Raw genomic sequence first — 115343 nt, 5'->3', positions numbered from 1 at the left:
CCCCACCCCAGGGCGGAGTACCCAGACCAACGCTTTCACGTAAACTACGAATCTTTCCATCACGTGGCGGCATACAACGCACCACGGTAATCGCCATACCCACACCTTCGGGATCGAGTTGTCGCAACGCTTGCTGCAATACCATACGTGTAATCGACCAGAAACGCAGTAAATCGGGAATACTTGCCCGAGCATCCAGCACTTCCATAATAAATTTGTAGGGTATCTCTTGCTCGGATGTATCAATATCAAAATCCGAAACATCCGATGAATATTTCTCTAGCAAAGATTGTAGCTGGTTGCGTTGCTGTTTCGGGATAGCACGCAACAGTTGACGCATATTATGTGGCCGGGGAGAAGATTCACCACTAACCCAACGGCTCAAGGTTACAGAATGAACCCCTATCTCCGTCGCGATTCGGTCGCGTTCAGATGCGTTACTGATAATACTACCTAGAAATTCACGCCAGTCCATGGCGTTCTCCTCCAATGTTTCTTTTTTAAGATTCAGAAACGATCAAAAGCTAGCATCACCCAGCATCATAATAGCAGATGAGATTAAAAATGTCAAAGAATATACACCAGGCGATATTAAATGTGTCGTAGCAACCTGAAAGGATTAGATGATATGCCAGGAGCCGACGCTTTTGCTTCTCCACTTATCCATGATATGATGGGAAAGAGGATAAAGCACTGCCGCTGCCCCCTGTAAGGCGTGGTCGCTTCTAGTTGTTAAAGGATGATTTCTAACAGTAGACGAAGGATAACTCATGATCGATATCTGTATTTTAGGCACCTGTGGCATGATGCCACTTCCAGGACGCTGGCTCTCTTGCGCGCTGGTACGAAATGGTTCAACACTAACATTGTTCGATTGTGGTGAAGGTACGCAGGTGCCATGGAAATCTGTCGGCTGGGGCTTTCGTCAACTTGGCGCAATCTGCTTTTCACATATGCATGCAGATCATGTAGCAGGCTTACCAGGTGTCCTTTTTATGGTTGCACACGCGGGCCGTACCGAGCCACTGCATATCTATGGTCCGATTGGGACGAGCTATGTCATTGAGGGTTTGCGCAGGATCGCGCCAGAAATGCCCTATCCAATTTTCATTCATGAGCTCAAAGGTGATGAGCATTTTGAGCTACCGGGTGGACTCCAGGCCAGTTGCGCACAGGCCTCACACGGCATGCCTTGTCTGGCGTATCGCGCCGAACTCCCCAGACGACCAGCCTTCCAGGCCGAGAAAGCGCAGAGCCTGGGACTACCCGTTCAACTGTGGTCCAGACTCCAGCGCGGAGAGATCCTGGAATATAATGGTCAGACGATCCATCCGGAACAGGTGCTCGGGGCTCCCAGACGAGGAATCTCATTTGCCTATATCACGGATACACGACCAACCCAGGCCATGAACAAACTGGCACAAGATGTGGACCTGTTGGTCTGTGAGAGCATGTATGATGATCCCGAGGATCTACCACTGGCACGAGCCAATGCCCATATGTATGCGGAAGAAAGTGCGGGCATCGCTAAAGCCGCGGGTGCACATCAATTGATCCTGACCCACTTCAGTCCTAAGATCAATGATCCACGGCAGGCAGAAAAAGCGGCACGCACCGTATTTGCAAACACGCGTGCCGCCAAAGATGGGATGATAGTCTCACTCGATTTTGATAACACACATTAACTGGCCTCTGACAACGACAATGGTCCCTCATCGGTATTCTGATTGACAGGTGCCTGCTGTCTCAGATACCGATCAAAAAACGCATTCACCCTGCGCATATATTCGGCTCGATCAGCAAAGTAAGCACCACAATGCTCTGCATCCTGGACCAGCCAGATTTCTTTGGGCTCACCAGCCGCTTTGTACAAAAGTGGTGCATCATGGGGATCCACCACGCTGTCTTTCATACCATGAATAATCATGATCGGCCGAGGGGCCACACGCGCAATATCTCGCAAAGGCTCAACTTGATTGAAGCGGTAACCTGCACGTAACCAGAGTATGAGATCAGTAACCCAATCAAAGATGACAAAAGGCAGATGCAAGGTTCGACGGACCGCAAATTCAACCACGCGGCGATGGGTCGCAAATGCGCTATCAGCTACCAGGGCTTCGATCTCGGGAGAGCGCGCAGTCCCCATGATCGAAACGGCCGCACCCATGGAATAACCGACCACACCCAGCCGGGCTTCAGGAGAGCGTTGCTTTGCGTAAGCTACCGCGCCCATAAAATCATTAATCTCACGATACCCCAGCGTGACTGGTTGACCCACTACAGTTCCATGTCCATAGTACTCAAAAACCAGCACATTATGGCCCGCCTTCCATAGCATGGCACAAAGACCCAGCACATCCGAACGGCTACCCCGATAACCGGGAGAGACAACAATAGTAGTTGTAGCCTCAGGATAAGGGACGTACCAGCCATTCACCTGGTGACCATTATTCAACGAAGGAAATGTCACATCCTCCGCTGGAATCCCCAACTCAAAGGGACTAAAAGTATAAAGCGCGAAAGTCGCCAGGCGCTTCGGGCGCGTCAAGGTCTCAACAATATAAAGTCCAACACCGATAATTACCGCCAGAACTCCAGCACTACCACCTAAACTTCCCCATAAAAAGCTCTTCAATGAAGGGCGGCGATATCGTACGTTCGTCCATCTGAACATAGAAATCCGCAACCTTTCTAATATAAAAACAGTTTTTCGTACATATATAACAACAAAATTTTCTTGTTGTATATGCCCACAGTTTCAATACTTTTCATTCCAAACAAAACTCAATTTGCGTCATACGCACTACTTGCCATATAAATAGGAGGAACACTTTGGAGCTCCCATGCGGAAAGCCTTCTATCCAAAGACCATGTGTAGATATTTCTTCCCCCCACATTAGTTTATAGAGAAAATTTCAATCCTCTATCGTATAATACGATGGAAGAATAAAAAGAGCAGCTGTTCTCCCTGACTCGGATAAGTAGTACCTTCAATACGTAACCGAGACTGATTCTCATAAGAGTTGCTCTTTGGAGAGCTCGAAGAAATAAACGATCATGAAACAGAAACAACCATCATTCTTTAACCGGCGACGGAATAAGCAGCTTATTCCGCTTCTCTGGTTTTTTGTCTCCTTTCTCGTGGCCTTACTAAGTGGGCTACTCCTCTTTCAACACTCAATCTTTGATGGCCTGTCAGCTGCCATTATTACTACAGGTTTAGATAGTATGCGCGCTCAATTAGTTAGCGCCCTCTTGCTAACAATGCTGGCAGCATTACTCGGTGCCCTCTTTACAAATCGTAAGACCGGTGCATTACTCGGTGCGAGTGTGGTGTTTATACTATGTTATATGAGTAATTTTATTCAGACCGAACTAATTCCTGTTACTGATGCCGGAGGTCATATTAAGCCACTGCAAACTGACGCGCTCATCCATACGAGCATAGTAATGGGCGCATTAGCGATTATTAGCGCATTTATCGGTGTAGCAGTAGGAGCCGCATTCAATGAAGTGCTCATTAAGCCTCCTTCTCTAGTAATACGTAATATCTGGCAACATTATGTCAACCGGAGAGAGTTGAGTGATCGGACGACCCGTAATATGAGCGTCGCCGGTGTCTTCCAACGCTGGCATCCCGAGCGTTGGGCAGCCCTCGTGATCATGATCGTGCTCTTTTTCCTGGTCGGCCAATCCAGCGATCTCTTTATTCTTTCTCCGGATACAGCCATTCACGGCGCACCCGATATCCCTCCGATTATTAAAGGGGTGCCTTCATTTGGTCATACCCAGGTCCTTACAATGCGGAGCACACTCCTGGGCAATCATCCACGAATGTTTGATATCTATCTTCCGCCTTCCTACAATACCCCTGTCGGCAAGAACAAGCATTACCCGACTATCTATCTTCTTCATGGCTCACCCGGTAAAATTACCGATTGGATTGATGGTGGCAAAGCAGCGGAATCGGCTGACACGCTGATTGATACTGGAAAAATACCCGAATTGATTATGGTCATGCCAGATGGTAATGGTGCACCTGGAGCAACCAGCGAGTGGGGAAATAGTGGCAATGGTAAACAGCCGATGGAAGATTATGTAGCGAAAGAAATGGTCAAATATATTGATCAGCACTATCGCACCATTCCAGATGCAGATCATCGCGCCATCGGTGGCCTGTCCATGGGCGGTTTCGGGGCCATGAACATCGGCATCCACCATCCAGACGTCTTTAACTGGGTCATTGCCCTGGGTGGATACTATCAGGCAGATGGCTCTGTCTGGGGACGCAATCCGGTGTATCGCCATTATAATAGTCCTCTTATACAGATTGCACATCAGCCACATGTACAGCAGTTACATATATTCCTGGGTGATGCAACTGAGGACAAACGCTTTTATCCTGGCATGCTGACATTCGCAAAAGTATTGCACCAATTGCACTTCAATTATACGATGGTGACTGAACATGGCGGTCACTCCTGGAAGGTCTGGGCAGACCAGTTGTATAAAGCCCTATCATGGATTAACTGGCAACCTGTTCATCAGGCACCTAAAGCCATACCCAAATCATAAGCAATCTCCACATTCTTCATACAGCAGGCATTATTGGTAAGCAGCATCAAAGCATAAGCGCCAGTAATGCCACTTTTTTTGTTCCCTACCACACGGCATTCGGCTTGCAAACCCCGATGAACACACTAAAGGGTCCGCATATCTCTTGACTTTTGCATTAAACTGAATTATAATTCAGTTATGAAAGATAATTCAAAAGAGGAATTCACCACTCGACAACATAGAGGTGCCAAACGGCGCGCAAAGACACGCGCCGACCTGCTGGCAGCGGCGCGCAAGGTTTTTGCGAAAAAAGGCTACCATGATACCAGCATATTGGATATCACAGAGGCTGCTGACGTAGGCGTGGGAACCTTTTATCTTCATTTCAGGGATAAAGATGAAGCATTCAATACACTGATCGATGAAGTCTTCCATATCCTTGAAGAACAGGTTATCGCTGAAGTGCGCAGTCATGAGGCAATCACATTATCAGTCACGGTACAATCAATCTTTCGCCATGCCTATGCGCAACGCGATCTGTTTAGTATCGCCCTGGCCAGTGGAGCCCAGGTCTCACGCACCATCCGGGTGGAAGATACCATCGCCCGAGGGCTTATCCGCGTCTTTGAGCAAGCCTCTCGTCCTGCCGATTTGCAAGATTACGACATTCCATTGCTGGCCTGTCTGGTGACAGGCGTAATCGCCCAGGGCATCATCTGGTGGTTTGATCAAGATGAACCAGGACCAGATGAGATGGCGGAAAAAGTATTGGCCCTCCTGGCCCATGGTCTACCAGCCTCTTTATTCACACTTACATAATTCATTATCCGTGGAGGTTTTCTTTCGAATGACCACCCATAACGTTGTTGAAAACACTATACCCCATCCTAAAGAAAAATTACTGATCGGAAACTTGCTTGAATTGAGTGCGGGCCGCCGCGTACAGGATATGATGAAGCTGGCTCGAACATATGGTCCGATCTATCAACTGAATATGCCGGGACGCTCACTGGTCGTTGTCTCAGGCTATGAGCTGATCAAAGAGCTCTCCGATGAGACACGCTTCGATAAAAAAGTCTGGGCGCCTTTACAAAATGTACGCTCATTCTCAGGTGATGGTCTCTTCACTTCCTGGACCGATGAGCCCAACTGGCATAAGGCCCATAATATTCTGATGCCCAACTTTAGCATGAAAGCCATGCAGGGCTACCTGCCAATGATGGTCGATATTGCTGAACAGTTAGTCGGCAAATGGGATCGCCTGAACTCAGATGATGAGGTGGATGTCGCCGGGGATATGACACGCCTCACATTGGACACTATTGGACTTTGTGGTTTCGATTATCGCTTTAACTCATTCTATCGCGAGGATATGCATCCTTTTGTCAATAGTATGGTGCGTGCGCTGCAAGAAGCGATGGAGCGCGGTGGCCGTTTACCGCTTGAAGATAAATTGCTGATCCATAAAAATCGTCAGTTCCATAACGATACTGAGTATATGAACTCAGTCGTGGATCGCATTATTAAAGAGCGCCGTGAGAGTAGTGAGGATTTCTCACAGAAAAAAGATCTCCTGAGCTATATGCTCTCCGGTGTCGACAAACAGTCCGGCGAGCAATTAGATGACCTGAATATTCGTTATCAGATCATCACCTTCTTAATCGCGGGCCACGAAACCACCAGCGGGCTGCTTTCCTTTGCCCTGTACGAATTGCTCCAACATCCTGAGGTCCTGGCTAAGGCTTATGAGGAAGTGGATCGTGTACTGGGCAACGACCTGACGGCAAAACCAACCTTCAACCAGATCAATCAGTTGCGCTATGTCTCTCAGATCTTAAATGAGACGCTACGTCTGTGGCCAACAGCTCCAGCTTTTGCCATGCAGCCACTTAAAGATGAAGAAATCATCGGCGGCAAATATAAGATCACAAAAGATGTCGATGTGGCTGTGCTGATCCCAATGCTGCATCGCGATCGTTCAATCTGGGGCGATGATCCGGATACCTTTAATCCTGAACACTTCTCACCTGAAGCTGAACAGAACAGACCAGGCGATGCCTACAAGCCATTTGGTAATGGTCAGCGTGCCTGCATTGGCCGTCAGTTTGCCTTACAGGAAGCCATCCTGGTTATGGGTATGTTGCTACAGCGCTATAAATTTATTGACCATACCGATTACCAGTTTAAAATCAAAGAAACACTGACCATCAAGCCTGATAACTTTAAGATCAAACTGCGCAAACGCACGGATGCAGATCGCTCAATTATCATGAAACCTCAGCAGGAAAATGCCCCGGCCAAAATGGCTGCGCTCAAAACCACACCAAAGCCCGAGGTTCCTAAACACGATACCCCACTGCTAGTCCTGTTTGGCTCCAACATGGGTACCGCTGAAGATCTGGCCAACCGTATCCTTGAGGACGGCAATGATTATGGCTTTAAAACGACGATCGCTGATCTCGATGATTACACCGCTAAGTTACCAACGGATGGCGCGGTAATGATTGTCTCCTCGTCGTATAACGGTACGCCTCCAGATAACGCGGCGAAGTTCTGCAACTGGCTCCGCTCTGGCGACCTGGCTACAGATAGTCTTAAAGATGTCAAATACATGGTCTTTGGCTGCGGAAACCGGGATTGGTCAGCAACCTTCCAGGCTATTCCACGGCTGATCGATGGTAACCTGGAAAAATTTGGGGCGCAGCGCATCTATCAACGCGGCGAAGGCGATGCACGCGAGGACTTCGATGGACAGTTTGAGTCCTGGTATCAACCACTCTGGCAGTCTCTCTTCAAAGAGTTTGGCATTGAGGCAAACTTGCCTGAGCCCAATAATATTGGCAACGCTTACGCGGTAGAAGTCATCCCCTCGATGCACTCGCATCCCGTGGTTGATACCTTCGGGGCTAAACCAGCCACGGTATTGGTTAATCGCGAACTCTACTCAGCCGAAGCTGGACGCTCTGCACGCCATCTTGAGATCGAACTGCCTGCCGATGTGAACTACCAGACAGGCTCCCATCTGGGCATTATCCCTCATAATGCAGCGGCCCAGGTTGAGCGTGTGGCCCGACACTTTAACTTCAGTAAAGATACATATATTGTTTTGAGTAAAATCGATAATAAAAAGACCAACCTGCCGGTTGAAATACCAGTCTCGGTCTATCACTTGCTCAGCGATTATGTCGAGTTACAGGATGTGGCGACCCGCAAACAGATCAAGGCGCTGGCAGACTTCACCCAATGTCCACCGGACAAAAAGAAGTTACAGGCACTCTCGGGCGATGATGAGGCCAGTGTGGCCCTGTATAAATCTGAGATCCTGGCTAAACGCAAATCGATCATTGATCTGTTGGAAGAGTTCCCAGCCTGTGAGCTACCTTTTAATGCTTACCTGGAACTCCTCTCGATGATGCGCCCACGCTATTACTCGATCTCATCCTCACCACTGCGGGATGCACGACACGGTAGTATCACCATCGCGGTTGTCGATGCGCCAGCCAGATCAGGGCATGGACAATACAAGGGTGTCTGCTCCAACTACCTGAGCACGCTACGGGAAGGTGAGCAACTGAATGCCTTCATTCAGGATACAGGCTCGACCTTCATGTTACCTGAAAATCCTGCCACACCTATGATCATGGTTGGTCCTGGTACAGGTGTGGCGCCTTTCCGAGGCTTCTTGCAGGAGCGGGCTGAACTTAAGGCGCAAGGGACTGAAGTGGGATCCTCACTTCTCTTCTTTGGTTGCCGCCATCCAGAACAGGATTTCCTGTATAAAGATGAGTTTACCACGCTGGAAGAACAGGGCATTACAGAAGTGATTGCCGCCTTCTCGCGCTGGGAGGGCCACAATAAAATGTATGTGCAGGATCAACTGCTCAACCATAAAGATCGCGTCTGGGAACTGATCCAGGCCGGTGCGGTCATGTATGTCTGTGGCGATGCAAGTAACATGGCACCAGATGTACGCCAGGCCTTTATCACCATCTACCAGGAAAAAGCTGGCGTTTCTGCGCAGGAGGCCGAACACTGGCTGGATGAACAGGCCAGCAATGGTCGCTATCTGGTCGATGTCTGGCCTGCCTAACAAATCACTAAAAGAACATTCCACAGGAGTCGGCGCAACATGCTTGTTTGCGCCGACTCCTTTTTCTCTGTTTAAGATTCCTACTCTTATTAAGGAACATTAGACCAGCCGCACTCGGGCCCTGAAGGGCCCATCTTGCTTTTACATGTGGTGTAGTATTGTGCGCATTGCGCACAATACTACACCACATGTAAAACTGTTGGAGGACCTGAGGCGTAAAAAAAACAATTTTTTATGTGTGGTTTCAAAACATGAGCTGTCCTCATGTTTTGAAACCACACATAAAAAATTGTATGGGTCCTTCAGGGCCCGAGTGCGGCTAACTGCACGCTCCACCACGAGAGTGGGAAACAAACACTAAGAGGTGACATTGCATCTATTTTGGACAGCTTTCCGTGATAAAAAAAGGAAAGCGGGTTTATTACTGCTTCCTCCGCATCTGCCGACACAACATTTTCCAAGAAAATTACTGTTAGAAACCCTTTTTTTGACCCCCTCAGTGCCCGCGGCACTTCGCAATGTCCTGAGAGAGGCCACTTTCCAGACACGCCAGAGACGAACACGCCTCATTATGGCGAGAGGATATGAGAGGATTTCCCAATTGTAGCAAGAAAGAGGTTGAATAATGGAATATACCTATCTTGGCCGTACTGGCCTGAAAGTGAGTCGCTTCTGTCTGGGTACGATGAATTTCGGCCCACAGGCCAGCGAAGCTGATAGCTTTGCGATCATGGATAGTGCCCTGGAACAAGGCATAAATTTCTTTGATACGGCCAATGTCTACGGTGGCAAAAAGGGCGAGGGCGTCACAGAACAGATTCTAGGACGCTGGTTTGCTCAGGGTGGTGGACGACGTGAGAAAGTTGTCCTGGCCACCAAGGTTTATGGCGATATGGGCGAATGGCCCAATGACTCACGCCTCTCGGCACGCCATATCCGTCAGGCCTGTGAAGACAGTTTGCGCCGCTTAAAAACCGACCATATTGATCTCTATCAGATGCACCATATCGATCGTCAAACGCCATGGGAAGAGATCTGGCAAGCGATGGAACAACTGGTACGTGAAGGGAAAGTTACTTACGTCGGTAGCAGTAACTTCGCAGGTTGGAATATCACCCAGGCCAATGAGATCGCCAAAAATCGTCATTTCCTGGGTCTGGTTTCAGAGCAGAGTCTCTACAACCTGAACGCACGCATGATTGAGCTAGAAGTGGTTCCCGTTTGTAAGGAGTATGGCCTGGGCATCATCCCCTGGAGCCCGTTGGCTGGCGGCTTGCTGGGTGGCGCACTGCAGAAAGCCGATCAGGGTCGGCGCTCAGATGCTGGCATGCAGAACACGATTGAGAAGAACCGCTCCAAATTAGAAGCCTATGAAAATTTCTGTAAAGAACTGGGTGAAGAGCCAGCCCATGTGGCCCTCGCCTGGCTACAGTCGAATCCTGTGGTGACTGCTCCCATCATTGGACCACGCACCATTGAGCAACTCAATGGCACCATGCGTACCCTGGACATCAAGTTGAGTTCAGAGTCCCTGAAAAAGCTCGATGAGATCTTCCCTGGTCCAGGTGGACAGGCTCCCGAAGCTTACGCCTGGTAACATCTAGTAACTAAACAAAAAAAGGGCCAGCCTGTCAAATCAGGCTGGCCCTTTTAGCAGGATCTTTCATCTACTGGTAGGGATAGGTGCGAAACACAAAAAAAGCACATCATTGAAAGATGTGCTTTTCGAAAGATTAGCGGAACCGACGGGACTTGAACCCGCGATCTTCTGCGTGACAGGCAGACATGTTAACCGCTACACCACGGCTCCTTGACTTCGCTCACTGTACCGCTCGCGTGAGTAGATAATACCAGAGCAGGCTCATCCTGTCAACCCCTTTATCGACCAAATTGTTACGGATCAGTGATATTGTCAGGAGAGACGAGTTCAGCGAAAATGTCAGTATGGAAAAAAAGACAGTGACACTGAACTCACAAGAACAACAACGAATCAAACGACTCAATGAGCACATGGCCGGACTCTTGAGCATCAAACAGGTGGCCGAACTGATGCAGGTTTCTGAACGACAAGTCTACCGATGGAAAGCCAGCTATCGAGAAAAAGGAGTCGAAGCTATGGCTCATAAAAATCGTGGGAAAGCAAACCCTCGGCGCATTCCTGACCCAATGCGTGAACACATTGTGCAGCAAGCGAAAGGGGTCTATGCCGGGTGCAACCAACATCATCTCCGTGACTTACTTGAAGAACGTGAAGGAGTGATGATTTCACGCAGCAGCCTCAGGCGCATCTTGGAGGAGGCCAGCATCCTCACACCGATTCCAGCCCCCAAGCTCAAGCATCGACTGCGGCGTCCGAGATATCGGCAGGAGGGACAGTTGGTCCAGATTGATGCGAGCCCTCATGCGTGGCTGCAGGAACGTGGTCCACGTTTGAGCTTAGTTGGCGGTATCGATGATGCAACGGGCAAAGTCGTCGGAGCCATCTTTCGTGAACATGAAGATCAACACGGCTATTTTCAGGTTATTCAACAAATGGTTGAACGCTACGGTCGTCCATTGGCCCTCTATCATGATCGTCATACCATGTTTCCCGCTTCTGATCACCATGCGAGCCAGCACGAGAGCGTTGAGGAGCAATTACGTGGAACGAAAACGCCAACGCAGTTGGGACGATTATTTACGCAATTACGGATGACGTCCATTGCTGCCCGTTCTCCTCAGGCGAAGGGACGTATTGAACGGCTCTGGGGAACGTTTCAAAATCGTCTCGTGAGCGAGTTGCGTCTGGCCAAGGCCTGCACCCTGGAAGAAGCCAATGCGGTCCTGCAAGAGTATCTTCCACGCTTCAATGCCCGCTTCGCGATCGCCGCAGCAGAGTCAACCGTCGCGTGGCAAGCCTGGCCGGATGAGCTTTCATCCCAGGACTGCTTCTGTTTGCAAGAGCAACGCTCAGTCAGCAATGACAACACCATTTCCTACAAAGGACAGCGTATCCAACTCTTGCCAGATGAGCAACGACGCAGTTGGGCACGCTGTAAAGTCATGGTTCACGAACAGTTTGATGGCTCAAGACGTATTGTCTACCAAGGACAGTCGGTGCCCTCACGTCAAGCGCCTCCTGATCCGATTCATCATCGCCATCAGGAGCCACCACAACCATCTGCAGCCGTCGAGAAGACAAAAGCACAACCGAAAAAAGGACACACACCTCCAGCGAATCATCCCTGGAGAAAGCGTGCCGTTGTCTCATCTCGTCAGTGACATTTTGAGTGAACAGAAAGGATGACATTTTCAATGGACCTTGACACCCCTTTATCGACCAAATTTTATAGAACGCGAAAAAACACCATAATAGATCATGAATATTATATGGTGCAACCTGCTCAAGCGCTGACGACCATACGAAACGCTACAGGGTAATCACAAGTGCCACTCACGCTATCACACCACCGCCAGCAAGGCGGAGCAGTTTCATACCAATCCCTGGCGGATCGCATAAGCCACAGCCGCAGCTCGTCCTGGCACATCCAGCTTGACAAAAATGTTGCTCAGATGACGGTTAACGGTACGTGGACTGATCACTAGTAACTCAGCAACTTCACGATCCATATGACCTTCGGCAACCAGCCGCAGAACTTCTAGTTCGCGCTTCGTCAGAGTGAGTTCGAGTTCATATTCTTTAGATTGTATATCTCTACTAGATCCTGTAACGTAATTCTGAGGTGTGCTGCTCGTCAGTTGTTTTGTTGCTGGCATCAATTGTTCAGCGCCTTTTTGCAAATCAACGACCATCGTCACTGCTCTCTGCATATCGTAAGAAAGGAACAGTGTACGCGCTCTGGTACAAATTTCGTCAATCTTACTCACAGGGGCAGTACGCATTAACGCCACACGTGCCTGTTCATAAAGAATTGCAGCTTCTTCTGGCTGATTACTCGTACGCTGACAGAGAGCCAGACCATCCTCAAAGGCTTGATTAGCCATTTCCCAATTCCCCATATGAGCAGCAACGATACCCAGGATACGATCAACCGCATTACCATAGTACATACAACCGTGCTGCTCCCGAATACGCTCAATATATAGGGTAGCCTGCTCTGACATATCCAGATGCAGAAAACCTTCTGCAAGGAATGGAATATAGAAATCACCACTAAGACCTGATGGGGCAGGATATTCGCTGGCACGTATCAACTGGATACGTGCGTGCATCTGACGGCCAGTAACCGCGAGAAAATGTCCATAAAGAGCAGTCGTACTGACGAGCCAGTCTGTATTTGTAGCGGCAACGATTGCACTTTGAAAGAGTTGTTCAGCTTCACTCCAGTTGCCACGTCTAAACTGCAATTCGGCCTGGGCCTGCAAGGTGATAGCCTTCAGGCGTGCATTATTGGTATCCAGGGCTTCTTGCAATGCTTGTTGTAGCGACTTTTCGCACTCATCCCATTTACCCTGGCAGAATGCCATCGCTCCTTGATTCCAGTATAGCCAGCCAATAACACCTCGCACTCCATAGCGATGGGCACGCTCAAGTCCACGCTGCGTATATAAACTTGATTGCTCCATCTCTCCTATCGCTTGATGAATAATGCCCAGGCTTTGCTCTACCAATGCTGTCCGGAATGGATCATTAATAGACAGATAGAGATCCATTGCTTGCTTCTGAAGACGAATGGTCTCATGAATATGCTTGCCCCAACCACGTATCCAGCTCATAATCTGAAGCGCGAAAGCCTGGCTATTGCGATCTCCCATTTCAACCGCCAATTGATGGGATTGCCATAGTATGGGTTCAGCCTCTACTGGATGATTCAGCAGAATATCAAGCATTGCCTGAGCTTGCAAGAACTGGATACGTTCACTGCTACTGCTATGTGCGGGATCAATTTCTCTATAGGTTGGAAAACTATGACCAGGAACCCATGAGGTAGGTGTCCCTTCATTTAATGAGCGTGCATTCAGTTGCGTTTCTCTCTCAAGAGCAGTGCGTGTTGCCTGTAGGTGCGCCAGAGCTTGCTCATACCTGGATTGGATACGATATACATCCGCGAGCAAGCGATTGGTACGCGCAATGAGTAAGGGAGAGATATCTTGTGATCGCTGCTGTAGATCTGCCAAGGCTTGCTGGAACATATTGCCTGCCTGTTCTAGCTCACCCAGTTTAAACCATAATTCACCAATAAGCACATGGATTTCTGGCCGCATGGGAAGATGAGCGAAACGCTTCTCACTATCATCACTTCCCGCATCCAAGAATTTCAGCACCCGTCGATAATACGTAATGGCTTCGCGATATGCTTGCTGGCACGCTGCATTTTCACCCGCAATGAGATTCCAACGCAGGGTTGCCTCTTGTTTTCCTCCTAAAGCATAATGGTTGGCAAGCTCCGCAGCATGTTCGTTGGCTTCAAAACCGTACATTGTTTCTAGCGCCTCACCCATTGCCGCATGCAATAGACGCCCCTGGGAAGCAGGAACTTCAGCCTGTAATACTTCACATACGATCCCCTGACAAAAGATATAACGCGTAATTCGTGGATATTCCTCAACTTGATCTGAATAGTCGGCAAGGATCGAGAAACCTACAGCCTCGTCAATGAGTATCTGTACCTGGTCGGCGCTTTTTTCAAGCAACGTTATGATAACATCGATGGGAAAGATACGACCAGCTAACGCTGCAATCTGCAAAAATGTACGGCATTCTGCACTCAGTTCATCCAGGCGCCGCTCCACCGTCTGCACAATGCTGTTGGGTAATTTCAGGCTACTCACGGCGGCCGCTTTCCATACGCCATCCTGTAAAACAAGTTGATGGTTGGCGATCAGGGCACGAACCAATTCTTCCAGAAAAAAAGGATTGCCTTCGGCACGTGTGAGCAACATCTGTGCTATGTCTTGCGGAAGTGTGCCATGCAGAAGAGCCTGCAAGTGCCTGGTCGCTGCCCCAATCTCCAGGGGGCCAAGCGGTAGCAAGTATAACATACCGCTGCGCATAAGATCGGTCAGTGTCCTGGCTGCTATGTTATTAGCGGCCGTTGTTACCAATGTATCGTCCTTATTATCATGGCCATTATGCACACCTGCAGGACGCGTTACACCTACCAACGCAACCCGACTGCGATGTAAGCGGATGGTCAAATAAAAGGTCAGGTCAAGACTGGCACTATCAGCCCATTGTAAATTGTCGAGGGCCAATACGACAGGCTTCTGGCTGGCGATACGTTCAAGTAAGATAGCGATAGCCTCAAATAGGCGAAATTTTTCTTGCTCAGGCGAGAGTATCTCTGTCTGCACCAGTTGCTTCTGATCCATGTGGATTCTGGCAGTTAATTCAGGGAACAGGTGCGCCAATGTCTCTATAATAGCGGCATCGGACAAGGGAATAATCGCTTCATCACTACCCACTCTTATGTGTGTGGGAGACAAAGCAGTAGAGCTTCCTATATAGTAGTTCAATTCTTCCAGGGTCGATGCGCGTAGAACAGGACGTAGCGCTTCAATAAAGGGGAAGTAGGGAAAATGGCAGCCTGCTTCATAGGTACTTGCTTCTAGTACACGAAAATCAGCCTGTCGAGCTTCCTGACAAAGGGCAGCCAGGAGCCGTGTCTTGCCTATGCCCATCTCACCTGTAATCACAAGGGCACGTGCTCCCTGCGACACGTCAAAGGCAATGGTATGCAACAGGGTACGCACAACGCGCAACTCATCATCGCGTCCTACAAATGGGATGGCGGGTCTGAATTGGTCCAGTTTTACTAATGGATCAGCAAATGGGGCCTGCATTACACTCCTAACTAGTTCGGGTGTACTTCATCCTTGAATTCCTCAAACGTGGGGCAATATCATGATAGATAAATAAGGCGTAGAATACCAGTAGAAAGGGCACATCAAACAATAGATAGAACCAGAATAAAGGCGAGGCCTTCAACCACAATAAGTGATAAAGTAATCCCACCGCGACTAATGAGCCATATACAGTAGCGACTAACGCTAAAGGACGCACACGCGCCCATTCTCTCTCATTAACAAGCCAGATTGCACCCACACCGTTACCAATAATGATTGCACCAATGAAACGCGCAAGCACAAACGGAATATTTCCTGGCCAGAGAGTGAGTTGGAATTCTGGTAGAAAGAAAAAGACCAGGCCGACGGCGATATTTATGCTACCTGCAATTAATGCCAGTATACGCTCCGGCAGGCTAAATACTAGATGATTCATTGCGCTTCCTCTCATTAATAAAACTGTAGTGTGCCTGTCGTTTCATTTCACTAAATGAACGAGACACATCAATACCTCTCGGGCATGAATTTTTATATAAGGCATTGATGATGTTTAAAGCCGAAAAGAAATGCAGGTAAATCTAGTATCTCTCCACTCCTGGTTATATCTCATCAAGATCTGATTATACGCTAAACTATACCATTCAACTTAATCCACGTGAAAATGAGTGCATGGGTAATCATACCAGGATCAATAATCCGCATGAAATGGGTAATATCACCGATGAGTGTCCAGGCTTTTTTCAGATACATTAGACATGTGAGGAACAGGTGCTGGGGGTCAGGAATGCAACATGGCACTCACACACAATCACTCTATGTCAGGACAAACTATGATGACACAGCCAATTGTAGTTACGAAACGTCTTCGCTATTCTGAAAAATTATTCAAAGGAAAGGATCTCATACCGATGAAAATGTTGTACACCCATTTTTCTAAAGGATGGCTATTAGCGCTCCTCTCTCTCGTTGCAGTTTCGGCTTTGAGCGCCTGTGCGGTTAATCCTTCATCATATGCCTCCACGTATAGCTCAACTGCACCGACTAGCCTGATGCAAAACGCTTCCAAGCATAGCTTCTCTTTTGCGATGGTCCCTTCACCCGGAATCAAAACATGTTTGAGCAAGGCAGCAGGCTATGTCACAGTGACGCCAGGTAAGTTAAATGATGAGATGAAGGTTTATGTGACCGGGCTGGCAGCAAATACTGAGTACGATCTCTTTGTAACAGAAGTTCCCAATAAACCCTTTGGCATCTCCTGGTATCAGAGTGACCTGGACACTGATGCTCATGGTAACGGGAGTCTGGTGGTACGTGGCATCTTCGATAAAGAGACCTTTTCGGTTTCTCCTGGTGGTCCCACCACAAAGTTTGCTCCAACACATCAGTTTCACCTTGGTCTCTGGTTTAATGATCCTACTGTTCCCTTTAAGCTAGGATGCGAAGCAGGGCAGACTGCACCAGTGGTTACACCTTTCAATGGAGAACAACATGCTGGCATTCAGGTTTTAAATACGTCTAACTTTGTTGATAATGCTGGCCCTCTATCAAAAGTTCAGCGCTAAGTATAAGCACACAAAGAGTCCTACACAAATTGTGCGCTTGAACGTAGAGGATTATCAGGTATCATTGAGCAATATGCAGTAAAAAGCCAGTAGCGTAGTACGCTACTGGCTTTTTACTGCATAAAGAAAAGACACACGAACAAACTAGTTTGTTCGTGTGTCTTTTGACGGAACCGACGGGACTTGAACCCGCGATCTTCTGCGTGACAGGCAGACATGTTAACCGCTACACCACGGCTCCATAGTGGGCTTCGCATGTCGGTACTCTTCGTATCGTCGTGCGCAAATAGATATTACCAGAATTGGGGCTGGATGTCAAATGTTTTTTCAGCCAGTTTCAGGATAACACTACGTTCTTTTGAAAGGGCAGGCTCTTTTATAGCTCCATTTTTCAGGCACAGAGTTTGTGAGAAACAAGGTATAATAACAACAGAAGTTCATTTAAATCGCTCGTTGTGTATGTTTAGGGAGGCCTTTGTGACCGACACAGTATCCAGGCACAATTCTGAATTTGCTGACCGTGGGCAGGGAAAAGGATCCACGGTGACCATCTCATGCCGTATTTGCCAGGCAACCTACGCTCCATCACAAGAGCATCATTATCTTTTACAGGCTCCTCCAATGGCTTTGGAGTCTGCCTTTATGAGTATGTGTCACTTCTGCTTCCGTTGCCGCCGCCCCGCCTGTCCGCAATGCTGGGATAATGTTCATGGAGTTTGTGGCGAGTGTTGTCTGGAAGCACAATTACCGTTTAGAGCGCAAACGGCTCCCCTACGAGGCGTGCTGTTCGCAACTACCCGACAGGCACAGCTCCATCGCAAACATGCGCTACCAGTACGCCTGATCTGTATCCGACCCGGTCGTTTTCAGCGCATGGCCTCGATTGATACCGCTGAAACGATGCCCATTCAGACCGCCATTGCGCGCAATGTCCTGCCACCATCCACCATCCAACAGCAGTTTGAACCACAGTCAGGGACAGGATCTCACGCTAATCAGGACATCGAACATATTCCAACCCGACCACCTCAATCCCGACAAGCCATGCCGACCAATACTCATCTGGCAGATCAGCCAGCTCGCCAATATAGAACAGCTCAGCAACCTGAGAGGTCCAACACGAGCCGATCCATTGATGAGATCGCTACCCGGCCACCACGCAGCCGCAGAACAGTAGCGTTGAATGATTCTATTCAACAACCCGATCGAGAGCCAACGCGCCATCCTGACAAAAGTACAGGCAAACGTATTGAGCAGATCATTACCGGATTCTTCTTTACCCTGCTATTCATTCTGCTACTAACTGTGGTTATAGCCCTCTTATCTACCGAAGTGAATAGCCATGTTCAACAGCTACTACATATCGATATACGCGCCGAAATCAGCTATCTCTGGCAGCTTATCAAACAAATACACACGTAGGCTGCCCTGAAAGGCTTCACGGGCGCATATAGGCCTGATTTTTCAAAGAGAGAATTAGCCTGATTGGTTACACATACTGGCGAACTAGAAAAAGTGCGGTACAATACGTTGTATTATAAATAGACAATTTTTCTGGTCTGGCCTGTTCCAGATCACCAAGAAAGAAAGGGTATGCGCTCGAGCACACAGGAAGGACATTGTCCGGGTAGGTGCTAATTTGTTATACAGCGCAAAAAAACCTGGACATGGAGTGTGCAGCATGGGGTTCGATATCTTAGTCGATGGCTATAATGTTATTAAAAATAATGCTATGTTCAAATACGTTGAAGACAAGAGCCAGGCAGAGGCGCGTAATCTGCTCATCAAGCAATTAAAGAATCGCTATCGCAATACGACTGATCGGGTGGTGGTGGTGTTTGACGGAAAGGGTGCGCGTGAACAAATGCTGCATGTGGACCATATCTGTGTGATTTATTCGCGCTATGGAGAGACCGCCGATAGTGTGATTGCACGCCTGGCTGTTGAGGCAAATGATCGTGGGGTAGAGGTGATGATGTATAGCGATGATGGCGAGGTCAAGCAGAGCGTTATCAAACAGGGTGGGCATGCATTAACCACCAAAGGACTGGTATCGTCTTTGAACGCGGCCCCCAAGGAGATGGAACAGCTTTCTCAGCATCGACAGGAGATGCGTAAAGTGTATGGGGTTGATCCTAAGGCCAAGTATCAGCAGGATGATGAGGAAGCAAAGAAGCCTCAGATCAAGAAGAAGGGGAAGTCTTCGCGCCGTTATAAGTCATTGCGAATAGATAGAAAAACGTTAAAGTAACCTCACGTTTTTTTGTTTTTTGGGGGATGTTTTTCTTGACGCCTCGCTGCCCATGGCAGTTCGGGTGTTTTTTTTATATGCCAGAAAGCGATCCGCAGATCACCTTCTGGCACAAGCCCAATAGGTACGATTATTTGTGGGCGACGGTGGAAACTTCTTCAATGCGGGCTGATTGCTTGCGCATGGCTGGCGATGGCATCGGAACAAGACCAAAACGTGCGCGGGTAACGTAGGTGAAGGCCTCAATAACGATCTTGCGTGACATTTTGGATTGACCAACACGGCGATCCATGAACGTGATAGGAATCTCGGTGATCTGGAAACCCTGTTTCATGACACGGTAGGCAAGCTCAATCTGGAAGGCATATCCCTGTGACTGAACGGTATCCAGATCAATGCTCTCTAAGACCTCGCGACGATAACAGCGGAAGCCAGCGGTACAGTCATGTACACGGATGCCGAGCATGAAGCGTGCGAAGATATTTCCGCATCCGCTGATACAACGACGGCTGAATGACCAGTTGGGTGTGCTACCACCTGGAATGTAGCGGGACCCGATAACCAGATCAGCGCTTTCAATGGCCTTCAAGAAATCAGGCAGATATTTTGGATCATGGGAGAAGTCAGCATCCATTTCAAAAGCGGCATCATAATTATGCTCAATCGAATATTTGAAGCCAGCAACATAAGCGGTGCCCAGGCCCAATTTTCCAGCACGGTGCAGGACATGCACACGGGAATCTTCCTCGTGGATCTGGTCGGCAAGCTGACCAGTTCCGTCAGGTGAGTTATCATCAACAACTAAAACATCACACCCAGGTGCATACGAGAATATGGTATCCAATAGCGGACGCAAATTTTCGTACTCATTATATGTAGGAATGATAATTAAGGTTTTCATACAATCTTTTCTCCTGCACTAGTCGATGCCGACGTAGCATCAATTCCATACGTCAGGTCATCATGTATAGGTTGTGTAGCTCCATGGGGATACTCGGATTCTGCTAGCGTGCTAATGACTGACTCGGAACCCAGGCGGCGTTGCATCCAACGAATACGCAATAATGCGAACACTCCAACCAGAAGACCAAACCAGAGAGTACAAAGGCGAATCAGCAGGGTCGCTGCGCCACCGATGGTTGCCGATGATGAAACCAATAAACGTGTAAGCCCCAACATACTTCCATCAGCAGTTCCCAATCCTCCTGGTAAACCAGAGGCAGATCCGATCAATGAAGATACGGCTAAAATGAACATTGATTTAATAAAGAGACCAGGGCTAGCAGCCACTCCAAGCCCGATATAAACAAAATATAAAGCGACACATTCTCCTGCCCAGGATAAAAGGCCAAGACAAATGGCAAGGACTAATGGCCGCCATTGGAGTAGCGTATACGCGCTTTCATAAAATGCACGTACCAGATGCGCAAATCTGGATACCAGGGGCAAGCGTTCACCTTTTTCCAGTAAGGCTAACATCAGTGAACGATTCTGAATCAACACGATCCCGCCACACCCCAGAACAAGCAAGGCCAGCAGAATCTCCCACCCGATACCATAAAGAAATAAACCAGCAGATGCCAAACCCAGCATGGCAATGCCATCAGTCATGCGCTCAGCTACAATAATAGGTGAGGTACGACTGATCGGCGCTCCAGTAGAGCGTTTCAAGAGGTACGATTTTAACAGTTCACCAACTTTGCCGGGCGTAATGGCCATAGATAAACCCGCGAGGAAAATCCAAAAACTTTCCTGAACAGGCACCTTTAACTGCAAACGTTTCAAGTAATATTGCCATTTGATAAAACGTCCACCATAGTTAACCAGGGTGAATCCCAGAATAAGTGGAATATACACCCACTGAAAATGGGAGATCGCCTCCACCATATGCGGAAGATCCGAATAGAGTGCAATTGCCACGATAACGACAAAAGCCAGTACCAATGATAAGGCAATACCAGTACGCATTTTACGAGTAAACAAACATACGCTCCGTAACTATGGCTGCGGCAGCAAGTAAAGTACGGCAATCACGGTAACGACACATAACAAAACGGCTGCCAATATATGACGGTCACGCAAGAGTATCTCATCAGGACTTCCGCCATCCATACGCATATAAACGAGATAGAGGTAGCGGAACACTCCATAGAGTACAAATGGGACGGTAATCATTAAACGATGGTTTCCGGTTTGCCCTTGTACAGTATACAGGCTGTAAGACATTAGTGTACCAGAAACAACGATGGTAATCATCTGGTCTAGCATAGGAATACTATACTCTTTAAGGATCTTACGATGACTACCCGCCTGCCCTTGCAGTAATACCAGTTCATTGCGTCGTTTGCCAAACGCCATGAAGAGGGATAAAAAGCATGTGACCAGATAGAGCCAGGGTGAGATCACAACTGGAATCACCACGGTTCCGGCAACGATACGCAATACAAAGCCTGCTGCAATACAAAAGACATCGATCAACACAACATGTTTTAAACGGAAACTGTAGAATATCATCATGACCAGATAGGCTACGATACTCAGGGCAAACAAGAAGTTGGCGCCACCAAGCGATTTGTAGATATCAGGAGGTGATGGAATAAAGGAAATTATCAGCGTCAATACCGCGCAAATTATTAGTAGGCCAACCAGGGCCGCTTTAGCCCATGAGGTAGGTAGAGCACCTGAAGCCAACGGTCGAAAGCGCTTGGTCGGATGCTGACGATCTTTCTCGATATCCAGTAAATCGTTTAAGACATAAATCGTGCTCGAAACAAAACAGAAGGTAATAAAGGCCAGAACCGCTCGCACAAAAGGGTAGAAGTGAAACAACTGACTTGCAAAAACCAGACCAATGAAAACTGCTCCGTTTTTCGTCCACTGTTTAGGCCTCATCAATGCGATCAAAGCTTTTACCCGCGTGAAAAAGCCGTTTGGCGTTGGTTGGGATTTTTCCACTACTGGGTGGTCCAGGGCCTGCTCATCCTCTTTTACTTGATATTGACTGTCGCTATTAGTGATAACTTTCTCCAAGAGTTTGATTTCCCTTCAACGCGTACGCAACATACATGAAAATGTGTACCTGAAATCATGGGACGTACCGTTACAGGAGCAGGTAACACCGTGACCAAAAGTACAGGTCAGCTTACTAGTAGATGCGTCGCTCTAAATCAGCTACTCGATGAAGGGTGATACGATGTTTGTCTGTACTGATATATCGTTTGTCGGTGAAATATCCCAGCACTTTATTTACGCTCTCACGGGACGCTCCAACCATTGATGCCAGCTCTTGCTGAGTCAGACGGACTTCAATGCGAACGCCATCCTCCACCTTTTTGCCGTGGGTGTCAGAAAGCTCAAGCAGCTTCTTGGCCACCCGACCATAGACATCCAGGAAGATGAGATCCTCTACCTGTTGATTCGTCTTACGCAGACGCTCACACAGCACTTCCATCACGCGAATCGCAATCTTCGGATTCTTCATGATAGCATTATGAAAATCGCTACGTTGTAAAGTGTAGCATTCAACTTTTTCCAGGGCAATAGCATCAGCCGATCGGGGGAGTCCGTCTAGTAAAGCAAACTCGCCAAAGCAGTCTCCTTTACCAAAAACAATCAATGAGATCTCTTGCCCATCAGGACTAATCAGGCAGATTTTAACTTTACCCTCTTTGATTACATACATTACCTGGCCTGGATCATCGCGATGAAAGATTACTTCTCCGGAACGAAAGGTTCTTTTCCTGGCGGCCCCGGAGAGTTCACGGATCTCTTCTTCTCCCAGACCGTTAAATATGTTTACTTGTTGGAAATAACTAAACTCGTTCTCTGTCTCCATCTCAGCTTCCTTTATGGCGCAATAATGCATTATGTTACAGTGAGCTCATCATAGCATAACAATTTAACGCATGCAATTGGAGCCAACACTCTGGAACTGAGAGTATGATTGGCGTAACATCAAAATAACTTGTAACAAATTTCAGTAATGCTTTATGCTTGCATGCCTCCTGGTTGAGAAGTATACTCTTAAAGATTCAAGACCATTTCATTATACATGAGTGCCCCTCTAATAATGTATGGAGTGGTGTGCTATAATATCTGAGTACACAAGTCGGAATTAAGCGCGCTTCAGCGCTCTATCTTAATTATCTATCAAAAGAAAAGGACAGCCCAAAACCTCCCTGTTCTGGGTTGCAATGAGGATACGAAACATGGCGGAAACAATTACAACCGACATGGTGATACATGATGTCGTGACTAAATACCCCGCAACCGTTAAGGTATTTCATGGTCATGGCTTGCCCTGTACAGCCTGTGCGGTAGGTGCTCGCGAAAGTGTGGCGGGTGGCGCAAGAACCCACCGTTTCCCACCTGAGAAATTGGAATTGCTCATCAAGGACTTGAATGCGGCTGCCAATGGTGAGGTAACGTCAATTACACCGAAGAAGGCTCCTGTGGGCCGAGGTGTTCCTTTAACTATGGCAAATGGTGCACCTGACCGCAAAATCAAACAGGTTATCGCGATTATGAGCGGTAAGGGCGGCGTAGGTAAATCTCTGGTCACTGGCCTGCTGGCTGTTTCTTTGCGCCGTCAGGGACAACAGGTTGGTATTCTGGATGGTGATATCACGGGTCCAAGTATTGCCCGTATGTTTGGCACAAAAGGCCAACCCACAAAATCTGCCAATGGCGGTATTGAGCCATTACGCAGTAAAGGCGGCATCAAAGTCGTTTCGATGAATATGTTCCTGGAGAAGGAAAGCGATCCAGTCGTCTGGCGTGGTCCGATGATCTCAAGCGCGATCAAGCAGTTCTATAGCGATGTGGACTGGGGTAATCTGGACTACTTGCTGGTCGATCTACCTCCCGGAACCTCTGATGCTCCAATGACAGTCATGCAGGCTCTACCACTGGATGGCGTGGTGATCGTTTCATCGCCACAGATGCTGGCAACCATGATTGTTATGAAATGTATCAATATGGTACAGCAACTCAAAGGCTCGATTGTGGGTGTGGTTGAGAATATGTCTTATTTCGAGACCCCCAAAGGTGAGCGCTATGAGATATTTGGTTCCAGCAATGGTGCGGAGCTAGTTGGTATGACTGGTGCTCCACTACTGGGCACGTTGCCAATTGATTCTGCGCTGACCACACTGTGTGATGCAGGCCGCGTTGAAGAGTATTATGCTGAACACTACGAAGAGTTGGCTGCAAACTTCACCAACACGTTACGCATCAAACGCTAGGCAAAACAGTATTGTTGTATGGCGTTACAACAACAAGAGAAGAGACTTCCAACAATGGAGGTCTCTTCTCTTGCTGTCTGCCGATATTAGATACTGCGAGCAAATGAACCAAGAACTTTACAAAAGGTGGTGTGACTGACAAGATCAGCGAGGGCGCTACGCACCGCTGGATCATCCCGGTGACCTTCAAAGTCCAGGTAAAAGACATATTCCCAGGCACGTTGACGCGAGGGGCGGGACTCCAATTTGAGCAGGTTGATATGATTCTCCGCCAGGAAGGCCAGACACTTGTTCAATGAGCCAGGCTGGTGGGCTGTAGCCATTACCAGCATGGTTTTGGCTTCACCGTCACGTCTTGCCGCAGGCTCTCTCCCCAGAGCGATAAAACGTGTGAAGTTGTCTTTAATGGTCTGGATACCACGAGCCAGAATATCAAGCTCATAGAGTTCGGCCGCGCCTGCACCAGCCACGGCTGCCACACCCTGTAACTGCTCTTCACGCACCATTTTGGCACTACCGGCGGTATCATATGTAGCGACAATTTCAGCACCCAGTTCGCGCAAAAAAACATCGGATTGCGCCAGGGCCTGTGGATGGGAGATGACACGCTTAATATCACCAAGCTGTTGTCCAGGCAAAGCCAGTAAACAATGGTTGACTGGATGCCCAATCTCACCAATCACAAAAAGATCATGTTGCCTCAAGAGATCGTAGACATCATTGATACTGCCCGCCTGAGAATTCTCGACCGGCACCAATCCATAATCAACCTTACCTGCTGCCACTGCTCGAAAGACATCGGAAAAAGCGCGGTACGGTATTGATTCAGCCCTGGATTGCAAATGGCTCCCAAAATAAACCTGTACCGCCTCATCTCCAAAGGCGCCCAACTCTCCCTGAAAGGCAACCCTGGTCACATCAGCCGCCGCTGAAGAATCGTGTACATGTACATCTTTTGCTGTTTGACCCATACCAACTCCTCTCACCCTGCAAAATAGTATGTGTATCCATGTCATCATTGACAATAAAACTTCAAGGGCGACATAATTATCTGGCAGAATGTGGTAGCTATCTTTGCCATAAGTATTGGCCGATTGTGCCAGTTAATATCTGGATTGTCAAGTCGGCTGGCGCTCCAACAGTTTTACGTGTGATGTGAGGGATAAAAATTGCACATGGCGTTAACTAATAAACAGGCTCCTACAAACAATGTAGGAGCCTGTTTTATCTTTTTTAGGTCCGATTCATATGAACCAGACTCAGTGCATCTTATGCTTACTGTACTTTGTAATGGTCTTTGTGATAGTAGGACATACCTTTACCTAGTACTTTAACTGGATAAAGATCGGCCAGCCAGATTGCCTCATTACAGACAGCGCAAATGTGGTTTGTCTGATGATTGACAGTCTCGCGGTTAGCCAATGAAGCACGAGCGGTTTTTGAAAGTTCACCCTTCTTAGGCATTGATTAAATCCCCTTTCGCCTAAAGTTGTCTTCTTTAGAAGTGTTGTGGCTTCTACAGATTAGAACAAACGTAGTCCACAATTTGTTCCCTGGTGCGCAACCAATTGGTCAGGCCATGCTACTTCTGCGCTTTTTCTGCTCATGGAAGTCGACACAAGCCAATCTTTCTACGATCCGCCCTGAGAATACGGCACTAGTATACCATAGGAAGGACTTTGATACAATGCAGGAAGTTGATCAAACCAGGACCACTCTGCACATTTTTGCTTTTGCCTTACTTCTGACTTTTCGCGTCGTTCGATGTGGGCAAAGATGAACAGTAGCTACCAGCCAGATGGTTGATATGGGCTACTTTCAGAGCGACCTCATCATCTTCAGTCACTTCTGGTCGGAACTGCGGCGTGACATTCCACTGGAATTGCGCAGCATCAGGATTAGCCTGAGCGAAATGGCGCAAGGCCGGCGGCAACAGGCGCAGACGGCGGTCGATCCATTCTTGGTCCCAGGGACCATCTTCTAAGATCTCTTCAGCCGCCCGGAATTCATAGTAAATGGTGCGGCGCAGGTTCTTACCTTCAACCGGCTCAGAACCGTGGACGACCATAACATCATGCAAGAGCACGTCTCCAGGTTCCATCTCAACCACAATCGCCTCAGGTGGATTCCAGCCCCACTTGTCAGTTAAGGCGCAGAGGTCCTGACGGTCACGCTGTGTTTTAGGGAGAACATGCAGGGCGCCAGCATCGGATCTTGAGGCATCCAGGTACAGATCAAAGTTGAAGATTCTGTGTTTGCGTGGATGGACGGCATCCTGGTGCCAGGGAATAGCCGCGCCATCGCCTTTCTCTTTGAAGACCATCGATTCATAGGTTGGGACAAAGTTTGGACCACAAAGGCTTTCAGCCACACCAAGCACATAAGGACTTCCAAGTAGCTCTAGCGAGGAAGCCTGTCCCTTGTTGTGCAGGTAGTCTACCCGAAACATCACCCGACCATTGGCACGCTCCGCAAACAGATAATCTTCATAGAGTGGATCACTGGCATCAATAGTATTACCTTGCTTAATCCAGAATTCACCTGAATCTTGCAAACGCTTTAACAGGTCCTGTGGAATCCACTGGCGTAGAATGAGATAACCATTTTCGTCAAAAAAGCGAATCTGCTCTTCATTCAAATGATAGGGAGCAGTCTGAATATTATTAGTAGTCGTCATAAACATAGACCTCCTGATTACAGCCCTGTACATACAGTAACTTCTGATGCAAACTATACTTGATCAGGTAGAAATAATCTTCCTGTTATGAGTGCTATTTTTCTCAGATCCTAAGATTGATAGATGGGAGTCAGGTAGCGATGACGTTGCAGGATGAGTTAACCATTGATATGACAATGATGGGACTATCGCATGGACATATGCAGCCATCATTGATGCCACGGGCACATAGACATGCTGAAGTAGAACTTAATTTTACTGAGCAGGGCACGATTACCTATTTATTTGGAGGAGATCGCATCACCGTCGGCACTGGCCAGCTAGCCTTTTTCTGGGCCACGCTGCCACATCAGGTGATACAGGTAGAGGAAAATACGATCTTTCACTGGCTGACGATTCCATTTTCAGCCTTTTTGCGCTGGCGTCTATCTCCCACCTTTGTACAACAGGTTATTCGTGGAACGTGTATTCTCGGTGAGTTGGATTTCACGTTGATGCAAGCACAATTTCGGCAGTGGCGCAACGACTTACAGGCACGTACTGAGGAACAAAATCAAATCGTGTTATTGGAAGCTGAGGCCTGTGTCCGTCGTCTGGCCACGGGCAGTAGCACGACTAACACGAAAAACGCGACCGCACCTCCCATGGAACCACATCTATTGAGCAAGGTCGATCAGATGGCCAGCTTTATCGCCGAACACTATACTGAACTTCTGCATACCAAAGATGTGGCTGAGGCCGCGCACCTACATCCTAACTATGCCATGAACCTGTTCCATAAGCATATCGGGATGAGCATAATGGAATATATTACTCAGTATCGCCTGGCTCATGCCCAGCGCTTGCTGATTACCACTGATATCAATATCTCTGAGATAGCGCTGGCCGCCGGCTTTGGCTCAGTAAGCCGCTTCTATAGTGTCTTCAAAGCTTCCTGCGGCCTCTTACCAGGTGCCTACCGTAGCGGTCTGCGCCTGAAGCCATCCTGAACACTGCGGGCGCGAGGTTAGATCCCAAAAGACAAAACTAGTCAGAGGGATGATCGCCAAAGCATAAACCATACCTATTGCATATTCAGCCATATCAATTATGATACAAAGACTGAATTTCTGGTTTCCACGAACAAATCGCCAGGAGAGGTTCAAGCATCTTCTGACGAGCAAGAGAGGGTTTGTGCTATTTATGGAGACATCTTCTACGGCGGTTGGCTATGATTCTCGCGCGATCCTTATTCATGGGCAGCGTACATTAATACTGAGTGGAGCGATCCATTATCCGCGCAGTACACCAGCGATGTGGCCTGAGTTAATGCGACAGAGTAAGGAGGCAGGACTCAATACAATCGAGACGTATGTGTTCTGGAATTTACATGAACGTGAACGCGGCGTCTTTGATTTTTCGGAGCGCCTGGATCTTTTCCGCTTCTGCGCATTGGCTGAGCATTATGGCCTGCATGTAATCCTGAGAATTGGTCCTTATATTTGCGCGGAAACTAATTATGGCGGCTTGCCTGCCTGGTTACGCGATGTGCCCGACATGGCAATTCGCACATATAACCAGCCATTTATGCGCGAGAAAGAACGCTGGGTGCGCTTCCTGGTAGATTATATACGTCCCTTGCTGGCCTCGAATGGTGGCCCGATTATCCTGGCACAATTGGAAAATGAGTATGAGAATATCGCCAGCCGTTATGGTACAGAGGGACAACACTATCTGCGTTGGGTGAGCGAACTTGGTCAAGCCTTGAATCTGGGTATTCCTCTGGTGATGTGCGTGGGTGCGGCGGCTGGCGCGATCGAGACCATGAATGGCTTCTACGCTCATCCCATGCTAGAACAGCACACCTTTCAACATCCCGACCAACCAGCCATATGGACCGAGGATTGGCCGGGCTGGTACGATACCTATGGGTATCCACATCATATTCGCACACCGCAGGATGTGGCTTATGGTGTGGCGCGCTTTATAGCTGCTGGCGGGACTGGCGTTAACTATTATATGTGGCATGGCGGCACCAACTTCGGGCGCGAGGCGATGTATCTCCAGACCACCAGCTATGATTTCAATGCCCCCCTCGATGAGTTTGGACAACCAACTACCAAGCTACGCCATCTGGCTCAACTCCACTCTATCCTGACCGATTACGCGGATTTGCTCCTCAGCAACGAACGGGCCCAGCCCCAATCGCTGGGCGAGTTACAGACGGCCTATACCTATGCCAATAACACCTATACGCTTACCTTCCTCTGTAACGATGCACCGCTTCCAGCCGATTGTAGCTGGAACGAGGAACAGGTCTCATTGCCAGCCCATTCAGTCCTACTCCTTGTTAATGGTCAACTGCGGTTTAATACGTCTGATATCGCCACGGTTCACGCCGCTCGACGTGACTATCAGCCACAGGAGCAGCTAATCCATGAGCGCTCCTGGACAACAGAACCTTTACCCTCCCATTGGCCGGCATTACTACGCTCGGCGGTAACAGAAGAGAAGCCGCGTGAACAACTTGCGCTGACCCATGACCGCACCGACTATTGTTGGTATTCAACCACTTTTTCAACAGCGGAAGAAGAAGAAGGCACCCTATCACTGATCGGCTTTGCGGATGTGGCGCACATCTTTATCGATGGCAAGTTTTATGCCACATCGCCAACACCCCTGATCGAGAATCGCGGCTCCTTTGAGGGTCCGGCTTTTAGCCAATCCTTTCGTTTCTCATTACCAGTCGGAGATCATGAACTGATGATCCTGAGTTGTGCCATGGGATTGATCAAGGGCGATTGGATGATTGATGCAAATATGGTGGAGGAACGTAAGGGATTATGGGGTCATGCACGCTGGAATAGTACGGTACTGGAGGGTCCCTGGTCAATGCAACCTGGCCTGGTTGGAGAGCAGACGGCCTTCTTTGCGGCTGGTGGTACGCTTGTTGATTGGCAACTAGTCGGCGCTGAGGCGTCACAAGAGCCCCTGCGCTGGTGGCGCCTGACCTTTGACCGACCAGAGGCAGCTGGACCCTATGTCGTGGATCTGGCAGGCATGCAGAAAGGGATCGCCTGGTTGAATGGACGCTGCATCGGTCGCTACTGGCTCGCTCGTGCTACGGGCGAACTTGACCACTGGCATACAAACATCATCTTCGCCCAGAATACTGATGAGCCTACCCAGCGCTACTATCACCTGCCCAACGAATGGCTACAGGACAAAAATACGCTGGTCCTTTTTGAGGAACTCGGTGGAGATCCAGCCTCAATTGCCATCTGTAGCGTCACAGAAACACCTCTGAGCTAAGCCACTCAATCATCTGAAGGAGGGGTAGGGAACTGGACACGAGCCCCTTCTTCGTGGCATGATTAAAACCGATACATTGATATCTAACGGCATCTATTAAAAAGCAATCGTGAACGCCGCTCACTCGCGGCTAGTGAGGTCGCCACAGGTCACCTGGTGAACCCTGCTCTTTTCTGCCGAGGCGATCTAGCCTGTCAGGCAACTTCACTCACACGATTGAATGGCATTATTTGTGCCAGACCTCAGTTTGAGAACAACTCCAACCTCGTGTCTATACCATCATATACTAGAAAGTTTTTTTCTATGAGCACATCGACAGTCCGCCAGTTACAACCAGCCGAAATTCCTGAGATCGTTCGTTTCCTGACATCCTATGCTTTTCGCGCAACGCCCCCACTTCCGGAGAAGGCGGTATGGCAGAAAGATTTTTCATATCTGGATGAAGCGACAATATTCGCTGCCTTTGAAGACGGGAAACCAGTAGCCAGTGCAAGTAGTTCGTTAATCCAGCAAAATATTCGTGGGCACTTCTATCATGGTGGTGGTGTCTGGGGCGTCACAACACATCCCGCGGGACGGCGCAAAGGGTACGCCAGAACGATGCTTGCGAGCTTGTTGGCCCGGATGAATGAGGATGGTAACGCCATCTCGGTCCTTTATCCATTCAGAGAATCGTTCTATACACGTCTGGGCTATACTACATTTTCACAGCCTAAACTGGTACGCTTCTCACCGATTGCGTTGCAGCCACTGCTGAAAAAGGATCTGGGCGGCGAGGTGGAAATGCTGGAGATTGCTCAGGGCTTTGAGCTCTATGCAGATTATCTACACAGACAACATAGTACGATCCATGGTTTTGGTCGCTTCTCAGCGAAAGTCGAGCGCAATCTGCGTGAACGGAATGCACATTGGTTGGCGATTGCCCGTTCTACTGATGGTGAAATCAAGGGCATGATGCTCTATAAAATCAAAGGCAACGGTGATGATCTGCAGGTCACACACTTCTGGTATGACGATATCCAGGGTCGCTACCTGCTCCTGGAATGGTTTGCGCGCCATATTGATCATGTAAAAGAAGTTGAAATCAGGTTGCCATCCTTTGAGCGCCCCGAGACCTGGTGGCCCGATATGAATGTGCAAACAACCTCGCTAGAGGCGCCTTTAGGACGTGTCATTAATATCACCAGACTTAATGGTATGCAGACCGGTCCCGGCCGCTTTACTGCCCATGTCAGCGATGAATACTGCCCCTGGAATAATGGCGACTATCTTTTCGAGACGATCGATGGACGGCTCCAGATCAGTTCCAGCCAGAGTGCCGAATGCGAACTCTCTATTCAGGCAGTCGCCTCGCTGATCTATGGGACCAACGAACCGGCCACCTTCTCACTGCGCGACTGGGGCAATCCATCCGCTGAACTCCAGGCCACCATGCAACACATGTTCCCACTCCTGCAACCTTTCCTCCACGAGGTTTTTTAGCCACTTCTTCTTGTCCAAAAAGAATATACGCAAAAGGGGACAGATCCAGCGTATTGGATCTGTCCCCTTTTGCTGTCCACACATCAGGCTTTGGTTTGCTCATCAGGATTTCCTAGAACGCGCTTGGCCAGCGCGGAAAGGGCGGCATCATCCATGGGAGGATTGTGCAGTCCGGCACGGATGTCGCGATAGTAGCGCTGGAGCGGCGATGAGAGCGAGAGACTGGCAGCCCCTACAACGCGCATAGACAGGTCGATGATCTCTACGGCGTTGTTGACGGCCAGATATTTGGCGGCCCCCACCAGGGCAGGATCCACACTTTCAATATCCTGACTATATTGCTCGGCCAGACCAAATAGCGTGGCCTGACTTTCTAATAGAAGGACCTCGATACGACCAACCTTGTCTTGAATATGTGGCACGCTGGCAATAGATTGTTTGAGCGAGTTTGGCCGGCGACTACGCGCAAAACGGATCGCCTCGTCCCGCGCCGCCTGGGCGATACCCAGATAGCCAGCAGCCAGGACCAGTCCCCAGACTGACTGCCGTTTCTGAGCACCCGGTAGCGGTGGCAATTGAGCATCTATATAGGCTTCAGGTCCCAGTTTTACATTCTCAAGCAATAAATCGTTACTGCCACTACCACGCATACTTACGGTATTCCAGGTATCCACGATACTGACGCCATCTGCGCTGCGGGGAACCAGGAAGTTCCCACGTTCGGCTTTCAGAGGAGCCAGACCGCTGGCCTCACCCGTCTCATCTTCAATACTACAACCTACGATAAAATAGCTAAGTGCGTGGCTGCCAGTAGAAAAAGTTTTGCGTCCAGTGATATGCCATGAACCATCGACCTGACGACGAGCGGTGGTCTGAGGACGACCACCCCGGCTTGGACTACCGGTGGCGGGTTCACTGACGGCACTATTGATCATCGCACCATTCTCGACCATGTCCTGACACAACTGGACAATCACCGGCGGTAATTCCGCGCGCCCATCAACCAGGCGACCAATATGCGTCAGATGCATACAAACCACAAGGGCGGTCGAGGCATCTCCCTGACCCAGACGATATTGCGCATGAACAAGATCCAAAAGGGAAGCGCCCTGGCCCCCTAGATTACGCGGCAGTGAGAGCGTCAGATAACCGGCCCGATGTAAGTCATGAAAGTTCTCTAATGGGAAACGTCCTTCCCAATCATGTTCCAGTGCACGTGCCGCAAAGGTATCGGCCAATGCTCCTGCCGTTTCCAGTAGCTTTTTTTGTTCGTCGGTTGTTGGATACGAGAGGAAACTCATGGGTGCTCCTTTTAGTTCAAATGTTTCGTCGCCAGGTCAGCCAGCATTTCAGTGTAGCGGCAGGTCTTGCACCTGCGGCCTGTTCACGTAAGAAATGTTCTTCAAACATATGATCGTGTAACGGAGAATAGATCAGGCGCGTGCTGCATGCTGTGTGCTGCTTGTGCATGTTTTTACGTGAACAGGCCGCAGGTGCAAGACCTGCCGCTACTGCTTTTATTTTAACATGGATGTGCTTAATCGAAACGTATTGCCCGCGAGGGGTGCTGCTATCTCTATGTTATGGGTATCATATCATAAACATGAGCCAGTGTTCGTGGCATTTCAACGTCCAGAATGCTGCCATCTACAAAAAAAAAGTGCTATAGTTGCAAGACAAAACAATGCTAGCTCGTTTTTGAAAGGATGATTGATGGTTAAGGCAATTGCGGTCTTCCCACGGACGAAAGAGATCAGGTTGATTGAACATCCCGAGCCACATATCACACAACCTACGCAGGTCAAACTAAGAATCTTAGAAGTAGGTGTCTGTGGCACGGATCGCCATATTTGCGCACTTGCATTTGGAAATCCGCCCGGGGAGAGTGAGTATCTTATTCTAGGACATGAGGCATTAGCGGAGGTAGTTGAGGTTGGGGAGGCCGTGACGCAATTCCGTCCTGGCGATCTGGTGGTGCCAGAGGTGCGTCGGCCATGTAGCGATCCAGCTTGCCGGGCCTGCCAGGCTGCACATCAGGATTTTTGCTATACCGGCACATATACGGAGCGTGGTATCCAAAATCTACATGGCTATATGACCAATATGGTAGTTGATGAGGCCTCCTATCTCCATCCTGTGCCTTCGGAATTACGTGAGGTAGCGGTGCTGACCGAGCCGCTCACGATTGCGGAAAAGGCTCTGGTCCAGGCCTTACAAATTCAGGCCCGCCTGCCATGGCGCACAAATGCAGCCAGTTCTGATGAGCCGGGACGTGGCCTGAGGGCTGTGGTTCTGGGTGCGGGTCCAATCGGACTGCTGGGTGCGATGCTGTTTGTGACTGCCGGCTTTGAGACCTATGTGTATTCACGCGCCCAGGCTCCCAATGAGAAATCCACCATTGTCGAGGCCATCGGTGCAACCTATCTCTCAAGCGAGACTACCAGCGTTGAGCAGCTGAAAGAGCGCGTTGGCCATATTGATCTGGTCTATGAAGCCATGGATGCCGCACCACTGGCCATCGATGTTCTCCGCAACCTTCATCGCAATGGTATCTTTATCTTTACCAGTGGCACCAGTCCTGATCATCCTTTTAACATCGATACGGCGGCCGCAACCCAGCATCTCACCTCTAAAAATCAGGCGATTATCGGTACGGTCAATGCTGGACCCGCAACCTTTCAATCCGCGATTGAACATCTGGGTATCTTCCAGCAACGCTGGCCCCAGGTTCTACCAGCATTGATTACACACCGCTATCCAATGGAACAGGCGAAAGAGGTACTGCTTGCAAAACCTGGAGGTATCAAGCATATCGTTTCAATTGCTTGATCAGAGATCGCTATGGCCAGGCCAGTAGATTGCTGGCATCGATACAGAGTCGCACGATCTGCGCCAGGCCTTTGCCAATAGGGGAGACGTGCAAAAATTCATTGGTCGTATGGGCCTTCTCGCCTCTGGTGATGCCAACACAGACCGTGGGAATGCCCAGACTGATAGGGATATTGGCATCTGTACTGGATGCGACGCAATGTGGCTCATAACCAACCCACTGTAGCGTCTGCTTCGCCAGTTGTACCAGTGGATCATTTTCGTCCCGGCTACCAGCAGGCCGATCACCCAGTATTTCGATCTCGGTCTGTAAACCTGGACCTGCCTGCTGAAGAATTACCATACGGGCTTGCTCTACCAACTGGTCCAGGGCCTGGACATCTACGGAGCGTAGATCAACCAGGGCCGTGGCCTGGGAGGCGATGGTGTTGATTGAGGTTCCACCTTCGATCATGCCGACATTAAAGGTGGTCTTTGGCTGGCTCGGTACCTGAAGCGCGGCCAGGCCAGCGATAATGCGTCCCAGGCCATGGATCGCACTGGGCACACCAAATGAGCCAAATGAGTGTCCACCAGGACCTTTTACGGTGATTTTTAAACGCTTTGAGCCTACGGCAACATTAACAATGCTCCCTATATTGCCATCTACCACCAGAACTCCTGCCAGCTGCTCTCGATAGCGCTCAACCGCTTTACGGGCACCACGGAGATCGCCCAGGCCTTCCTCACCAACATTGGCCACCAGCACCAGATCTACGGCTGTCTCCCAGCCATATGTATCCAATAGCTCGACGGCGGTCAGGGCGGCGGCGACACTGACACTGTTATCACCAATACCAGGACCATAGAGCAGATCGCCATCACGCCGAATGGTGAGCGGGGTCGAGGCGGGAAAGACGGTGTCAATATGCGTCAGGAGCAGCAATACAGGACGATCCGCCTTTTTTCCACGCCGCACATACACATTCCCCAGTTCGTCCACCTCTGGATTGTAGCCACGTTCACGCCACAGGTCAGCCACAAATTTCGCTCGTTCATGCTCCTCTCCGGTGGGAGCCGGTACAGCGCAGATACGCTGCGTCAGCATAACCACGTCCTCTATTCTTTCTGTCGCATCGGCGAGAATACGTTTTAAGTCCTGGGTAGAAAGATCCATCTTTAGCTCCTTGTACTACTGTCTTATGGCTACTCAAGCGGCGTCGTGGATTGCTTTTTAAGACGTATAATGTAAAATTATACTACGACAACCGCCTTCTATCGCAAAACTGATCATGCCGTTGATCCGTAATGGTTGTATGGATAGTATGTAGGAGTTGCCCATCAAGGGTAGATAGGTAATGGAGAATAATTATTTATGACTATTGCAAAGCAGCCTTTTGGTCGTACAGGACATATGAGTAGCCGTACTCTCTTTGGTGCCGCAGCGCTGGGCTCTGTGACTCAGGCGGAGGCGGACCAGACATTAGAGGTATTGCTGAAATATGGCGTCAACCACATTGATGTGGCGGCCAGCTATGGCGATGCTGAATTACGCATTGCTCCCTGGATGGCCCAACATCGCTCCGAGTTCTTTGTCGCGACCAAAACGGGTGAACGCACGGCCTCGAAAGCCATGGAAGAATTACAGCGTTCACTGGAACGGATGAAAATAGATGCTGTGGATCTGTGGCAGTTCCATAATCTGGCTGATCCCATTGAATGGGATATCGCTTTGAGTCCTGGTGGCGTGATCGATGCGGCCATAGAGGCGAAAAAACAGGGATTGATTAAAGCTATTGGTGTGACGGGTCATGGTTTGCAGATCGCGGCCACCCATCGCCGTAGCCTTGAGCGTTTTGATTTCGATTCTGTCTTGCTTCCTTGCAACTATGTGACGCTGCAAAATCCTTATTATGCAGAAAACTTTCATGCGCTGGTCGCAACGTGTAAACAGCGCAATGTTGCGGTCCAGACGATCAAATCAATCGCCTATAAGCCCTGGCTAGGGGAGAAACAGACGCATAGCACCTGGTATGCTCCACTCGAAGAGCAGGCCGATATTGATCGCGCCGTCCATTGGGTCCTGGGTCATGAGGGTGTCTTCTTGAATACGGTCGGAGATATCCATCTCCTGCCAAAGGTTCTAGATGCCGCCAGTCGCTTTGAGAAGCAGACCAGCAATGCCGACATGGATGCCATGATTGGCAATCTTGGTATGCAACCACTGTTCGTCTAGATCTATCTGATTTGACAGAAGATAGACGAAAAAGCCATCGCCCCTTTCCTCTTGTTTTATCAGGAAAGGGGCGATGACTTTTAGTAAGCTAGCAATAGGTGCTGCATCCCTGCCACCAACTTCAACCTCAAGGAACTGGTATTAGCGGTTAGCGTAGGTGTTGGCGGACTCTTGCTCGTTGACATAGAGAGCATTGTTGATGCCATCGCTATTGCGGCTCAGCAACTCTAACAGGCCACGGGTCTCTTCAGCGCTCAGTGTGCAGTACATGCCGCTGGGATTGCCAAACTCGTGGTAGTACATTTTCAACTTACCATCCTCTAACCAGGACTGGTAGCGGCCAATTTTCATGTGATCTTTATGATTCTGTGCTGTGTTCATGTTTGCTCCTCCTTGAGGTTCCCTCAATTGGAAAATCTTCGAATACGTAAAATTTTTATACTTGTTGTTAACCGGGAAGATGATTCAGCGTAGAACCTTGCCGTCCCAGCGAGATTTTTTTTTGTGTGTTTCGCTTTCGCTTACATGTTTAATAATACGGTATAAATCGCCGTTTGGGGAGGTTTTTCAGGCCAAAAAAAGCGCTCAAAAAAATCTTTATGCACTTCTATAGATAGCTCTACAATATGCTGCCATCTTCTTACCATTTATGCGTAGTAAACGAAGGCACATGACACCATTTTTGTGCATATTGCACAAAAATATAAATAAATATATTTGTGTAAATTGCCATATCGATATCCAGGAAGGTGCAATCAGGAGGTGAAAACATGAAAAAAGCCAACCCCACTAATTGTAGGGCTGGCCTTGTGAATTTTTCCTGATAAAATTAGAGTTGGGCTAACAGGCTATTTAAGCGATTGACAAAGCTGACAGGATTCTCCAGTTGTTCACCGCTGCTGAGTACTGACTGATCGAAGAGGACATGTGCCCAATCGGTAAACAAGTGCTCGTCGGCTTCATTTTTGATGCGCTCAACGATGGCATGATGGGGATTGATTTCCAGAATCGGCTTGTCATTAGGAATCTTCTGGCCCGCCGATTGGAGTAGGCGCTTAAGACTGGGATCAATACCATACTCATCAACGACCAGACAGGCGGGAGAGGTCGTGAGACGACTGGTAACGCGTACGTCTTTGACTTCTTCGCCTAATACCTTCTTGAGGCGCTCTAACAGATCTTTGGCCTCGTCAGCGCTCTTCTGCTGTTCCTCTTTCTCTTGCTCATCCTCAAGGTTGCTGAGATCAACTTCGCCTTTAGAAATTGACTGTAATTGCTTACCCTCAAACTCGTTCAGTTCAGGTATGGCCAGATGATCAACGGGATCAGAGAGTAGGAGTACTTCGATACCTTTCTTGTTGAAGATTTCCAACAAAGGACTATCCTTGGCGGCCGCATAGCTATCTGCCACGATATAGTAAATCTTATCCTGGCCTTCCTTCATGCGTCCAATATAGTCTTCAAAGGAAACATTCTGGGTCTCACTGCCCGAGGTCGAGGTGGCGAAGCGGAGCAGTTTAGCCAGGCTGTCCCGGTTGTTCTGATCCTCTAACAAACCTTCTTTGATGACGCGACCAAACTCATTCCAGAAAGTCGCATATTTCTCTGGCGAGTTTTTGGATAGGTCGGTGAACAGGCCCAGGGCTTTTTTGGTTGAGTTGGAACGGATTGCGTCGATCATGCGGTTCTGCTGAAGAATCTCACGCGAGACGTTCAGGGGTAGATCGTTGGAGTCGATGATACCGCGCATGAAACGTAGATAACGAGGCATCAATTTTTCAGCGTCATCCATGATGAAGACGCGGCGCACATACAATTTAACCCCATGATGGAACTCACGTGTGTACAGATCAAAGGGAGCCTGGGCTGGTACATAGAGCAGGAGTGTGTATTCCTGGGTACCTTCCATCCGGCTGTGGGTATAGGCCAGTGGATCATTGAAATCATGCGAGATATGTTTATAGAACTCGTTATACTCTTCCTCGCTGATCTCGTTACGTGAACGCGTCCATAGGGCCGATGCCGTGTTGACAACTTCCCATTCGTCCTCTTTATCCTTCTCCTCGGACTTCATCACAATTGGTAATGTAACATGGTCTGAGTATTTACGGATAATTGAGCGTAAACGATAACCACTGAGCAGTTCGTCCTCATCCTCACGCAGATGGAGGATCACTTCGGTACCGCGCGTTGGCTTGTCAATATTCTCAATTGAATATTCGCCTTTTCCTTCGGACTCCCAGCGTACGCCATGATCGGCAGAGAGACCGGCGTGACGCGTCAAGACGGTAACGCTATCGGCAACCACAAATGATGAGTAGAAACCAACACCAAACTGTCCAATAATATTGGCGTCCTTTTGCTGATCTCCGGTCAATGATTGGAAGAACTCACGCGTACCGGACTTGGCAATTGTGCCCAGATGCTCGATCACTTCCTCACGGTTCATACCGATACCGTTGTCAGCGACCGTAATCGTGCGTGCCTCTTTATCAAAAGAAACACTGATTTTAAAATCTGTATCATGTTCATACAGCGATGCATCTGAGAGGGCATCAAAGCGTAGACGGTCGATCGCGTCTGAGGCATTTGAGACCAGTTCTCGCAAAAATATCTCTTTATTACTGTACAATGAATGGATCATCAGATCCAGCAACTGTTTAACTTCTGCCTGGAAACCAAGTGTTTCCTTGTGTGTATCCAGTGACATATTCAAAACCTCCATAGCAACAACAAAAAATCAAGAGAAAAGAATAGAGCGCGAAGAGGCATTTTTTTATCACTTGCACTGTACCAAAAGTAAGCCTTTTTTTCAACTAAACAAGCGTTGTCTTTGGCCCCACCTTATTATCCAGGGATAAGTGTATCACAGATAGCCAAAATAGGTACTTTATCCCATAAACAAACAAATATGTATCCTGAATAAAAGTAGTTTCGTATAAACATGTAACACCCGTTTAACCTATCGGCGTAGGAAAATATAAAACTCGTGCCGGTTTTCCCCCGGATATCCGAACACGTTATTATTAACGAATTATTTTCTTTTGTTCTAGCCACATTGCCTACCAAAAGTTACATTAGGTCTTTACTTGCATCACACATTGTTGTACAATGCACATACAATGTTTTCTTGTGTATTCCTATTACGCAGTAGCTATTTGTCTGGGTTCTGTCATTTGTATGAGAGAGACGACAAAATATAGTCTAAATAGGAAATACCAGTATAACAAATTTAATAATTAAATAGGAGATGATAACCATGAGCGAGCTATTGACAGTTTCAGAGGTTGCCGAAATTCTGCGCGTAGATGACACGACGGTTCGTCGTTGGGTAAAACAGGGTGCATTGGAGGCCGTTATTCTGCCTCACGTCAACGAGCGTCAGGCGTATCGCATTAAACGCGAGACCCTCAACCGCGTATTGGGTGATGCCGCCAATCAGCTGGTTGCTGAATAGAAGTATTTACTCATTCCAGCACGGCGATATGCACACATTATGTAGCGCTGATATATTCGGAACGTTGTACTCTTAGTAGCAAACAGAGCCTGCAAAGGCGTTTCATCCTTATGGCATCGTTATAAATTTATGCTTACAGAGAAAATGCCTTAAAAAAAGAGATAGAAGCATTCCGAATAAAAGACAATTGATAGCCTTTAAAGTGAGTCCGGTCCCTTTATTTATAAGAGGAACCGGGCTCACTTTATTTTTGCTCGTTTCCTGTGTCCAAACATTGTTAACTAACGTGTACAACACCAGAATCATAATGGCTATTCCAGCCAGAATAGAGGCAACGACATGATTAAGACATACTTAAGGGAAACGGTTGACAGTCACAGGACTTAAATGTATTATCAATATGAGACGCATAAATAAATATGTTACTCGATTGCCCTTTGCTCTTATACTAGCAATTTGCATTCGCTATTTTGCGACCAGGAATAGTAAAATTGGAAACACGTATTTTACCACCCTCGCGTGAGTTTTCTACTCTGGTCAATCTCCTCCGTTGGAGAGCAATCCACCAGCCCGAACAACGCATCTATACGTTTCTGACTGACGGAGAACAAGAAAAAGATGCCCTCACCTTCGCGGAGCTTGATCATAGAGCACGAATTGTTGGCGCTTCCCTGCAAGAATATATTCCTCCCGGAAGCCGAGCCGTGCTTATTTATCCTTCCGGGTTAGATTTTATTATCGCGTTCTTTGGTTGCTTATACAGTGGAATTATTGCAGTTCCAGTGTATCCACCATCCGCTGTACGCTCAGATCGTACGTTGACAAAGTTTCGAGCGATTGCACAAAATGTTGATGCGCAAGCCGTACTGACTTCTACAAATCTTACAGCAAAAGTAACCAATCTCATTGCACAAACTCCTGAATTGCAGAGCGCCCATGTACTCGTTACCGATACACTTCCCACGACTACTGCTGATCAATGGCAGATGCCAGATATCGCCAGCGCTACATTAGCGTTTCTCCAATATACATCGGGCTCAACTGGCGTGCCTAAAGGGGTCATGGTTAATCATGGCAACCTGATGCATAATTTGTCATTGGTGGAACGCTACTGTCAGCATCCTGCAGCAGCGCATGGCGTGACCTGGCTTCCTCTCTATCATGATCTTGGGCTGATTGGTGGTGTCCTGCAACCACTCTATGCGGGCTATGAATCAACGATTATGGCTCCCGCCACATTTTTACAGCGTCCCCATCGCTGGTTACAGGCTATTTCGCGCACAAAGGCGACGATCAGTGGCGCCCCTAATTTTGCCTATGACCTCTGTGTGCGTAAGGTGACGCCGGAACAAAAAGAGGGTCTGGACCTCAGCCACTGGGAGATCGTGGCCAATGGCGCTGAACCGGTGCGGGCCGATACGCTGGAGCGTTTTGCCGAGGCGTTTGCTGAGTGTGGCTTTCGCCGCAATTACTTTTATCCCTGCTATGGTCTGGCTGAGGCGACACTGGTCGTCAGCGCCGGAACGAAAGGTGTTTTCCCTACGGTGCGCTCGTTCCAAAATGAGGGCTTGAAACAAAATCAGGCTAGAGAGGTCGCGGCTGAGGAGGCTGATGCCAGGACATTGGTCAGCATTGGTCAGAGCCAGGATGATCAGACACTCCTGATAGTTGATCCTGAGACATATACGCTCTGCCCACCTGATCGTATCGGTGAGCTCTGGATCGCTGGCCCAAGCGTGGCTCAGGGCTACTGGCAACGGCCGGTTGAGAGTAAAGAGACCTTCCAGGCTCATCTGGCTGATGGACAAGGACCATTCTTACGTACCGGAGATCTGGGTTTCTATGACCACGATGAGCTTTTTATTACGGGTCGTTTGAAGGATCTGATTATTATTCGTGGTAGCAACCACTATCCACAGGATATCGAGAAGACGGTGGAGGCTTGCCATCCGGCCCTGCGCTTGAATGGTGGGGCGGCCTTCTCAATTGAGGCTGAAGGTGAGGAACGGCTGGTCCTGGTGCATGAAGTGGAGCGCACGGCCCTCTCGTCGAATCTGGCGGATGTGGCGGCGGCGATGCGTCAAGCGGTGGCTTTACAGCATGAAATTCAGCTCTATGCGCTGGCTTTGATTAAGCCTGGTAGTTTGCCTAAAACGTCGAGTGGTAAGGTGCAGCGCCGGGGTAGTAAGCAACACTATCTGGATGGCGATCTGGATGTGGTTTATGCATGGAAACAGGATGCGGCTGAGATGAGTCCTGTTCAGGATCAGACCACGGAGCCATCTCTTACGGAAGAGGAAGAAAATAAGCCGTCTACGCCGGTCTGGAATGCGTCGATGCTGCGAGCATGGCTGGTTGAGCATGTGGCTGAAGCATTGAGGGTTGCTCCTGCTTCGATTGCTATCAACACGCCATTTGCCTACTACGGGATGGACTCGGCCCAGGCGGTCAGCCTGTCGGCCGATCTAGAAGATATTTTGCAGCGTCCACTGGCTCCGACGCTGGCCTATGATTATCCTACGATTGATGCGCTGGCCCGCTATCTTGCCAATGAAGAACAGGTGGCGAGCGCGGATGATATCACGACGACAGAGCATAGCGCGTTCGCTGAAGATGCGATTGCGATCATTGGTCTGGGTTGTCGCTTTCCCGGGGCGAAAGATCCAGAGGAGTTCTGGCAACTTCTGCGTAATGGGATTGATGGAATTAGTGAGGTTCCAGATGCGCGCTGGGATAGTCGGCGTTACTATGCACCGGAGCCCGCGACACCAGGAAAAATGAATACGCGCTGGGGTGGCTTCCTACGGGACGTTGATCAGTTTGATCCTGCCTTCTTTGGCATCTCACCACGCGAGGCCGCCAGTATGGATCCACAACAGCGGTTGCTACTGGAGGTGGCCTGGGAGACCCTTGAGTACGCGGGCCATGCGCCGACAACACTGGCTGGCAGCCAGACGGGCGTCTTTGTCGGCATCAGTAGTGATGATTACTCGCGTCTGCAATCCTCGGATGGGGTGGATGCCTATTCAGGAACGGGTAATGCCCATAGTATCGCGGCCAATCGGATCTCATACGCGCTGGATCTTCGCGGTCCCAGTATGGCGATGGATACAGCCTGCTCGTCTTCGTTGCTGGCGGTACATCAGGCCTGCCAGAGTTTGCGTAACCATGAGTGCTCGCTGGCACTGGCTGGTGGCGTCAACCTGATCCTGACGCCCGAACTGACGATCACGTTCTCACAGGCGCGCATGATGTCGGCGGATGGTCGCTGTAAAACGTTTGATGAGGCGGCCGATGGCTATGTACGCGGTGAGGGCTGTGGCCTGGTCCTGCTTAAGCCTCTGTCTGAGGCACAACGGGATGGTGATACGGTACTGGCGGTGATTCGGGGCTCGGCGGTGAATCAGGATGGGCGTAGTAATGGTCTGACCGCTCCCAATGGTCCTTCCCAGGAGGCGGTGATCCGTCAGGCGCTCAGCAATGCCAGGGTGTCGCCCGATCAGATCAGCTATGTGGAGACGCATGGCTCCAGCACCCCACTGGGTGATCCGATTGAGGTTACGGCCCTGAAAGCGGTCTTGATGCAGCAACGCGCACCCGCACAAACCTGTCTGTTAGGGGCGGTCAAAACCAATATTGGACATCTGGAGTCAGCGGCGGGTATTGCTGGCCTGATTAAGACGGTGCTCAGTCTCCAAAAAGGCGAGATTGTGCCGAATCTGCATTTCCAGAAACTGAATGCGCATATCTCGTTCGCGGATACGACCTTTGCCATTCCTACACAGCCACAATCCTGGCCGACAGAACGGCGTCTGGCTGGTGTGAGTGCCTTTGGCTTTGGTGGCACCAATGTCCATATGATCCTGGAAGCGGCACCAGCCCTGGCTGAAATCAAGGCTGAAGTCGAGCGTCCACAACATCTGCTGACACTCTCGGCCCATAGTGAGAGCGCATTACAGCATGTGGTACGTCAGTATCAGGACTTCTTAAAGGCGTATCCGGCCACGTCTATCGCTGATCTGTGCTATACGGCCAATACGGGTCGAACCCATTTTGCGACACGCCTGACGATTATGACCACGACGGCGGAGCGTTTACGCGGCCAGTTGGCGACGTTTCTTCAGGATAAGGCTGCCCCAACCATCCATCAGGGACGAAAGTCGAGCACACAAAACCATAGGATCGCCTTTTTGTTTACGGGTCAGGGCTCACAATATATCGGGATGGCACGACAACTCTATGCGACACAGCCGACGTTCCAGCGCGCCCTGGATCGCTGCAACCAGATTCTGGAGAAGTATCTGGATCAGCCGTTGCTCTCGCTGCTCTATCCAGCCCTGGAGGATACTTCGCTGGATGAGACGGCTTATACGCAACCTGCGCTCTTTGCGTTGGAATATGCGCTGGCGGAACTCTGGAAGTCCTGGGGGATTGTGCCGGAGGCGGTGCTTGGACATAGCGTTGGTGAGTATGTCGCGGCCTGTGTGGCGGGTCTGCTCAGCCTGGAGGATGGCTTGAAGCTGATCTGCGCCCGGGGACGCCTGATGCAAAACCTGGAGCACCAGGGGAGTATGGTAGTAGCTTTTACAGCCCCTGAGACGCTAGAGCCCTTGCTACGGCCATTCCAGGAACAGGTCTCGATTGCGGCGATTAATGGACCGAAGAACACGGTGCTCTCGGGAGATACAAGCGCGCTCAAACAACTTGTCCAACAATTGGAGACGGCTGGCATTACGACGCATGCGATGACGGTCTCGCATGCCTTCCATTCACCTTTGATGGAGCCGATGCTGGATGCCTTTGAGCAAACGGCGAGCGAGATAGACTTTGCCGCGTTGCGTATTCCTCTGGTCAGTAATGCTAGCGGCGAGCTACTACAGGCTGGTGAAACGGTTGATGCGCATTACTGGCGCACGCAGACGCGTACGGCGGTGCAGTTTGCGGCTGGCATGGAGACACTGGCTCAAGAGGGCTACGATACATTTATCGAGATCGGGCCGAATGCGACATTGCTGAATATGGGCAAACGCTGTCTGCCAGATACGCGAAACAACTGGTTGCCATCACTCCTCAAAGAGCAGGGAAACTGGCAAACGTTGCTAGATAGTGCAGGGAAACTCTATACGCTTGGGATTGATCTCAACTGGTCTGGCTTTGATCAGGACTATCCACGGCGACGCATCGCGCTACCAACCTATCCATTTGAACGCCAGTCTTACTGGTTAACGCTCAAGGATGCGTCACAGGTAGAGCCAACGGAAAAGCCTGAGGAAGCCAATCCAGGTGGACAGCGTATTACCAGAGATACGCAACGTCATCCGCTACTCGATAGTTATGTTGCCCTGGTACATCCGGCGCGTATCCATGTATGGGAAAGCACGCTAGATACGCAACACCTGCCATATCTCAAGGATCATCGTATTCAGGGTTCGGCCGCTCTTCCCATCTCGGTCTATATCGAGATGGCGCAGGCCGCCACGAAGGAGGCATTGGGAGATGACCAGAAGTATCGTTTAGAGGCGATAGAGCTGAAAAAACTGCTGCTCTTACCAGAGAAAGGTCCCCAGAAGGTCCAGGTAGTGCTCGCTTCTGACGGTCAACAACAGGCAACATTCACGATTTATAGCCATGCAGTCGGTGCACCAGAGCAACCACATGACCACTGGACGCTCCATGCAACTGGTAAAATTCATACTCATTAGGAACTAGTCTGGAGGATATTGTGGCATCACCAACGACATCCAGTGGTGGTCCGAACATCAATTTTGGTCTGATATTTTTTTCAAGTGGTGAAACACCTTTTCACAAGCATAAATATCGCCTGGTGATCGAGAGCACTAAATTTGCGGATCAACATGATTTCTCATCGGTCTGGATCCCTGAGCGTCACTTCACAAAAGATGGCTGGCTCTATCCTAATCCAGCCGTCTTACAGGCGGCGCTGGCACGGGAGACCAGACAGATTCAGTTACGGGCGGGTAGCGTGGTGCTCCCCCTGCATAATCCGATCCGGGTGGCTGAAGAATGGGCGATGGTGGATAATCTTTCTGGCGGTCGTGTAGGTATCGCATTCGCCTCTGGCTGGCATCCTAACGATTTTTCGCTGGCACCTGAGAACTATGAACAACGTCAGCAGGTAATGTATCAGGGTATTGAAACTATTAAAAAGCTCTGGCGCGGTGAGAAGATCCAGGTGACCGGTGGAGATGGTCGGCAGGTTGAGATCCAGACCTATCCAACGCCGATCCAGGCGGAACTTCCTTACTGGGTGACTGCGGCTGGTAATCCCGCGACATTTGCGAAGGCGGGCGAGATCGGGGCCAACCTGCTGACCCATATGTACAATCAGAGCGTGCCTGAACTGGCGGAGAAGATCCGCATCTATCGCAATGCGCGAGCCGAACATGGCTATGATCCAGCCACAGGACAGGTCTCAGTGATGCTGCATACGTTCATTGGCCAGGATGAAGAGACGGTGCGGCAGCAGGTGCAGGGGCCTTTCTGTGAATATCTGAAGTCGGCTTCCTACCTGGTGAACGCTATCGCGTATAGCCGGGGTCAACAGGTTGATCTTAATACACTATCTGAGGAAGATCTCAATGAGTATCTGCACTTTGTCATGGATCGCCTGATCAGTACTCAGCGCGTCCTGTTTGGCACACCAGAACAATGTGTGGATCTGATGGTTCAGCTCAAGGATGCTGGCGTGACTGAAATCGCCTGCCAGTTGGATTTTGGGGTGGACGTGGATGTCGTGCTGGAAAATATGCCGTTCTTGAATCAGTTAAAGGATCTGGCAAATGCCCGGCTAAACACACGTGAACAGCCACGTTTTGCGTCGATGGCGCTCCAAACGGAACAACATACTACCAATGGACATATTCCCACGACTATCGCGACGGCCACGACATCTCCTGTGGACGACACAAACTCGCTGAGTCGTATACGCCAGCGCTGCCAGACAACCATCGATCTCGGCACGTTCTATCAGCGTCTGGAGCGCCACGGCGTACAACTGGGCAGCAGTTTCCAGGGCATCCAGCGGCTCTGGCAGGGCACAAACGAAGCGCTGGGACAAATCAAACTGGCCGCCGATCTCCAGGATAAAGACTATATGATCCATCCGACTTTGCTGGATGCGGCACTCCAGGTGCTGATCGCGGCTCTCCCTCAGGAACTACTGGAGAGTGAAGGGAACCTGTACCTCCCTACTGGCATACGCAGCTTTGAGGTCTATCAAGCACTCGGGACGACAGTCTGGAGCCACGCGCAACTTACTGGCGACAGCAGCACCACAGCAGAGATGCTGGAAGGTGATGTACATATATTTGATGAGCAGGGACACCTGCTGGCTCTGGCCAGCGGCTTGCAGCTTCAACAGACAAAACTTCCCACTGCGCCAAATGCTCCGGCTTTTCCAGAGATCCAGCCAGATATAGAACTACAGGAATGGCTCTATGGGCTTCAGTGGGAACCACTTGATCTTGCGCATAACGCGCAGATACCACTAACGGGTCACTGGCTGATCTTTAGCGATAAAAATGGCGTGGGGCAACAGGTAATTCAGCAATTGGAACACCATGGGGTCAGCTACAGCAGTGTGATGGCCGGTGCTGACTATCGCGTGCTCGCCCAGGGACAGTATCAGATTGATCCTACACGGCCAGAAGAGACACAGCGTGTGCTGGCAGAGATCTTACAACGACAGCCATTAACGGGAATTATCCACCTGTGGAGCCTGGATACCACGCCAACGGAGGCGACCAGCGTGGCCTCGCTTGAAGAGGATCAGGTAGTGAGTAGCGGACATGCGCTACAGCTGATTCAGGCGCTGGTGACGGTGAGTGGTCAGCCGCCACAGGTGTGGTTTGTGACGCGTGGCGCACAGGCGGTCACGCCCACGCAGAGCCACTTTGAACTGAGCCAATCTCCCCTGTGGGGTCTGGGTAAGACGTGCGCCATGGAGCATCCCGAGCTCTGGGGCGGCTTGATCGATCTGGATCCTGAGGAGACGGCGCGCACAGCGGCGGGACAACTGCTGGCGGCGCTGCAACAGTATCAACAAGAAGATCAACTGGCTTTCCGTGCGGGACAAAGCTATGTGGCACGCCTGGTCCGTAATCGGGCGCTCACGGCCCGTACAATCAGATTACAGAAAGAGGGCAGCTATCTGATCACCGGTGGTCTGTGGGGCCTGGGATTGGAGGTTGCGCGGCGCTTTGCCGAACAGGGCGCGGGCCATCTGATCCTGCTGGGACGCAGCAAGTTGCCCGCACGCAATACCTGGGATTATCTATCGGTGGGCAGTCGCCAGGCCTATCAGGCGGCGGGCATTCGCGAACTGGAGCGTATGGGGGCACAGGTCCACTATGCCTCGGTTGATGTCACAGATGAGATCCAGCTACGCTCGTTTCTGACAAGCTATATGCAACAGGGGTATCCCGCCATCAAAGGCGTGATCCATGCCGCCTCGGTCTGGCAGGATGCACAGGGAGAGTCGCTGGTACGGCCGCTGGCGCAACTGACACCTGAAGCATTGACGGCGGTCTTCCGTCCTAAGGTACTGGGTAGCTGGCTGCTGCATAAGCTGCTCAAGCAGTATCCGCAGGACTTCTTTGTGGCCTTCTCGTCTGGTGCCTCGCTGTTTGGTTCTGCGGCCCAGGGCAACTATGCGGCGGCCGGCGAGTTCCTGGATATGCTGGCCCACTATCAACGGGCCCAGGGACAGCCAGCCCTGAGTATCGACTGGGGCGCGATCTCGCAGATCGGCTTTGGCGCGACCAGTGAGGGACTACGGGTGCATGAATATTGGGAGTCGCGTGGCATCCAGCGCATCAGTCCACGCCAGGTGCTGGCGGCTCTAGAGTTCCTGATCCCTCAGGATATCGCACGCATTGGTGTGATCAAACTGGATTGGCAGCTACTGACCCGATACTATAAGCAAATTGCTGCTCTGCCACTGGTCCGCCACCTGGCCGACACAGCGACAACGACTGATGAGGCAGCACAGACAGGCTCCAGCAGCTCGATCATAGAGACGCTGCAGGCGGCTCCATCTGAAGCCTGGCCGCATATACTGCAAGCCTATTTACGCAGCCAGATCACTAATGTACTGCGCATACCGGAGGAGCGGCTAGATAACGAACAGCCATTAACGGCGCTGGGATTGGACTCGCTGATGGCGATCGAGTTGAAGAACCGCATGGAGAGCGAACTGGGTATCCGTATTCCGATTGTGACCTTTTTACAGGGTCCAAGCATTATCCAGTTCGCAAACCAGCTGCAACAGCAACTGGCCGAGGCACAACCGCAGCAAACCATTCAGACTCCAGAGCCGGAGCTTGAACAGCCCCTGGTGCAGGTAGAGCAACTCTCTAGCCAGGATCTTGATGCCTTCCTGGCCCAGATGTTGCCCGAGGAAGTGCTACACGCATCCAACGGACACAGTACCGTTGCTGAAGATATAACAACCCAAGATGCTGCCACGCTACTGGAGCAGCTCGACCAACTTTCAGATGAGCAGGTGGACGCCTTGCTCGGTGAAATTGCACGGAAAGAGGATTTTACGTTATGACCGATTCCTCAAAACATCTGGCCAATCTCTCAGCTGAGGCGAAACGCGCTTTGCTAGCCAAACTGTTACGTGAGAAAGTTCAAGCTCAGGAGTCCTGGGTGCCGCTATCACAGAATCAACAGGCACTCTGGTTTCTATCGCGGCTGGCTCCTGAGAGCGCGGCATATAATCTGTTGTATGCGGCACGTATCAGTACGGCAATCAATCTTCAGGCGCTCCAAAAGGCCTTACAGCTACTGGCACGGCGCTATCCACAGCTTACAGCCACGTATGGTCTGCATGCTGGAGAGCCCGGTCAGAAGCTGATGCCTGGCCGGGCTCTTGCTTTTGAACGTATCGCGGCCACAGACTGGGAACCGGACAGGATACGCCAGCAATTACACAGCGAGAGCAATCGTCCAATCGATCTGGAGACTGGTCCGGTTATGCGTGTACAACTGTATCAGTGTGCAGAGAGCGAGTATGTGCTGGCATTGATCGTCCATCATATCGCCGTTGACTTCTGGGCACTGGATATTTTTGTCGATGAGCTCTTTATCCTCTATGCTACCGAGGTAGCCGGTATCGCCAATCCGCTCGGCACGGTTGGACCACAACACGCTGAATATGTGGCGTGGCAGAAGAGTATGCTGTCGGGTGCTGAGGGTGAGCACCACTGGAGCTACTGGCAACAGACATTACAAGGCGAGCTACCCATCTTGAATCTGCCGGTGGATCAACCGCGCCCGCCGATCCAGACCTACCAGGGAGCATCTCACAGCTTTACGCTCCCTGCGGCCCTGACGGACAAGCTCAGGGCCCTGGCGGCCCAGGAAAAGGTGACGCTCTTCACCTTGATGCTCACGGCCTATCAAGCCCTGCTCTATCGCTATACGGGCCAGGAAGATATCGTGGTGGGCACACCAGCCCTGGGCCGCACACGGTCGGAATGGGAGCGCGTAATAGATTATCTGGCCAATCCGATACTGATACGGGCCAATCTCGCCAATCAGCCAACCTTTCAGGGTTTGCTGCAACAGACGCGTCAGGGTGTGCTGGATGGCCTGGAACACCAGGATTTTCCTTTCCCGCTGCTGGTTGAGCGGCTACAACCCAGACGTGATCCCAGCTATTCACCGCTCTATCAAACCTTATTTATCTGGGATCGTCCACGGACACGCGGCATACAGGACCTTGAGCACCTGGGGCAGACGGCGCTGGCCCGACAACTGGCACAAACCGGACTGGCTTTTGAGCCGTTCGCTTATGGACAACAAGGTGCTCCATTTGATCTTACCCTCACGGTCTTTGAGATTGAAGGCGCGCTCAGCGCTGATTTCCGCTATAATACCGCGCTCTTCAACGCCACAACCCTGGCGCGGATGGAGCAACACTTCCAGACGCTGCTGGCGGGTATCGTTGAACAACCGGGACTGGCCTTGCTGGAACTTCCCTTGCTGACCGCGTCGGAACGCCAACAACTACTGGTGGATTGGAACGCGACCAACCGGGACTATGTGCTTGAAGGCACGCTACAACAATTTATCGAGGCGCAGGTTGAGCACACTCCCGATCAGATAGCCTTGATCTTTGAGGGGAAGAGCAAGAGTTATCGTGAATTGAACTATGCCGCCAATCATCTAGCCTATCGCTTACAGGAACTGGGCGTCAAGCCAGATGTGCTGGTCGGTGTCTGTATGGAGCGCTCCTTTGAGATGGTGGTAGCCTTGCTGGCCATCCTCAAGGCCGGTGGCGCCTATGTGCCAATGGATCCAGGATATCCAGCCGAGCGGCTGGCATATATGCTGACAGACGCACAGGTCACGGTGCTGCTGACGCAGAGCCATATCAAAGCACAACTCCCTGAGACACAGGCCGAGGTTCTATCGCTGGACGCTGAATGGAACAGTGCGCAGACCGAGGTGGTCGCTAATCCGGTTAGTGCGGCTGGACCAGATAATCTGGCCTATATGATCTATACCTCTGGCTCAACGGGCAAGCCGAAGGGTGTGATGAATACGCAGCGCGGTATCTGTAATCGCCTGCTGTGGATGCAAGAGCGCTACCAACTAACCACCGAGGATCGTGTGCTCCAGAAGACACCATTTAGCTTTGATGTCTCGGTCTGGGAGTTTTTCTGGCCACTCATCGCTGGCTCTACACTGGTCATTGCCCGTCCCGGTGGTCATCAAGATCCAACCTATCTGGCACGCCTGATCGCTGAACAGCGCATCAGTACGCTACACTTTGTGCCATCGATGCTCCAGGCATTCCTGAACGAACCAGACCTGACGGGCTGCGCGCAGGTGCGCCAGGTGCTCTGTAGCGGTGAGGCGCTCACACCTGAATTACAGCAACGCTTCTTCAGTCGCTTCCCCGCCACTGTCAGACTCCATAATCTGTATGGCCCGACCGAAGCGGCCATCGACGTCACTGCCTGGGAATGTCAGCGCAACGATCATAGTGTGACGGTCCCGATTGGACGACCGATAGCGAACACACAGATCTATATCGTAAATCCTGCATTACAGCCGGTCCCGGTGAAGCTGCCCGGTGAGCTCTTGATCGGTGGTGTCGGACTGGCCCGAGGCTATCATCAGCGACCAGAACTGACGGCGGAACGCTTCATCAAGGATCCTTTCAGCGAACAAGAGAATGCCAGGCTCTTTAAAACTGGTGACCTGGTCCGTTATCGGGAGGATGGGGCAATCGAGTTCCTGGGCCGCATCGACCATCAGGTAAAGATTCGTGGTTTCCGCATTGAGTTAGGAGAGATTGAGGCCACGCTCAATCATCATCCCGCCATCATAGAAGCGGTGGTAATGGCCCGCGAGGATACGCCGGATAATAAGCGTCTGGTGGCCTACCTGATGCCTCAAGCAGGGAGCACGCAGCCCACCATTGAGGAGTTGCGTACATTCTTGAAAAAACAGCTGCCAGATTATATGCTGCCGGCCGCCTTTGTCTTCATGGATGCCTTCCCGCTGGCACCCAATGGGAAAGTCGAGCGGAAAGCCTTACCAGAGCCCGATACGAGCCGCCCGGAACTCCAGGTAGCCTATGTGGCACCACGGACCGCGATCGAGTCCAGCCTGGCTGAGATCTGGTCACAGACACTTGGCCTGAAACAGGTAGGCATTCATGATAACTTCTTTGATCTCGGTGGCGCCTCAATCCAGAGCCTGGAAATTATTTCCAAAGCGAACGCCGCCAACATCCCAATCGCACTGGAGATGTTGTTTGAGTTTCAAACCATCGCCGAGCTGGCCGAAGCCCTGGCCGTTAGATCGGCCGCATCCGAGTCCATGTCCCAGGCACCAATCGCCATTCCAGGAAAAGGTGTCGCGCCCGTCACGGCTCCAGCGCCTGCCATTAAAACTGGCAACACATTGATTGAGAGCCTGGGCACCTACCTGCCCCCACGCAGCGTCACGAGCGACGAGATCCTGGCTGGCTGTACACGTCCGATCCGTTTTCCACTGGCAAAACTCACTGGCATTAAATCGCGTCGTATGGCCGGAGAGAGCGAGTTCTCGCTGGAGATTGCCTATCAGGCCGTAGCCGAGTGTCTGGCCAATTCTAAATATGGACCGGAGGACATCGACCTGATCGTCTGTGGTAATATCTCACGCTGCAATGCGCCACTCCAGTTTACCTTTGAGCCCAGTACCGCCATCCAGATCAAGCAGCACTTTGGCTTCAGCAATGCTATCGTCCTGGATGTCTCCAATGCCTGTACCGGCCTGTTTACCGCCGCCTATATTGTGGATGCATTTATCCGTAGTGGCCTGATCCGCCGGGGTATGGCGGTCAGCGGCGAGTATATCAGCCACCTGGCGCAGACGGCCCAGAAAGAGATCGAGAGCTTTATGGATTCTCGTCTGGCCTGTCTGACAGTCGGAGACGCGGGCGCGGCCCTGATCATGGAGCGCGCTGCTGATCAAAAAATAGGCTTCCACGAGTTTGAGATGTATACGCTGGGCCACTATAGCGAGGCCTGTATTGGCAAGGCCACCGATCAGCCCCATGGTGGCGCGATCATGTATACCGATGCCGTCACCGTCTCGGCCGTCAATCTCAAACAGGCCGTCTCGCATGCCGGCATGATTATGGAGCGCACACAATGGCCCAAGGAGGCCTTCCAGCATATCATCGTCCATCAGACCTCCAACACGACCATCAACGATGTGCCGCGTGAGATCAATAAGTACTTTGGCGAGGAGTTCTGTAAGCAGGAGAGCGTGATCAACAATATCGCGGAGCGCGGCAATACGGCCACCACCACCCATATGATTGCGCTCATGGACAATATCCGCTCTAACCGCATCCAGGCTGGCGATAATGCCATCTTTGGCATCACCGGCTCGGGCGCCACGATCGGGACCGCCATCTATACCTTTGATGATCTGCCCGATCGCATCCGTCGCCGTGAGGCCGGGATTGAGGCTCCCACCAAAATCACTACTGCTGAGCCCTTTATCTCGCGCCTCCCCGACCAGGGACGCGTCCAGATCGCTCACATCGGTACAGTGCCAGCCACCGCCGGGGTAGAAAAGAAAACCCTGGAGTTAATCCAGGTGGCCGCCGAACAATGCCTCTCCGACATGCAGGAGGATAGAAGTGCGATTGACCTGCTCATCTACTCCGGCGTCTATCGTGATGACTTTCTCTGTGAGCCCGCGGTAGCGGCGCTGGTCGAGGGCAGACTGGGGATCAACGCCGACATTGAGACGCAACAGGATAAAAAGACCTTCGCGCTGGATGTCCTCAATGGTGGCCTGGGGACCCTGAACGCCTGCCATGTCGCCATCGGGCTGATCAAGGCCCAACGCGCACGGCAAGCCCTGGTTGTCGCCTCTGAAATCGAAAATAACCGTGAGCATGCCCCCACCGAACTGGTCGGAATTGAAGAGACCGGCTCAGCCCTGCTCCTGTCCGAGAGTCCAGATGGCAAGAGCGGCTTCGGTCAGTTTCTCTTCAAATCTTTTACCGAGCACCTGACGGCCCTCACAGCCCACTCAATGGTACGCGATGGCAAAACAATCATGCATTTTGTCAGCGATCCACAGCTGGAGGATCTCTATCTGCGCTGCATCCAGGAGACCGTCGCCGAACTACTAGAGCAAGAACAGCTCACCCTGGCCCAGATCCGCGTGATCCTGCCACCACAGATCTCAAGTAGCTTCATCAGCCGCCTGGGAACAACCCTGGGAATAGAGTCCAACAAACTGATCGACGTCCAGCCTGAACACGACCTGTTTACCTCCTCCCTGGCCTATAGCCTCCAGCACGCCTACAACCAGAAGAGAGCGCAAACCGGAGACATCGGATTAATCATCAACGTCGGCTCAGGACTACAAGTTGGCTGTGCCACCTACTATTTTTAACAGCAGGACCCTTTAAAGCGAATCACAACCCTACAACATACCAACAAGGCTCGGCTTGTTCCCAATACACTTAATAAGCATTTTTCGACGGATAATACAACGTAGCGGCAGGTCTTGCACCTGCTACCTGTTCACGTACGACCATGCACAACCCTGAGGCAGCACGCGCTTCACCACACCCGCCTCAAAACGACCGCATGTTTGAGGGACGTTTCTTACGTGAACGGATAGCAGGGGCAAGCCCTAATACCTTTCGATGAAGAGGGAAGATTGATATGCTACAACCCTATGGCGTAGAGTTGCGTACGTCGCGTGGGCGCCCACTCCACGTACGAGACGCTCACTAGCTACATCAAACCAATGCACAAAATCATGAATTCCACAGCAAGCTCTAAAACACACTACAATCAATTTTTAAAGCTTTCATGATACCAGCTACTAATTCACCGTTAAGCTAGCCAGAGGAACTCCTATAGGCCTTAGAATCGCGAATAGCGGCATTATACGTTTCACCACAAAAATATACTCCTGTCAGAGCATCATGGTTCCCTCACAGCAGCAGCAGAATCTCATATCATCTTCAGACCATGCTCTTTCACGTGGTCCGACATGCCTGGATAGTTGTCGTTCTGGCTTTTCACAGCGACTGATGCTCCCTCTTTTTCCACCCGTCACCAGAATTTGATCTCAACAACTTAAGACATTTAAGAACTTAGACACTAGAGACATTCGCAGAAATGTCTTATCTTAAGCTGTTGGTTAAACTCTGTTTTTAGCTCGCAACTTAAGACATTTAAGAACTTAGACACCAGAGACATTCGTAGAAATGTCTTAACATTGCAAAAGTATGGTATGAAAGCGTTTCATTTTCTTTTTATAGGAAAATTATCTTTTTTCTATTTTAATTAATTTATTAATAATATATATAATAATATATTTATATATATAAATATATTATTATAACATACATACGTATGTGTAACCTGGAATGAAGAATGTAAATGTACAAGACAGTCCACCTCATTCTTGCACAGCCTGATGTACAAAAATGACATGTCTCCTCATAACTTAAGACATTTCTGCACATGTCTCTAGTGTCTAAGTTCTTAAATGTCTTAAGTTGTCGAGCTCATTCAGCTTTTTACGCCATAGCTTAAGACATTTTTGCCAATGTCTCTAGTGTCTAAGTTCTTAAATGTCTTAAGTTATGAGCTCATTCAGCTTTTTGCGCCATAACTTAAGACATTTCTGCCAATGTCTTTAGTGTCTAAGTTCTTAAATGTCTTAAGTTGTCGAGCTATCTGGCTAGTCTGGCTAGCAGTGGTTTGGCCTGGAGGAGGGCTTCGTCGCTTTTGCAGAAGGAGAAGCGTACGTAGTTGCGGCCAATATGGACGTGCTCCTGGCTATACATGGATTCTGGCGGAATACAGGCGACACCGATCTCTTTGATCAGGTGGTGTGTGAAGTCGCGGGGCATCCCATCAAAGACGGGTGAGAAGTCCGCCATAATAAAATAGGTGCCTTCGGGGGCGCGATAGCTGAGTCCGCTCCCTTCTAAGGAGGACATCAGCAGGCGCTTTTTGGCTTCATACATGGCCTGAAATTCTTGATAGTAGCTGTCGGGCTGCCTGAGTGCATAGGCGACGGCTTCCTGGCTGGGATGATGGACGGCGAAAATGGTGAACTGGTGGGCACGCGCGACTCCATCCAGAACAGCGGGATGCCCGTAGGCCCAGCCGATTTTCCAGCCGGTGGCACTAAAGGTTTTTCCGGAACTGCTCACGGTGACAGTACGCTCAAACATGCCCGGTAGGGTCGCAATCGGCAGGTAGCTTGAGCCACCCAGGGTCAGATGTTCATACACTTCGTCGTTGATGACAATCACATTGTGTTCAATACACAGTTCGGCGATCAAGGATAACTCTTCGCGCGTGAAGACGCGGCCGGTAGGATTATGTGGTGAGTTGAGGATCAGGACGCGCGTTCTGGCTGAAAAGGCGGCTCGCAGTTCATCTGGATCAAAGGTCCAGGTTGGTGGGTGTAGCGGCACAAAGACCGGAGTTCCACCAGCCATCAAAATATTGGGCACATATGAGTCGTAAAAAGGCTCAATCACAATCACTTCATCCCCTGGATTGACCAGTCCCAGCATACAGGAGAGCAGGCCTTCAGTCGCACCGGCGGTCACGATCACACCGCGATCAGGATCAATATCCAGACCATAGAAGCGGGCGGCATGTTCAGCGACGGCATGGCGCAGGGAGGCGATACCGGGTCCAGGCGCATACTGATTATGCTGCCCGGATTGGGCGGCCCGTACCAGTTCGGCCACAATATCAGCGGGAGTATCAAAATCCGGCTTCCCCTGACCTAGATTTAAAGCATTATATTGTTGCGCCAGGACATTTATTTCGGTAAATATGGTGGTGCCAAAGGTTTCCACGCGGCGAGCAAACATGGTCATGCGGCATACTCCTTTTTCGACGCTCATTCTGTTACTTATTATAAGCATATCATCCCCATGCGAGCAAAAAAAGCGCGAGCCCGAGTCCTTCCAGCTTTCTTCTCGGTCACCGCAGGTACGCGGTCCTTCTGCATAGAAAGCGCTCAAATTTTACAACATGATACACAATGGAACATTGTAGACCTATCTTACGTGCTAGATAATATTGAAGCAACCAGGCGTTGACAGTGTAGTACAACGCTTTAGAGGAGGAAATTTTAATGGCTCGTTTTGTATTAAGTTTGGATCAAGGTACGACCAGTTCTCGAGCGATCCTCTTCAATCATGATGGTCAGATTGTAAGTAGCGCGCAAGAAGAATTCCCTCAGATCTATCCCGCGCCAGGATTGGTCGAACACAATCCTGAGGATATCTGGTCGACCCAGTTACGGGTGGCGAAAAGCGCTCTCAAGAAGGCCGGCGCCTCGGCTTCCGCGATTGCCGCATTAGGGATCACCAATCAACGCGAGACAACGATTGTCTGGGAGAAAAGCACTGGCCGCCCGATTTTTAATGCCATTGTCTGGCAAAGTCGCCTAACCGTTCCTATCTGTAATGCGTTGATTGCCAAAGGGTTTGATCAGGAGATACGTAAGCGCACCGGCCTGGTTACGGATGCCTATTTTTCTGGCACCAAGATTAAATGGATATTGGATAATGTTGAGGGGGCACGTGAGAAGGCTGAGCGGGGTGAGTTGCTGTTCGGCACTATCGATACGTTCCTGATATGGCGCCTCACCAAGGGCCAGGTGCATGTCACCGATTATAGCAATGCTTCCCGTACACTCCTCTTCAATATTTATGAAGGGAAATGGGATGCTGTAATCATGGAGGAATTAGGCGTTCCCCGTTCGATGCTGCCTGAGGTGATGCCTTCGAGCGCGGTTTATGGTGAGACGGCCGCCGAATTTTTTGGTGGAGCGATTCCGATTGCGGGCATTGCCGGTGATCAACAGGCAGCAACCTTTGGCCAGGTCTGCTATGAGGTCGGTATGACGAAAAATACGTATGGTACCGGCAGCTTTATGTTGATGAATACTGGTGAGAAGGGAATTGAATCAGAGCATGGTCTCCTGACCACAATTGCCTGGGGTCTGGGCGATAAAAAGAATACACAGCTCACCTATGCGCTTGAGGGCAGTATCTTCGTGACTGGCGCGGCCGTCCAATGGCTGCGTGATGGTTTGAAGGCGATTCGCTCCAGCGCTGAAGTAGAGAGTCTGGCCAGAACGGTCAGCGATAATGGCGGTGTCTATCTAGTACCAGCCTTCGTTGGACTGGGGGCGCCACACTGGGATTCGTATGCGCGTGGCACGATTATCGGCCTGACCCGTGGCTCCACGCTCGGACATATCGCGCGCGCAACCCTCGAAGCTATGTGCTATCAAACGCGGGAAGTGTTACAGGCAATGGAGGCCGATAGTCATATTGAGGCCAAAACGTTACGCGTTGATGGCGGCGCCATCGTCAATAATCTACTGATGCAATTCCAGGCTGATATCCTCGGCATTCCAGTTGAACGACCAGAAGTTTCTGAGACGACCGCTCTGGGGGCCGCCTACCTGGCTGGTCTGGCCGTTGGCTTCTGGCGCGACCAGAAGGAACTGAGCCGGCTCTGGGTGATTGACCGCACCTTTGAACCAAAGATGAGCAAAGAACAGCGTGAAGATCTCTTCAGTCACTGGCAGCGTGCCGTTGAGCGTTCCCTTGGTTGGGCGAAAGAGTAATTCTGCAGTCAATGCCGTCTTCGACAATCTTTGTAGTTTTATCCAGATCGTATATACGGTCATTAGTATGAATCAACAACATGATTGGAGAAAAAGTTCATGGAAAGGTCGTCTGTACTTCGTTCAACGCCGGCACTGTCTGGTACGCTCGGTGAATGTGTTGCCGAATTTTTTGGCACCCTGGTTCTGATTCTCTTCGGTGATGGCTGTGTGGCAACGTTCGCACTGTTTAATAATCTCGGTCCCAATGGAACTCCGACCACACCAACGCCATTTGCCAATGAATGGATTGTGGTTGCGCTGGGGTGGGGATTTGCCGTGATGCTTGGCATTTATGTCGCCGGAGCCATCAGTGGGGCTCATCTCAATCCAGCGGTGACGCTGGGTTTCGCGGCCCGTGGCAAATTGCCCGTCAATAAAATTCTGCCCTACATGGGATCTCAATTGTTGGGAGCATTCGTCGCGGCCGCCATTGTGTTTTTTGTCTACCGAGGTGCCATCGACTTTGTCGTCGGACTGGCCGCGTCCAAAGGTGGTACAATTACCAGTGAAGTAGGTGGTGTCTTCTACACCAGCCCCAAACCCTTTGTCGGTACATTCGGAGCCTTCTGCGATGAGTTCGTCGGGACAGCGCTCCTGGTGGGCCTGATTTTTGCTATCGTCGATGGACGTAACCAGCCGGTACAGGCAAACCTGAATCCTATGATCATCGGCTTTTTGATTGTTGCAATTGGTATATCGTTCGGACTCAATACAGGCTATGCGATCAATCCCGCGCGTGACTTTGGTCCGCGGCTCTGGATCGCCCTGGTTGATGGGGGGCGAAGCCTGACATCTTATACATGGATCCCTATTGTCGCTCCACTCCTTGGAGGCGTTTCTGGTGCATTCATCTATGACTATACAATCGGACGAGTGATTACAGCGAGAAACCTGCGTCCATCGGGCGATACGCTCACGCGTGGTGAAGCTGTTCGTGAACCCGCAGTTGATTAGTGCTCCAACATAGTTTCTGAATGAAAGAAAGGACGAAAATATGGAGGGAGAGGAAATAGAGAGCAAACGTTCCCTCTCTCCCTATTTTCGTAAATACTAACTTATGCAATCCCTATCCTCACGCGAACGCGCGTCTAACTTGAATGAACTGGCGAATACCACGTTTGATATCCTGGTCATCGGCGGAGGCGTCACCGGCATGGGTGTCGCCCTGGATGCCAGCGCACGCGGCTATTCGGTCGCGCTGGTCGAAAAATATGACTTCGCCAGCGGCACCAGTAGTAAATCGACCAAGCTTGTGCATGGCGGTATTCGCTATCTGCCAAATTTTGATTTCGCCCTGGTCCATGAGGCCCTGGTTGAGCGTGGACTCTTGCTCCAAAACGCTCCTTTCCTGGTCAATCCTGTAGCGTTTGTCTTGCCTATTTATGAAGGCGATATGCATCCTGTCGGTATGCCATTTACCACTCCTAAGGGCATTGGACTCAATCGTCTGCTCGATATCGGTCTCTGGATGTATGATGGTATGGCTGGTCGCCGCAATATGTCGCATCATAGCCACATTAGCCGTGAAGAGGTACTGCGACGCGCCCCTACCCTTAATCCCGAAGGACTCAAAGAGGGCTTCATCTATTACGATGGCCAGACCAATGATGTGCGCCTGACCATGACGCTGCTCAAGACGGCCGCTCGCTATGGGGCGGTTACGGCCAACTATGCTGAGGTCACCGGCTTTGACAAGAAGGGTGAGCATCTCACCGGCGCGATTGTCAAAGACAATATTGGTGGTCAGCAATTTACGATCCATGCCCGCCACATTATCAACGCTACCGGTGTCTTCTCTGAAGAGGTTGAGGCGTTAACCGGCGAGACACCGCAGATCCAGGTTGAGCCCAGTAAGGGCGTCCACCTCGTCCTTTCACGCGAAGACATCCAGATCGGAGATGACGCCATCGTACTCCCGGAGACCGAGGATAAGCGCATCCTGTTCCTTGTCCCCTGGGAATCCCGCGTCATCTATGGCACAACTGATACTGGCTCGGGTGATCTCAATCATCCAACCTCGTCCCAGGACGACATTGCCTACCTGCTCAAGTATCTGAACCGCTATCTGACGGTACACCTGACCGAAGACGATATTATCAGTACCTATGCCGGCTATCGCCCACTGGTCAAGCCACGCCAGAAAGGTCGCTCAACCGCCAAGCTTTCACGTACCCATGCCGTCATTGAGAGTCCATCCGGCCTGGTTACCATTACCGGCGGCAAGTTAACCACCTATCGGCGCATGGCGCAGGATACGATGGATCTGATTAATCGACGCGATAACGTCAAGCCAATCCATCCAACCCAGTCGCTCCCACTTCAGGGTAGTGCCGCGTGGCCGGTGGCCCAGCATGAGATCCAACGGCATGGTGCTCGCCTTGGCCTGAGCAATGAGATCATCAAGCATCTCGGCGGTGCTTATGGCTCAAACGCTAACCTGATCATGGACCTGATCGAACAGGATACCTCCCTGAAAGAACAATTGATCAGCGATCTACCCTATATCAAAGCCGAGGTCATCTATGCCTGCCGCTATGAAATGGCGATGAAACCATCCGACATCCTGGAGCGCCGCACCTCTATCGTGCTTGAAGATCGCGAACGCGGTCAGGGAGTCGTTGAGGAGGTCGCTCGCTTGATGGCTCGCGAGATCAACTGGCAAGCAACAGAGCAACAAGACCTGACCCAAACTTATCGTTCCCGGATCCAGGATCAAGTCGTAGCCGAAAAACGTTAGGCACGGCACGATATACAGAAGCACGCGTGAATGCCGCCCACACGCTTGTATAGATGCGCATGAACGTATCGCGTATACTAAAAAGAAAAAGAGGATAGGTGCAAGTTATGCCTATCCTCTCATAAATGCCAGAGGGAGCAGAATGAAGAAGCTCATTAATAAACCCGAAGATGTGGTGAGAGATACGCTACTTGGTATGGCTGGCGCATATCCCGATCTGCTCAACGTCGATGTTGAGCAGCAAATTATTGTGCGCAAAGATGCGCCCGTCAAAAACAAAGTCGGTCTTGTCTCTGGCGGCGGCAGTGGACATGAGCCGATGCATGGTGGCTATGTCGGCTATGGCATGCTGGATGCCGCCTGCCCGGGCGCGATCTTTACCTCTCCGGTCCCTGACCAGATGCTGGCGGCCACACGGGCGGTCAATGGTGGTGCTGGCGTGCTACACATCATCAAGAACTATACTGGCGATGTCATGAACTTTGAGATGGCGGCCGAACTGGGGGCCGGCGAAGGCATTGAAGTTGTGAGCGTGGTTACCAATGATGATGTGGCGGTACAGGATAGCCTGTATACGGCTGGTCGCCGTGGTGTGGGCGTTACCGTCCTGCTGGAAAAGATTGTCGGTGGATTGGCCGAGACGGGCGCGCCACTCAAACAGGTGGCCGAACTGGCCCACAAAGTCAATAGCCAGGGCCGCAGTATGGGCATGGCGCTGACCTCATCTACGGTTCCGGCCGCCGGCAAACCTACCTTTGAGTTAGGCGAGGACGAAATGGAGATAGGAATCGGCATCCATGGCGAACCCGGTCGCCGCCGCGAGAAGTTAGCCAATGCCGCCGAGATCACCGAGATCCTAACGAATCCTGTGGTTGATGACCTGGGACTCAAAGCCGGCGATGAGGTACTGGCACTGGTGAATGGCATGGGCGGCACACCCTTAATTGAGTTGTATATCGTATTTAATGAACTCCAACGCATCCTCAAAGGCAAATCGATCAGCATCAGTCGCTCACTGGTTGGCAATTATATTACATCCCTTGAGATGGCTGGCTGCTCCATTACCCTGGTTCGGCTGGATGAGCAGCTCACAAAATATTGGGATGCTCCAGTTCAAACGCCTGCGCTACGCTGGGGGCGCTAAATGTGTTTTAATAGAGATGCGATAGCAAAATTGGTATGCCCTTGAAAAGCATACGTGCACGCCGCTCACATACGGCTCATATGCTGAGGGATATAGCGCTAAAGCATTAGGAAAGGTCTGGAGGAAACCATGCCTGTCACTAATGAAACTATTTTACAGTGGTTGCAACGTTCAGCGCAGGTGCTGCATGAGAATAATGCGTATCTGACAGAGCTTGATTCAGCGATTGGCGATGCCGATCATGGCAGTAATATGGATCGTGGCTTCAATGCCGTGATCACCAAAATCGCGGATATGCAAGAAGCCGATATCGGTACACTGCTGAAGACTGTGGGGACAACGCTGGTCTCGACCGTTGGAGGGGCCAGTGGACCGCTCTATGGAACGGCGTTCTTGCGCGCTGGTATGGCTACAACCGGGAAAAAGGCGCTGGAGACCGCTGACATCGTTGCGATGTTTGAAGCGGCTGTTGAAGGCGTGAAGGCCCGTGGCAAAGCCCAGGCGGGCGAGAAGACGATGCTGGATGCTCTGATACCGGCTATCGAGGCTGGCAAACAGGCACAGCTCGAACAGGTTGACATACCAGAGCTACTCAAGCGTATGGCGGCCAGCGCCGCAAGCGGTATGCAGTCCACGATCGGCTTGACCGCGACTAAAGGACGCGCCAGCTATCTCGGTGAACGCAGCGTTGGCCACCAGGATCCTGGTGCCACCTCAAGCTGGCTCATCGTACAGGCGCTCGCTGATACTGTTGCATCATAAAAAAGGAGGCTTCTTTTGGCTGTTGGTATTGTGATTGTGTCGCATAGCGCTCGCCTCGCGGAAGGTGTAGCTGAGCTAGCTGGACAGATGTCAATGGGCGAGGTTACCATCGCGGTTGCGGGTGGAACCGATGATGGTTCGATTGGAACCTCGATCGATAAAGTTACCGCCGCCCTCCAGAAAGCCGCGAATCCTGAGGGGACCCTGGTTCTCCTGGATCTAGGTAGCGCGGTCATGGTAGCCGAGATGGCTCTAGAGATGTTGGATCCTCAAGAACGTGAACGGGTCCTCATCAGTACAGCCCCTCTGGTCGAGGGAGCGGTGCTGGCAGCCGTCGAAGCTTCGGCTGGCAGCACGCTGCAAGAAGTGGCGGAGGCCGCGAACAATGGCCATGAGATGCCGAAAGGGAAGCACCGCTAAACGCCGCCCGTCCCTACTCGCTATCCTTATGCGCTTCACGGAATTGCACAATCTGCTCACTGTGATGGTTCATATGCGCCCCCAGGCGCTCCACCAGTTCCGTGGCACTGGCCTCGCCTGAACGATACCAGGGCATAGTCCCTTTGCGCTCCAACATTTCAGGAGGAAGCGAGGCCAGTTCCGACGTGGAGCGCACCTGCGCATCCTGATACTCATTCATCACCTGTTGCGCCGTATGATAGCGCCGCGCTTCGACCGCCTCCTGATTAAAGGTTTCAAGCGAAGCATTCCACCTGAGCACATAAGGAGAAGGCTGCGTCCCCTGTTGTACCGCCTGTAACACATCTATCAACAGCAATTCATAGGAAGTCAGATGGGCGACAACATCCTTGGCTGACCAGTCACCACTGACACCTGGCATATCCCACATTGCCTCAGGTAGATCATCAAGTGCCTGAATAACCTTCGTATGGCTATTCTCTAACGTTTCGGTCGCTGACATAAGACATTCTCCAATCTTTATACGCTAGTATATCCTCTATCCATATTACTACCCAGGAGAACGTTTCGTTTCTAACAGCGAAAACAACACAGGACGCAGCAGCATCTTCTTAATGAGCTACATCTTTTTGAAAAACCACTTTTGTCGGTGTCAGGCGCACCAGCAACTCGCCCGCTACCCCATTCCGAGCGCCATAAGACTCCGCCAGATCCTCACCCATATAACGAGCCGCGATCCTGGTTGCCCAATCCCTGACCTCGGTCAGATTATCAGAAAGCTCCACGATCCCCTCGATCATCGCATAGGCATAGGGAACAATCTCTTCATCCACACAGATACAAGCCTGTCCCGTGCGGCGCATATTATGACCCTTCACCGTTGTTTCTCCAGTATTAAAGACCAGCGTATCACCATCCAGCACAAACCAGATCGGCACCACATGTGGACGCCCATCAGCCCGCACCGTAGCCAGCTTTCCGGTACGCGTATCCTTCTCTAAAAACTCCCGACAGTCAGCGCTTAAAGAGGCCATGACATTTCCTTTCATCAATACACAAATACATACATTATCCATATCCTATAACTTTCAAGTGGAGACCTTTTATGCCAACCAAACCGTGTTATGGAAAGAGAGGTTAATAGCCTCTTGAGGCTTACATTCCCAATCAACAAGGAGTAATACATTATGCTTACCCGCAAACTTGGTCGTACCAACTTAGAAGTATCCGCTATTTGTCTGGGTGGAAACGTATTCGGCTGGACCACTGACGAGCCTACCTCATTCGCGGTCCTGGATACTTTTATCAACGGCGGCGGCAATTTCATCGATACAGCAGATGTCTATTCAGCCTGGGCCCCTGGCCATAGTGGTGGTGAATCGGAAGTAGTACTGGGTAAATGGCTGGCACAGCACAAGAACCGTGAACAGATCATCCTCGCCACCAAAGTCGGCATGCAGATGGGCAACGGCGAGAAGGGTCTCTCACGCCAACACATCATTCAGGGTGTTGAAGATTCATTACGCCGCTTACAGACAGACTACATCGACCTTTACCAGGCCCATGCCGACGACCCCACGGTCCCCCTGGAAGAGACCCTTGGAGCCTTCAATGATCTGGTCAAAGCTGGCAAAGTACGCTACATTGGTGCCTCAAACTATAGCGCGGAACGACTCACAGAAGCCCTACAAGTCAGCACACAACATGGCTATGCTCGCTACGAAAGTTTGCAGCCACCCTATCACCTACTGGATCGTGCCACCTATGAGCAGGCCCTACAGGCACTCTGTGTAGAACAGCAGATCGGTGTCATCACCTACTCATCCCTGGCCAGCGGCTTCCTCACCGGAAAATATCGCAGCGGCCAGCAATTGCCATCCAGTCCACGAGCCCAGGGAATTCAAGGCAAATACATGAACGAGCGCGGCTTCAAAGTCCTGGAACAGGTCGAAAAGATCGCCCAGGCCCATAACGCCACCATCACCCAGGTAGCCCTGGCCTGGCTGCTAGCACAGCCCGGTGTCACCGCACCAATCGCCAGCGCCACCTCCGTCGAGCACACCACCGAACTCCTCCAGGCTCCTGAATTGAAACTCACCCAGGAAGACCTGCAGGCCCTCGACAAAGTAAGCGCCTGGCACTAGTCCTTACCATCTCTATCCATACCCGAGAAGCTTACAACCTGGACCACAGATCGTAAGCTTCTCTCTTTTTGAAATGTGTGGAACCATATGATACGATAATATCCAGATGAAATGGGCATAAGAACTCACGCATGCCCCCTGGCGTAACGGCAGGGCTTGCCCCTGCTACCGGTCCAACGTACGACCAGGTCCAAACCATATGCTGGACACGCTTCGATTTACCAGGTTCAGCACCACGTGTTTAAGCAATATATCATAATTTTACCGGTAGCAGGGGCGAGACCTGCCGCTACGCAAAAAAGGAAAGGACCTTATTATGAGGGGTAAAAAACAGATCGGAATGTATTCAATTAGCGTGGATGAGGAGGGTGCATTGCAGATTCAGGCACCAACCCTCCTACGCCCACTGCAATTGGATCCACAGCAGGCTCAGGAGCTCCATAGCTGGCTCAGTGGCCTCTATGGGGGCAATACCACTCCTACTCCTGTCGCAGCGCCTGAGGCGGTCCCTGCGCCAGTTGAGGTAGCACCTGCTCCTGTAGAGGCTCCAGTAGATCCGCCGGTGACCAGCGCACCTGCTCCACAACAGCCAGCGGGCACGCCTCAGGAGGTCGCGCAACGGGCTATTCGGGAATCAATCGCCACGGCGCATGCCCAATATCCAGCTAGCCTGGCACCTGAGAACAGAGATCGCTTTATTGAGCAGGTCACCCGCCATCCAGCGATCAAACCATTGATGTCGCAGGGAAAAGTTTCCTTTAAGCAGGTTATGCTCTGGGTCGAACAAAATATTGAGAGCGAAAAATAAAGTATGGCACGCCTTTCAATTGTGTGAAAAAAGCGTGCCATTATCTTGCTATTATCTATGCGAATGTAATGGCTCCCACGCCACTGTCGGTACCAAAGAACAGGCTTCTTCCTGAGAGCATTGGGGTGGAGAAGTGCGGTATAGATTCTTCCAGACCGGCACTGGCGCGTAGCTTGCCAGTAGCGATATCTACGGCATACAGGTTACCGCCACCATCCAATCCATACACGGTATGTCCACCGATGACCGCTGGCATCTGTATCTGATTCGCACGCCAGTCAACCGTGACCTTCCCATCGGGCGCAACCGTGATCTTACGTAGACCATCGTTACAGGGTACTAGTACCTGTGAAGCAACGATGGCCCCACCACCCATAGCCAGTGTATCGCAGATCTTGGTCTCAGATAGCTGTCCACCCACACCACCCAACGCATTGGCATGCAGGACATAACCCTTACCAGATTTACCGGCAACAAAGGCCAGATCATCAGGGAGTAGGGCCGGACCCATTGAGCCGAGGTCGGTATCATGACTATTTTCATCCTGCCAATCCTGGGGTGCGAAGCCATCTTCCAATTTGAGCTGTGGTGAGAGGCGCAGGACAGAATCACTATGATCCCAATCACCGCTGGTTACTTCACCATTACCAACCGAAACAAAGACGTTGCCCGCCTTATCTATAATCGGGCCAGAGGTAGCCCAGATACCTCCCTCACGCGGCGTAGGCACACGATAGGAGAGTAGATCCCCTTTCCCGTCTGTACGTGCCGCCACAACGGTACCACGGTAGTTGCCACAATCGCCCGCAAGCCCACCATAGGCGATATATACCATACCATTAGCCAGCGCTAACGCTGCCCGCTGCTGATGCACGGCTGGCTCCATCCCATCCACATCAACCACCTTTCGCTGCATCACCTTTCCCGAGCCGGCGTCAACCGCCACCAGAATGTGCTGTGGACCACTGATCTCAGCCACGGCAAAGATCAATCCTGTAGCAGGATCATACACGGGCGTACCGGTAATGCCCAGTGGATCAATGTTTCCACAGGGTAGGGTCGAGCGATCAACAGGGGTGCCAACGTTGGTTTGCCAGTTCACCGCACCCGTCTGAGGATCCATCGAATAGACGGTATCGCCCTCGGTAACGACGATCAGATGGTTCTTGACCATTAATGGTTCGGCGTAGACGGCACCATCCAGTTTCGTCTTCCAGGCCCGCGTCAACTTCTGAGGATCTGGCGTCGAAGGAATATAACCACTGTGCATGGCATCACGATGATAGCTAAACCAATCATCCCAGGTATTCGTCGTCGAGGACTGCGCTTTAGTAGAGGTTGAAGTGACTGGCGTACTGCTCTGGCTCGACGCAGATGTACCTGTATTAGAGCCTCGCTCACAACTGGCAAAAAGAAAAGCTGTCAGGCAGAGCAAACTCAACACGAAATAGCGTGACGGCCTGGCCTGCCACTGTAGCTTACGGCTCCCCCACAACAGGCCACCCGTAATAACACAAAATACAGAAAGAGAGAGAATTTCCCACACTATCACGGTAAACTCCTTGAATCGGATTTTATTCTCTTCGTTTTCACCACATACACACGCAGAAGCTGCGAAAAATTTACTCCTGAGGACTTGAACGCATCTGCTTGCGCTGGCTCAGCACGCGTTTAGCACCCAGGCGACGTTCGCGGCTGGCCCTGGTCGGACGGGTAGCTTTGCGTGGGACGCGTGGCCGTTGCATCTCTTCTAAACGCGCAGCCATGCGCTCAAAAGCAACATCGCGATTCGCGTGCTGCGAGCGACGTTCCGTGGCCGTAACCACCACTCCCGTAGGACGATGTGTCAGGCGCACACCAGATTCCACCTTATTGCGATGCTGTCCACCGGGACCACTACCAATAAAAAATTCTAGATCGCAGTCCCGCTCCAGAGACTCGCGATCAGTTGGATACATATTGAACATAACTGGCTCTCATCTTTTGTGATCTACACATATGAATATTTTTCCTACTATAGCATATCGTAACAAGCAACTACAGACAAAAAAAACAGCGATCCCTCAACTGTCAGTCAGTTGAGGGATCGCTGAAAAGTTTTGCTCTATTATGAGGCTTGTCTTACAAGCGGCTACGTGTGCGGCTACCGCTAACAGCACGCAGGATGGCGATGAAGATACAAGCACCGATGAAAGCGATGATGATTGAACCAACAAAGCCGCTAGAACCAAGACCGAACAGGCCTGCAACGAAACCACCAACCAGAGCGCCTACGAGGCCAACGATGATGTCGCCGACGATACCATAACCGCCACCGCGCATGACCAGACCAGCCAGAGCGCCAGCGATCAGACCGACAACCAACCACCAGATGATGGCTCCAACTTCAACTGCTGCGAATGTTGTTAAGCTTGCAACTGCCATGATTAGAACTCCTTCTAAATTATCTTTACAAATGTTACTGAGAAATGTTCAGTACTTAAAATGATTATTCAAGTTCGGGAGAGCTATTTTAACTTCCGTTCTCACCGTTCTGAGATATATACGATTGCCAGGAGGAGATAGGATACAGTTTTTCGCGCTTTACAAAAATGGTTAAGTATTTCTTAAATCCATTCTCAGGGTTCTAATTCATGGTAAGCTCAAGTGGACTCTTGCTGAGAAATCTTAGCGTGGCACCTTTTCTTTTCAGGCTATCCCGTCTATACTCTTCTTAAAGATATTTTACTTTTAAAGCAGCTACAAGAGCAGCGTTTATTCTAGGAAGATTTCGTATGTCCGACCATAGCGGTCAACAGATTGGTCATTATCGGCTTACCCGATTGCTCGGGCATGGAGGATTTGCTGATGTCTATCTGGGCGAGCATATTCACCTTGGCACCTGTGCCGCGATAAAAATACTTGATACGCGTCTCTCGCTCGATGAGATCCAGCATTTTCGTCAAGAAGCACGTATAGTTGCACAGCTAGAGCATTCTCATATTGTCCGTATCCTCGACTTCGGGGTCGAGGATGATCTGCCATTTTTGGTGATGAGCTATGCACCCAATGGCTCTTTGCGCCAACGCTATCCAAAGGGCACACGCCTCCCTCTCCAACAGGTAGTTGCTTTTATTAAGCAGATTGCCAGTGCTCTCGATTTTGCCCATCAGGCCAAACTGATTCATCGCGATATCAAGCCAGAGAATATTCTCCTGGGACGCAACAATGAGCTCCTACTTAGCGACTTTGGCCTGGCTGTGATGGCCCAGAGTTCCTCGCGCAACGAACTCCGTGATGTATCTGGGACAATTGCCTATATGGCTCCTGAACAGGCCCGAGGAAGACCACAGCCTGCCAGCGATCAATATGCGCTGGGCATCGTCACCTATGAATGGCTCTGCGGCAAACGTCCATTCCAGGGCACCTATGAGGAAGTGGTAGTCCAACACGCCTTTACCCGTCCACCTTCAATTAGAGAATGGCTCCCCGAGATCTCACCGGCCCTCGAAGGGGTCATTATGCGTGCTCTGGAGAAAGATCCCAGGCTACGCTTTGCTAGCGTGCAGGAGTTCGCGCGCAACCTGGAAGAGACCGCCCTTTTAGAGCAGGGGAACGCTGCCCTGCCCCCGGTTACGTCTTATGAGTCACCAATAGCGTCAGACGCCAGATCCAGCAACGACACAAGCCCTGATCATTCACCTGGAAGAACCACAGGTGATGTCGTCTATACTGTCGCCTGGTCGCCCGACAAACGGCGTATCGCCTATGGAGGACACGATCGTATCCTTCAGGTACGTGGAGCCACAACAGGAGAGTGTATCTTACTCTATAAAGAGCACCTGGGCAGTATTACCACCATCGTCTGGTCGCCCGATGGACGCTGGATCGCTTCCGCAGGCCTGGATCAGTCAATCCATGTCTGGAATACCGTCACAGGTCAATGCCAGACAACCTACGATGAACACAAAGGCATGGTCCTGGCACTGGCCTGGTCTCCTGATAGTCGCTCTCTGGCCTCGACCAGCAATGGCTCAGATAACGCCATCCATATCTGGAGTGCAGACAACGGAGAGAGACAATTGCTTTATAGCGGCCATACCAACTGGGTCCGTTCCATCGCCTGGTCACCCAATGGTAAGGTCATCGCCTCTGGCGCCTGGCATGATATCCATATCTGGGATTGTCAGCAGGGCAAAAAGCTCTCTGGCTATCGCAACCATTCTACCTGGGTCCGAGCCCTCAACTGGTCACCTAATGGTAAAGCCATCGCCTCTGGCGGCGAAGACAATGTCGTCCACCTCTGGGAGCCACTCAATAAAGGCCATCTCCTCTGTCAATACCGCGGCCATGCCACCTGGGTCAGCACCGTCCTCTGGTCACCCGACGGCAACTGGATTGCCTCAGCCAGCAAAGACCTGAAAGTGCATATCTGGGATGCCGCCACCGCTACCCATGCCTCAATTTTTCCGGTGCGCACCACATCAACCTATGCCATCACCTGGCTTTCAGACAGCAAGCACGTCGTCTCAGCCAACGGCAATGGCTCGGTCCAGGTCTGGAACGTCAAAAACGATCTTACTCCATAAAAAGAGCCGCCCTCACAGAGAGGACGGCTTTTAGGCACCCATACCCTGATTATTTAGGCGGATTAACCAGGAGCGGTAAGAGAATATTCGCTTTGGGTGTCCCCCAACCGGTTACCGCATCCCAACCTGCACCGGCTTTATAGCCTTTGATCTTTCCCTGTGTGTTGTCACCAAAGGTAATATCATTAAAGGCCCGCGCATACAGAACAGGATCAGATCCAATTCTATACAACGTTTCGTTGATACTTCCCAACGGATGCCTGGCCATCTGATTGGCATCGGCGATCAAGCCGGCCCACTGTGGAGCACCCGCGCTGGTGCCACCAAACATATAGTAGCCAGGCTGAGGCATAAAGCCCAGATAGACAGGAACACTGGTCAGCGGATCACCATTAAAGGCTACATCTGGCACACCTCGAAAGCCACGGGCCATACTTTTTGCGCCAGCCGATAAATACTTTTGTTGATAATAAGGAGCTTTATAATAGCGACTATAGCCACCTCCGGTCGAGCTACCCACCCCTTGATTCCAGGCCATCTCAGACTGATAGTTACCCGCGGTATCGGCAAACAGGCTGGTCCCTCCAACTGAGGTTACCAATGGCGAATTAGCCGGAAAACCAATGGTCGGGAAAGGATAGGTATTGTTATTTGTATCAGGATTGGAGGCTCCTGTATCTCCAGCCGACGCTAAGAAGGTAACTCCCTGTTTGCTCGCCTGTTGATAGAACTTTTCAAAATCATTAAGAACTTTCTTGCCCTCCGGCGTAAAGAGCGTCTCTTCAGTGGCGCCCCAACTCTGAGAGAAGATTTTTCCCAGATGATGATTCAACGCATACTGCTCTAACTTGAGAAATTCAGGCAACCCCTGTACACCCTGTGTCTCTGAAACGGGACTGGTCAGCAGCACAATATTGGCTCCTGGCGCAATCACATGTGCCCACTGAATATCCAGGTTTGTTTCCTGGGCCCAGCCCACTTGATCAGTGTTATTCGCATCAAATTTGACGGCTCCCAGTGGATGCAACACCTTAAAGGAGGGGGGATCAGGCAAACCATAATCCACATCAAACTGGTGTAAGTCCTTTACAGGATCTGGACTGCCAAACGAATCAACAATCACGATCGTCTCACCAGCGCCTGTGTAGCCAGCCTTCAGCACAGTATTTATACCATAAGCGGTACGAATTTCATTCGGACTATAGCAGGACATCTGCATCTGTTTACGACAATCAGCATCAGCAGGAGGACTCTTCAGTTTCCAGCGCTCCAGATACATACCCTTTGTGGCATGCGTCAACGCCCCAATAGGGCCAGAGCCTTTATGCCGTACAGACACACCCGTCACAGAGCTCACACAACTCAACAAAATGAATAAAAATAGCAGTGATCGGTTTAGACGTGAAATATATTTCAGAAATTCAAACACCACAACAACCTTTCTACCACAAAACACACAACGTAGCGGCAGGTCTTGCCCCTGCTGCCCGTTCACATAAGAAATGTCCCTCAAACACGTGATCATGTAAAGGTGAACATGGCCAGGCACGTGCCCCATGCTCCCTAAGGCCATTATATAGACTGACCATTTATGGTTTACATTTTTCGTTTCAAGAGCAAAGCAGCATAGAAGCATGATCTAGAAAGATAGAAGATAGAAACGTAGAAGCCAGGTAGAGACTCTCCCCCAAAAGTCAGGAGAAAAGTCATGTCTTTGTAGGAAGGATTTACTGAAAAGATAAGACCATTGGAGGGGCCTGCCAACACACATGCCTGCCTCTAGCACAGCAAAAATTGTGGTAGGGTTATAATTGACTGGGAGCAGGAAGTATGCTAGAGTTTTAGTCGATCGCTAGATTGTTTTCTGCAGTCCAGGCTCTCCAGGGAGCAAAACGCCACCAGGAGCCGTTTTACCCCGACAAAGATAGCTTTTTTGACGTTGCTCAAAAAATTTCTTAATCCAATGAATAGCAATAATAATGCCTTCAGGAGCATTATCCTGATCAAGCATGTTCGTAATCATTTTTAGCTCAAACAAAGTCATACACGAATCCCTATAAGGATAGAAAACACCGATGATTGCAAATCAAACCGTCATTTCAAATTGGCATATCCAGGAAGATGCACTCGTACAAACAGAAATTTCTGCCGGGGAACACAGAATTCTGAATAGTTCTGCACTTGCACACTTCGAGTTTAGCACCACCATGCGCATCCGACAGGGCAGCGAAGAGACCATGCGCGCCTTCGGTATCCTGACACAATATACAGAACACGATGAGTTGCAGGTCTGCTTACTCAAGCAACACGAGCATTGGGGCCTGGCAGTCGAGACCATTGGTATCAGCCCGGTCGTCAATCATGTCCTCTCATTGCCCGCTAGCTTTGATCCTACCTCATGGCATACCCTGCTCCTCGTCCAGCAACCTGAACAGACCACCATCTATCTGGACGGCACCGAAATGCTCTCAATTAATGATCCCGCCCGTCCCGCCCAGTCTGGACTGCTGACCATCAATACGGCCGCCGAATTCACCACTATTCGCCAGCAAAACATCAACGTATAATCTCTATCTAAGCGTGCAATGGCCCTCCGTTGATACATAAAACGTATCACCAGGAGGGCCATTGATCAACGTACGATATCTCAATATAGTTGCTCTTTACTTCACGGTTCCATTCTGATTGCCATCAACAAAGCGTTCAGCCCACTCACCCACAAAGGGCAATTTCACATATTTTCCGCTTACTGCCCCGATGATCCCCACGAACCAGCCAATACAGGCAATGATATTCATCATCACAAACGCGAAAATGGCAAAGCCACTCAACAGAAAGACATGCGCTTCAGCAATTCTCACCAGCGCAATAAAGAAGACGGTGTATCCACCAAAGAAGAGCAGAGATTGCATCGCGTGAAAACGCAAGAAGCGATTGTTTTTCACGAACAAGATCAATACTAACCCGGTTAACCAACCCACCAGATAGCTCACCACAGCGGCCAATCTGGTCTCAATAGTTGGCTCTGGTCGTGAAAACGCAAAATCGGCATAGCCAGCAGGCATGGCAGGTCTATATGCCTGTTGTGGTGGATACTGATAGGTCGTACCCGTCACAGGAATTCCCATTGGCGGTACCGTGTAGCCGCGCTCATATTGCTGGGGATCAAATTGGGCGGATGGATTTTCAGGCTGTCTATATGTTTGTTGCTGGCGCGCATTTTCCGGCCAGACATGCGATGGTTGCTGCATCAAAATTGTGCCTTTCTTTTTTGTCTCTTACACATTGGTTATTGAAAGTATATGCTGAATATGTAGAGAAAATATCGCAAAAGTGTCACAACTTTGTCGCAATGTCTACCCTGAAAAAAATCACAAAAAACGGGGTGCAAGGCACTCTGCCCTACACCCCTGCTTCTCAGGAGGATCGAGAGTCAGTTCTTATCTACAAGACACTTACAAGCGACCCAGACGTGGGCGCTCACCGGGTTTTGGTTCCAGGGTTGGATACTCCTCAACCAGGCGTAAGCACTCGGCAATAGCCCGGTCCAATTGTGGATCAAGCTGCTGCACAAAATCCTGGGGCGCGATATCGATCTCGATATCTGGATCGGTCCCGTAGTTCTCGACATTCCAGCCCACATCTTTAAACCAGAACGAGTACTCAGGCTGCGTGGTGACCGTACCATCCACCAGTTTATGGCTGGGATTGATACCAATCACACCACCCCAGGTCCTCTTACCGATCAATGGACCCAGACCCATGAGCTTAAAGCTATGGCTAAAGATGTCACCATCCGAGCCAGCGTGCTCATTGGTCAGGGCCACCATCGGTCCACGTGGTGCCTCACTTGGATAGGACTCAGGCTGGCCCCAGCGTGGGAAATCATAGCCGATACGGCGACGCGCCAGTTTCTCTAGTAGCAGGCCTGAGACGTGTCCACCACCATTCCAGCGTACATCGACCAGCAGCGCGGGATAATCATATTCCGACAGGAAGCCACGATGGAACTCAGCGTAGCCGTTGCCGCCCATATCCGGAATATGAATATAACCTACACGGTTATCGGATACCTCGTGGACGCGCCGACGATTGCTCTCAACCCACTCACGATAGCGGGCCGGTGTCTCATTGGCCAACGCCTTGACCACCACAACACGCGTCTCCTTGCTCTCAGCATCCTCAATCGTCAACTGTACCTCTTGACCAGCCAGATTGACCAGCAACTCCTGAGGTCCACGCGCCGGTCCGACGCGCTGCCCATTGATGGCCAGTACAGCATCATTAACATTGACATTCAAGCCGGGACTGGTAAACGGTGAGGTCGTCTGACTCTCAGAAGGATCACCTTTCAGGATACGAGCAATGCGATAACGTTCCTGTTCCGCATCATAGCTCCAATCCACACCCAGGAAACCTTGTCGATAGTGAGGGCCATGGCGCGTATCGCCACCCATCTCATAGGCATGCGAGGTGCCCAGTTCCCCATGCAGTTCCCATAGCAGGTCTGAAAGCTCTGAGCGCGAACTTACACGCTCAACCAGTGGCGCATACTGCTTATAGATGCCTTCCCAGTCAATACCAGACATATCTTCCGCCCAGAATTGCTCACGCTGTAAACGCCAGGCTTCCGCGAACATCTGTTTCCACTCGGCTGATGGCTGTACCGAGATCTTGATACGCTGGAAATCAATCCAGCCGCTCTCACGGCTGGGACGGTCATTATTATTCGCCTCCGGCTTCAGCTTCTCGCCCGCCTTTACGACACGCAGGCGATGATTCGCGCTATAGACCAGCATCTTACCATCACGCGCGAGATCAAAGCTCCCTACACCATCAAACAACTTCTCGGTTTTATAGGTATCAAAATCATAGTATTCCAACGTACCCCGGCTGTTCGAGTTATGCTGAATCGAGCCCTCAACGGGTCTGGACAGGAATAAGACCTTTCCTTTGATGCCACGCACACTGGCATAGCGGCCCTCGGCCACCGGAAACGGCAGGATGCGCTCACTGATACCATCAAGATCAATCGTGATAGCAGGCGTCTGTTTCCCACTCTCCTCTTTCTTCTCTTTACCCTCTTCATTCCCGTTCTGACTTATCTCAGTATCGTCCCTGGCCTGCTTCTCGCGACTCTCCTCTTTTTCCTTCTCCTTCTCATCAGGATTCTTGGTCTCGGGAATAAAAGGTGAGCGTAGATCTTTACGCAGCATCAATGCATAGGGCTTGACGCCACGCGGGAAGCCAAGATCAAAGTGCAGGTTATCATAGACAGGATTAAAGATACGCTGGCCCAGGAAGTAGAGGTATTTGCCCTCAGGATCAAAGGATGGCCGGGTATCCTCCAGAATCGGATTGGTAACCTGGTGGGTTTCACCGCTCGCAATCTGGCAGAGTTTGATGGCGACTTTATTCGCCGTTAGCGCGAAGCCATAGGCCACCCAGGCTCCATCTGGAGACCAATCAATCCCCTGGATCTTTCCCGCATCACTACGATCCAGTACCTGCGCAGTACTTTTATCGAGATTGACCAGGATCAGTTCATTACGGTGATTGGAGATCGCCACGGCGTTCTCGGTCGGTGAAACAACAAGATTGGTCACCCGGCCAAATTCGATCTCTGGAAAGGTCTGGGGCTCCGTTGAAGCATCGGGAGTGAAGATGATCAGCTCTTCATGTCCAGGAGCGTCATGAATGGCTACCAGGCGCTTCCCATCACTCAACCACTCCAGGTAGCGATAGCGCACGCCATCAGGCTCCCCATATTGGAGAACCGGCCCTTCCCAATTACCCAGTGTGAAGGCTTTACCACGCGCGGTCAGGGCCAGCATATGTCCCTGAGGATGTAAGGCATAGGTATCCATATAGTTGGCGGCCGGCACAAACTTGCGGCTACGCTGTGTGCGAATACTGGGTAAGGAGATCTCCAGGTGCGTAAGTTGCTCGCTCTGTGGATCAAACAGGTAGAGGTCCGCGCCGGAATGATAGACCAGGCGCTTACCATCACTTGAAAGATGGCGCGCATAGAAATCTGTATGCTGTGTGTGCTGGCGTAGATCTTCTCCATCTGGCGTACAGGAATAGATATTGCCAACCCCCTCATGGTCGGAAAGGAAATAGATACGTTCCCCAATCCAACATGGATCAGCGACGTTGCCATTGAGTTGCAGCAAACGTGTAAAGCTACCCTTCCCCTCACGGTCACACCAGAGGTGGCCGGCGGTACCACCTCGATAACGCTTCCAGTGTGAGAACTCGCGAATATTAATATTGCGCCCGATGACCACACCACCATCAGAGCTGTAAGAAATATCATTAGCCATACCCATCGGCAGTTGCCGGGGCTCGCCTCCATCTGGCTTGACGGCATAGATCACTTCAAAGCGGCCCGCGAACTGGCCCGAGTTACTCGAATATAGGATCTCAGTGCCATCAGGCGACCAGCCAAGCACACGACAATTGCCGGCCTGGAAAGTTAAACGCTGGGCCGGCCCACCCTCGGCGGGCATCACATAAACTTCACTTGGACCCTCTTCACGTCCCACAAAGGCCAATAATTCACCATCTGGCGAAAAGTGTGGATAGCGAACTTCTCCAACGCCGGCCGTTAAGCGCTCGGCTCGCCCTCCTTCGCTTGACACGAGCCAGAGATCATCTTCGGCCACAAAGACAATACGATCCTGGAAAATATTTGGAAAACGTACATAACCCTGTGATGGCATGCTAACTCCTTACCTGAAGTGTACGTGAAGGCATAGTATACTTGTACACGGCCTACTAGAGAGTGGATAAATAGCGGTCGCACCTGTTACGTCATCTATTTCAATGGGATATATTGTAGCATAGGAAGCACCCCATCGTCTAAAGCTGACGCACCCAAAACACAGGACCGAATGTACCGGTATTTGAAATACTATTATGGTGGTCCCTGCGCCAGCCTGAAGCGTATGGATCACACTTGAAAGGATTCTGTCTGATGTCCAACACCAACACAGCCTACCGTTGCACGCTCTCATGGGGACGTCATGGTGTATTACAGGCGGCTCAGCGAGGAGATGTTGTTGTCATAGTTGATGTCCTTAGCTTTTCAACCGCCACAGCGATAGCCATCCAACAAGGAGCTTTTATTTATCCCTGCGCATACAATGAAGATCCCACCATACTGGCGACCCGCATTGGCGCTGAAGTTGCGGTGATGCGCAACGAAGTACCCCACAAAGGCCGTTTCTCGCTCTCACCACCAACCTTCTTACAGATAGAGCCCGGCACACGAGTCGTCGTAGCGTCTCCAAATGGAGCGACCTGTAGCCGTTATGCGCAACAAATCGACTTCCTCTTCGCTGGCTCATTGCTGAATGCCCAGGCGGTAGCCAGTGCGGTAGCCGAGATCATGGAGCGCCATAAGCTAAACGTCACAGTGGTTGCCTGTGGTGAGCGCTGGCGTCCCGCTACCGAAGATGGAGAATTACGGGTCGCCCTCGAAGATTTTCTCGGAGCCGGAGCCATCCTGTCCGCGCTCCCCTACCGCCAATCACCTGATGCCCAGGTCTGCACTAACGCATTTATCCATTCCCAGGATCGGCTAGCCGAGCTACTCTGGGATTGTGATAGCGGCCAGGAATTATATGAAAAAGGCTTCGCCGAAGATGTCCGTCTGGCGGCCCGGCTTAATCAGTATCATACAGCTCCAATTATGAATGGAGATCATTTTGAGTTATTTGACACCACAAGGCGCAGCCGTCACGCTGGCCCAGATCAACGTCCCTGTTCATAATAATGTGGAACAAGATGAGATGCATTAAAAATTCAATGAGTAAAAGTCAAATAAGCTTGCTATCCATCAACCTCTGGCATAAAATAAAAAGATCGGGTCTCTCAGCGTAACGGCAGGGCTTGTCCCTGCGACCGGTCCAACGTACGACCAGGTCCAGGCCATACGCTGGATGCGCTTCGATCTGCCAGCGTCAAGACCATGTATTTAAGCAGCATGTCATACGTGAACCGGTCGCAGGGACAAGCCCTGCCGCTACTTTTCGGGATGGAGTAAACAATGACGATTGATACACGCCATGGAGCGCCACAGTTTCCTTCCGCAAGCAGTACGATAACCTCCTCTAGCCGCGAGACTATGGATGCGGCCATAGCGGAACTAGTAGCCCACAAAGATGACTGGCTACAAACCAGCGTGGCTGCGCGTATTGCGCTTGTTGAGACATTGATCGCCGATTTTTCTGAAGTTGCGCCACGCTGGGTTGCTGCCAGCCTGCAGGCCAAAGGACTTCAGGAGGACTCGCTGTATGCTGGCGAAGAGTGGTTGGCCGGTGCCTGGACGCTTTTACATAGTCTCAGCCAACTCAAGAAAGCCCTGCTCGATATCCAACAGGATGGACATCCGCATATTCCAGGACCCATTAAAACCCGACCAGACGGCCAGGTGACAGCCCAGGTCTTTCCCTGGCGTTCCTATGATCCAGTATTGTTCGGTGGCCTCAAAGCCGAAGTCTGGATGCAGCCAGGGGTTACCGCAGAAACGCTGTCCTCAACCCAGGCGGTAAACTATCAAGGTTCTACCCAGACAGGGAAAGTGGCACTGGTCTTAGGCGCAGGCAATGTCGCCAGCATCGGTCCAATGGATGTTTTGTATAAGCTCTTCATGGACAATCAGGTCGTCCTATTCAAAGCCAATCCGGTCAATGCTTATCTGGGTCCCTTACTGGAAGAAAGCTTCCAGGCATTAATCAAACCCGGCTACCTACGCGTCGTCTATGGAGGTGCTGAAGAAGGTACGTATTTATGCCAGCATCCCAATATCGATGAAATTCATATTACCGGTTCCGATAAAACATTTGACGCCATTGTCTTTGGTCCTGGTCCAGAGGGACAGGCACGGAAAGCGGCCCGCCAGCCACTGGTCACCAAACGCGTCACAGGCGAACTGGGCAACGTAAGTCCCGTCATCGTTGTGCCTGGCCCCTGGAGCCAGAAGGATCTCGCCTATCAGGCCGAACACCTTGCTTCAATGCTGGCCAATAATGCCGGCTACAACTGTAATGCCACCCGTGTCATTATCCAGCACAAAGACTGGACACAACGCCAGCCACTCCTACAGCAACTGCGTCAGGTACTCTCAAAACTACCGACCCGCAAAGCCTATTATCCAGGTGCCCGTCAGCGCTACCAGGCCTTTCTAGATGCGCATCCTGACGCCGATCAGTACGGAACCAGCGACGAGCAGAATCTCCCCTGGACATTGATCGCGGACGTTGATGCCAACCAGACAGACGATATCTGCTTCACGACCGAAGCCTTCTGTAGCCTTTTCGCTGAAACCACGCTAGAGGCCGGCAACGTTGTGGAGTACATTGAGCGCGCCGTAGCTTTCGCCAATGAGCAACTCTGGGGTACACTCAATATCACCATCCTGGTTCATCCCAGCTCGCTCAAAGATTCCGCCATCGCCGCCGCGATAGATCAAGCCATCGCCCAACTACGTTACGGCACTATCGGCATCAACTACTGGGCCGGAGCCGGATTTGTACTCGGCACCACCACATGGGGCGCCTTCCCCGGACACGATATCTATGCCATCCAGTCCGGCAACGACGTCGTCCATAATTCCTTAATGTTCTCCCGCCCCCAGAAAAGCGTCCTCTATGGACCATTCCGTGGCCCACTCACCCCACCCTGGTTTACCAATCAAGGCAAAATCGCACGCAAACTCTTCCCCAAACTCCTCCGCTTCGAAAAAGCCCCCTCCTGGCTGAAAATGCCCTCCATCATCAAAACAGCCATCCTCGGCTAATAGACAAACGCTATGTACAAGCCTTCTCACTACCAACTCTTTAGGGGAGGAAAATGGAGCGGCGGCCGCGGCCGCCGCTCCATTTTCCTCCCCTAACATAAGCGAGCGCCATAGGCGCGAGGTACATGTACACGCTCTGGAATAACCAAACCATAGTTAGCTGTTCATATTAGAGACATCAAAAAACACACAAGCAACGAAGCTAAAGATAAAACGAACGATAAATCCCCCAATCAATCAAGGAGTTTTTTTCATGACAACTCTTCCAACCACTGACACCGCATCTGGTAAACAGGAAGAAAAAACCGTCAAATTATTTGAACCTTATACATTACGCAATATTACATTACGCAACCGTATCGTCGTTGCGCCTATGTGCCAATATTCTTCAGTTGATGGTTTCGCGACCGACTGGCATCTTGTCCACCTTGGCTCATTTGCCGTTGGAGGAGCCTCTCTGGTAATCACAGAGGCAACCGCCGTTGAGGCCCGTGGCCGTATCTCACCACAGGACCTTGGTATCTATAAAGATGAGCACATCGAGATGCTTTCCCGCATCACAACCTTCATCAAGGCCCAGGGTGCCAGGGCGGGAATCCAGCTCGCACATGCTGGAAGAAAAGCCAGCACCTATCGACCATGGAGCGGCAATGGTGAGGTGCCAGCTGAAGAAGGTGGCTGGCAGACGATAGCTCCAAGTGCCGTGCGTTTCTCAGAAAATTATCCTTTACCTACGGAGCTATCAGTCGCTGAGATTGCAGAGGTGGTACAGAGCTTCCAGGCTGGAGCCAGGCGTGCGCTCAAAGCCGGCTTCGAGGTTCTCGAAATTCACGCAGCCCATGGCTACCTGCTCCACCAGTTTCTTTCCCCTTATTCCAATAAGCGCACGGACCAGTATGGTGGCTCATTAGAAAATCGCATGCGCTTCCTGGTAGAGGTCACTGATGCTATTCGTCAGGTTATGCCAGACGAGCTACCACTGCTGGTTCGTGTATCAGCCAGCGATTGGACCGAGGGTGGACTGACCGTGGAGGAGAGTGTGGAAATCGCTCGTGTATTAAAAGCGCATGGTGTAGACCTGATGGATGTTTCGTCTGGTGGCAATGTCGCAAGGGCAAAGATTGCTGTCGGCCCCAGCTACCAGGTACCTTTTGCGGAAAGTATTCGTCGTGGAGCAGATATCCCAACTGGTGCTGTTGGCTTGATCACCGAGCCAGCCCAGGCCAATGAGATCTTACAGCAACAGCAAGCTGATATCGTCTTGCTGGCCCGCGAACTCCTGCGGGATCCCCACTGGCCCCTAAGAGCCGCCCACGAACTGGGATACGCTATCACCTGGCCAAAGCAGTATGAACGAGCCAGCCTCTAAGCGCTTCAGGATCATAGACAGGCATTAAACACAGCATATCAAAGTTCATCCAGGGACAATAACCCACGGGTTATTGTTCCTGGATAGGATCATGGCTGTTATGGCGTTGAGCGTGAGACTGACGTGCCTCACGTAACATAGCCAGCGGCTTGACTAAAAAGCCGATACAAGCTCCATACTCATGCAGAATAGTCACTGTTTCATGCGTCATAAAATATTTTCCATTCCCTACGACGCAATCATTAATGACCAGCAGGACACTAAAGCTTGTCTGGGCTGGCATCGAAGTCAATACCTCCAGGAGATCTTGCGTTCCTGTGACATCGATACGCTGTGGTGACACGATACGATCGTGCGGCGTAACTTTCTCTGGATAAATGTATAATTCGGCGTGGCCGATAGCAAACGCATTCATAATTTTCCTCCCCTAAAATGAAACAGTAAGCTCTTTTATATAATAAGCCTCAACCCTTCTTTTGGCTTCACTGGCTCTGGTTAACAGGACTAACTAGTAGCTGGCACGCAGAAGAAAAGAGGCCGCAAGCTCATAATCGGCCAGAAGATGTTGCATCTCAGCCAATAGCATCTCCACAGTATTGATCTTGGCTATGATCTCATCGCGTTTAGTAGACGTTGCACTGACGACACCCTTAATAAATCCCAAAAAGGCAGTACTATCAGTCACCCGACTGGCCATACGGCCCTTTATTTTATTTAAACGCTGATGATTAGCATAGACCTGAGCTAGCTGGCTAAAGTTATTGTGCTCTTTGTGAACACCTTTATGAACGGCCTGCTTATCCAGGCTACCAGTCATAGTTTGCAAGAGTGGAACCGTAATGGCGTGCTCTCCATACATCGAGGATAGCTTCTCGGTATCCAGGTCCACATTATTTTGCTGCAGAATTTCGGAGAGTAGGTGAATAAACTCCATAAAAATGGAGTAGATATCAGCGATAAAGACTCGTATGCGTTGCAAAGAATCTTCAACTGGTACTCGCTCATAAGAGCCATAGCGTGTCTCTAAAAGCTGTTGGAGATCATTGAGCGTGGTCATAGCATCATTGAAACGTGTAACAAATGTCCCGATATTATTGGTTTGCTGAGTATCCAGATACAAACGATACATACGGTACAACTCCTGAAGCGTTTGCTCAGCTGCCATCTGTTCTTTATTCTCCACTACAACCGGTTCATCATCTTTTAGAGGTATCAATACGTCGCGCTTTTGCCGCTTTAGTTGCGAGGTATTTTCATTCCCGCTTTGATTATGGGTGATCAGGTAGTTACGCAATACCTCCAATGCTTCATCAATGTCATCCAATAATTCAATTTTCTGTGTCTCATTGACAGCAAGATTATATTTTACGATGCTACGGCAGGTAAAAATGGTGGCTATAATCTGTTCAAATTGCGGTGATTGATGGGCGGCTGAGTCGTACGACATACGAATTCCTTTCGCTCAGTAAAAAACACGCTCTAGTACTTCGTCAAAGTTCATGCGAAAGGCTGGGGTGCAGGAGATGACATCTCCTGATCGGGTTCCAGGGCATAGCCCTGGCCTTCTCTCTTACCCGCATAGCAGGCAAAACCTTTTCAATGTAGTCTGACAGAACACTAGCTATAGCTATATCCGACCATGGATCATGGAAAATGATTGCGTTATGCTGACTTGTGATGAGGAAGACAAGATCGACATTTAAAGATGTACAAAAAACCAGAAATCATGGGAACTATAACACATTATACACTTTAAACTTCTTTTATGAAAACCAAATTCTTATCCACGTAATCCTACCCTGCTCTCTCTACTTTATTCAACACATCCGGAAAACGTTGCATCTACTCCCGTATCGGTAGATCTAAGGATAGCATTTATTTAGCATTTAGAATATAAAAATTACCTTATGATAGCATATTTGTCATACATTTTTTGCAATCTTCTACCTACTTGTTAGCTCTATTTCATACGGTCTATTTCCGCCATAAAAACAGGAGTGCTGCTTCAAATAAATGAAACAGCACTCCTGAACGAATAGTACCTGGCTATGGTTTAACCCAGAAGCAGGTAAGGATTCTGGAGGATGCGTTTGACTTCTTGTAGGAAGCGTGCCACGGTTGCACCATAGAGGATGCGGTGATCGGCCGAGAGCGTCACATGCATGATGTCTCGAATCACTGGCTGATTATCTATGGGAACAAATGTCTTGCGGGCCGCAGCAACCGCCAGAATAGCAGATTGTGGTGGATTGATTACCGCGGAGAAGTCCGTAACATCCATCATTCCCAGATTGGAAATTGAGAATGTGCCGCCATCAAGCTCGGCAGGGGTCAATTTACCAGCCTGGGCTTTGGCAACCAGGGATTTGGCTTCGCGGGCAATGGTGCGCAGTCCTTTGAGGTTGGCGTCACGAATCACCGGGACGATCAGACCGGCTGGAATATCGACGGCAATACCAATATTGACGTGCTTATGCAAGATGAACTGGCCATCGCGATATGAGCCGTTGACCTCAGGCGATTTCTCCAATGCCAAGGCACAGGCCTTGATGATCAGATCATTGACACTCACCTTAACGCCACCTTCACCAGCGTTAGCATTCAACTTCTGGCGCATCTCCAGTGTCTCGGTCAGATCGATATCACTACCGATATAGAAATGAGGCACCATTTGTTTGGATTCGGTCAGGCGACGGGCGATAGTCTTCTGCATAGTTGAGAGCGTGACGACCTCAGCATCCTCAGGAGCGACCTCACGCTGACTGATTGGCGCGGGTGCACTGGCGGCTACAGGAGCGGCTACCGTTGGAGTTGGAGTTGGCTGTGTGCTTGCGGCAGTATTACGCTGTTGCTCAATATAGTCCTCGATATCATCACGCACAATCCGGCCACCTGGACCGGTACCTTTGATCTGCTGCAGATCGATACTATGCTCTTCAGCCATACGTCGGGCCAATGGAGAGGATTTGATCGCTCCACCATTAACACGCCCGTTCTGCTCCGGAGCTGACTCAACCGCAGGACGCGACTGCACGTTGCTACTCAAATTGTTAGCTGCAACAGGCTGCTGAGCAGGAGTAGAAACAACCTGCGGGGTCGCCGCCTGTTTTTGTGCCTGCACGTTGGCGCCAGTTCCCAGGATCGCGATTGGCTGCCCAATGGGAGCTGTCTCTCCCTCGGCGACCAGAATCTGCTCCAATACACCAGAGCTGAACGCTTCGATCTCCATATTAGCTTTATCGGTCTCAACCTCAGCAACCACCTCGCCCTTTTTCACTTCATCACCCGGCTTCTTCAGCCAATGCGTGATGGTGCCTTCCTGCATGGTATCGCTGAGACGTGGCATATTTACTTCAGCCATAGTATATTTATCTCCTCCGGCGGGGCGCAAGCTCATTAATGGCATCTAACAGCTGCTTCGCGCCAGTCAGGGCAGCCGATTCCAATGGCTTCGAATAGGGAAGCGGTACTTCAACATTGGCGACACGCTTCACGGGAGCATCCAGATAATCAAATGCCTCTTCCTGAACGGTTGCAGCAATCTCGGCACCAATACCATATGAACGCCAATCTTCTTCAAAGATAATGGCGCGCCCGGTCTTCTTCACCGAGTTTACAATCGTCTCTTTATCCAATGGGCGCAGCGAACGCAGGTCAACGACCTCAACGCTCCACTTATTTTCCTGTTCCAGGCGGCGAGCAACGTCTAAGGCCATTGAAGCCATACGTGAATAACTGATAACAGTCAGGTCGCTACCTTCTTTGGTTACCTTCGCTTTGCCAAAAGGTACCAGATAATCACCTTCGGGCACACTACCTTTGGTATTATAAAGGCCCAGGTGCTCGATGAAAATAACTGGATTGTTGTTACGGATCGCCGTCTTCAACATTCCTTTCGCATCCGCTGGATTTGAAGGGGCCACTACATGCAATCCAGGAATATGCGCAAACCAGACTTCCAGATTCTGTGAGTGCGTGGCGGAAAGCTGCTGTCCACCACCACCAGGGGTGCGAATAACCATCGGGATAGGCGTCTGGCCACCAAACATATAATGGATCTTGGCGGCGTGATTGAGGATTTCATCCATAGCGAGTGCAATGAAGTTAAAGGTCATAATCTCAACCACGGGGCGCAGTCCCAGCATGGCTGCACCCACAGCCATACCCACAAAACCATTTTCCGCGATCGGGGTATCAACGACACGCTTCGCACCAAATTCCTTGAGCAAACCGGCCGTGATCTTATATGAACCCTCAAAGACTCCGATCTCTTCACCCATCAAAAAGACATTTTCATCGCGCTTCAACTCTTCGCGCAATGTGTCATTGAGCGCCTGTCGAAAGCTAATATCAGCCATTAGTACGTACTCTCCTGTAAATGTTCGTCAGACGCATAGATATGGTCAAAGAGCGTCTCGACAGCCGGGAAGGGGCTTTCCTCAGCAAATCTGACGGCTTCATTGACGACCTGCTCAACCTGCTCTTCAATGTCCTGTAGGCCCTGATCATCAATAAGATGGGCCTCTAAAAGATGTTGGGCAAAGGCAGGAACAGGATCCAGCAGGCGGCCCTGCTTGACCAGTTCTTCATCGCGATAGCGGTCAGGATCGATAACGGAGTGGCCACGGTGACGGAAGCTAACGGCTTCGACGATATATGGCAAGTGCTCCTCACGAGCAACTTTAGCGGCCCTGCGCACAGCGTCGCGCACAGCCAGTACATTGTTGCCATCTACGCGTTCACCACGAACATCAAAGGCACAGCCTTTACGATATAATTCAGACACAGACGAGCCCTTTTCCACAGGCAGGCCCATTCCATACTGGTTATTCACGACAAAGAAAATAACTGGTAGATTATAAATTCTGGCCAGGTTCAGTGATTCATAGAATGGACCACCATTTGTAGCTCCATCACCCATCTGGACGGCTACAACTTCATCTGTTCCACGATAGGCCACCGCAAAGGCAGCACCTACAGCCAGCGGGACCTGTCCACCTACAATCCCATATCCACCCAACAGGCGGTGTTCCAGACTAAACATATGCATAGAGCCACCGCGACCATAAGAGCAACCAGTCTCTTTGCCAAACAGTTCAGCCATTACTGCATTTGGTGTGATGCCACGACCCAGAGCATACCCATGCTCGCGATAATTTGTATAGAGGTAATCTTTCTGTTCCAAGCCTGCACAGAATCCGACAACAGTGGCCTCTTCACCCAGGTTTAGATGACAATACCCGCCGATTCGGGCCATCTTATACATCTCATCCGATTTCTCTTCAAAGCGGCGGACAAGTAACATCTGGTGATAGTAGTTTACCAGCGTCTCTCGATTTTCGTCTTCAGGCAGCGTGACGACACGAGGCTTATCTGTAGTGGTGGCATCGCGTCCATCCGGTCGCTTTTGCTGCTCAGTACTCATGATGTCTCCTGATTTTCTTTTACTATTTGTTGGAGTTGGAGAATGTTCGTTTGTCTAGGATAATTCTGACTTGTCTGGAGTGTGTACCCAAATGCTCACTGTTTCAACAGATATATCCCACATAATTGTAACACGTATTGAAAAGTTTACCATGCTGTCATGGGTACGTAGGCATCTCAATAGGTAGAAGATACTGTTAGCTGGCTATCAATTCTCACATACGTAGGATTCCATTCACACTCGAAATCATCCGCTATCATACCACAAGGTCGATTTCTCTGGCTATATCTCATAAAGACGCATATTTTTAACGATTTTATCTGTCAACAGATATAGCGAACGCCGTGTGCTATTTTTATCCCTCACGCCTCGTGCCTACGGCTCTCGCTTGTTTTTTGAGGAGGAACATGGCGAGGCGGTCGCGACCGCCTCGCCATGTTCCTCCTCAAAAGAGTGGGTATGTGGAAAACTTGCACATGGTGTTAACTAGAATGTACTTATTATAGGGTGATGTGGAATAATGTGCTAATGCACATTATTCCACATCACCCTATAATAAGTATTGGAGCGCATTAGCGCCCGTGTATGGTCAAGTATGTATATTCCCCACCTGATGGAAACATATATATCCCTTGTTATTTCTTTGTCAGATCACGCCAATCGTTTTCTTCAATTGTAACGTCAAATTTTTTGGCAGCTTGCTTAATACGTTTCCAGGCTTCATCGCGTTCCGCGTCTGAAACACCCTGCACCTGATCAAAACGCGCCAGCGCATTCTGCACGTGAGAGGCATCAATCAAAGGTTCTTTATGCTCCTTAGGAAAGGCATATGCACTCTCCGGCAACTTATCTCGATCGTGTTCGCTAAGCTTTGACATGGTAGCTGTCCTCCATTGGATATAAAGAAACTTCACCTTGTTCTTTATACACGGAGAACCAGACAAAAAGGATTATCACTATACAGCTTGCTCTATCTGAGCCTTTGCGGCTGGTTGGGCGATATCTACACGCTTGCGGGAACGGATATATTGTACGCCGATTTCAATCCATGGTAGCTCAATAACGCGGTAGAAAGCATAACACAGTGGAACCACACCCAGGATAACCACAGCCCAGTATAAGCTATAGCGGATCGGGTTTGGCCAGGAGGAAAATTGTGGAAAGACGTTGTCTCTAAACCACAATAAGATCGGCTCATGCCAGATATAGAGTCCATAAGATAACATGCCGATCCAACGTAAAGGCTTCAACTCCCAGAACCAACGCAGGCTCATAGGCCCACAGAGCAATCCTAGAATCCCGAGGCCAAAACTGATAGCAAAGCCTAATTCAACCAGCCAGTTGTGGGCACCTATGTAGGGAGCCAGGATAGAGTAATAAGGAGTCAAAAACCAGAGGGACATAAAACAGAAGCCAGCCACACCCAGCAACCAGATGCCCCAGCTACCTCGCTTGATGAAAAGACTTGCCCGCGTCTCAGGATGGCGCTGGACTAACTGGTAAACGACGCAGACCATCATACCAATAGCAAAGTCTTCCAGATATTTGCCGCTTTGCCCATACAAACAAAACATGATCAGATTATGCAAATATGCAGGTAGCCACAGATGCTGATGAGGATTTATATCAAATGATCGACCCCAGGCACGTGTCAATAATCCCCACAAGACTAATGCGAACAGGCAGAGAAATACTAACACACTACGTCTCTTCTGGTCGTCCGTCTTACAAACAACCAGGCGTATGCCCAGGGCAATCAGCGGCAACAGCATATAATATTGCCATTCCACAGCCAGGGTCCAAAAAGGTCCGTTGATAGCCTGATAGGTCTTTTGCGACGAGTCCATCAAGAAGGTGGCGAAGAGAAAGAGCTGCTTTAAATGATCAAAGTGCAAATAATTTGGCGCCACAAACAGCAATAAAATAGCCAGTGAAAAATAATAGCCCGGCCAGATACGAAAGATACGTCGGAGGTAATAGGTGCGGGGCGATGGCCAGGAATCTTTAAATAGGAGGGATTTTGTAAAAGGAATAAATAGCAGGAAGCCTGAAAGGACAAAGAAGAGCGTTACTCCATATCCTCCGACCAGAGCAAAGCCCGTGGTTACACCGCCGTATTGCCCGTAATTCCAGATATGTGTATCATGAGAAAATTTATTGATATGATAGCCAATAACAAGAAAACATGCAAAAGCGCGCACACCATCTAAAACAGCGATCGTATTTTTCTGTTTAGAAGCTTTAGCGGGTGTAATCAATGCCATAACTCCAATCCAAATTAAAGATGATTTTTTCAGGTTATGCTTTTTTATAGATTTATTTAATTGCTAACGCTCATGGCATTCTATAAAAGACTCTAATAGCAAACTATGGAAACACTATCATATTCTCTATATGCAGTCAAATTTTAGTACAGGTTGTAAGAGACAATGGTACAATTAGACGAATCAGAGGAGATGAGTTTAACGTTATGCTTTTGTTCTGCACAAAGGAGGTGCTCTATGAAGGATGAACAGTCTATCTCTCCATCTCATGGTCTGACGCGTCAGATGCAGGTTTATTTACAGGGATTACAGGGACAACGTCCGTCTCTACCAGTGAGTCCTGATGTCTTAGAACAACGGGCGGTCGAGCAGTTGAGCCTGGAGGCCAGTGGTTATCTGGCTGGTATGGATGATACGATGCGGGCAAATCTGGAGGCCTTTCAACGCTGGCGGATTGTGCCACGAATGCTGCGCGATGTTTCACAGCGCCAGTTATCAACCTCGATTCTCAAGATGCAGTTGCCTGTGCCGCTGCTACTGGCCCCGATTGGCGTGCAATCTATTATTCATCCAGAAGCTGAGCTGGCAGTAGCCAGGGCGGCACATAGTACCAATGTACCAATGATTCTGAGTACCGCCTCGTCGCGTACGTTAGAGGAGGTTGCACTAGCATTAGGAGATACCCAACGCTGGTTCCAATTGTATTGGAGCAAAAATCCTGACCTGAATGCTAGCTTTGTCCGGCGGGCGGAACAGGCTGGCTATGGGGCCATCGTAGTTACACTGGATACGCTGCTACTTAGCTGGCGTGAACAGGATATTCAGAATGCCTACCTTCCCTTCCTGTTAGGTGAAGGACTGGCTAATTATTTTAGTGATCCCGTCTTCCGTCAGGCCCTGCTTCAACCTCCCGAGGAAAATCCAGTGACGGCCGTGCGCTATTTCACGGATATCTTCCTCAATCCTTCCCTGACATGGGAACAACTAGGCTTTCTACGTCAGCATACCAGCCTACCAATCTTCCTGAAAGGTATCTTGCATCCAGATGATGCCTGTAAGGCTATCGATATCGGTATGGATGGTATCATTGTTTCCAATCATGGTGGTCGCCAGGTGGGTGGCGCCATAGCGGCCCTGGATGCTCTGCCAGCGATCGCTCAGGCGGTCAATAAACAACTCCCACTCCTCTTTGACAGTGGAATCCGCAGAGGCTCAGATATCCTTAAGGCGCTGGCACTGGGTGCTCAGGCGGTACTGCTGGGTAGGCCATATATCTGGGGACTGGCATTGGAAGGAGAACAAGGGGTACAGACAGTACTGCAAAATATTCTGGCGGACCTGGACCTTACCCTGGCTTTGAGTGGCTATTCCTCTATCTCACAGTTGGACAGCTCGACTCTGGTTAACGCGCAGCCAGTTCACTAAACATGGGCAGGCTCCTGGTTCGGGCTCAGCCTGCTCCAGATATACCTGACTGGCGAACAAAACGTATCTACAACAGAAATGCTCTTCACTTATATATATAGGAAAGGATAGATAAACATGACGCAACTGGATCTAACACCAGATCAATTATTGACCACGACAAGAGCGGTTCGCAAACGTCTCGACTTTTCACGTCCGGTGGAAACTGAGGTTTTACGAGAGTGCATCGAGATTGCTGCCCAGGCTCCCAGTGGAGGTAATAGTCAACAATGGCATTTTGTAGTAGTAACCGATGCGGATAAGCGCATGGGAATCGCAGAGCTCTATCGCAAAAGTTATAGCCAATATAGGATCGCATCAATGGAGCAATTAAAAAAGCTGCAGGAAATCAGTCCTGAAGCGGCTACGGTGCAGCAACGCGTTGCAAATTCAGCCGATTATCTGGCTGAGCATCTCCACGAAGTGCCGGTCCATGTCATTCCCTGTATACGAGGACGTTTAGAAGGAACTCCTGTCGTGGCGCAGGCGGGCAGTTGGGGCTCAATCCTGCCAGCAACCTGGAGCTTTATGCTGGCAGCCCGGGCGCGTGGGCTGGGTACCGTCTGGACCACGCTACACCTGCCATTTGAAAAAGAGGCCGCCGAAATACTGGGCATCCCTTTTGAAAAAATAACCCAGACATCCTTGATTCCTGTCGCCTATACCCTTGGCACTGATTTTAAAGCCGGTCCACGTAAGCCCCTTGACCAGATTGTCCACTGGAATAACTGGTAAGATTCCTCCTGGCTACTGTAATCACTATTCATTTACAATAGTACTACAGTAGCTATTTTTCTGCCCTTTTGCAACTCATACGTATATATAACGTATCTTAAAAGTATATACTCTGCAAATTTGTCACCATTTCAATCTCACTCTTTTTTATTCCTATGAAATATGTCATTTGACATGTGCAATCTCATATTTATACTCTTATAATACGATCAAGAAAGACCGTCTTAGCACTATTTGAGAGTAGGTTTAACATATATGGAGCAATTAAACGTGTATTGCTCACAATGTGGAGCAAGCAATCAGAAAGAGGCGCAACAGTGTTTTGCCTGTGGTCATCTACTTTCTGAACAAGAAGATATACCTGATCTCATACCCACTGTGGGATCAGTGGTACAACAACGTTATCGCTTGCTCAAACGGGTTGGCTCAGGTGGCTTTAGTGTGGTTTATCAGGCCGAAGATCTTCAGACCAGAAAACGTATCGCACTAAAAACTGTGAGTTTGCGCGGTCTGAATGCCTCGGAAAAGATTGAGGCTACCGATGCATTTAACCGCGAAGTCAGTACGCTGACCAGGTTGACACATCGAAATCTGCCACAGCTCCATGAGCATTTCTCAGATGCGGAATGCTGGTATATTGTGATGGATTATGTTGAAGGCGAGACATTAGAGAACTATCTTGAACGCCATAGTAGTGGTGGCATCCCCGTGGGAGAGGCGTTGGATTGCGCACTCGTGCTCTGCAACGTATTGGAATATTTACATTCACATGAGCCACCGATTATCTTTCGGGACCTCAAACCATCGAATGTGATGATTACAAGTCAGGGTCAGCTCTTTCTGGTCGATTTTGGTATTGCCCGCCAGTTTAAACCAGGCAAACAAAAAGATACAATTCCATTTGGTTCTCCTGGCTATGCGTCGCCTGAACAGTATGGCAAAGCTCAAACCACACCCCGCTCAGATATTTATAGTCTGGGTGCGATCCTGCATCAATTATTGACTGGCAACGATCCCAGTCAGTCACCATTTTCCTTTGCGCCTCTATCTAATCTTCAGCATCCGGTACAGGCCAGATTACATGCCTTGATCCAACAGATGACAGCCCTTAATAGCGGGCAACGGCCCGACTCAATTAAGGTGGTGGAAGGCAAGCTACAGGAGATATCCAGGTTGCATTATCAGCATCCCGGTATCTATGCACCCTCCTACTACCAACCATCATTCTATAAAACTATTAATACAACCACTTCTACCCAGGGCGTGCTTCCCGGCTATGCTGTAGGAACCGTCCAACAACAGCAACAACAGATATATCATGGCTCAGCTCGACCATTTCAACCCCAACCTCAACGTAATAACGCTGCTCTCCTCAGCGTCATCTTCGGTATCCTGAGTATCTGCATCCCACCATTTTTCTGCTCATCATACATATATACGTTCAGGGTACATGCCACATTTACATTTTTGATCTTTGCGCTAATGCTTTTACCTTCAGTTGTCGGGATTATCTTAGGGCACCGGGGGCGCCGTTTTGCAGTGCAAAGAGGATTAAGTATGGGTACGGCCACCACTGGTCTCTTATTAAGCTATATTTTTACTACTATTTATCTGGTGTTTGGTCTCTGTTTCTTATCTTCAATGATGTTTTTCTCTGTGTATTAAACAGAATAAAAAATCTCATAGATAGTGTTTGATTCGCCTGAAATCAATGACCTGCTTATCGTTTTTTCGCGCCTTTGGCGCTCCAACGGTTTTACATGTGGCGTCAAAACATGAGCAAAGATCATTTTTTGACACCACATGTAAAAGAAGCATGGGTCATTTAGGGCCCGAGTGCGGTTGGCTGCACGCTCCTCGATGAGAAGGGGAAACAAACACTATCATCGAATTATGAGATTTTTATTCTTGAGCCATGCTATTTGGAAAAACGAGCTATGAGTGCTTCGGCATAGTCTCCTACGATCGGTAGTTTAAAGCGAACGCCGCGATAGGCCTGGAGCATCAGGAAGATCCAGAGGACGAAGCCAACGGCAACTACAAGGAAGGTGAGACAGCCGAGGATCGGCGTTAAAAGTGCACCGATGATCCAGATTTTAGCGATCAATTGTAGTACCACGTAGACAATCACCAGTGGTGTAAACACGACAACGGACTGTGCAGCATGGAAGCGTACAAAACTATTTCTTCTCCGTATAAAAAAGAAGACAATACCAGTAAAACATAGTCCAAGATAGCTGATTAAGGCCGCTCTTCTGGAGCCTGTATCAGTTGCTGATGATCCCTGGCTACCACTCGCACCTCTAACACTACTAGGTGGTACATAGGCATTATATTGCTGCTGTTGTTGCTGTTGTTGTTGTTGCTGTCCAGTTGCGTATTGCTGACCACCTTGCCCATACGTATAGTTAGGATCACCCTGCGGTGGCAAACCAGGTGCAGGTTGTGCCTGGTTCACACCATAAGGGTCCTCAGCAGGATTAGATGGATTATATCCACCATAGCCACCATAAGGCCTGGATGGATCGGGTTGCTGTCCTTGATTAGGATTTGTACTCATCTGAGCATTCCTCCGTCCCTAACGAAAAACTTTTCTACCTTGTATTTACGCCGAGACAGAGGAAAGGTTAGAGCTATTTCTCTACTAAAAGTGTTTAACCACATCCCTGGACAATGGGAGAAGGAATTTGTCCGCTGGCGTTTCACCCATGATAATCAGGTGTACCACGGTATTGCCCTTTAAGATCCAGGTGGCATTCTGTTTGTCATAGAATGCGGCATCTCCAATGCCTTTGAGGACTTGCTTTTGCCCACTTTCGAGCTCATGATCAACGCTATTATACAGAGTTTTGGCCACACCCGGCTTATTTACGGCAATAATTTGCACACGATGTGGAGTTCCCTGTGACGAGATATAATCACAACTGGCAACTCCCGTTTCGTTTACAGAGAAATACCATTTCACAGGCTGCTGAAAAAGCTGGCTGGCCTTTTGAGCACTCAACAGGGTGCAAGGATGTGGATTAGGAACTGACAGCGGCCGCACATTCTTTGTAATTGTGTGGCTGGCCGATAGGGCGAGATTAATTAAAGAAGTGTCCAGCAAAGAAGCATTCATATGTGGATAAATCATGGTAATACTATAAATTGTGTTACCTTGCGAGACCACAATAGCTTTGCCTGTACTCAATGGAATGCTAAACGCATTCGTGCCAATTCCCTTGATGACCTGCGTTTTGGCCTCTTTACCAGCATTAGTGCGATCCAGATTGAGATAGCCACTGGCATCATCACTGGTTCCTACACTTACCAGAACCTCACGCTGCTCAGGATTCATAGCATCAGCGGTTTTGGGTCCCTTGGCGTGCGGTGGCTGTGCGTCAGCATTAGGATGAACACGATACATACATAAAGGAGCACTAAGCTCGGGGCGTACATCCACAACACCACCAAGAATATGCCCCACATCTTCTCTTGAAATCAATGTACAAGGATTAAACGAGGTAGTCTGCATAGGATTTATTTTTGTGGACTCAATTTTGGACGTTGTAGAGCTACTTTTCTCAGTCTGCGCGCCTCCGCAGGCAGCCAGACTAAGGATACAGAACAAGATAAGACAAGTAATACGGATTTGGCGATTTAGCACATTCCCCTCCTCTACCACTATCGGGTAAACACTCTTAGCAGATTAAAAAATAGTCAATGCATGTAGTTACGACATGTTCAACTCTTTTTTATTATACTTATTGCTTCGCATTACTGAAAAAAAGCCGATGAGTAAGGGATGGAAGAGTTATCTAGCAGTTAAAAAAAGCCAGGAAAATTTCTATTACCTTCACAAATTGCTCTCCGAATTCACATCCACTTAACAAAAAATTTCGTAATGAGAGTAAGAGCCCCTGCTCAGTATAAGGTGACGAATTGTATAAAGGAGACATGAATGTTCCACTATATGGACCATAAAGAAGCATTTGACATGTTGCGTAAAGCGGGCTTCAGAGAAACAGAAATTGATCGCATCACAAAATTTCGCAAACAATTTTCTATCAATGAATTAGATCAACCATCTGATAATCACCGTCGCCTGGAGTTTATTCGCTGGCTTTTCCAAACTGGTAAATTGACGGAGTTTGTTAGCTAATCATTCAATAATTGAACACGGTTTTGTAGAGCAGTTTAGCTTACGCGTCCTATTTGCCCACGCTCATTTTCCCATCATGAGCGTGGGCGTTTTTTGTCTCGTGTTTTCTGAAGTAGTTTTGTAACTATTCAGGACCGGTCGATGCCGTAGGCATCGACAAATGTTTATTATGTCGTTGCGGAAAAATGTCGGCAGTGCCGACATTTTTCCGCAACGACATAATAAACATTTGCTCTGCGAAGCAGAGCAGGGGCATTTTAGCTCGCAAGGGTCTTGAATAGTTACATAGCTTTAACAAATGACAGACAAGAAATTTTTTATTTTACAACAGCAACATAAAAAGTCTATAATGAAATTCAATCAAGGTAGAATAATGATACATGGAGGCAACGATGACACTACCCACAAAGTTGACAAGGGAAAGCACCAGCGATCAATTTACGCCCAAAAAAGATGATAAATTTACCTTTGGGCTCTGGACGGTGGCAAACCAGGGCCGTGATCCATTCGGCGATGTTGTACGTCCGGTCCTTAACCCGGTCCATAGTGTGCAGAAGCTTTCAGAATTGGGAGCCTGGGGTGTGAATTTCCACGATAACGATCTGGTGCCCTTTGATGCAACACCAGCACAACGCGATCAGATCGTACGGGACTTTAAGCAGGCTCTGAACGATTATGATATGGTTGTGCCAATGGCGACCACCAATCTTTTCTTCCATCCTGCCTTTAAGGATGGTGCATTCACCGCAGTCGATCCAAGTGTCCGCGCGTTTGCACTACAAAAAACGATGCGTGCCATTGATCTGGGTGTGGAACTGGGTGCAAAAACCTATGTGTTCTGGGGTGGTCGTGAAGGTGTCGATAGCGAGGCCAGCAAGGATCCAGTTGAAGCCGTGAAGCGTATGCGCGATGCGATCAATTTCCTCTGTGAATACTCGATCGATAATGGCTACAATCTGCGCTTTGCTCTGGAGCCCAAACCCAATGAGCCTCGTTCAGATACATACTTTCCAAGTATCGGGCATATGCTGGCCTTTATTTATACGCTAGATCATCCTGATATGGTGGGTGTGAATCCAGAGGTGGCCCATGAACATATGTCGGGACTCAACTTTGTACATGGCATCGCTCAGGCGTTAGAGGCTGGCAAGCTATTCCATATTGATCTCAATGATCAAAAAGGTCCTCGCTTCGATCAGGATCTGCGCTTTGGTAGTGAGAGCATTAAGAGTATGTTCTTCCTGGTGCGCCTGCTTGAGAATAGTGGTTATGATGGTCCGCGCCACTTCGATGCCCATGCCTATCGCACCGAGGATGCACAGGGAGTCTGGGATTTCGCGGCAGGTTGTATGCGCACATACAATATCCTGCGTGAGAAGGCACGCCACTTCGATGCGGATCCTGAGGTACAGCAGTTGCTGGCAACAGTCAACGGTGGTGATGCGGATCATATCGCCTTATTGGATCAGGTACGCAGTGGTTATAGTAAAGAACTGGCGAATAAGCTGAGGGATACTACTTTTAATCCAACTGCCCTTGGTGAGCGTGGCTATCAGTATGAGAAGCTTGATCAACTGGCGATTGAGCACATTCTGGGTGTACGCTAAACATATTATAATGCACGCCCGGCATATGTCGGACGTGCAGCTTTTTTGTAGTAGAGGGTGAGATAAATTGCGCCTGAGCATAATTTATCTCACCCTCTACTACAAATTATGAGGTCACATCTTCTGTTTTGTTGGCTTGCAGGTGGGCACGTACCAGGCGAATATCATCGTAGGCATAGTCATCTCCCAGATATTCTTTGATTGGCTTGAGCTTTTCATCACCAACTGCATGGATCGCGGCAGCGATGGCCTGATACTTTTCATCTGGGACCAGACTGCTAACGTCGGTGATTTCGCCTACGGTGATGGCGGTAGAGAGATATTCAATCACCGTAGCGGGTGCGCGATCGCAGGCCTGAGCAATCTCACGGATACTAAATCCTTGCTGGGCCAGATTAGTAACGTTGCGGCGCGTAAGCACAGCGGAACGTGCATTGGCAGATTTGTTGAGGTCAGGCGGAGTCTGAGCATCCTTCACTTTTTCAGGATGCTGGACGGCGTAGGCTTTAATCTCATCGGTGAAGGGTTTATAGTAGGCCTTCAACTTTTGTTCGCCAACACCAGGGATCATCAAAAATTGGGACTGACTCATGGGAAGTTGTTGGACCATTGCACGCAAGGCACCATCCGAGAAGACAACATAGGGAGGTACGTTGCGTTCATCGGCCAGTTTCTTACAGACGGCACGTAGACGCTGCAATAACTGGCTGTCGGCGGCATCAAACGTGGCAACCTCCGCTGGCTTGACACGTGAAGGGGCGGCCTGACGACTGGTGGGTTGCGCCACCATCTTCTGATAGAATTCTGTTTCCCCTTTGAGTAATTTGACCGATTTGGCATTCAAACGGAACGTAGAATAGTTCTCATGACGATCTTCCGCTAAAAATCCCTCTTGCAGTAATGCCTGACCCAATAAGAACCATTCTTCACGGCTGTATTTTTTCCCATGACCATAGATGGGAAGGAGATTATGGCGGAAATCACGGATTTTTTGGGTGTTGGCCCCACGTAAGACATCTACAACATGGTACAGACCAAAGCGCTCACGGGTCTGATGGACCCCCGTCAGGAAGGTCCGGCCATCGTCACTACGATCCTCAAGCTGCGCGGTTTGCAGACAATTATCGCAATTGCCACAATTGGCTTCCGGAAACTCTTCGCTAAAATAACTAAGGAGAATACGACGACGGCACTCGGAACTCTCACTATATTTGAAAACCTGCTGCAACTGCTGCAGCGCAATTATCTGCTGCTGCTCATTCTCTTTTTGATTGATAAAGTACTGCGTACGTACACGGTCAGAGTAGCTGAAAAACATGATACACTCAGCTGGCTGGCCATCACGACCGGCACGACCGGATTCCTGATAATATCCTTCAAGGTTTTTTGGGAGATCATAGTGAATAACAGCACGCACGTCCGGCTTGGCAATACCCATACCAAAAGCGATGGTTGCCACCAGGACGGGTACATCATCGCGAATAAAGCGGTTCTGGTGATCAGTACGCACTTTGGGAGATAAACCGGCATGATAAGGAAGATTATCAATACCATCCTGCTCCAGTTCAGCACTGAGCTTCTCCACACCGGCGCGGCTCAAACAATAGATAATGACAGACTCACCCGCCTTACCACGCAAGAACTGGACCAGTTCGTCATACGAACCTTTGTGCTTTTTGCGCACTTCATAAGAGAGATTGGGGCGATTAAAGCTGGCCAGATGTACCATGGGTTCACGTAGCTTCAATTGAACCAGAATATCCTCGCGGACACGCTCGGTGGCCGTGGCGGTCAGTGCCAGTACTGGCATGTCAGGAAAACGGCTACGCACTGAACCGATCTGACGATATTCGGGCCGGAAATCATGACCCCATTCACTGACACAGTGGGCCTCATCAACCGCCAGCAAAGAAAGTCCTATGGTCTTATTGACATGTTCAAGAAAGGCCAGGAAACTGGGCTTGAGGAGACGTTCAGGGGCAACATAAAGTAATTTAATCTGACCACTCATGGCCGCCCGCTCACGCCGGGCCCCCTCCTCATAGGGTAACGTACTATTAACGAAGGTTGCCTCGATGCCATTGGCCTGCAAACGGCTCACTTGATCTTGCATCAAAGCAATAAGTGGAGAAACTACAATGGTCAAGCCCGGTAATAACAGGGCCGGCAACTGGTAAGTAAGTGATTTACCACCACCAGTTGGCATCAGGACCAGCATATCCTGCTGTGCTAAGACTGCTTCAACAATTTCTTTTTGCCCGGGGCGAAAACTATCATAGCCAAAATACTGCTTTAATGCTTGATCAACATGCAACAATTTTAATATGCTCCCTGATAAAACTAGTTTCTCTCTATCCACACCACATCGACATACGCTCGGCAAAGGGTGTTTTAACGTTTATTAACTCGACTTGAAACGTCTCTTTAGGTACATTCTCAGTGCACAATGTATAGTATCGCACAGTTGTCTATATACAATCAAAACGTTTTAAGGAGTTATTTACATCTTTTCTTGCATGGGCTCACCAGGTACACTATGCAATCGGAAAAGCGGGTCCCACAGATATGAAGTGAGGTAATGAGAGTGCCCACATTAACAGTATTCCGCTGACTGTGAAGAAAGTGGAAAAAAATGTTACTGTTTTTTAAATGCTGCTGTCCATGAGCCGGCCACCGGGTTCGTAGAGATGGACATGTTGCTGCTGGACAAGGAGGCGTAGGGCGTTCACGAGTTCTTCTCTGGTCATTTTAGAGAGCACTTTGAGCAACTCCACATTCCTCTGGCCATCAATAAACTGATAGAGGTGGCGCGCCCGTAGATCCGCAATGGGGTGAGGTTCAACATATTCAATACGTCTGGGGATAAAAAGCCGTAGGGCAAACATGGGATTGCTACCAATGGGGGTACTAGGATCGGTCTCGCGAACTGAACCAGAACTCTTTGGAGCCTGGGGTGGGAAAACGAATTGGGAGCCACGTGCATTGGAGGTGAGCGGAGTCCCCTGATCACGCTGATTATACCCGGCCTGCTTCTCCTGCGTAGAGAATATGGTATTAGCGGGTTGCTGTCCCGCGGCGCTGCCAATCGGCGCAAATGGTGGCTGCAGGTCAACCGGGCGATAAGGTCCAGTTGTCTGTCCGGTAACAGGAGGAGGCGTGTGCGGATCAATAGGTCTCTGAGAACCAGTCGTGCCGTTCGCTGGTGGCCGTATAGATGTGTTGGGTAAACGTGGGCTTTCAGTAATGATTTCACTGACCGCTTGAACCAGTTCATTGGCTTTGAAGGGCTTGGTTAAATAGGCATTTGCCCCCTGGCGCATAGCCCAGAAGCGGTCTGATGAAGCACTCTTTGAGCTAACCATGAGGACAGGCAGGGCTCGCCAGGCTTCCTGGGAACGTATATAGCGGCAGAGTTCAAAGCCATTCATACCAGGTAAGATCACATCCAGGATCAGGCACTGAGGGTTTTCTTGCGCTATCATGCGCAGTCCCTGTTTTCCGTCATTGGCAACTACCACCTGATAGCCCGAATTCTGCAAAGCCTGCCTCATAAACAAACATTGCGTAGCACTATCATCAATAATAAGTACCTTTGATGTAGTTACCATGGATGCACCCTCCTTTGTTCGCTATTTGCATCTTGCAACACAGCTTTGAAAAAGCAATCCTGAACGCCACATATATTGAATTGTATGAACCACAATCAATTGCGCTGGTAAATCATTGCATGCCCCCGAAAAGGTATGTGTACGCTTTCACATGGCAACAGATGTGAAAATAATAATGATGTACGTACATCAATGCAAATAGAATTAGAGAGTTACTATACAATCCTGGCTCAGTCCATAGTACCATTAAGAAGAGCATTTAAGCAACTATGTGACCCTGCCCCTACCAAAATGTACTCTTTATCAGCTAAGACATGTTTTGATCAGCTGACGTTTGATAACAGCAGCTATTTAGCGTCAATATACATTGAAGAAAGCAGAGAATTTGAACTTAAAATGCATTTAATGTTTATTTAACATAAAGATAATCTATTTGACCAATACTGTACTGAGAGAGATTTTGGCTTCCGAAAGGAGAGGGCTGGTAAATAATACGAAGCACGATAAGCTCACGCTCAATGACCAGACCAGCTAAAAAATATGGGTAATACAACTTCGCCACGTATCTGTAGCAATTGTGGAACGATAAATGCACCCGGTGATGAATTTTGTGCCAATTGTGGCTTTTCACTGGACGCTCAAACGGGTGCGGCAACCATACAAGGAGTACCGCCAACTATTGCGGCCACGCGGCGCGTTACGGGTGGACTCACCAATGGCATTTTGTTAGCAGGTCGCTATCGCGTCGTCAAACTGATTGGTAAGGGTGGCTTTGGGGCCGTCTATGAGGCGAGCGACACACATTTTCAAGGCAAGCATAGTGTCGCCATCAAAGAAATGAGCGATGCTCAACTCAGTCCGCAGGAAAAAGCCAGTGCGGTTCAAGATTTTCGTAATGAGGCTGATCTACTAATCAGATTAAAACATCCGAATCTGCCAAATGTCAGTGATTTCTTTGAAGAGGATAATAAAGTTTACCTGGTGATGGAATTCATTGAAGGCAAGACCCTGGAGGATATTCAGAGCGAAAAGAAAGGGCCACTGGATGAGCGCCTGGTGATGTCTTGGGCAGTGCAACTGTGTACAGTACTCAACTACCTGCATACACGACCACAGCCGATTATCTTCCGGGATATGAAGCCGTCTAATGTGATGCTGACCGATGAGGGCGAGATCAAATTGATTGATTTTGGTATTGCTCGCATCTTCAAGACGACGGCCAGTCGCGATACGACCCTGTTGGGATCACGCGGCTATGCTCCGGTTGAGCAACATGGCCGTGGACAAAGCGATACGCGCTCAGACATCTATGCGCTTGGCGCGACCCTCTTTGATCTTTTAACACACGAACTGCCAACAGACTCGATTACGCGCATGGTGAATCCTACGCTCTTTGTGCCACCCCGCCAGTTGAATCCTGCGCTTTCACCTGCAACGGAAAGCATTGTGCTCAAGGCGATGGAGATAAATGCACAGGATCGTTATCAGTCTGTGCGCGAGATGGCTCAGGCGATCATTGCCAGCGGGATTGCGACCGTCGATACCAGCGCCCTGTCGATCAGCGGTGCCATCGCCAATATGGCAACGGCCCCGACTACGACATCACAATCTCAGGCCAGCACAATAGCACCCCAACCAGCGCCACGGGTAAAACAACAACCACAGCAACAGCAGATGGCAACGCAGACCGTCAGTGCTCCTGGAAGCACAGCTCTGGCACCGTCGCGTATCTCGCGGCGGGCCGTCATCGCCGGTGGCGTGGTAGCACTCGGCGCGCTGGCAGTTGGTGGCACAACTATCCTGCTGAACAACCAGAAGAAATCAATTCCAGTAGCGGCACCAGTAACGCCTGGTGGCACGCTCATGATGAACTTCATCTATAGTACTGAAAAAGAAAGCTGGATGAAGAAGGCGATCAGTGATTTTAATGCCAGCAATCAAAAAGCCGGTAACAAAGTCATCCAGATCCAGGGGAGTTCACAGGGCTCGGTTGATGCCAAGGATCAGATTTTAAAGGGGAGCTTAAAGCCAGTAGCCTGGAGTCCGGCCAGTTTTCTGGAACTGAACCAGCTAAATACGGCCTGGAATACCCAGCATGGTCAGAATATTACCTATTCCAGTGGAGACTACATCGCCAAATCCCTGGTCTTTACCCCGATTGTCTTTGCAGTCTGGAAAGAGCGGGCCGCGCTACTCCTCAAGAAATATGGGAGCATCGATTGGCAAAGTATCCATAAAGCGATCCTCCTCAAAAGCTGGTCCGATATTGGAGGGCAGTCAGACTGGGGACAGGTCAAATTGGGACAGACCCGGCCTGATGAGTCGAATAGTGGCCTGCTGAGCATTACCTTGATGGCGTATGCCTTTTATAATACCCAGCGCGGTCTGACCACCAATCAGATTATCGATGGAAAATTCCAACAATTCTTCCAGGATATTGAAAGTGCGGTCCAGACCTTTGGACGTAGTAGTGGCACCTACCTCGTTAATGAGGTTATTGCCCGTGGACCAGCCTCTTATGACATTATTCCCATCTATGAAAATCTTATATTGGCCAATGAGGATGCAGCCAAGAAACAAGGACAGATATTGCAACCCATCTATCCTGATCTCAATATTCTCAGTGATCATCCTTTTGCCATCTTTAATGGAAGTTGGGTAAAGGATGAAGAGAAGCAGGCCGCACAGAAGTTTCGGGATTTCTTGCTATCCGATCAGCAGCAGCGTAACGCCTTACTCAGTGGTTTCCGACCCGCGGCTGGCAATATCGATATCATGGAACCAATAGAGGGCAACCCATTTAAAGCCCATGCGACTGATTTCACCATTCCTCCGGCAATTCAAAAACTGGCTCAACCACCCAGTGGTAATGTCATCAATGAATTATTGAATCAATGGACAAAACAATATGGAAGCGCTCCATCGGCGCTTTCCCAGTTGCCTCCTAATGTACGAAAGATTATGTAAAATGCGATTCGATCATACAAAAGGATCTCCTTTTATGAAGCGCACCCTGACAATTTTTTCCTGGTGTCTACTCTGTTTATGCGTGCTGGCAGCCTGTAATGAGCAGACGTCGAATCAACAACCCGCAAAGCCAGCATCTAGCCCACAGGCTGCTCCAGGCGTCAATTGCAGTGGCCAGAAGACCCAGAATCCTGTGACGTTGAATATGGCCTATAGCAGCGAGAAACAGACCTGGATGGATGCCGCAGTTGCCGATTTTAATAGTAAGAGTTTCACGGCCTGCGATGGTCCTATTACCATCAAAGCCACTCCCATGGGATCAGGCCAATCGATGCAACAAATTCTGGATGGCACCATTCAACCGGATATCTGGAGTCCGGCGGGCAATGTCTGGATTACCCTGATCAATTCCAAGTGGCGTGAGAAACATAGCGACAACCTGATCGCAACCGGCGCCAATGATACGCCATCTCTGGTCAGTAGTCCGGTGGTGATCGCGATGTGGAAACCACAGGCCGAGGCGTTAGGCTGGCCCAATAAGCCGATTGGCTGGTCCGACATCTCAAAATTAAGCACCAATCCTCAGGGCTGGCGTGCCTATGGGCATCCTGAATTTGGTGATTTCAAGTTTGGTCATACCCATCCAGGCTATTCTAACTCGGGTCTGGATGCCGTTATCGCCATGAATTATGCGGCCGTCAATAAGACACGCGCATTGACCTCAAACGATGTCACCAATGCCGGCACCAAAGAATTTGTGACCAACGTGGAGAGCTCGGTAATTCACTATGGGGATAGCACCGGCTTCTTTGCGGATAAGATGTTCAACAATGGACCAGGCTATCTGAGTGCGGCCGTGCTCTATGAAAATCTGGTGATTGAGGCCAATAGTGGACAAAAATATAAGAACCTGCCGTATCCCGTAGTAGCCATCTATCCCAAGGAAGGCACGTTCTATAGCGACCATCCATTTACAGTCCTGCAAACCCCGAATGTGACGGCGGCGAAGAAAGCAGCGGCACTGGCCTTCCGCAACTTCTTGCTTGATCCCGCCCAGCAACAAAAGGCGTTACAGGATGGCTTCCGACCGGCCAATTCTCAGGTTAAAATAGCCGCGCCGCTGGATAGCGCTCATGGCGTGGATATTAGCCAGCCTAAAACATTGCTGCAAGTGCCAAATGCGAATCTGATCAATCAGATCGAGGATAACTGGCAGACTCAACGCCGTCTGGTTGATGTATCATTGGTACTCGATCGCTCTGGCAGCATGAATGATCCCATCAATAATGTACGCAAGATTGATGGTGCGAAAGATGGGCTCAAAGAGTTCGTAAGTCTGGTAGGCGATCAAGATCAACTTGGTCTGACCCTCTTTAGCGATAATAGCGATGAAATCTCACCAATCTCGACACTCGGACCTAAACGTCAGGATCTGCTGAATCGCATCAGCGGTATCGAGGCCAATGGCTCGACCAAACTCTATGATACGATTGGGGACCAGGTTAAAAAGCTACAGAATATGCCTTCCAAACATATTAAAGCAATAGTAGTGCTGACCGATGGAGCCGACACGAGTAGCCAGCTTAAACAGGATCAACTGATCGAGCAGATCAAGGCGAAAGGTGAAAACGCGGGTAATAGCGTCAAGGTCTTTACCATTGCTTATGGTGATGATGCGAATGCCTCTATTCTCACGGATATCGCGACGGCCTCCGGTGGTAAAGAATATGCTGGTAATCCACAAAATATCAAAGAAGTCTATAACCAGATCAGCCAATTCTTCTAAAGGTGCGCTTCTTCTCCCACTGACCTTTTGTTCTAAATGAGTCATCCCAGATTTTTGAAAAATCTGAAAATGGGTTCCACTCTTCCAATGCGGGAGGTGCAGGAGGGCGGCTAGCCCTCCTGCCGGGGTGCGGGGCAGGCATGCTGGGGGCATGACGTCCCCGCTCGTTCTTTCTCCCTCTCGCGCCGCCTACGGCAGCGTGCAAAAAGAGAAAAAGGAGGGGTTGCGGGGACACCCCGCACCCCGGCAGGGAGGACCCTGCACCCCGGTTTTAAGAACTTTTTCAAAAGTTCGGGATGACTCATTCCAATCTGGCCCCAGATACCAAAGAGAAAATTTCAGTAGCTTTGAGCTGATTACGGGAGCTATAGCATGGTAAAAAATCATATGGTACTATAAAATACAAAAGGTTAAATAGATAACCACTTTTCCTGGTAAAAATGGCAGGAAGAGGCACTGCGATGTTGGAGTCACGACAACACATTTATACCTGTTGTCGAAATATCATGAGCTCATTTTTATTTTTTTACATCATCAGGATAGGGGTCTGCTTTATGGCTCAATCTAAGGTCCATTCAACGCAATCGACGAAAGCACACGCATTGACACCAGGCACCACGCTCACACAGGAACGCAAAATACGGCAGGTGAGCGCCTGGCTTTTGCTTTTCTTTTTACTACAAGGTGAACTGGGAGCGGTCTGGGATCGTGAATGGCATGCATATGTGGGACGCGATCAGTTCTGGACGCCTCCACATACATTGATTTATACCTGTGTCTCTGGGGCTGGACTACTGGCTCTAGCAATTGTGCTCTGGGAGACGCTCCGCTATCGTCGGCATGTTCCAGAGGTGGATGATACATCCACGGTTGCCATTTTCCGTTTCTTCCATGCTCCACTTGGCTTTAGTGTGCTTGGTTTTGGCGCCTTGCTTTCATTGATTTCTGCGCCACTGGACAACTATTGGCATGAGCTCTATGGCATTGATATCGCGCTCTGGGCTCCCTTCCATATGATGGGTGTTACCGGGGGCTTGATTGGTATGCTGGGAATGGTCTATGTCTTCGCATCTGAGGCGGCTATTCAGCGTGAGTCACCCACACAACCCAGACGCTACTTTGGTCTGACCGCACTTGAACTGGGCATCGTCCTGACGATGGGAAGCATCCTGAATTATGTGCTGACCGGCTTCCTGCAGTTTCCGATTGTGACGATTGGAACCGTCCATATCTCGACGTATCCTTTACCATTGGTGGCTGGCTGCCTGCTGTTTATGATAGCGGTGATTCGTAGTACACAAAAAGTAGGGACCGCTACCTTGCTCATTTTTATTCTGACCGTGCATACCATTGTGGTAGAACTTTTTGTGCCCTGGGCTATTCGCACAGCGGCCGATGTACAGGGTATTCCTTATCGCCTACCCGATCAGATACCATATTTTCGCCTGGATTATGCATTTCTGCCGATCGCCTTTTTATTGTCCGCAATCATCATTGATGTGCTGGCCTATCGCCACAAGCGCAAGACGGGCAGTCCCAACACTTCAATGCGCCAGACGGTTATTGTAGGAGCACTAGCCGCCCTGCCGATTGTGCTGTTGACTCCGCTGGTATTGCGTGAATACACAGCCTATGCTCCTGTTTTCCTACCCGAAAAAGGCATTCCTGTAGAACCAGGCCAGATGATTACGATTGTGATCGTTTCTGTACTTATCGCGATGGGTTGTGGCGCGCTGGGTGCGTGGTTGGGAGAAGATTTTGGCGATATCTGGCGCTGGAGTAAGCGTTAAGCAGCCAACAAGAGGCAAAGAGGTTTCTATGTACAAAGGATTACGTCTATTTGCGCTGCTCGGCATGTTCGGCTTCAGCATCTTACTCCTGACGACTGGGATCGCTCAGGCGGCTGATACACAGAATAGATTACAAGTGGCCCGTACGGATACCGTGTCGGCGGGTCCTTATATTATCGCGGTGAATCTCTCGAAAGATCCACCGTTTGTCGATGAGCAGTTTGATATCACGATCGTTCCACGGGATGCCTCGCTCAAGCTGAGTGGTAAAGTCATCATGCGGCCAGGACCGGGCACCAATGGTATCAACCTGCCAACCCAGTTAACACCTGTCGGAGATGGTAAAGGTAGCCTGAAGGCCAACGTGCATATTCCGGTCCAGGGGGCCTGGGATATCGTGACGCAGTTAAATGGTCCCAAGGGACCGGGCGAGGCCAAAATTCAGGTGGTGGTCGGCGCACCAGGAGCGATGCCTCCCTGGCTGGCCTGGCTGATTGGTGCCTCACCCCTGGTTTTCATCGCCTTCTGGATTATCCATCAGCATCGATATCGTCAAAGCCTGATCAAGCCCAAAACAACAACTGCTTAAGTACAAGCACAGTAAAGAGCCGGAACCGTTTTTGTTTAAACGGTCCTGGCTCTTTTTGTGTTCACGTTTCTCCGCGTAAGGGTCCAGATGCTTCAGACGGACTTATTTACGTTGTTGTTCAAATTCCAGGAAGTATTGGAATGATTGAGGATTGCTGAGGGCGTCCAGGCTGACAGCTTTTTCTAGGGGGATGCCCATTAGCAGTTTTTTGACGGGCACTTCTAGCTTTTTACCGCTCAGGGTGCGTGGAACTTCCGGAATGGTCAGAATTTCATCGGGAACGTGATGCGGCGAGACATGGGTGCGTAGCTCGCTTTTAATCCTGGCTTTTAGCGTATCATCCAGTTCTATACCGGGTCGCAGGACCACGAAGAGGGGCAGGTAATATCCGCCATGGGGACGCTCAACACCGACAATCAAACTATCCAGAACCTCGGGGAGTCCTTCGACGATGCGGTAGATTTCACTACTACCCATACGGATACCCATGCGGTTGATGGTGGAGTCTGAACGACCATAGATAACGGCACTACCACGCTCAGTGATACGGATCCAGTCTCCATGGCGCCAGATGCCAGGATAGGTCGCAAAGTAGCTTTCACGGTAGCGCTGCTGCTCTGGATCGTTCCAGAAGAAGAGCGGCATCGAGGGCATGGGAGCGGTGATGACAAGTTCGCCCATCTCGTCGATCACTGGCTGACCGGCCTCGTTAAAGGCCTGAACGTTAGCTCCCAGTGAGCGGCATTGTAGTTCGCCCGCGTAGACGGGAAGGATGATAGAACCACTCACAAAGGCCGAACAGACATCGGTACCACCACTGACTGAGGCCACCCAGAGATCCTCACGCACATGCTCGTGTATCCAATGGAAGCCTTCCGGTGGGAGTGGCGAACCGGTGGAGCCGATACCGCGTAGCCGACTCAGATCATAGTTTTGTCCTGGCTCGACACCCGCCTTCATACAGGATGTAATATAGCCGGCGCTGGTCCCAAAGAAGCTCATCTGGCTCTCCTGGGCAAACTTCCAGAGGGTCTCCATATTGGGATAACCGGGACTGCCATCGTAGATCAGGACCACGGCCTGTGCGAGCAAACCACCAACAAGAAGGTTCCACATCATCCAGCCAGTCGTGGTAAACCAGAAGAAGCGGTCGCCAGGCTTTAAATCAACATCCAGTATTAAGGATTTGAGATGCTCAAGTAGGATACCACCCTGCCCCTGGACAATCGCCTTGGGAAGTCCTGTGGTGCCCGATGAATAAAGAACCCAGAGAGGATGATCAAAGGGGACCTGCTCAAAACGTAGCTCGGCTGGCTCACGCAATAGTTCTGACCAGAGCACACCGTTATGGATGCCTTCAGTGGATGCATCGGCGTGCAAATAAGGTACGACGACGATCTTTTTCAGGGTTGGCAGCGCCTCTTGTAACTCTTTGATGACTGGTAGACGATCAAAGGTCTTGCCACCATATTGATAGCCGTCCACCGCGAATAGGACCGTGGGCTCGATCTGCTGAAAGCGCTCGGTGACGCTACTGATGCCAAAGTCGGGTGAACAACTGGACCAGGTGGCGCCAATGCTGGCACAGGCCAGAAATGCGACGATGGCCTGGGGGATGTTGGGGATATAGGCCACCACACGGTCCCCGGGCTGGACCCCCAGCGTACGTAAAGAATGGGCGAGCGCGCCTACCTGATCGGTCAGTTCTTGCCAGGAGATCTCGGTTAGCGGCTGGCGCTCCGATTGAAAAAGGATGGCGGGTCGATCACTGGTCGCGTTGCGAAATATGTGCTCGGCATAGTTGAGGCGCGCATCCGGAAACCAGTGGGCCCCCGGCATAGTGTGGTCAGTCAATACAGCGCTATATGGATGGGATGCCTTGATATCAAAATAGGACCACAGGGAGGCCCAGAAATCTTCTAGACGCTCGATGGACCAGCGCCAGAGCGCTTCACGGTCCTCAAAGTGCAGGCCGTGTTCCTGAGTCAGCCAATGTGTATACTGTGATATGTTGGCCTCACGAATCGCGGCTTCAGAAGGGGTCCAGAGAGGCTGATCTTCGCCAAATGGAGTATCCATTGTCATGCTGCCTTTCATCTCAAAACGGTGCAGTATGGAGCTCTGGTGAGCAGTGTTTGTGGTAGGAACTACGCCGTTCCTGCCATACCTATCCATAAGTATACCTTATATTGGTTTAATGGTGGGTGTATTGAGAACATATCGGTGCTACTACAGGAATAATGCACTTCTATTGGGTTTCGATGGCGGTTTTTAGCTGGTTGCTCTGGGACGCCAGTTGTTTTTTGACGATGGGGGTGACTAAGGGGCCGATAAAGCTGAGGGCACTTCCGGGTTCGGCTTCTCCAATGATGGTGAGGATGGTGCCACCGCTACTGGTGGGGGCGAAGGTCATGGTATTGGATAGCGGGAAGGGGCCTTTAATCATTTTAAAGGCGAACAGGCTGGTGGGCTGGTATTGGGTGACTTCGATGGTGGATTCAAATTCGCGACCCATAAAGACTGCGATCTGGGCGTAGGTGGCACCAACACACATATGTCCAGGTGAGAGCGCACGGATATCTTTCACGGGTAGCCAGGTCTTAACTTTGCACATGTCGGTGACATAGGCAAAAACATCCTCGATGGGTCGGGCAATGGTGATGCTTCTCTCTAACCGAATCATGATAGTGTTCCTCCTTTGGAAACAACAATGGCTGTAATCATCTCCCGCCTATTTTCAGCGACGTATACATCGAGCAGAAGAAGAGGTACGCCGACATGAGCGTGACTCAGCGTGGTACAATAGTATAAGTAAATATTCAACACACCTATCAATCAAACTACGAACGGCTACACCAATAGTTCTTATCTCCACCAGGAAAGTTACAGAGACGTAAAGCATGAATAGATTTTTCACATTATTATTACGAGGATTACTTCAGCGCTGTCCTGTCTGTGGACAGGGTAAGTTGTTTAGTGGCGTGTTTAAAATGAATGAGCGTTGTCCCGTCTGCCATTTTCGCTTTGAGCGTGAAGAGGGATATTATACCAGTTCAATGGCGATCAATCTGGTCGTGAGCGAGTTTATCGCGGCGGGTATTGTCTTGCCACTGGCGGCGATCCGAACGATTCCAGTACTACCAGTATTGTTGATTGGTGGGCCCTTTGTGGTGATTTTGCCACTGCTCTTTTTCCGCCCCAGTCGCGGCCTCTGGCTGGCGATGGATCACTATCTCAATCCGACAAGCGGCAACGATCTGCCAGATGAATCGCCGCTACTGCAACGCTCGCGTGGGGTACGCGACAAATAAGAGCGTAAGCATTTCGCGCTCGTGCTCCTACACACGAACGTGATAAATGACCCGATCAACTTGCGTATGCCTGGCATTTTATGGTTAAATGCCAGGAGCATGGCAGATAATTTTTCACGACAGACAGCACAACAACGAATATACCAGAAATTTGCGGACCTGGTAGGTGAGAATAAAAAAACGATCGACCTCGCACAAGCAGCGCTTCTGATTGCAAGTGTAGCTTATCCAGATTTAGATCCAGTTCCACCTTTTACTCAACTCGATGCGCTTGCGCAGCGGGTTCGTTTGCTTGTCGAACGTTCAAGGTCCGCACTGGCCGAAACTTCTCCTTCTGAACAGGATAATCCTCTCCTATTAATCGAGGCTTTGAATCAGGTATTGATCGAAGAAGAACATTTTCATGGCAATGAACACGATTATTATAATCCTGATAATAGCTTCCTGAATAAAGTATTAGAGGAGCGCACAGGACTCCCGATCACACTCTCTTTAGTCTATATAGAGGTTGGCAAACGGGCGGGTATCGAGCTTGAAGGGATTGGTTTCCCATATCACTTTATGGTGCGCTACCGCTGGTCCGGGGGCAGTATCTATATTGATCCCTTTGCCAATGGACTCTTGCTCAATGAAGAGGAATGCCTGAAACGTATCCAGCAGATCACCCATCATCATAACGCGATCAATCCACGCTGGCTAGAGGCGCTACCTCCACAAAAAATACTGATTCGGATCTTGAATAATCTGAAGAGTATTTATATTCGTAAAGATGATTTTGAGCACGCCCTGGCGATCAGTGATCTCTTGCTCCTGCTCCTACCTGAGGCAGGTGTAGAACAACGGGATCGCGGTTTCCTGCACCTGGAACTCAAGCATTATGGACGAGCGATGCACGACCTGAGTGATTATCTGGTAACACATCCGCAGGCCAGGGATCGCTATGAGATTCGCAACCACATCAAACAGATCCGGCAGGTTATTGCTCAATTGAATTAGCCTCTCAGCGTAACGGCAGGGCTTGTCCCTGCTCCTGTAACACGTACGACCAGGCACAAACCTAAGGCTAACATGTTTCGCCATGCTCGCCTCACGACGAGCACGTGTCTCAGGGACAGGTCGTACGTGAACTGGGGCAGGGACAAGCCCTGCCGTTACGCGTGGGAGGCGGGTCGAACCTACCTTAGCCGTCGATGGGGAGACCTTCCATGGCCATGATTTTGAGGGCGTTGGTGGTGGGACATGGACCTTCACGCAGGATATAGTCGAAGGCCATCTGTCCGTCGATGACTTCTTCGCGGAAATGTTCATTTTTGACCTGGGGTACGCTCTCGGCGAGATTGACCAGTTCCAGGTCGTGGGTTGAGATGAGTCCAACGCAGTTGTGGCCGACCAGCGATTTCACGAAGGAGCGGCTACCAATCAAGCGTTCACGATTATTGGTTCCCTTGAAGATCTCATCCACCAGGAAGAATAGGGGTAGTTGGCCCGGCTCTTTGAGCGCATCTAACAGGGCATGCAGGCGACGTACTTCGGCGTAGAAATACGAATAGCCATCGGTGACTGAGTCGGTGACACGAATACAGGTGAAGAGACGGAAAAGCGTGGACTCAAAGGAGTCGGCGCAGACAGGTCCACCAGCATACGCGAGACAGAGATTGACGCCCAGGGTACGTAGGAAGGTGCTCTTACCAGCCATATTAGAGCCAGTGATGATTACGACTTCTCCCAGTTCATCCATGGTAAAACTGTTGGTAACCTTTTTATCGACCGCGATCAACGGATGTCCGAGTTTCTCTACCGCGAACGGTGGACGACCGGCAGCCTGGAGTTGGTCGGCAGCCTCGATAGTGGGTAGGATATACTCGGGATTGAGATAGGCGAAGGCCGCCAGTGAGGAGATGGCCTCCAGTTCGTACCAGGTGTCGAGCCAGATTGGCAGGCGAGCACGGAGCTGAGCTTTATAATGCAGCAATTGGCGGGCACAGTACAGGTCCCAGGGGACAAAGGCGTTGACGACCAGCCACAGGATACCATTGTTCTTGAGTGTCGAGGCCGCAGCCACACGAGCGGTTCCCCTTAAGACTTCGGATGGTCCAGTCTCACGTTTATCCTGGAAAGGCTGACAGAGCGCTTTCAGCCGGGGATGTGATCCATAGGGATACTTCTCCAGATAAGAGAAGATCAGGCTGAGTGTACCAAAACCATAACGTAGATACGAGGAGTCCTCGAAAATATCGCCGCGTTGAT

82 protein-coding genes and 2 tRNA genes (2 of these 84 running past the window's edge) are annotated in these 115343 nt (G+C 50.1%); 43 read left to right on the top strand and 41 right to left on the bottom strand.

Annotation, left to right across the window (positions count from 1 at the left end; genetic code table 11):
- Positions 1-475, bottom strand: partial view of a helix-turn-helix domain-containing protein gene (locus EL633_RS14410; RefSeq protein ID WP_126627847.1) — the 5' portion only. 503 nt of this gene lie to the left of the window's left edge; only the first 475 of its 978 coding nucleotides appear in the window; it begins with the start codon at positions 473-475; its stop codon lies off the left edge, out of view.
- A gap of 295 nt (positions 476-770) precedes the next feature.
- On the opposite strand from EL633_RS14410, the gene EL633_RS14405 reads away from it, so the two are divergent.
- Positions 771-1685 carry a ribonuclease Z gene (locus EL633_RS14405; RefSeq protein WP_126627846.1) on the top strand — a complete coding sequence of 305 codons (915 nt, stop codon included), beginning with the start codon at positions 771-773 and terminating at the stop codon, positions 1683-1685.
- On the opposite strand, the gene EL633_RS14400 is transcribed toward EL633_RS14405, so the two are convergent.
- Positions 1682-2674 (bottom strand): alpha/beta hydrolase, encoded by a 993-nt coding sequence (locus EL633_RS14400; protein WP_126627845.1) that lies wholly within the window; start codon positions 2672-2674, stop codon positions 1682-1684. The genes EL633_RS14405 and EL633_RS14400 overlap by 4 nt on opposite strands.
- Positions 2675-3057: 383 nt before the next feature.
- On the opposite strand from EL633_RS14400, the gene EL633_RS14395 reads away from it, so the two are divergent.
- From EL633_RS14395 to EL633_RS14380, 4 genes are all read left to right on the top strand, one after another.
- Positions 3058-4575: an alpha/beta hydrolase gene (locus EL633_RS14395; protein WP_126627844.1), complete on the top strand. Its 1518-nt coding sequence runs from the start codon at positions 3058-3060 to the stop codon at positions 4573-4575.
- Positions 4576-4755: 180 nt separating this feature from the next.
- On the top strand, positions 4756-5376 hold the full coding sequence (locus EL633_RS14390; RefSeq protein WP_126627843.1) for a TetR/AcrR family transcriptional regulator: 621 nt from the start codon (positions 4756-4758) through the stop codon (positions 5374-5376).
- A gap of 28 nt (positions 5377-5404) precedes the next feature.
- Positions 5405-8647, top strand: coding sequence for a bifunctional cytochrome P450/NADPH--P450 reductase (locus EL633_RS14385; RefSeq protein ID WP_126627842.1), 3243 nt, complete (start codon positions 5405-5407; stop codon positions 8645-8647).
- Between the two features lie 625 nt (positions 8648-9272).
- Positions 9273-10244: an aldo/keto reductase gene (locus tag EL633_RS14380; RefSeq protein WP_126627841.1), complete on the top strand. Its 972-nt coding sequence runs from the start codon at positions 9273-9275 to the stop codon at positions 10242-10244.
- A 140-nt stretch (positions 10245-10384) separates the two neighbouring features.
- Here EL633_RS14380 and EL633_RS14375 read toward each other — a convergent pair.
- Positions 10385-10457 (bottom strand) — tRNA-Asp (locus EL633_RS14375).
- Positions 10458-10606: 149 nt separating this feature from the next.
- Here EL633_RS14375 and EL633_RS14370 point away from each other — a divergent pair.
- A complete protein-coding gene (locus EL633_RS14370) occupies positions 10607-11908 on the top strand; it encodes an ISNCY family transposase (protein WP_161982145.1) in 1302 nt (433 codons plus the stop codon).
- A gap of 210 nt (positions 11909-12118) precedes the next feature.
- Here EL633_RS14370 and EL633_RS14365 read toward each other — a convergent pair whose 3' ends face one another.
- A complete protein-coding gene (locus EL633_RS14365) occupies positions 12119-15430 on the bottom strand; it encodes a LuxR family transcriptional regulator (RefSeq protein ID WP_126627839.1) in 3312 nt (1103 codons plus the stop codon).
- A 7-nt stretch (positions 15431-15437) separates the two neighbouring features.
- Complete coding sequence (locus EL633_RS14360) at positions 15438-15869, bottom strand: hypothetical protein (RefSeq protein ID WP_126627838.1); 432 nt, start codon at positions 15867-15869, stop codon at positions 15438-15440.
- A gap of 472 nt (positions 15870-16341) precedes the next feature.
- Here EL633_RS14360 and EL633_RS14355 point away from each other — a divergent pair, with 472 nt between their 5' ends.
- Positions 16342-16995 (top strand): hypothetical protein, encoded by a 654-nt coding sequence (locus EL633_RS14355; protein ID WP_126627837.1) that lies wholly within the window; start codon positions 16342-16344, stop codon positions 16993-16995.
- A 168-nt stretch (positions 16996-17163) separates the two neighbouring features.
- Here EL633_RS14355 and EL633_RS14350 read toward each other — a convergent pair.
- A tRNA-Asp gene (locus EL633_RS14350) sits at positions 17164-17236 on the bottom strand.
- A 236-nt stretch (positions 17237-17472) separates the two neighbouring features.
- Between EL633_RS14350 and EL633_RS14345 the strand changes: the two genes are divergently transcribed.
- Entirely contained in the window at positions 17473-18417 is a 945-nt protein-coding gene (locus EL633_RS14345; RefSeq protein ID WP_126627836.1) for a hypothetical protein, read from the top strand.
- A gap of 259 nt (positions 18418-18676) precedes the next feature.
- The gene (locus EL633_RS14340; RefSeq protein ID WP_126627835.1) at positions 18677-19246 is read left to right on the top strand and encodes an NYN domain-containing protein; all 570 of its coding nucleotides are present in this window, start codon (positions 18677-18679) and stop codon (positions 19244-19246) included.
- Positions 19247-19376: 130 nt separating this feature from the next.
- Here the strand turns inward: EL633_RS14340 and EL633_RS14335 are convergent, their stop codons facing one another.
- The 4 genes from EL633_RS14335 to EL633_RS14320 all read right to left on the bottom strand — a co-directional run bounded on the left by EL633_RS14335 (position 19377) and on the right by EL633_RS14320 (position 23081).
- Positions 19377-20147: a polyprenol monophosphomannose synthase gene (locus EL633_RS14335; protein WP_126627834.1), complete on the bottom strand. Its 771-nt coding sequence runs from the start codon at positions 20145-20147 to the stop codon at positions 19377-19379.
- The gene (locus EL633_RS14330; protein ID WP_126627833.1) at positions 20144-21229 is read right to left on the bottom strand and encodes a lysylphosphatidylglycerol synthase transmembrane domain-containing protein; all 1086 of its coding nucleotides are present in this window, start codon (positions 21227-21229) and stop codon (positions 20144-20146) included. The genes EL633_RS14335 and EL633_RS14330 overlap by 4 nt, the downstream gene beginning before the upstream one ends.
- A gap of 15 nt (positions 21230-21244) precedes the next feature.
- Entirely contained in the window at positions 21245-22276 is a 1032-nt protein-coding gene (locus EL633_RS14325) for a decaprenyl-phosphate phosphoribosyltransferase (RefSeq protein ID WP_218027489.1), read from the bottom strand.
- A 115-nt stretch (positions 22277-22391) separates the two neighbouring features.
- The gene (locus tag EL633_RS14320; RefSeq protein WP_161982144.1) at positions 22392-23081 is read right to left on the bottom strand and encodes a Crp/Fnr family transcriptional regulator; all 690 of its coding nucleotides are present in this window, start codon (positions 23079-23081) and stop codon (positions 22392-22394) included.
- A gap of 373 nt (positions 23082-23454) precedes the next feature.
- Between EL633_RS14320 and EL633_RS14315 the strand changes: the two genes are divergently transcribed.
- Entirely contained in the window at positions 23455-24489 is a 1035-nt protein-coding gene (locus tag EL633_RS14315) for a P-loop NTPase (protein WP_161982143.1), read from the top strand.
- A gap of 86 nt (positions 24490-24575) precedes the next feature.
- Here EL633_RS14315 and pheA read toward each other — a convergent pair whose 3' ends face one another.
- The 3 genes from pheA to EL633_RS14300 form a co-directional block, all read right to left on the bottom strand.
- The gene (pheA, locus tag EL633_RS14310) at positions 24576-25460 is read right to left on the bottom strand and encodes a prephenate dehydratase (RefSeq protein ID WP_126627830.1); all 885 of its coding nucleotides are present in this window, start codon (positions 25458-25460) and stop codon (positions 24576-24578) included.
- 304 nt (positions 25461-25764) lie between these two features.
- Positions 25765-25953, bottom strand: a complete 189-nt coding sequence (locus EL633_RS14305) for a hypothetical protein (protein ID WP_126627829.1) — start codon at positions 25951-25953, stop codon at positions 25765-25767.
- 274 nt (positions 25954-26227) lie between these two features.
- Entirely contained in the window at positions 26228-27166 is a 939-nt protein-coding gene (locus EL633_RS14300) for a phytanoyl-CoA dioxygenase family protein (RefSeq protein ID WP_161982142.1), read from the bottom strand.
- Positions 27167-27306: 140 nt separating this feature from the next.
- On the opposite strand from EL633_RS14300, the gene EL633_RS14295 reads away from it, so the two are divergent.
- The 3 genes from EL633_RS14295 (at position 27307) to EL633_RS14285 (ending at position 31939) form a co-directional block, all read left to right on the top strand.
- Positions 27307-28155 (top strand): helix-turn-helix domain-containing protein, encoded by an 849-nt coding sequence (locus tag EL633_RS14295; RefSeq protein ID WP_126627827.1) that lies wholly within the window; start codon positions 27307-27309, stop codon positions 28153-28155.
- A 193-nt stretch (positions 28156-28348) separates the two neighbouring features.
- Positions 28349-30457, top strand: coding sequence for a beta-galactosidase (locus EL633_RS14290; protein WP_126627826.1), 2109 nt, complete (start codon positions 28349-28351; stop codon positions 30455-30457).
- 303 nt (positions 30458-30760) lie between these two features.
- Positions 30761-31939 (top strand): GNAT family N-acetyltransferase, encoded by a 1179-nt coding sequence (locus EL633_RS14285; RefSeq protein ID WP_126627825.1) that lies wholly within the window; start codon positions 30761-30763, stop codon positions 31937-31939.
- 83 nt (positions 31940-32022) lie between these two features.
- Here the strand turns inward: EL633_RS14285 and EL633_RS14280 are convergent, their stop codons facing one another.
- Complete coding sequence (locus tag EL633_RS14280) at positions 32023-33240, bottom strand: acyl-CoA dehydrogenase family protein (RefSeq protein WP_126627824.1); 1218 nt, start codon at positions 33238-33240, stop codon at positions 32023-32025.
- A gap of 412 nt (positions 33241-33652) precedes the next feature.
- Here EL633_RS14280 and EL633_RS14275 point away from each other — a divergent pair, with 412 nt between their 5' ends.
- A complete protein-coding gene (locus EL633_RS14275; protein WP_126627823.1) occupies positions 33653-34768 on the top strand; it encodes a glucose 1-dehydrogenase in 1116 nt (371 codons plus the stop codon).
- A 10-nt stretch (positions 34769-34778) separates the two neighbouring features.
- On the opposite strand, the gene EL633_RS14270 is transcribed toward EL633_RS14275, so the two are convergent.
- Positions 34779-35924: a M20/M25/M40 family metallo-hydrolase gene (locus tag EL633_RS14270; protein WP_126627822.1), complete on the bottom strand. Its 1146-nt coding sequence runs from the start codon at positions 35922-35924 to the stop codon at positions 34779-34781.
- A 198-nt stretch (positions 35925-36122) separates the two neighbouring features.
- Between EL633_RS14270 and EL633_RS14265 the strand changes: the two genes are divergently transcribed.
- Complete coding sequence (locus tag EL633_RS14265; RefSeq protein WP_126627821.1) at positions 36123-36983, top strand: aldo/keto reductase; 861 nt, start codon at positions 36123-36125, stop codon at positions 36981-36983.
- A 141-nt stretch (positions 36984-37124) separates the two neighbouring features.
- Here EL633_RS14265 and EL633_RS14260 read toward each other — a convergent pair whose 3' ends face one another.
- A complete protein-coding gene (locus tag EL633_RS14260) occupies positions 37125-37364 on the bottom strand; it encodes a hypothetical protein (RefSeq protein WP_126627820.1) in 240 nt (79 codons plus the stop codon).
- Between the two features lie 448 nt (positions 37365-37812).
- Positions 37813-39693 (bottom strand): molecular chaperone HtpG, encoded by a 1881-nt coding sequence (gene htpG / locus EL633_RS14255; RefSeq protein WP_174845165.1) that lies wholly within the window; start codon positions 39691-39693, stop codon positions 37813-37815.
- Between the two features lie 549 nt (positions 39694-40242).
- On the opposite strand from htpG, the gene EL633_RS14250 reads away from it, so the two are divergent.
- The 4 genes from EL633_RS14250 to EL633_RS14235 all read left to right on the top strand — a co-directional run bounded on the left by EL633_RS14250 (position 40243) and on the right by EL633_RS14235 (position 55380).
- Positions 40243-40440 (top strand): helix-turn-helix domain-containing protein, encoded by a 198-nt coding sequence (locus EL633_RS14250; RefSeq protein ID WP_246039135.1) that lies wholly within the window; start codon positions 40243-40245, stop codon positions 40438-40440.
- A 491-nt stretch (positions 40441-40931) separates the two neighbouring features.
- Entirely contained in the window at positions 40932-46142 is a 5211-nt protein-coding gene (locus tag EL633_RS14245) for a type I polyketide synthase (RefSeq protein ID WP_126627818.1), read from the top strand.
- A 20-nt stretch (positions 46143-46162) separates the two neighbouring features.
- Positions 46163-50014: a type I polyketide synthase gene (locus EL633_RS14240; RefSeq protein WP_126627817.1), complete on the top strand. Its 3852-nt coding sequence runs from the start codon at positions 46163-46165 to the stop codon at positions 50012-50014.
- On the top strand, positions 50011-55380 hold the full coding sequence (locus tag EL633_RS14235) for a non-ribosomal peptide synthetase (RefSeq protein WP_126627816.1): 5370 nt from the start codon (positions 50011-50013) through the stop codon (positions 55378-55380). Before EL633_RS14240 ends, EL633_RS14235 begins: the two co-directional genes overlap by 4 nt.
- A 1297-nt stretch (positions 55381-56677) precedes the next feature.
- On the opposite strand, the gene EL633_RS14230 is transcribed toward EL633_RS14235, so the two are convergent.
- Positions 56678-57844 (bottom strand): aminotransferase class I/II-fold pyridoxal phosphate-dependent enzyme, encoded by a 1167-nt coding sequence (locus EL633_RS14230; protein WP_126627815.1) that lies wholly within the window; start codon positions 57842-57844, stop codon positions 56678-56680.
- 260 nt (positions 57845-58104) lie between these two features.
- Here EL633_RS14230 and glpK point away from each other — a divergent pair, with 260 nt between their 5' ends.
- The 6 genes from glpK to dhaM all read left to right on the top strand — a co-directional run bounded on the left by glpK (position 58105) and on the right by dhaM (position 64715).
- The gene (gene glpK / locus EL633_RS14225; RefSeq protein WP_126627814.1) at positions 58105-59610 is read left to right on the top strand and encodes a glycerol kinase GlpK; all 1506 of its coding nucleotides are present in this window, start codon (positions 58105-58107) and stop codon (positions 59608-59610) included.
- Positions 59611-59709: 99 nt separating this feature from the next.
- On the top strand, positions 59710-60606 hold the full coding sequence (locus EL633_RS14220; RefSeq protein ID WP_126627813.1) for an MIP/aquaporin family protein: 897 nt from the start codon (positions 59710-59712) through the stop codon (positions 60604-60606).
- A gap of 103 nt (positions 60607-60709) precedes the next feature.
- Positions 60710-62389, top strand: a complete 1680-nt coding sequence (locus EL633_RS14215; protein WP_126627812.1) for a glycerol-3-phosphate dehydrogenase/oxidase — start codon at positions 60710-60712, stop codon at positions 62387-62389.
- Positions 62390-62531: 142 nt separating this feature from the next.
- Entirely contained in the window at positions 62532-63533 is a 1002-nt protein-coding gene (gene dhaK, locus EL633_RS14210) for a dihydroxyacetone kinase subunit DhaK (RefSeq protein WP_126627811.1), read from the top strand.
- Positions 63534-63662: 129 nt separating this feature from the next.
- The gene (dhaL, locus tag EL633_RS14205) at positions 63663-64295 is read left to right on the top strand and encodes a dihydroxyacetone kinase subunit DhaL (protein WP_126627810.1); all 633 of its coding nucleotides are present in this window, start codon (positions 63663-63665) and stop codon (positions 64293-64295) included.
- 15 nt (positions 64296-64310) lie between these two features.
- Positions 64311-64715 (top strand): dihydroxyacetone kinase phosphoryl donor subunit DhaM, encoded by a 405-nt coding sequence (gene dhaM, locus EL633_RS14200; RefSeq protein WP_126627809.1) that lies wholly within the window; start codon positions 64311-64313, stop codon positions 64713-64715.
- A gap of 13 nt (positions 64716-64728) precedes the next feature.
- Here dhaM and EL633_RS14195 read toward each other — a convergent pair whose 3' ends face one another.
- Entirely contained in the window at positions 64729-65217 is a 489-nt protein-coding gene (locus EL633_RS14195) for a DinB family protein (protein ID WP_126627808.1), read from the bottom strand.
- A 109-nt stretch (positions 65218-65326) separates the two neighbouring features.
- Entirely contained in the window at positions 65327-65749 is a 423-nt protein-coding gene (locus EL633_RS14190) for a PPOX class F420-dependent oxidoreductase (protein ID WP_126627807.1), read from the bottom strand.
- 153 nt (positions 65750-65902) lie between these two features.
- Between EL633_RS14190 and EL633_RS14185 the strand changes: the two genes are divergently transcribed.
- Together EL633_RS14185 and EL633_RS14180 are read left to right on the top strand one after the other, a co-directional pair.
- Positions 65903-66859 (top strand): aldo/keto reductase, encoded by a 957-nt coding sequence (locus EL633_RS14185; protein ID WP_126627806.1) that lies wholly within the window; start codon positions 65903-65905, stop codon positions 66857-66859.
- A 316-nt stretch (positions 66860-67175) separates the two neighbouring features.
- Entirely contained in the window at positions 67176-67667 is a 492-nt protein-coding gene (locus EL633_RS14180) for a hypothetical protein (protein WP_126627805.1), read from the top strand.
- 55 nt (positions 67668-67722) lie between these two features.
- Here EL633_RS14180 and EL633_RS14175 read toward each other — a convergent pair whose 3' ends face one another.
- The 3 genes from EL633_RS14175 to EL633_RS14165 all read right to left on the bottom strand — a co-directional run bounded on the left by EL633_RS14175 (position 67723) and on the right by EL633_RS14165 (position 70091).
- On the bottom strand, positions 67723-69219 hold the full coding sequence (locus tag EL633_RS14175; RefSeq protein WP_126627804.1) for an outer membrane protein assembly factor BamB family protein: 1497 nt from the start codon (positions 69217-69219) through the stop codon (positions 67723-67725).
- A 70-nt stretch (positions 69220-69289) separates the two neighbouring features.
- Entirely contained in the window at positions 69290-69634 is a 345-nt protein-coding gene (locus EL633_RS14170; protein WP_126627803.1) for a peptide chain release factor family protein, read from the bottom strand.
- A 154-nt stretch (positions 69635-69788) separates the two neighbouring features.
- The gene (locus EL633_RS14165; RefSeq protein WP_126627802.1) at positions 69789-70091 is read right to left on the bottom strand and encodes a GlsB/YeaQ/YmgE family stress response membrane protein; all 303 of its coding nucleotides are present in this window, start codon (positions 70089-70091) and stop codon (positions 69789-69791) included.
- 350 nt (positions 70092-70441) lie between these two features.
- On the opposite strand from EL633_RS14165, the gene EL633_RS14160 reads away from it, so the two are divergent.
- Positions 70442-72235, top strand: coding sequence for a WD40 repeat domain-containing serine/threonine protein kinase (locus tag EL633_RS14160; RefSeq protein ID WP_126627801.1), 1794 nt, complete (start codon positions 70442-70444; stop codon positions 72233-72235).
- A gap of 49 nt (positions 72236-72284) precedes the next feature.
- On the opposite strand, the gene EL633_RS14155 is transcribed toward EL633_RS14160, so the two are convergent.
- Together EL633_RS14155 and EL633_RS14150 are read right to left on the bottom strand one after the other, a co-directional pair.
- Positions 72285-73592 carry a S53 family peptidase gene (locus EL633_RS14155; RefSeq protein WP_161982141.1) on the bottom strand — a complete coding sequence of 436 codons (1308 nt, stop codon included), beginning with the start codon at positions 73590-73592 and terminating at the stop codon, positions 72285-72287.
- Positions 73593-74087: 495 nt separating this feature from the next.
- Complete coding sequence (locus tag EL633_RS14150) at positions 74088-74279, bottom strand: hypothetical protein (protein ID WP_126627799.1); 192 nt, start codon at positions 74277-74279, stop codon at positions 74088-74090.
- 31 nt (positions 74280-74310) lie between these two features.
- Between EL633_RS14150 and EL633_RS14145 the strand changes: the two genes are divergently transcribed.
- On the top strand, positions 74311-74802 hold the full coding sequence (locus EL633_RS14145) for a hypothetical protein (protein WP_126627798.1): 492 nt from the start codon (positions 74311-74313) through the stop codon (positions 74800-74802).
- Positions 74803-74898: 96 nt separating this feature from the next.
- Here the strand turns inward: EL633_RS14145 and EL633_RS14140 are convergent, their stop codons facing one another.
- Positions 74899-75486 (bottom strand): DUF4870 domain-containing protein, encoded by a 588-nt coding sequence (locus tag EL633_RS14140; RefSeq protein WP_126627797.1) that lies wholly within the window; start codon positions 75484-75486, stop codon positions 74899-74901.
- Positions 75487-75690: 204 nt separating this feature from the next.
- The gene (locus EL633_RS14135; protein WP_126627796.1) at positions 75691-78960 is read right to left on the bottom strand and encodes a S41 family peptidase; all 3270 of its coding nucleotides are present in this window, start codon (positions 78958-78960) and stop codon (positions 75691-75693) included.
- A gap of 254 nt (positions 78961-79214) precedes the next feature.
- Between EL633_RS14135 and EL633_RS14130 the strand changes: the two genes are divergently transcribed.
- From EL633_RS14130 to namA, 3 genes are all read left to right on the top strand, one after another.
- Positions 79215-80012: a 2-phosphosulfolactate phosphatase gene (locus EL633_RS14130; protein ID WP_126627795.1), complete on the top strand. Its 798-nt coding sequence runs from the start codon at positions 79215-79217 to the stop codon at positions 80010-80012.
- Between the two features lie 276 nt (positions 80013-80288).
- A complete protein-coding gene (locus tag EL633_RS14125) occupies positions 80289-82040 on the top strand; it encodes an aldehyde dehydrogenase family protein (protein WP_126627794.1) in 1752 nt (583 codons plus the stop codon).
- 253 nt (positions 82041-82293) lie between these two features.
- On the top strand, positions 82294-83409 hold the full coding sequence (namA, locus tag EL633_RS14120) for an NADPH dehydrogenase NamA (RefSeq protein WP_126627793.1): 1116 nt from the start codon (positions 82294-82296) through the stop codon (positions 83407-83409).
- A gap of 70 nt (positions 83410-83479) precedes the next feature.
- Here the strand turns inward: namA and EL633_RS14115 are convergent, their stop codons facing one another.
- From EL633_RS14115 to EL633_RS14085, 7 genes are all read right to left on the bottom strand, one after another.
- A complete protein-coding gene (locus EL633_RS14115) occupies positions 83480-83824 on the bottom strand; it encodes a hypothetical protein (protein WP_126627792.1) in 345 nt (114 codons plus the stop codon).
- Positions 83825-83917: 93 nt separating this feature from the next.
- A complete protein-coding gene (locus EL633_RS14110; protein WP_126627791.1) occupies positions 83918-84856 on the bottom strand; it encodes a hypothetical protein in 939 nt (312 codons plus the stop codon).
- A gap of 606 nt (positions 84857-85462) precedes the next feature.
- Positions 85463-86770, bottom strand: a complete 1308-nt coding sequence (locus tag EL633_RS14105; RefSeq protein WP_126627790.1) for a dihydrolipoamide acetyltransferase family protein — start codon at positions 86768-86770, stop codon at positions 85463-85465.
- A 7-nt stretch (positions 86771-86777) separates the two neighbouring features.
- Complete coding sequence (locus EL633_RS14100; RefSeq protein WP_126627789.1) at positions 86778-87767, bottom strand: alpha-ketoacid dehydrogenase subunit beta; 990 nt, start codon at positions 87765-87767, stop codon at positions 86778-86780.
- Positions 87767-88834 carry a pyruvate dehydrogenase (acetyl-transferring) E1 component subunit alpha gene (gene pdhA, locus EL633_RS14095; protein ID WP_126627788.1) on the bottom strand — a complete coding sequence of 356 codons (1068 nt, stop codon included), beginning with the start codon at positions 88832-88834 and terminating at the stop codon, positions 87767-87769. Before pdhA ends, EL633_RS14100 begins: the two co-directional genes overlap by 1 nt.
- Positions 88835-89469: 635 nt before the next feature.
- Complete coding sequence (locus tag EL633_RS14090) at positions 89470-89712, bottom strand: DUF6582 domain-containing protein (RefSeq protein ID WP_126627787.1); 243 nt, start codon at positions 89710-89712, stop codon at positions 89470-89472.
- A 78-nt stretch (positions 89713-89790) separates the two neighbouring features.
- The gene (locus EL633_RS14085) at positions 89791-91098 is read right to left on the bottom strand and encodes an acyltransferase family protein (RefSeq protein WP_126627786.1); all 1308 of its coding nucleotides are present in this window, start codon (positions 91096-91098) and stop codon (positions 89791-89793) included.
- 237 nt (positions 91099-91335) lie between these two features.
- Between EL633_RS14085 and EL633_RS14080 the strand changes: the two genes are divergently transcribed.
- The 3 genes from EL633_RS14080 to EL633_RS14070 all read left to right on the top strand — a co-directional run bounded on the left by EL633_RS14080 (position 91336) and on the right by EL633_RS14070 (position 94962).
- Positions 91336-92523 (top strand): lactate 2-monooxygenase, encoded by a 1188-nt coding sequence (locus tag EL633_RS14080; protein WP_126627785.1) that lies wholly within the window; start codon positions 91336-91338, stop codon positions 92521-92523.
- Positions 92524-92640: 117 nt separating this feature from the next.
- The gene (locus EL633_RS14075; protein WP_126627784.1) at positions 92641-93297 is read left to right on the top strand and encodes a nitroreductase family protein; all 657 of its coding nucleotides are present in this window, start codon (positions 92641-92643) and stop codon (positions 93295-93297) included.
- Between the two features lie 255 nt (positions 93298-93552).
- Entirely contained in the window at positions 93553-94962 is a 1410-nt protein-coding gene (locus EL633_RS14070) for a serine/threonine-protein kinase (RefSeq protein WP_126627783.1), read from the top strand.
- Between the two features lie 253 nt (positions 94963-95215).
- Here the strand turns inward: EL633_RS14070 and EL633_RS37290 are convergent, their stop codons facing one another.
- Positions 95216-95857, bottom strand: coding sequence for a DUF4870 domain-containing protein (locus EL633_RS37290; protein ID WP_218027488.1), 642 nt, complete (start codon positions 95855-95857; stop codon positions 95216-95218).
- A gap of 84 nt (positions 95858-95941) precedes the next feature.
- Positions 95942-96943, bottom strand: a complete 1002-nt coding sequence (locus EL633_RS14060; protein ID WP_126627782.1) for a DUF3558 domain-containing protein — start codon at positions 96941-96943, stop codon at positions 95942-95944.
- Positions 96944-97237: 294 nt separating this feature from the next.
- On the opposite strand from EL633_RS14060, the gene EL633_RS14055 reads away from it, so the two are divergent.
- On the top strand, positions 97238-97438 hold the full coding sequence (locus EL633_RS14055; protein ID WP_126627781.1) for a hypothetical protein: 201 nt from the start codon (positions 97238-97240) through the stop codon (positions 97436-97438).
- Positions 97439-97830: 392 nt separating this feature from the next.
- On the top strand, positions 97831-99045 hold the full coding sequence (gene xylA, locus EL633_RS14050) for a xylose isomerase (RefSeq protein ID WP_126627780.1): 1215 nt from the start codon (positions 97831-97833) through the stop codon (positions 99043-99045).
- 106 nt (positions 99046-99151) lie between these two features.
- Here xylA and recQ read toward each other — a convergent pair whose 3' ends face one another.
- A complete protein-coding gene (gene recQ, locus EL633_RS14045) occupies positions 99152-101362 on the bottom strand; it encodes a DNA helicase RecQ (RefSeq protein WP_218027487.1) in 2211 nt (736 codons plus the stop codon).
- Between the two features lie 328 nt (positions 101363-101690).
- Complete coding sequence (locus EL633_RS14040) at positions 101691-102653, bottom strand: response regulator (RefSeq protein ID WP_126627779.1); 963 nt, start codon at positions 102651-102653, stop codon at positions 101691-101693.
- Positions 102654-103193: 540 nt separating this feature from the next.
- Here EL633_RS14040 and EL633_RS14035 point away from each other — a divergent pair.
- The 4 genes from EL633_RS14035 to EL633_RS14020 all read left to right on the top strand — a co-directional run bounded on the left by EL633_RS14035 (position 103194) and on the right by EL633_RS14020 (position 109785).
- A complete protein-coding gene (locus EL633_RS14035) occupies positions 103194-105620 on the top strand; it encodes a serine/threonine-protein kinase (protein ID WP_126627778.1) in 2427 nt (808 codons plus the stop codon).
- Positions 105621-105654: 34 nt separating this feature from the next.
- Complete coding sequence (locus EL633_RS14030; RefSeq protein ID WP_161982140.1) at positions 105655-107406, top strand: substrate-binding and vWA domain-containing protein; 1752 nt, start codon at positions 105655-105657, stop codon at positions 107404-107406.
- A 554-nt stretch (positions 107407-107960) separates the two neighbouring features.
- Positions 107961-109196 (top strand): hypothetical protein, encoded by a 1236-nt coding sequence (locus tag EL633_RS14025; protein WP_126627776.1) that lies wholly within the window; start codon positions 107961-107963, stop codon positions 109194-109196.
- A 28-nt stretch (positions 109197-109224) separates the two neighbouring features.
- Positions 109225-109785, top strand: coding sequence for a hypothetical protein (locus EL633_RS14020; RefSeq protein WP_126627775.1), 561 nt, complete (start codon positions 109225-109227; stop codon positions 109783-109785).
- Between the two features lie 102 nt (positions 109786-109887).
- On the opposite strand, the gene EL633_RS14015 is transcribed toward EL633_RS14020, so the two are convergent.
- Both EL633_RS14015 and EL633_RS14010 read right to left on the bottom strand, forming a co-directional pair.
- Positions 109888-111864, bottom strand: coding sequence for an acetoacetate--CoA ligase (locus EL633_RS14015; protein WP_126627774.1), 1977 nt, complete (start codon positions 111862-111864; stop codon positions 109888-109890).
- A 169-nt stretch (positions 111865-112033) separates the two neighbouring features.
- A complete protein-coding gene (locus tag EL633_RS14010; protein ID WP_126627773.1) occupies positions 112034-112468 on the bottom strand; it encodes an SRPBCC family protein in 435 nt (144 codons plus the stop codon).
- Between the two features lie 217 nt (positions 112469-112685).
- Here EL633_RS14010 and EL633_RS14005 point away from each other — a divergent pair, with 217 nt between their 5' ends.
- Together EL633_RS14005 and EL633_RS14000 are read left to right on the top strand one after the other, a co-directional pair.
- The gene (locus EL633_RS14005) at positions 112686-113096 is read left to right on the top strand and encodes a DUF983 domain-containing protein (protein WP_126627772.1); all 411 of its coding nucleotides are present in this window, start codon (positions 112686-112688) and stop codon (positions 113094-113096) included.
- Between the two features lie 99 nt (positions 113097-113195).
- Positions 113196-114092: a SirB1 family protein gene (locus EL633_RS14000; protein WP_161982139.1), complete on the top strand. Its 897-nt coding sequence runs from the start codon at positions 113196-113198 to the stop codon at positions 114090-114092.
- Positions 114093-114276: 184 nt separating this feature from the next.
- Here the strand turns inward: EL633_RS14000 and EL633_RS13995 are convergent, their stop codons facing one another.
- Positions 114277-115343: the 3' portion of a MutS family DNA mismatch repair protein gene (locus tag EL633_RS13995; protein ID WP_126627770.1), read on the bottom strand. It continues 790 nt past the right edge of the window; 1067 of the gene's 1857 nt are visible here — the last part of the coding sequence; the start codon falls outside the window, past its right edge; it ends in the stop codon at positions 114277-114279.

This window comes from Dictyobacter alpinus (assembly GCF_003967575.1).
Classification (GTDB): domain Bacteria; phylum Chloroflexota; class Ktedonobacteria; order Ktedonobacterales; family Ktedonobacteraceae; genus Dictyobacter; species Dictyobacter alpinus.
The sequence above is the reverse complement of the archived record's forward strand: the minus strand, read 5'-3'. Positions and strand labels throughout refer to the sequence as shown.

What these genes read in the sequence shown, in the direction of transcription:
- dhaK (WP_126627811.1), top strand. Translation starts at nt 62,532, where the DNA reads ATGAAGAAGCTCATTAATAAACCCGAAGATGTGGTGAGAGATACGCTA.
- EL633_RS14020 (WP_126627775.1), top strand. Translation starts at nt 109,225, where the DNA reads ATGTACAAAGGATTACGTCTATTTGCGCTGCTCGGCATGTTCGGCTTC.
- EL633_RS14340 (WP_126627835.1), top strand. Translation starts at nt 18,677, where the DNA reads ATGGGGTTCGATATCTTAGTCGATGGCTATAATGTTATTAAAAATAAT.
- EL633_RS14230 (WP_126627815.1), bottom strand. Translation starts at nt 57,844, where the DNA reads ATGACCATGTTTGCTCGCCGCGTGGAAACCTTTGGCACCACCATATTT.
- EL633_RS14250 (WP_246039135.1), top strand. Translation starts at nt 40,243, where the DNA reads ATGAGCGAGCTATTGACAGTTTCAGAGGTTGCCGAAATTCTGCGCGTA.
- EL633_RS14360 (WP_126627838.1), bottom strand. Translation starts at nt 15,869, where the DNA reads ATGAATCATCTAGTATTTAGCCTGCCGGAGCGTATACTGGCATTAATT.
- dhaL (WP_126627810.1), top strand. Translation starts at nt 63,663, where the DNA reads ATGCCTGTCACTAATGAAACTATTTTACAGTGGTTGCAACGTTCAGCG.
- EL633_RS14260 (WP_126627820.1), bottom strand. Translation starts at nt 37,364, where the DNA reads ATGAACACAGCACAGAATCATAAAGATCACATGAAAATTGGCCGCTAC.
- EL633_RS14335 (WP_126627834.1), bottom strand. Translation starts at nt 20,147, where the DNA reads ATGAAAACCTTAATTATCATTCCTACATATAATGAGTACGAAAATTTG.
- EL633_RS14275 (WP_126627823.1), top strand. Translation starts at nt 33,653, where the DNA reads ATGGTTAAGGCAATTGCGGTCTTCCCACGGACGAAAGAGATCAGGTTG.
- glpK (WP_126627814.1), top strand. Translation starts at nt 58,105, where the DNA reads ATGGCTCGTTTTGTATTAAGTTTGGATCAAGGTACGACCAGTTCTCGA.
- EL633_RS14165 (WP_126627802.1), bottom strand. Translation starts at nt 70,091, where the DNA reads ATGGCAGTTGCAAGCTTAACAACATTCGCAGCAGTTGAAGTTGGAGCC.
- EL633_RS14290 (WP_126627826.1), top strand. Translation starts at nt 28,349, where the DNA reads ATGGAGACATCTTCTACGGCGGTTGGCTATGATTCTCGCGCGATCCTT.
- EL633_RS14180 (WP_126627805.1), top strand. Translation starts at nt 67,176, where the DNA reads ATGAGGGGTAAAAAACAGATCGGAATGTATTCAATTAGCGTGGATGAG.
- EL633_RS14105 (WP_126627790.1), bottom strand. Translation starts at nt 86,770, where the DNA reads ATGGCTGAAGTAAATATGCCACGTCTCAGCGATACCATGCAGGAAGGC.
- EL633_RS14005 (WP_126627772.1), top strand. Translation starts at nt 112,686, where the DNA reads ATGAATAGATTTTTCACATTATTATTACGAGGATTACTTCAGCGCTGT.
- EL633_RS14390 (WP_126627843.1), top strand. Translation starts at nt 4,756, where the DNA reads ATGAAAGATAATTCAAAAGAGGAATTCACCACTCGACAACATAGAGGT.
- pdhA (WP_126627788.1), bottom strand. Translation starts at nt 88,834, where the DNA reads ATGAGTACTGAGCAGCAAAAGCGACCGGATGGACGCGATGCCACCACT.
- EL633_RS14395 (WP_126627844.1), top strand. Translation starts at nt 3,058, where the DNA reads ATGAAACAGAAACAACCATCATTCTTTAACCGGCGACGGAATAAGCAG.
- EL633_RS14010 (WP_126627773.1), bottom strand. Translation starts at nt 112,468, where the DNA reads ATGATTCGGTTAGAGAGAAGCATCACCATTGCCCGACCCATCGAGGAT.
- EL633_RS14270 (WP_126627822.1), bottom strand. Translation starts at nt 35,924, where the DNA reads ATGGATCTTTCTACCCAGGACTTAAAACGTATTCTCGCCGATGCGACA.
- EL633_RS14125 (WP_126627794.1), top strand. Translation starts at nt 80,289, where the DNA reads ATGACGATTGATACACGCCATGGAGCGCCACAGTTTCCTTCCGCAAGC.
- EL633_RS14295 (WP_126627827.1), top strand. Translation starts at nt 27,307, where the DNA reads ATGACGTTGCAGGATGAGTTAACCATTGATATGACAATGATGGGACTA.
- EL633_RS14315 (WP_161982143.1), top strand. Translation starts at nt 23,455, where the DNA reads ATGGCGGAAACAATTACAACCGACATGGTGATACATGATGTCGTGACT.
- EL633_RS14100 (WP_126627789.1), bottom strand. Translation starts at nt 87,767, where the DNA reads ATGGCTGATATTAGCTTTCGACAGGCGCTCAATGACACATTGCGCGAA.
- EL633_RS14405 (WP_126627846.1), top strand. Translation starts at nt 771, where the DNA reads ATGATCGATATCTGTATTTTAGGCACCTGTGGCATGATGCCACTTCCA.
- EL633_RS14145 (WP_126627798.1), top strand. Translation starts at nt 74,311, where the DNA reads ATGATTGCAAATCAAACCGTCATTTCAAATTGGCATATCCAGGAAGAT.
- EL633_RS14385 (WP_126627842.1), top strand. Translation starts at nt 5,405, where the DNA reads ATGACCACCCATAACGTTGTTGAAAACACTATACCCCATCCTAAAGAA.
- EL633_RS14150 (WP_126627799.1), bottom strand. Translation starts at nt 74,279, where the DNA reads ATGACTTTGTTTGAGCTAAAAATGATTACGAACATGCTTGATCAGGAT.
- EL633_RS14015 (WP_126627774.1), bottom strand. Translation starts at nt 111,864, where the DNA reads ATGGATACTCCATTTGGCGAAGATCAGCCTCTCTGGACCCCTTCTGAA.
- EL633_RS14190 (WP_126627807.1), bottom strand. Translation starts at nt 65,749, where the DNA reads ATGGCCTCTTTAAGCGCTGACTGTCGGGAGTTTTTAGAGAAGGATACG.
- EL633_RS14070 (WP_126627783.1), top strand. Translation starts at nt 93,553, where the DNA reads ATGGAGCAATTAAACGTGTATTGCTCACAATGTGGAGCAAGCAATCAG.
- EL633_RS14280 (WP_126627824.1), bottom strand. Translation starts at nt 33,240, where the DNA reads ATGAGTTTCCTCTCGTATCCAACAACCGACGAACAAAAAAAGCTACTG.
- EL633_RS14355 (WP_126627837.1), top strand. Translation starts at nt 16,342, where the DNA reads ATGAAAATGTTGTACACCCATTTTTCTAAAGGATGGCTATTAGCGCTC.
- EL633_RS37290 (WP_218027488.1), bottom strand. Translation starts at nt 95,857, where the DNA reads ATGAGTACAAATCCTAATCAAGGACAGCAACCCGATCCATCCAGGCCT.
- EL633_RS14075 (WP_126627784.1), top strand. Translation starts at nt 92,641, where the DNA reads ATGACGCAACTGGATCTAACACCAGATCAATTATTGACCACGACAAGA.
- EL633_RS14235 (WP_126627816.1), top strand. Translation starts at nt 50,011, where the DNA reads ATGACCGATTCCTCAAAACATCTGGCCAATCTCTCAGCTGAGGCGAAA.
- EL633_RS14195 (WP_126627808.1), bottom strand. Translation starts at nt 65,217, where the DNA reads ATGTCAGCGACCGAAACGTTAGAGAATAGCCATACGAAGGTTATTCAG.
- EL633_RS14130 (WP_126627795.1), top strand. Translation starts at nt 79,215, where the DNA reads ATGTCCAACACCAACACAGCCTACCGTTGCACGCTCTCATGGGGACGT.
- EL633_RS14170 (WP_126627803.1), bottom strand. Translation starts at nt 69,634, where the DNA reads ATGTTCAATATGTATCCAACTGATCGCGAGTCTCTGGAGCGGGACTGC.
- pheA (WP_126627830.1), bottom strand. Translation starts at nt 25,460, where the DNA reads ATGGGTCAAACAGCAAAAGATGTACATGTACACGATTCTTCAGCGGCG.
- EL633_RS14085 (WP_126627786.1), bottom strand. Translation starts at nt 91,098, where the DNA reads ATGGCATTGATTACACCCGCTAAAGCTTCTAAACAGAAAAATACGATC.
- EL633_RS14185 (WP_126627806.1), top strand. Translation starts at nt 65,903, where the DNA reads ATGCTTACCCGCAAACTTGGTCGTACCAACTTAGAAGTATCCGCTATT.
- EL633_RS14030 (WP_161982140.1), top strand. Translation starts at nt 105,655, where the DNA reads ATGAAGCGCACCCTGACAATTTTTTCCTGGTGTCTACTCTGTTTATGC.
- EL633_RS14320 (WP_161982144.1), bottom strand. Translation starts at nt 23,081, where the DNA reads ATGGAGACAGAGAACGAGTTTAGTTATTTCCAACAAGTAAACATATTT.
- xylA (WP_126627780.1), top strand. Translation starts at nt 97,831, where the DNA reads ATGACACTACCCACAAAGTTGACAAGGGAAAGCACCAGCGATCAATTT.
- EL633_RS14080 (WP_126627785.1), top strand. Translation starts at nt 91,336, where the DNA reads ATGAAGGATGAACAGTCTATCTCTCCATCTCATGGTCTGACGCGTCAG.
- EL633_RS14115 (WP_126627792.1), bottom strand. Translation starts at nt 83,824, where the DNA reads ATGAATGCGTTTGCTATCGGCCACGCCGAATTATACATTTATCCAGAG.
- EL633_RS14110 (WP_126627791.1), bottom strand. Translation starts at nt 84,856, where the DNA reads ATGTCGTACGACTCAGCCGCCCATCAATCACCGCAATTTGAACAGATT.
- EL633_RS14055 (WP_126627781.1), top strand. Translation starts at nt 97,238, where the DNA reads ATGTTCCACTATATGGACCATAAAGAAGCATTTGACATGTTGCGTAAA.
- namA (WP_126627793.1), top strand. Translation starts at nt 82,294, where the DNA reads ATGACAACTCTTCCAACCACTGACACCGCATCTGGTAAACAGGAAGAA.
- EL633_RS14380 (WP_126627841.1), top strand. Translation starts at nt 9,273, where the DNA reads ATGGAATATACCTATCTTGGCCGTACTGGCCTGAAAGTGAGTCGCTTC.
- EL633_RS14215 (WP_126627812.1), top strand. Translation starts at nt 60,710, where the DNA reads ATGCAATCCCTATCCTCACGCGAACGCGCGTCTAACTTGAATGAACTG.
- EL633_RS14090 (WP_126627787.1), bottom strand. Translation starts at nt 89,712, where the DNA reads ATGTCAAAGCTTAGCGAACACGATCGAGATAAGTTGCCGGAGAGTGCA.
- EL633_RS14220 (WP_126627813.1), top strand. Translation starts at nt 59,710, where the DNA reads ATGGAAAGGTCGTCTGTACTTCGTTCAACGCCGGCACTGTCTGGTACG.
- EL633_RS14040 (WP_126627779.1), bottom strand. Translation starts at nt 102,653, where the DNA reads ATGGTAACTACATCAAAGGTACTTATTATTGATGATAGTGCTACGCAA.
- EL633_RS14135 (WP_126627796.1), bottom strand. Translation starts at nt 78,960, where the DNA reads ATGCCATCACAGGGTTATGTACGTTTTCCAAATATTTTCCAGGATCGT.
- EL633_RS14035 (WP_126627778.1), top strand. Translation starts at nt 103,194, where the DNA reads ATGGGTAATACAACTTCGCCACGTATCTGTAGCAATTGTGGAACGATA.
- EL633_RS14365 (WP_126627839.1), bottom strand. Translation starts at nt 15,430, where the DNA reads ATGCAGGCCCCATTTGCTGATCCATTAGTAAAACTGGACCAATTCAGA.
- EL633_RS14305 (WP_126627829.1), bottom strand. Translation starts at nt 25,953, where the DNA reads ATGCCTAAGAAGGGTGAACTTTCAAAAACCGCTCGTGCTTCATTGGCT.
- htpG (WP_174845165.1), bottom strand. Translation starts at nt 39,693, where the DNA reads ATGTCACTGGATACACACAAGGAAACACTTGGTTTCCAGGCAGAAGTT.
- EL633_RS14025 (WP_126627776.1), top strand. Translation starts at nt 107,961, where the DNA reads ATGGCTCAATCTAAGGTCCATTCAACGCAATCGACGAAAGCACACGCA.
- EL633_RS14265 (WP_126627821.1), top strand. Translation starts at nt 36,123, where the DNA reads ATGACTATTGCAAAGCAGCCTTTTGGTCGTACAGGACATATGAGTAGC.
- EL633_RS14300 (WP_161982142.1), bottom strand. Translation starts at nt 27,166, where the DNA reads ATGACGACTACTAATAATATTCAGACTGCTCCCTATCATTTGAATGAA.
- EL633_RS14400 (WP_126627845.1), bottom strand. Translation starts at nt 2,674, where the DNA reads ATGTTCAGATGGACGAACGTACGATATCGCCGCCCTTCATTGAAGAGC.
- EL633_RS14160 (WP_126627801.1), top strand. Translation starts at nt 70,442, where the DNA reads ATGTCCGACCATAGCGGTCAACAGATTGGTCATTATCGGCTTACCCGA.
- EL633_RS14000 (WP_161982139.1), top strand. Translation starts at nt 113,196, where the DNA reads ATGGCAGATAATTTTTCACGACAGACAGCACAACAACGAATATACCAG.
- EL633_RS14140 (WP_126627797.1), bottom strand. Translation starts at nt 75,486, where the DNA reads ATGCAGCAACCATCGCATGTCTGGCCGGAAAATGCGCGCCAGCAACAA.
- EL633_RS14285 (WP_126627825.1), top strand. Translation starts at nt 30,761, where the DNA reads ATGAGCACATCGACAGTCCGCCAGTTACAACCAGCCGAAATTCCTGAG.